The organism is Paraburkholderia lebeckiae (assembly GCF_050436225.1).
Taxonomy (GTDB): Bacteria; Pseudomonadota; Gammaproteobacteria; order Burkholderiales; family Burkholderiaceae; genus Paraburkholderia; species Paraburkholderia tuberum.
On sequence record NZ_JBNDLU010000002.1, the window covers coordinates 286205 to 399177 of the forward strand.

The 112973-nt window shown below is 64.6% G+C and carries 103 protein-coding genes and 3 pseudogenes (2 of these 106 running past the window's edge); 49 read left to right on the plus strand and 57 right to left on the minus strand.

What is annotated here, in order from left to right; translation table 11 throughout:
- The 3 genes in view from kynA to kynB are tightly spaced (at most 10 nt apart) and all read right to left on the minus strand, a layout consistent with a single transcriptional unit that may run on beyond the window.
- Positions 1-481, minus strand: partial view of a tryptophan 2,3-dioxygenase gene (kynA, locus tag OKW45_RS16065; RefSeq protein ID WP_018421654.1) — the 5' portion only. It extends 446 nt beyond the left edge of the window; only the first 481 of its 927 coding nucleotides appear in the window; it begins with the start codon at positions 479-481; its stop codon lies off the left edge, out of view.
- Between the two features lie 10 nt (positions 482-491).
- Positions 492-1742, minus strand: coding sequence for a kynureninase (kynU, locus tag OKW45_RS16070; RefSeq protein WP_429469794.1), 1251 nt, complete (start codon positions 1740-1742; stop codon positions 492-494).
- Positions 1729-2433, minus strand: coding sequence for an arylformamidase (kynB, locus tag OKW45_RS16075; RefSeq protein WP_090801656.1), 705 nt, complete (start codon positions 2431-2433; stop codon positions 1729-1731). Before kynB ends, kynU begins: the two co-directional genes overlap by 14 nt.
- Before the next feature lie 130 nt (positions 2434-2563).
- Here kynB and OKW45_RS16080 point away from each other — a divergent pair, with 130 nt between their 5' ends.
- Complete coding sequence (locus OKW45_RS16080; RefSeq protein ID WP_018421651.1) at positions 2564-3079, plus strand: Lrp/AsnC family transcriptional regulator; 516 nt, start codon at positions 2564-2566, stop codon at positions 3077-3079.
- 79 nt (positions 3080-3158) lie between these two features.
- Here OKW45_RS16080 and OKW45_RS16085 read toward each other — a convergent pair whose 3' ends face one another.
- Positions 3159-3668 (minus strand): flavin reductase family protein, encoded by a 510-nt coding sequence (locus OKW45_RS16085; RefSeq protein ID WP_184051503.1) that lies wholly within the window; start codon positions 3666-3668, stop codon positions 3159-3161.
- Positions 3669-3719: 51 nt separating this feature from the next.
- The gene (locus OKW45_RS16090; RefSeq protein ID WP_429469796.1) at positions 3720-3968 is read right to left on the minus strand and encodes a hypothetical protein; all 249 of its coding nucleotides are present in this window, start codon (positions 3966-3968) and stop codon (positions 3720-3722) included.
- Positions 3969-4167: 199 nt separating this feature from the next.
- Here OKW45_RS16090 and msrA point away from each other — a divergent pair, with 199 nt between their 5' ends.
- Positions 4168-4707 carry a peptide-methionine (S)-S-oxide reductase MsrA gene (gene msrA, locus OKW45_RS16095; protein ID WP_018421649.1) on the plus strand — a complete coding sequence of 180 codons (540 nt, stop codon included), beginning with the start codon at positions 4168-4170 and terminating at the stop codon, positions 4705-4707.
- A 63-nt stretch (positions 4708-4770) separates the two neighbouring features.
- On the opposite strand, the gene OKW45_RS16100 is transcribed toward msrA, so the two are convergent.
- The 3 genes from OKW45_RS16100 to pdxH all read right to left on the minus strand — a co-directional run bounded on the left by OKW45_RS16100 (position 4771) and on the right by pdxH (position 8201).
- Entirely contained in the window at positions 4771-6099 is a 1329-nt protein-coding gene (locus OKW45_RS16100) for a DUF72 domain-containing protein (RefSeq protein ID WP_429469798.1), read from the minus strand.
- A gap of 96 nt (positions 6100-6195) precedes the next feature.
- Positions 6196-7410, minus strand: a complete 1215-nt coding sequence (locus OKW45_RS16105) for a class I SAM-dependent methyltransferase (RefSeq protein ID WP_018421647.1) — start codon at positions 7408-7410, stop codon at positions 6196-6198.
- Positions 7411-7559: 149 nt separating this feature from the next.
- Positions 7560-8201, minus strand: coding sequence for a pyridoxamine 5'-phosphate oxidase (pdxH, locus tag OKW45_RS16110; RefSeq protein ID WP_018421646.1), 642 nt, complete (start codon positions 8199-8201; stop codon positions 7560-7562).
- 264 nt (positions 8202-8465) lie between these two features.
- Between pdxH and tcdA the strand changes: the two genes are divergently transcribed.
- On the plus strand, positions 8466-9323 hold the full coding sequence (tcdA, locus tag OKW45_RS16115) for a tRNA cyclic N6-threonylcarbamoyladenosine(37) synthase TcdA (protein ID WP_429469800.1): 858 nt from the start codon (positions 8466-8468) through the stop codon (positions 9321-9323).
- Positions 9324-9390: 67 nt separating this feature from the next.
- Here tcdA and trxA read toward each other — a convergent pair whose 3' ends face one another.
- A complete protein-coding gene (trxA, locus tag OKW45_RS16120) occupies positions 9391-10239 on the minus strand; it encodes a thioredoxin (RefSeq protein ID WP_018421644.1) in 849 nt (282 codons plus the stop codon).
- 96 nt (positions 10240-10335) lie between these two features.
- Positions 10336-11211 (minus strand): pirin family protein, encoded by an 876-nt coding sequence (locus OKW45_RS16125; RefSeq protein WP_184006412.1) that lies wholly within the window; start codon positions 11209-11211, stop codon positions 10336-10338.
- Positions 11212-11377: 166 nt separating this feature from the next.
- Here OKW45_RS16125 and OKW45_RS16130 point away from each other — a divergent pair, with 166 nt between their 5' ends.
- Positions 11378-12259, plus strand: coding sequence for an EamA family transporter (locus tag OKW45_RS16130; RefSeq protein WP_429469802.1), 882 nt, complete (start codon positions 11378-11380; stop codon positions 12257-12259).
- 82 nt (positions 12260-12341) lie between these two features.
- On the opposite strand, the gene OKW45_RS16135 is transcribed toward OKW45_RS16130, so the two are convergent.
- Both OKW45_RS16135 and tsaE read right to left on the minus strand, forming a co-directional pair.
- Positions 12342-13907, minus strand: a complete 1566-nt coding sequence (locus OKW45_RS16135) for an N-acetylmuramoyl-L-alanine amidase (protein ID WP_429469804.1) — start codon at positions 13905-13907, stop codon at positions 12342-12344.
- Positions 13889-14485, minus strand: coding sequence for a tRNA (adenosine(37)-N6)-threonylcarbamoyltransferase complex ATPase subunit type 1 TsaE (gene tsaE / locus OKW45_RS16140; protein ID WP_429469806.1), 597 nt, complete (start codon positions 14483-14485; stop codon positions 13889-13891). Before tsaE ends, OKW45_RS16135 begins: the two co-directional genes overlap by 19 nt.
- A gap of 17 nt (positions 14486-14502) precedes the next feature.
- Between tsaE and queG the strand changes: the two genes are divergently transcribed.
- From queG to xerD, 3 genes are all read left to right on the plus strand, one after another.
- A complete protein-coding gene (queG, locus tag OKW45_RS16145; protein ID WP_429469808.1) occupies positions 14503-15813 on the plus strand; it encodes a tRNA epoxyqueuosine(34) reductase QueG in 1311 nt (436 codons plus the stop codon).
- 337 nt (positions 15814-16150) lie between these two features.
- Entirely contained in the window at positions 16151-16621 is a 471-nt protein-coding gene (locus OKW45_RS16150) for a methylated-DNA--[protein]-cysteine S-methyltransferase (RefSeq protein WP_429469810.1), read from the plus strand.
- Positions 16618-17574 carry a site-specific tyrosine recombinase XerD gene (gene xerD, locus OKW45_RS16155; RefSeq protein WP_429469812.1) on the plus strand — a complete coding sequence of 319 codons (957 nt, stop codon included), beginning with the start codon at positions 16618-16620 and terminating at the stop codon, positions 17572-17574. The genes OKW45_RS16150 and xerD overlap by 4 nt, the downstream gene beginning before the upstream one ends.
- Before the next feature lie 33 nt (positions 17575-17607).
- Here xerD and OKW45_RS16160 read toward each other — a convergent pair whose 3' ends face one another.
- Positions 17608-19170 carry a class I adenylate-forming enzyme family protein gene (locus OKW45_RS16160; protein WP_429469814.1) on the minus strand — a complete coding sequence of 521 codons (1563 nt, stop codon included), beginning with the start codon at positions 19168-19170 and terminating at the stop codon, positions 17608-17610.
- 151 nt (positions 19171-19321) lie between these two features.
- Between OKW45_RS16160 and OKW45_RS16165 the strand changes: the two genes are divergently transcribed.
- Positions 19322-19813 (plus strand): aminoacyl-tRNA deacylase, encoded by a 492-nt coding sequence (locus OKW45_RS16165; protein ID WP_429469816.1) that lies wholly within the window; start codon positions 19322-19324, stop codon positions 19811-19813.
- A 142-nt stretch (positions 19814-19955) separates the two neighbouring features.
- Positions 19956-20591 (plus strand): glycerol-3-phosphate 1-O-acyltransferase PlsY, encoded by a 636-nt coding sequence (plsY, locus tag OKW45_RS16170; RefSeq protein WP_018421634.1) that lies wholly within the window; start codon positions 19956-19958, stop codon positions 20589-20591.
- Positions 20592-20686: 95 nt separating this feature from the next.
- Here the strand turns inward: plsY and OKW45_RS16175 are convergent, their stop codons facing one another.
- On the minus strand, positions 20687-21172 hold the full coding sequence (locus tag OKW45_RS16175) for a YajQ family cyclic di-GMP-binding protein (protein ID WP_018421633.1): 486 nt from the start codon (positions 21170-21172) through the stop codon (positions 20687-20689).
- 268 nt (positions 21173-21440) lie between these two features.
- On the opposite strand from OKW45_RS16175, the pseudogene murB reads away from it, so the two are divergent.
- Positions 21441-22482 (plus strand): annotated as a pseudogene (murB, locus tag OKW45_RS16180) (UDP-N-acetylmuramate dehydrogenase).
- 135 nt (positions 22483-22617) lie between these two features.
- On the opposite strand, the gene argF reads toward murB, so the two are convergent.
- Positions 22618-23547 (minus strand): ornithine carbamoyltransferase, encoded by a 930-nt coding sequence (gene argF / locus OKW45_RS16185; RefSeq protein WP_018421631.1) that lies wholly within the window; start codon positions 23545-23547, stop codon positions 22618-22620.
- Between the two features lie 506 nt (positions 23548-24053).
- On the opposite strand from argF, the gene OKW45_RS16190 reads away from it, so the two are divergent.
- The gene (locus OKW45_RS16190; RefSeq protein ID WP_018421630.1) at positions 24054-24401 is read left to right on the plus strand and encodes a DUF3579 domain-containing protein; all 348 of its coding nucleotides are present in this window, start codon (positions 24054-24056) and stop codon (positions 24399-24401) included.
- Between the two features lie 157 nt (positions 24402-24558).
- On the opposite strand, the gene rpsT is transcribed toward OKW45_RS16190, so the two are convergent.
- A complete protein-coding gene (gene rpsT / locus OKW45_RS16195; protein WP_018421629.1) occupies positions 24559-24837 on the minus strand; it encodes a 30S ribosomal protein S20 in 279 nt (92 codons plus the stop codon).
- 505 nt (positions 24838-25342) lie between these two features.
- Here rpsT and murJ point away from each other — a divergent pair.
- Complete coding sequence (murJ, locus tag OKW45_RS16200) at positions 25343-26893, plus strand: murein biosynthesis integral membrane protein MurJ (protein WP_429469819.1); 1551 nt, start codon at positions 25343-25345, stop codon at positions 26891-26893.
- 5 nt (positions 26894-26898) lie between these two features.
- Positions 26899-27741 carry a SirB1 family protein gene (locus tag OKW45_RS16205; protein WP_429473293.1) on the plus strand — a complete coding sequence of 281 codons (843 nt, stop codon included), beginning with the start codon at positions 26899-26901 and terminating at the stop codon, positions 27739-27741.
- 127 nt (positions 27742-27868) lie between these two features.
- On the opposite strand, the gene OKW45_RS16210 is transcribed toward OKW45_RS16205, so the two are convergent.
- The 5 genes from OKW45_RS16210 to lpxK all read right to left on the minus strand — a co-directional run bounded on the left by OKW45_RS16210 (position 27869) and on the right by lpxK (position 31943).
- The gene (locus OKW45_RS16210; protein ID WP_429469821.1) at positions 27869-28627 is read right to left on the minus strand and encodes a 3-hydroxyacyl-CoA dehydrogenase; all 759 of its coding nucleotides are present in this window, start codon (positions 28625-28627) and stop codon (positions 27869-27871) included.
- A 258-nt stretch (positions 28628-28885) separates the two neighbouring features.
- Positions 28886-29551, minus strand: a complete 666-nt coding sequence (adk, locus tag OKW45_RS16215; protein WP_018421625.1) for an adenylate kinase — start codon at positions 29549-29551, stop codon at positions 28886-28888.
- A 210-nt stretch (positions 29552-29761) separates the two neighbouring features.
- Positions 29762-30556, minus strand: coding sequence for a 3-deoxy-manno-octulosonate cytidylyltransferase (gene kdsB / locus OKW45_RS16220; RefSeq protein ID WP_429469823.1), 795 nt, complete (start codon positions 30554-30556; stop codon positions 29762-29764).
- Positions 30557-30742: 186 nt separating this feature from the next.
- Entirely contained in the window at positions 30743-30946 is a 204-nt protein-coding gene (locus tag OKW45_RS16225) for a Trm112 family protein (protein ID WP_007180583.1), read from the minus strand.
- Entirely contained in the window at positions 30927-31943 is a 1017-nt protein-coding gene (gene lpxK, locus OKW45_RS16230) for a tetraacyldisaccharide 4'-kinase (RefSeq protein ID WP_429469825.1), read from the minus strand. The genes OKW45_RS16225 and lpxK overlap by 20 nt, the downstream gene beginning before the upstream one ends.
- A 549-nt stretch (positions 31944-32492) precedes the next feature.
- On the opposite strand from lpxK, the gene xseA reads away from it, so the two are divergent.
- The 3 genes from xseA to OKW45_RS16245 all read left to right on the plus strand — a co-directional run bounded on the left by xseA (position 32493) and on the right by OKW45_RS16245 (position 35976).
- Entirely contained in the window at positions 32493-33872 is a 1380-nt protein-coding gene (gene xseA, locus OKW45_RS16235) for an exodeoxyribonuclease VII large subunit (protein WP_018421622.1), read from the plus strand.
- Between the two features lie 215 nt (positions 33873-34087).
- Positions 34088-34666 carry a superoxide dismutase [Fe] gene (sodB, locus tag OKW45_RS16240; RefSeq protein ID WP_013090345.1) on the plus strand — a complete coding sequence of 193 codons (579 nt, stop codon included), beginning with the start codon at positions 34088-34090 and terminating at the stop codon, positions 34664-34666.
- Positions 34667-35424: 758 nt separating this feature from the next.
- The gene (locus OKW45_RS16245) at positions 35425-35976 is read left to right on the plus strand and encodes a glycine zipper family protein (protein ID WP_018421621.1); all 552 of its coding nucleotides are present in this window, start codon (positions 35425-35427) and stop codon (positions 35974-35976) included.
- A gap of 122 nt (positions 35977-36098) precedes the next feature.
- Here the strand turns inward: OKW45_RS16245 and OKW45_RS16250 are convergent, their stop codons facing one another.
- Both OKW45_RS16250 and clpP read right to left on the minus strand, forming a co-directional pair.
- Positions 36099-37652 (minus strand): NYN domain-containing protein, encoded by a 1554-nt coding sequence (locus tag OKW45_RS16250; RefSeq protein ID WP_429469827.1) that lies wholly within the window; start codon positions 37650-37652, stop codon positions 36099-36101.
- A gap of 164 nt (positions 37653-37816) precedes the next feature.
- Positions 37817-38464, minus strand: coding sequence for an ATP-dependent Clp endopeptidase proteolytic subunit ClpP (clpP, locus tag OKW45_RS16255; RefSeq protein WP_018421618.1), 648 nt, complete (start codon positions 38462-38464; stop codon positions 37817-37819).
- A 259-nt stretch (positions 38465-38723) separates the two neighbouring features.
- Between clpP and OKW45_RS16260 the strand changes: the two genes are divergently transcribed.
- Entirely contained in the window at positions 38724-39779 is a 1056-nt protein-coding gene (locus tag OKW45_RS16260) for a sigma-70 family RNA polymerase sigma factor (protein WP_429469829.1), read from the plus strand.
- Here the strand turns inward: OKW45_RS16260 and OKW45_RS16265 are convergent.
- The 3 genes from OKW45_RS16265 to OKW45_RS16275 all read right to left on the minus strand — a co-directional run bounded on the left by OKW45_RS16265 (position 39735) and on the right by OKW45_RS16275 (position 44336).
- The gene (locus tag OKW45_RS16265) at positions 39735-41009 is read right to left on the minus strand and encodes an EAL domain-containing protein (protein ID WP_429469831.1); all 1275 of its coding nucleotides are present in this window, start codon (positions 41007-41009) and stop codon (positions 39735-39737) included. The genes OKW45_RS16260 and OKW45_RS16265 overlap by 45 nt on opposite strands.
- 321 nt (positions 41010-41330) lie before the next feature.
- A complete protein-coding gene (mdtD, locus tag OKW45_RS16270) occupies positions 41331-42788 on the minus strand; it encodes a multidrug transporter subunit MdtD (protein ID WP_429469833.1) in 1458 nt (485 codons plus the stop codon).
- Between the two features lie 129 nt (positions 42789-42917).
- The gene (locus tag OKW45_RS16275) at positions 42918-44336 is read right to left on the minus strand and encodes an aminotransferase-like domain-containing protein (RefSeq protein ID WP_018421614.1); all 1419 of its coding nucleotides are present in this window, start codon (positions 44334-44336) and stop codon (positions 42918-42920) included.
- Positions 44337-44519: 183 nt separating this feature from the next.
- On the opposite strand from OKW45_RS16275, the gene OKW45_RS16280 reads away from it, so the two are divergent.
- Positions 44520-44825: a DUF2917 domain-containing protein gene (locus OKW45_RS16280; RefSeq protein ID WP_018421613.1), complete on the plus strand. Its 306-nt coding sequence runs from the start codon at positions 44520-44522 to the stop codon at positions 44823-44825.
- A 35-nt stretch (positions 44826-44860) separates the two neighbouring features.
- Here OKW45_RS16280 and OKW45_RS16285 read toward each other — a convergent pair whose 3' ends face one another.
- Positions 44861-46102: a citrate/2-methylcitrate synthase gene (locus OKW45_RS16285; RefSeq protein ID WP_429469835.1), complete on the minus strand. Its 1242-nt coding sequence runs from the start codon at positions 46100-46102 to the stop codon at positions 44861-44863.
- 126 nt (positions 46103-46228) lie between these two features.
- Here OKW45_RS16285 and OKW45_RS16290 point away from each other — a divergent pair, with 126 nt between their 5' ends.
- Entirely contained in the window at positions 46229-47638 is a 1410-nt protein-coding gene (locus OKW45_RS16290) for a CoA transferase (protein ID WP_429469837.1), read from the plus strand.
- A gap of 66 nt (positions 47639-47704) precedes the next feature.
- Here OKW45_RS16290 and OKW45_RS16295 read toward each other — a convergent pair whose 3' ends face one another.
- Complete coding sequence (locus OKW45_RS16295) at positions 47705-48451, minus strand: GntR family transcriptional regulator (protein ID WP_018421610.1); 747 nt, start codon at positions 48449-48451, stop codon at positions 47705-47707.
- A 195-nt stretch (positions 48452-48646) separates the two neighbouring features.
- On the opposite strand from OKW45_RS16295, the gene OKW45_RS16300 reads away from it, so the two are divergent.
- Complete coding sequence (locus tag OKW45_RS16300) at positions 48647-49492, plus strand: aldo/keto reductase (protein ID WP_429469839.1); 846 nt, start codon at positions 48647-48649, stop codon at positions 49490-49492.
- Positions 49493-49585: 93 nt separating this feature from the next.
- Here the strand turns inward: OKW45_RS16300 and OKW45_RS16305 are convergent, their stop codons facing one another.
- The 5 genes from OKW45_RS16305 to OKW45_RS16325 all read right to left on the minus strand — a co-directional run bounded on the left by OKW45_RS16305 (position 49586) and on the right by OKW45_RS16325 (position 56859).
- A complete protein-coding gene (locus OKW45_RS16305; RefSeq protein WP_429469841.1) occupies positions 49586-50047 on the minus strand; it encodes a Rap1a/Tai family immunity protein in 462 nt (153 codons plus the stop codon).
- A 989-nt stretch (positions 50048-51036) separates the two neighbouring features.
- On the minus strand, positions 51037-53226 hold the full coding sequence (locus tag OKW45_RS16310) for an ABC transporter ATP-binding protein (RefSeq protein WP_429469843.1): 2190 nt from the start codon (positions 53224-53226) through the stop codon (positions 51037-51039).
- A complete protein-coding gene (locus OKW45_RS16315) occupies positions 53223-54119 on the minus strand; it encodes an ABC transporter permease (RefSeq protein ID WP_429469845.1) in 897 nt (298 codons plus the stop codon). Before OKW45_RS16315 ends, OKW45_RS16310 begins: the two co-directional genes overlap by 4 nt.
- The gene (locus tag OKW45_RS16320; RefSeq protein WP_260327827.1) at positions 54116-55144 is read right to left on the minus strand and encodes an ABC transporter permease; all 1029 of its coding nucleotides are present in this window, start codon (positions 55142-55144) and stop codon (positions 54116-54118) included. The genes OKW45_RS16315 and OKW45_RS16320 overlap by 4 nt, the downstream gene beginning before the upstream one ends.
- Positions 55145-55185: 41 nt before the next feature.
- Positions 55186-56859, minus strand: a complete 1674-nt coding sequence (locus OKW45_RS16325; RefSeq protein WP_429469848.1) for an ABC transporter substrate-binding protein — start codon at positions 56857-56859, stop codon at positions 55186-55188.
- Positions 56860-57222: 363 nt separating this feature from the next.
- Between OKW45_RS16325 and OKW45_RS16330 the strand changes: the two are divergent.
- Positions 57223-57318, plus strand: a pseudogene (locus OKW45_RS16330) (transposase); the annotation flags it as partial.
- A 104-nt stretch (positions 57319-57422) separates the two neighbouring features.
- Here the strand turns inward: OKW45_RS16330 and OKW45_RS16335 are convergent.
- The 6 genes from OKW45_RS16335 to OKW45_RS16360 form a co-directional block, all read right to left on the minus strand.
- Positions 57423-58442, minus strand: a complete 1020-nt coding sequence (locus tag OKW45_RS16335) for a HoxN/HupN/NixA family nickel/cobalt transporter (RefSeq protein ID WP_429469850.1) — start codon at positions 58440-58442, stop codon at positions 57423-57425.
- 38 nt (positions 58443-58480) lie between these two features.
- Complete coding sequence (locus OKW45_RS16340) at positions 58481-59008, minus strand: cupin domain-containing protein (RefSeq protein WP_429469851.1); 528 nt, start codon at positions 59006-59008, stop codon at positions 58481-58483.
- Between the two features lie 202 nt (positions 59009-59210).
- Positions 59211-61316 carry an elongation factor G gene (fusA, locus tag OKW45_RS16345; RefSeq protein ID WP_429469853.1) on the minus strand — a complete coding sequence of 702 codons (2106 nt, stop codon included), beginning with the start codon at positions 61314-61316 and terminating at the stop codon, positions 59211-59213.
- Positions 61317-61632: 316 nt separating this feature from the next.
- On the minus strand, positions 61633-62148 hold the full coding sequence (locus OKW45_RS16350; protein WP_429469855.1) for a DUF192 domain-containing protein: 516 nt from the start codon (positions 62146-62148) through the stop codon (positions 61633-61635).
- A gap of 144 nt (positions 62149-62292) precedes the next feature.
- Positions 62293-62481 (minus strand): hypothetical protein, encoded by a 189-nt coding sequence (locus tag OKW45_RS16355; RefSeq protein ID WP_018421598.1) that lies wholly within the window; start codon positions 62479-62481, stop codon positions 62293-62295.
- Between the two features lie 497 nt (positions 62482-62978).
- Entirely contained in the window at positions 62979-63548 is a 570-nt protein-coding gene (locus OKW45_RS16360) for a pseudouridine synthase (RefSeq protein WP_018421597.1), read from the minus strand.
- A 261-nt stretch (positions 63549-63809) separates the two neighbouring features.
- Between OKW45_RS16360 and icd the strand changes: the two genes are divergently transcribed.
- Positions 63810-65066: an NADP-dependent isocitrate dehydrogenase gene (gene icd, locus OKW45_RS16365; RefSeq protein WP_429469857.1), complete on the plus strand. Its 1257-nt coding sequence runs from the start codon at positions 63810-63812 to the stop codon at positions 65064-65066.
- Between the two features lie 181 nt (positions 65067-65247).
- Here icd and OKW45_RS16370 read toward each other — a convergent pair whose 3' ends face one another.
- Positions 65248-65454 carry a cold-shock protein gene (locus OKW45_RS16370; RefSeq protein ID WP_018421595.1) on the minus strand — a complete coding sequence of 69 codons (207 nt, stop codon included), beginning with the start codon at positions 65452-65454 and terminating at the stop codon, positions 65248-65250.
- Between the two features lie 555 nt (positions 65455-66009).
- On the opposite strand from OKW45_RS16370, the gene clpS reads away from it, so the two are divergent.
- On the plus strand, positions 66010-66324 hold the full coding sequence (gene clpS, locus OKW45_RS16375) for an ATP-dependent Clp protease adapter ClpS (protein WP_008919570.1): 315 nt from the start codon (positions 66010-66012) through the stop codon (positions 66322-66324).
- Positions 66321-68618 carry an ATP-dependent Clp protease ATP-binding subunit ClpA gene (gene clpA, locus OKW45_RS16380; RefSeq protein WP_018421594.1) on the plus strand — a complete coding sequence of 766 codons (2298 nt, stop codon included), beginning with the start codon at positions 66321-66323 and terminating at the stop codon, positions 68616-68618. Before clpS ends, clpA begins: the two co-directional genes overlap by 4 nt.
- A 143-nt stretch (positions 68619-68761) precedes the next feature.
- Here clpA and dut read toward each other — a convergent pair whose 3' ends face one another.
- From dut to OKW45_RS16410, 6 genes are all read right to left on the minus strand, one after another.
- Positions 68762-69208, minus strand: a complete 447-nt coding sequence (dut, locus tag OKW45_RS16385) for a dUTP diphosphatase (RefSeq protein WP_429469859.1) — start codon at positions 69206-69208, stop codon at positions 68762-68764.
- Positions 69209-69273: 65 nt separating this feature from the next.
- Complete coding sequence (locus OKW45_RS16390) at positions 69274-70290, minus strand: LLM class flavin-dependent oxidoreductase (RefSeq protein WP_429469861.1); 1017 nt, start codon at positions 70288-70290, stop codon at positions 69274-69276.
- Between the two features lie 80 nt (positions 70291-70370).
- Positions 70371-71588, minus strand: coding sequence for a bifunctional phosphopantothenoylcysteine decarboxylase/phosphopantothenate--cysteine ligase CoaBC (gene coaBC / locus OKW45_RS16395; protein WP_018421591.1), 1218 nt, complete (start codon positions 71586-71588; stop codon positions 70371-70373).
- 124 nt (positions 71589-71712) lie between these two features.
- Positions 71713-72219: a signal peptidase II gene (gene lspA, locus OKW45_RS16400; protein WP_018421590.1), complete on the minus strand. Its 507-nt coding sequence runs from the start codon at positions 72217-72219 to the stop codon at positions 71713-71715.
- Entirely contained in the window at positions 72219-75056 is a 2838-nt protein-coding gene (ileS, locus tag OKW45_RS16405) for an isoleucine--tRNA ligase (protein ID WP_429469863.1), read from the minus strand. Before ileS ends, lspA begins: the two co-directional genes overlap by 1 nt.
- 168 nt (positions 75057-75224) lie before the next feature.
- Positions 75225-76220 carry a bifunctional riboflavin kinase/FAD synthetase gene (locus tag OKW45_RS16410; RefSeq protein WP_429469865.1) on the minus strand — a complete coding sequence of 332 codons (996 nt, stop codon included), beginning with the start codon at positions 76218-76220 and terminating at the stop codon, positions 75225-75227.
- 138 nt (positions 76221-76358) lie between these two features.
- Between OKW45_RS16410 and purN the strand changes: the two genes are divergently transcribed.
- The 6 genes and pseudogenes from purN (at position 76359) to nadC (ending at position 83321) form a co-directional block, all read left to right on the plus strand.
- Complete coding sequence (gene purN, locus OKW45_RS16415; protein WP_429469867.1) at positions 76359-77012, plus strand: phosphoribosylglycinamide formyltransferase; 654 nt, start codon at positions 76359-76361, stop codon at positions 77010-77012.
- Positions 77009-78268 (plus strand): RsmB/NOP family class I SAM-dependent RNA methyltransferase, encoded by a 1260-nt coding sequence (locus tag OKW45_RS16420; protein WP_429469869.1) that lies wholly within the window; start codon positions 77009-77011, stop codon positions 78266-78268. The genes purN and OKW45_RS16420 overlap by 4 nt, the downstream gene beginning before the upstream one ends.
- A gap of 72 nt (positions 78269-78340) precedes the next feature.
- Positions 78341-79719: pseudogene (locus tag OKW45_RS16425) on the plus strand (mechanosensitive ion channel family protein).
- A gap of 211 nt (positions 79720-79930) precedes the next feature.
- Positions 79931-81127 (plus strand): DesA family fatty acid desaturase, encoded by a 1197-nt coding sequence (locus OKW45_RS16430; protein WP_429469871.1) that lies wholly within the window; start codon positions 79931-79933, stop codon positions 81125-81127.
- Between the two features lie 131 nt (positions 81128-81258).
- Positions 81259-82398: a quinolinate synthase NadA gene (gene nadA / locus OKW45_RS16435; protein WP_018421584.1), complete on the plus strand. Its 1140-nt coding sequence runs from the start codon at positions 81259-81261 to the stop codon at positions 82396-82398.
- The gene (gene nadC / locus OKW45_RS16440) at positions 82398-83321 is read left to right on the plus strand and encodes a carboxylating nicotinate-nucleotide diphosphorylase (protein WP_429469873.1); all 924 of its coding nucleotides are present in this window, start codon (positions 82398-82400) and stop codon (positions 83319-83321) included. The genes nadA and nadC overlap by 1 nt, the downstream gene beginning before the upstream one ends.
- A 124-nt stretch (positions 83322-83445) precedes the next feature.
- On the opposite strand, the gene nadB is transcribed toward nadC, so the two are convergent.
- The 4 genes from nadB to radC all read right to left on the minus strand — a co-directional run bounded on the left by nadB (position 83446) and on the right by radC (position 86803).
- Complete coding sequence (gene nadB / locus OKW45_RS16445; protein ID WP_018421582.1) at positions 83446-85044, minus strand: L-aspartate oxidase; 1599 nt, start codon at positions 85042-85044, stop codon at positions 83446-83448.
- 225 nt (positions 85045-85269) lie between these two features.
- Complete coding sequence (gene rpmG, locus OKW45_RS16450; RefSeq protein ID WP_008919555.1) at positions 85270-85437, minus strand: 50S ribosomal protein L33; 168 nt, start codon at positions 85435-85437, stop codon at positions 85270-85272.
- A gap of 10 nt (positions 85438-85447) precedes the next feature.
- Positions 85448-85681 carry a 50S ribosomal protein L28 gene (gene rpmB / locus OKW45_RS16455; protein WP_007180631.1) on the minus strand — a complete coding sequence of 78 codons (234 nt, stop codon included), beginning with the start codon at positions 85679-85681 and terminating at the stop codon, positions 85448-85450.
- Between the two features lie 210 nt (positions 85682-85891).
- Positions 85892-86803: a RadC family protein gene (gene radC, locus OKW45_RS16460; protein ID WP_429469875.1), complete on the minus strand. Its 912-nt coding sequence runs from the start codon at positions 86801-86803 to the stop codon at positions 85892-85894.
- 208 nt (positions 86804-87011) lie between these two features.
- On the opposite strand from radC, the gene OKW45_RS16465 reads away from it, so the two are divergent.
- The 7 genes from OKW45_RS16465 (at position 87012) to OKW45_RS16495 (ending at position 94081) form a co-directional block, all read left to right on the plus strand.
- Positions 87012-87467, plus strand: coding sequence for an FKBP-type peptidyl-prolyl cis-trans isomerase (locus OKW45_RS16465; protein ID WP_429469877.1), 456 nt, complete (start codon positions 87012-87014; stop codon positions 87465-87467).
- Between the two features lie 2 nt (positions 87468-87469).
- Complete coding sequence (gene ispH / locus OKW45_RS16470) at positions 87470-88429, plus strand: 4-hydroxy-3-methylbut-2-enyl diphosphate reductase (RefSeq protein ID WP_018421578.1); 960 nt, start codon at positions 87470-87472, stop codon at positions 88427-88429.
- A gap of 542 nt (positions 88430-88971) precedes the next feature.
- The gene (locus tag OKW45_RS16475) at positions 88972-90174 is read left to right on the plus strand and encodes a branched-chain amino acid ABC transporter substrate-binding protein (protein WP_018421577.1); all 1203 of its coding nucleotides are present in this window, start codon (positions 88972-88974) and stop codon (positions 90172-90174) included.
- Between the two features lie 227 nt (positions 90175-90401).
- Positions 90402-91352, plus strand: coding sequence for a branched-chain amino acid ABC transporter permease (locus OKW45_RS16480; protein WP_018421576.1), 951 nt, complete (start codon positions 90402-90404; stop codon positions 91350-91352).
- 26 nt (positions 91353-91378) lie between these two features.
- Complete coding sequence (locus tag OKW45_RS16485; protein ID WP_429469879.1) at positions 91379-92548, plus strand: ABC transporter permease subunit; 1170 nt, start codon at positions 91379-91381, stop codon at positions 92546-92548.
- Between the two features lie 19 nt (positions 92549-92567).
- On the plus strand, positions 92568-93359 hold the full coding sequence (locus OKW45_RS16490) for an ABC transporter ATP-binding protein (protein ID WP_027198609.1): 792 nt from the start codon (positions 92568-92570) through the stop codon (positions 93357-93359).
- A gap of 17 nt (positions 93360-93376) precedes the next feature.
- Complete coding sequence (locus OKW45_RS16495) at positions 93377-94081, plus strand: ABC transporter ATP-binding protein (protein WP_026225995.1); 705 nt, start codon at positions 93377-93379, stop codon at positions 94079-94081.
- A gap of 133 nt (positions 94082-94214) precedes the next feature.
- Here the strand turns inward: OKW45_RS16495 and OKW45_RS16500 are convergent, their stop codons facing one another.
- The 4 genes from OKW45_RS16500 to OKW45_RS16515 form a co-directional block, all read right to left on the minus strand.
- Entirely contained in the window at positions 94215-94508 is a 294-nt protein-coding gene (locus OKW45_RS16500) for a GYD domain-containing protein (protein WP_429469881.1), read from the minus strand.
- A 265-nt stretch (positions 94509-94773) separates the two neighbouring features.
- Positions 94774-95247: a GNAT family acetyltransferase gene (locus OKW45_RS16505; RefSeq protein WP_018421571.1), complete on the minus strand. Its 474-nt coding sequence runs from the start codon at positions 95245-95247 to the stop codon at positions 94774-94776.
- A 19-nt stretch (positions 95248-95266) separates the two neighbouring features.
- Positions 95267-96451: an acetylornithine transaminase gene (locus tag OKW45_RS16510; protein WP_429469883.1), complete on the minus strand. Its 1185-nt coding sequence runs from the start codon at positions 96449-96451 to the stop codon at positions 95267-95269.
- Positions 96452-96764: 313 nt separating this feature from the next.
- Positions 96765-97796, minus strand: coding sequence for a CDP-6-deoxy-delta-3,4-glucoseen reductase (locus OKW45_RS16515; RefSeq protein WP_429469885.1), 1032 nt, complete (start codon positions 97794-97796; stop codon positions 96765-96767).
- 94 nt (positions 97797-97890) lie between these two features.
- Between OKW45_RS16515 and OKW45_RS16520 the strand changes: the two genes are divergently transcribed.
- Positions 97891-98922, plus strand: a complete 1032-nt coding sequence (locus OKW45_RS16520; RefSeq protein WP_429469887.1) for a Rossmann-fold NAD(P)-binding domain-containing protein — start codon at positions 97891-97893, stop codon at positions 98920-98922.
- 111 nt (positions 98923-99033) lie between these two features.
- On the opposite strand, the gene OKW45_RS16525 is transcribed toward OKW45_RS16520, so the two are convergent.
- Together OKW45_RS16525 and OKW45_RS16530 are read right to left on the minus strand one after the other, a co-directional pair.
- A complete protein-coding gene (locus OKW45_RS16525; RefSeq protein ID WP_429469889.1) occupies positions 99034-99222 on the minus strand; it encodes a hypothetical protein in 189 nt (62 codons plus the stop codon).
- A 167-nt stretch (positions 99223-99389) separates the two neighbouring features.
- The gene (locus OKW45_RS16530) at positions 99390-100100 is read right to left on the minus strand and encodes a pseudouridine synthase (protein ID WP_429469891.1); all 711 of its coding nucleotides are present in this window, start codon (positions 100098-100100) and stop codon (positions 99390-99392) included.
- 93 nt (positions 100101-100193) lie between these two features.
- On the opposite strand from OKW45_RS16530, the gene OKW45_RS16535 reads away from it, so the two are divergent.
- From OKW45_RS16535 to OKW45_RS16575, 9 genes are all read left to right on the plus strand, one after another.
- Positions 100194-101462, plus strand: a complete 1269-nt coding sequence (locus OKW45_RS16535; protein WP_429469893.1) for an MFS transporter — start codon at positions 100194-100196, stop codon at positions 101460-101462.
- Positions 101463-101678: 216 nt separating this feature from the next.
- The gene (locus tag OKW45_RS16540; RefSeq protein WP_429469894.1) at positions 101679-102770 is read left to right on the plus strand and encodes a MurR/RpiR family transcriptional regulator; all 1092 of its coding nucleotides are present in this window, start codon (positions 101679-101681) and stop codon (positions 102768-102770) included.
- Positions 102767-103756 (plus strand): isoaspartyl peptidase/L-asparaginase family protein, encoded by a 990-nt coding sequence (locus tag OKW45_RS16545; protein ID WP_018421563.1) that lies wholly within the window; start codon positions 102767-102769, stop codon positions 103754-103756. The genes OKW45_RS16540 and OKW45_RS16545 overlap by 4 nt, the downstream gene beginning before the upstream one ends.
- A 70-nt stretch (positions 103757-103826) precedes the next feature.
- The gene (locus OKW45_RS16550) at positions 103827-105749 is read left to right on the plus strand and encodes a dipeptide ABC transporter ATP-binding protein (RefSeq protein ID WP_429469896.1); all 1923 of its coding nucleotides are present in this window, start codon (positions 103827-103829) and stop codon (positions 105747-105749) included.
- A gap of 154 nt (positions 105750-105903) precedes the next feature.
- On the plus strand, positions 105904-107466 hold the full coding sequence (gene gsiB / locus OKW45_RS16555; RefSeq protein ID WP_429469898.1) for a glutathione ABC transporter substrate-binding protein GsiB: 1563 nt from the start codon (positions 105904-105906) through the stop codon (positions 107464-107466).
- Positions 107467-107582: 116 nt separating this feature from the next.
- Positions 107583-108503: a glutathione ABC transporter permease GsiC gene (gsiC, locus tag OKW45_RS16560; protein WP_018421560.1), complete on the plus strand. Its 921-nt coding sequence runs from the start codon at positions 107583-107585 to the stop codon at positions 108501-108503.
- Between the two features lie 7 nt (positions 108504-108510).
- Positions 108511-109416: a glutathione ABC transporter permease GsiD gene (gene gsiD / locus OKW45_RS16565; protein ID WP_429469900.1), complete on the plus strand. Its 906-nt coding sequence runs from the start codon at positions 108511-108513 to the stop codon at positions 109414-109416.
- Positions 109413-110528 carry a DmpA family aminopeptidase gene (locus OKW45_RS16570; RefSeq protein ID WP_429469902.1) on the plus strand — a complete coding sequence of 372 codons (1116 nt, stop codon included), beginning with the start codon at positions 109413-109415 and terminating at the stop codon, positions 110526-110528. The genes gsiD and OKW45_RS16570 overlap by 4 nt, the downstream gene beginning before the upstream one ends.
- Positions 110525-111358, plus strand: coding sequence for a M55 family metallopeptidase (locus tag OKW45_RS16575; protein ID WP_429469904.1), 834 nt, complete (start codon positions 110525-110527; stop codon positions 111356-111358). The genes OKW45_RS16570 and OKW45_RS16575 overlap by 4 nt, the downstream gene beginning before the upstream one ends.
- 24 nt (positions 111359-111382) lie before the next feature.
- On the opposite strand, the gene OKW45_RS16580 is transcribed toward OKW45_RS16575, so the two are convergent.
- Positions 111383-112276: an alpha/beta fold hydrolase gene (locus OKW45_RS16580; protein WP_429469906.1), complete on the minus strand. Its 894-nt coding sequence runs from the start codon at positions 112274-112276 to the stop codon at positions 111383-111385.
- 179 nt (positions 112277-112455) lie between these two features.
- Between OKW45_RS16580 and OKW45_RS16585 the strand changes: the two genes are divergently transcribed.
- Positions 112456-112653 (plus strand): hypothetical protein, encoded by a 198-nt coding sequence (locus OKW45_RS16585; protein WP_429469908.1) that lies wholly within the window; start codon positions 112456-112458, stop codon positions 112651-112653.
- A 296-nt stretch (positions 112654-112949) separates the two neighbouring features.
- Positions 112950-112973 carry the beginning of a glycosyltransferase family 87 protein gene (locus OKW45_RS16590; protein ID WP_429469910.1) on the plus strand. It continues 1242 nt past the right edge of the window, so the window shows 24 of its 1266 coding nt (coding positions 1-24); the start codon lies at positions 112950-112952; its stop codon lies off the right edge, out of view.

The following is a 112973-nucleotide window of genomic DNA, read 5'->3' on the forward strand; positions in this document are numbered from 1 at the left end:
CGATCTGCCGGTACTGATACGACTGAAAGCCCGACGAACTGCCGAGGTACGGCCGCATCGCCGTGTATTCGGACGGCGTCATCGTCGCGAGCACGCTCCACGCCTGCACCAGTTGCTCCATGATTCGCGACACGCGCGCAAGCATCTTGAACGCGGGCGGCAACTCGTCGCGATGCACGGCCGCGAGCGCCGCGCGCAGTTCGTACAGCGCGAGCTTCATCCATAGCTCGCTCGTCTGATGCTGGATGATGAACAGCATCTCGTTGTGATCCGGCGACAACGGATGCTGCGCGTCCAGCACCGTGCCGAGCGACAGATAATCGCCGTAGCTCATCGACTCCGAGAAGTCGAGCTGCGCGTCGTGCCAGCCGCTGTCGGCCGCGCTCGCGGACGGCGCCGAAGCCGTCCGTCCGTGCCCGAACGGGCAGCCTTGTGCCGCCGGTTCTTCTGGCAAGCCCGGCGTGTGCATGTGATCGGTCATTCTGTCGTCCTCAGGTAACGGCGCCGCGCTGGGCGAATTCAGGCGCCCGCCAGGCCTCGCGGGTGAGCACGTCGCGCAAGATTTCGACGGCGTCCCATACGTCGACGAAGCGCGTGTACAGCGGCGTGAAGCCGAAGCGCAGCACGTGCGGCTCGCGATAGTCGCCGATCACGCCGTGCGCGATCAGCGCCTGCATCACCTCGTAGCCGTGCGGATGTTCGAAGCTCGCGTGCGAGCCGCGCTGCGCGTGCTCACGCGGCGTCACGAGCTTCAGTGGAAATTCGCTGCAACGTGTCTCGACGAGTTCGATGAACAGATCGGTCAGCGCGAGCGACTTCTGGCGGACCGCCTCCATGGTCGTTTGCAGGAACACGTCGAGCCCGCATTCGACGAGCGCCATCGACACCATCGGCTGCGTGCCGCACAGGTAGCGGCCCACGCCGTTGTCGGGCTGATACGTCGGGTTCATCTCGAACGGCGCGCGATGCCCCCACCAGCCCGACAGCGGCTGCGCAAACTCGTTCTGGTGACGCCTGGCTATCCACACGAACGCGGGCGAACCGGGACCGCCGTTCAGATACTTGTAGGTGCAGCCGACCGCGTAGTCGGCACCGACGCCGTTCAGATCGACCGGCACCGCGCCCGCCGAATGCGCGAGGTCCCACAGCGCGAGCGCGCCCCTGTCGTGAATCAGCTTCGTCAGCGCGGCCATGTCGTGCATATAGCCGGTGCGGTAGTTCACGTGCGTGATCATCGCGATCGCGGTGTCCTCGCCGATCGCGCCGGGCAGTTCGGACGGATCGTCGACGAGGCGCAGCTCGTAGCCGCGATCGAGCTGCTCGATCAGGCCCTGCGCGATATACAGATCGCTCGGGAAGTTCGAGCGCTCGGACACGATCACGCGACGCTTCGGATCGCGCGCATTGGCGAGGCGCACGGCGGCCGACAGCAGCTTGAACAGGTTGATCGAGATCGTGTCGGTAATCACGACTTCGTCTTCGGCCGCGCCGATCAGCGGCGCGAGCTTGTTGCCGAGTCGGCGCGGCAGCGCGAACCAGCCGGCATTGTTCCAGCTGCGGATCAGTCCCTCGCCCCATTCGGCGGCGATCACGGTCTGCGCGCGCTGCGCGGCGGCGGCCGGCGGCACGCCGAGCGAGTTGCCGTCGAGATAGATGGTCGTCGGCGACAGCGCGAACTGGTCACGCAGCGCTGCTAGCGGTTCGGCGCTGTCGAGCGCCACGGCTTCATCACGATGGTTCATGGTGGTTCGATGGGTTGGGTTGTCGGGTTGATCGCTCGCCGGGGAGCGTGGCTGAGCGCGAGCCGGGCAGTGCACGCAGCACCGCGCGCACCGGGCTCGCGTCGAGCGTGGTCAGCTTCAGCGGCAGCGCGATCAGCTCGTAGTCGCCGGGTTCGACCGCGTCGAGCACGATGCCCTCGAGAATCGCCATCCGGTGCGCGCGAATGCGGTGATGCGCGTCCATCGTCTTCGATTCCTGCGGATCGAGCGACGGCGTGTCGATGCCGAGCAGCGTCACGCCGCGCGCGGCGAGCAGGTCGACGGTCTCGGGCGCGACCGCGCAGAACGCACTGTCCCACTCGCGCGTCGGCGCTTTTCTGTAAGTGCGCAGTAAGACTCGCGGCGGCAAATCGTCGAGCGAGCCGGCAAGATGTTGTGGCGTCACAACAGGCGACGCACCGATACAGTCAATCACTCTGCATAAACCGAGATATGCGTCGAGCGGCACGTTGCCGATCGCGGCGCCGTCGACGTCGTAGTGCAGCGGCGCGTCGGTATGCGCGCCGGTGTGCGGCGAGATCGTCAGACGCGCGACATTGACCGGCGAGCCAGCCTCCATGCGCCAGACGCGCTCGATGCCGACCGGCGTGTCGCCCGGCCAGACGGGCGTGGCGGTATCGACGGCGGGGGTGATGTCCCAGAGTGCTCGCATGACGGAGTCGACGGTTGGTAACTATCTCTAAATGATAGAGGTCAAGCTGTGAAATGTGATTGCGAAAAAATCTCCTTACCAGCCGTGTCTTGGAACATAATTTGAGTCAAACCGGAAAGGGAGACCGAATATGAACGCGATCTCGCTCGACGCCACCGATTGCCGTATCTTGACGGTGCTTCAGCAGGAAGGACGGATCAGCAATCTCGACCTGGCGGAGCGCATCTCGCTCTCGCCGTCGGCCTGTCTGCGACGCTTGCGTCTGCTGGAAGAGCAGGGCGTCATCGAACACTACCGAGCGTGCCTGAACCGCGAAGTTTTGGGGTTCGAGCTGGAAGCGTTCGTGCAGGTATCGATGCGCAACGACCAGCAGAACTGGCACGAGAGTTTTGCCGAAGCGTTGCGCGACTGGCCCGAAGTGGTGGGCGCTTTCGTCGTGACCGGCGAAACCCACTATCTGCTGCGCGTGCTCGCGCACAACCTCAAACACTATTCGGACTTCGTGCTCAATCGCCTGTACAAGGCGCCGGGCGTGATGGACATTCGCTCGAACATCGTGCTCGAAACGCTGAAGGAAGATTCGGGCGTGCCGGTGTCGCTCGTGAAGAAGAACAGCGGGCACGGAGCCACGCATAGCGACCGTTGAGGATGACGAGGGCGGGGCGCGCCGTTTTCGACGCGTCCGACCGACAGGCGCTACAGACGCCAGGGAAGCGCCATGCCGCTCAAAGCGGCTTCAGGCCGTGGAACTGCGCGCTCTGGAACACGAGCGGCAGCATGTCCGCGGCATTTTCATGCACACCGCAGCGCTCCACTTCGCCGACGAAAATCACGTGGTCGCCTTCCTCGTAGCGGCTGCGGTTATGGCATTCGAACCACGCGAGTGCGCCGTCGAGCACCGGCATGCCGGTGTCGCCCGCCGCGTGCGACACGCCCTCGAAGCGGTCGCCCTTCACGGTCGCGAAGCGCTTGCACAGATCGAGCTGCGTCGAGGCCAACACATTGATCACGTAGTGACTGTTGGCGCGGAACACCGGCATCGACGCGGAGCGCGTCGCGAGACTCCACAGCACGAGCGGCGGAGAGAGCGACACCGAGTTGAACGAACTGGCCGTGATGCCGATCAGTTGGCCGGACGCGGCGCGCGTCGTGATCACGGTGACGCCGGTCGCGAACTGGCTGAGCGCCTGTTTGAACGCGGACGGGTCGAAGTTGGGAGGGCTCGCGCGCTTCATCGGGGCGAGGCCCCCGTCGCGCGCCGTGTGAAAGAACGACTGCAGCGCGAATCAAGGCGCGAATTGAAGCGTATACCCGCGCGGCGGGAAGCGGATGTTTCGAAAGTCATGGTGAAAATCGTTGATTTCTGCCAATTTTAACTGCAATCGCCGCGCGCGCCGCATGACGATGCGTGCGGCGCGTGGCAGCCGGGCGGCTGCATCGACGATCTCCTCAAAAGGCTGCACGCGAAAATTTATCGATCGTGCTGGGTCGAGTTGCGGGCGCGGCGCTTGCGTGTATGAGGCACGGTTATTCACCCGTCGCCTGCCGGCGTTTCTATACTCGATATCTGCACGGCCGGATTTGCGGTCATTGCGCGACGGGTGCCTGACTCGTGCCTGACTGCGCCTTTCGGAACGCGTTTTCGGCCATATATTCGGATGCGGTGGCAGATACGGCGGCGCTGCGCAGGCCGGCTGCCGATCATTGTGTGAATCTGATCCTGGGGTGAAGCTTATGAACGAGACGGCAACGCTCGGCGGTGGATGTTTCTGGTGCCTCGAAGCGGTGTATCTGGGCGTCGAGGGCGTCAATGCGGTGGAGTCGGGTTATGCGGGCGGTCACTCGCGCCATCCGAGCTACGAGCAGGTCTGCGACGGCGACACCGGTCACGCGGAAGTGGTCAAGGTCGACTTCGATCCGGCCAAGATCAGCTATCGCGAGATTCTCGACATCTTTTTCGCGATCCACGATCCGACCCAGCTGAACCGGCAGGGCAACGACGTCGGCACGCAATACCGCTCGGTGATCTTCACGCATTCCGACGCGCAACACGAAACCGCGCTGCAGGCGATTCGCGAGATCGGCGAACAGCGCATTTACGACGGCAAGCTCGTGACCGAGGTGCTGCCGCTCGGCGACAATTACTGGCCCGCCGAGGCTTATCATCAGAACTATTTCGCGCAGCATCCGAATCAGGGCTACTGCTCGTTCGTGGTAGCGCCGAAAGTCGCGAAATTCCGCCAGAAGTTCGCGCATCGGATCAAGGCGGGTTAACGGCGCAGCGCGAGGATTGGAGTCGGCAACGGGCGGATGCGTAAGACCGCCCGCTGCTGTTCGTCACTGCGGTTCCTGTGCTCGCGATGGCGCCTCGTCGCCGTTATCGCCGCGTCCCTGCGTGACACGCACGCAGGCTTCGACGATTTCTTCGGCCAGTTTCACGCAGCTGAGCGGCGCCGATCCCTCCGCCTTGTTGTTGACCGCGATCACGACCGGCTGACCAGCGAGCGCGTAGCGCGCGGCCAGCGCGGCGAGCGACGCGCGCGTCGCCGGATCTTCGTCGACGAGCCGGTTGAACGGCTCGTACTTGGCCTTCGCCTGTTCGTACTTGAAACCGCCGTGCAGGCTCCAGCGCACGATCAGCGGACCGGCCGGCTCGCCATCGAGCAGCGCGAGCGCCGCGGCCTGGCGCAGCGGATCGGGCATCCGCGCATGAATGCCGACGCAGTAGCGCACGCCAGCCGTCTTCAGCATGCGGATGAAGCGCGGCGTGAGCAGGCTCGCGTCGCGAATCTCGACCGCGTAGCAACTGCCGTCTGGCAGCCCGGGCAGCGCGTCGAAAAACTCTCCCAGACGCTCGATGAATACGGCCGGCTGCGCAAGCATTTGATCCGGCAGCGGCGAAAACTGGAACACCAGCGCGCCGGCCTTTGCGCCGAGGCCTTCGAGGCAGGGCGTGACGAAATCGTCGATCGCCATCTGCGCGTTCAGGAAGCACGGGTTCAGCGACACCGGCTCGCCGCGCTCGGCGCGCACGGTGGCATCGGTGATCGTCATCGGCGCCTTGACGATGAAGCGGAAGTGCTCGGGCACCTGCTGCGCGTAGCGCAGGTATTCGGTGACCGTCAACGCCTGGTAGAACGAGCGGTCGATGCTGACCGTCTTCAGCAGCGGATGTGCGCCGTACGCACTCAAGCCCTCGCGCGACAGTTTGCTGTTGCTGTAGTCGTCGCCGTAGACGATGCCTGTCCAACCGGGGAACGACCATGTCGACGTGCCGAGGTGGATCTGCGGCGGCAATTGCGCCGCGAGCGCGAGCAGTTCCGGCGACGGCGGTGCAGCGAGCACGTCGCGGCTGCGGCGCTTTTTCGGGGCGTCGGCGGAGACCGGGGCACAGTCTGGTTCAGGAGCGGGGCTGTCGGGCGGGGTGTCGTCTTCGAACAGCGACGCGGGGGCATTGGATATTGCGGTCTTCGGCGTGCGCTTGTGCTCTGGCTGCGCGGCAGCGCTTGCGGCCGAATCGGCTTCACGTGCGGACATGGCCGGCGCTTCTGCCGCGGCCTCCACCGGCATCCCGAACAGATCGAACTGCTGCGTGGCCTGATGCGCCGCGTCGTCCGCGCTGCCGTCCAACGGCTCTTCAACGTCACTCGTCCTGCTCTGGTCCATCAATGTCCGGCCTGCTGTTCATCAGAATTGCGCCGCGGCGCGCGCTCCATGCACGCCGCCGCGGCGCGACCGGTCACAAACCGGGTCACAGCCGGGTCACAGCGGTTTTTCGTACATGTAGCGGCGCGACCACGGCAGGGTTTTCGCGCTGCGGCCGGCTTTGCGGCACACCACCTGGAAAATCGACACGTCGTCGTTTTCGAACGCATACGCGCAGCCGGCCAGATACACGCGCCAGATGCGGAATTTTTCGTCGTCGACGAGCTTGCGCGCCTGGTCCGCGCGGGCTTCGAAATTTTCCGCCCAGATGTCGAGCGTGTGCGCATAGTGACGGCGCAGGCTTTCGACGTCAACCGCTTCGAGCCCACCGCGCTGCATCGCTTCGAGCGCGAGGCTGATGTGCGGCAGCTCGCCGTCCGGGAACACGAAGCGGTCGATGAACTCACCGCCACCGAGCGCGGTTTCGCCGCTATCGGCGTCGCTCGACGTGATGCCGTGGTTCATCGCGATGCCGTCGTCGGCGAGCAGATCGTGCATCTTCTGGAAATAGCCGGGCAGGTTCTTGCGGCCGACGTGCTCGAACATGCCGACGCTCGTGATGCGATCGAACTGTCCCTGCACGTCGCGATAATCCTGCAGGCGGATTTCGATCTGGTTTTCGAGGCCCGCCGCTTTCACGCGCGCGGTGGCGAGGTCGAACTGGTTCTGCGACAGCGTGACACCGACGCACTTCGCGCCGAACTTCTGCGCGGCGCGCAGCACGAGCGCGCCCCAGCCGCAGCCGATGTCGAGCAGACGCTGCCCGGGCTGCAGCTGGATTTTGGTCAGAATGTGATCGATTTTCTTCAGCTGCGCGGTCGCGAGGTCTTCGGTGCCGGTCTCGAAGTACGCGCACGAGTAGACCATGTTCTCGTCGAGCCACAACTTGTAGAACTCGTTCGACACGTCGTAGTGATACTGGATCGCTTTCTTATCCGACGTCTTCGAGTGATTGAAGTAGCGCCGCACGCGCGCGAGCTTGCCAGCGCTCGTCACGGTGCTGCGCGCGAGCTGATAGCCGATATTGATGATGTCCGACAGCTTGCCCTCGATGTCGATCTTGCCTTTGACATAGGCTTCGCCAAGATTGTCGAGGCTCGGTTCGAGCAGATAGGGCAGCGCGGTTGCGCTCTTCACGTGTAGCGTGACCCGGGGCGCGGCGAACTGCCCGAAGTCGTGTTGCTGACCGTCCCACAGCACGAGGCGTGCGGGCAGGTTAGCTGTGGTTTTGACATCTTCAACCCACTGCGCCAGCTTTTTCTCCCAGAACATGTGATCTCTCCGTGTTCGTTGATTTAAAGCAAAGCTATGTGGATCGCGACATGGCGCGGCGCATTCCGCGGGCCGCGCAACGCAATCCCGCCGGCGCGCGCCGCTACGTTGGCGCCGCCGCCGGCCTCATTCGTCCGGTCATCGACCGGTCAGGGCGACAGACGTGCGATCAGCCAGTTGGCGCTTTCTTCCGCGCGCGTGAAAAGCAGCCGATCGTGCAGCCGCGATGGCCGCCCCTGCCAGAATTCGATCGCGTCGGGCACCAGACGGTAGCCACCCCAGTGCGGCGGACGCGGAGGATTTTCGCCGTATTGCAGGCTGATTTCGCGTTCGCGTACTTCGAGCTGCGAACGGCTTTCAATCACCTGACTCTGATTCGATGCCCATGCGCCGATCCTCGAGCCGAGCGGACGAGACGCGAAATACGCGTCACTGTCTGCCTCGCTCGTTTTGACGACGCGGCCCTCGATGCGCACCTGGCGTTCGAGTTCGATCCAGTGAAACAGCAGGCTCGCGTAGGGGTTCGCGCTCAGTTCGCGGCCCTTGCGGCTTTCATAGTTGGTGAAGAATACGAAACCGCGCTCGTCGACGCCCTTGATGAGCACGATGCGTGCCGAAGGCCGGCCGCGCGCGTCGACCGTGGCCAGCGTCATTGCATTCGGCTCGGGCAGCTTGGCGTCGATGGCCTGCTGGAACCACGTGTCGAATTGACGGAACGGATCGTGGTTGACGTCGGCAACGTCCAGTGAGCCCAGCGAGTAGTTTTTTCGAAGCTCGGCGAGTGAGATCATGTTCTTATGCGAACGCTACAGTGGGCCAAGTATAGCTAAGGCGTCAGGTTTTTGCGCGCGAGCGGAGCAACGTATGGCGCGGCACATGTTGCGCCAGCGCAAGCCTGCAACATTGCGTCGCTGCTCGTGGTTCTGCGCGGCTGTTTGCACGTGTTCAGGCAAAATACGGGCTGCGCGCCCCATTTGCCAAAGCAATTTGCCAAGGCAATTTGCCAAAGCGCCACCGCCTGCTTTGTTCCGCCTGTGTTTTCGAGCCCTGCCATCATGTCCAGCACCGCCGCGCAATCCGATCTTACTACCAGCCTCGACGCGAACGAAACCGCCGACCGCGCGCGCCGTTTCGGCGGCATCGCCCGTCTGTATGGCGCGCCCGCGCTCGCCGCATTCGAGGGTGCGCACGTCGCGGTGATCGGCATCGGCGGGGTGGGGTCGTGGGTCGCGGAGGCGCTTGCGCGCAGCGCGCTCGGCACGCTGACGCTGATCGATCTCGACAACGTCGCGGAAAGCAACACGAACCGGCAGATTCACGCGCTCGACGGCAACTACGGAAAACCGAAGGTCGAAGCGATGGCCGAACGCATCGCGGCAATCAATCCGTACTGCGAGGTGCGGCTGATCGAGGACTTCGTCGAGCCGGACAATTTCGCGGCCATGCTCGGCGGCGGCTTCGACTATGTGATCGACGCGATCGACAGCGTGCGCACGAAGACCGCGCTGATCGCATGGTGCGTCGAGCGCCAGCAGCCGCTGATCACGGTCGGCGGCGCGGGCGGTCAGCTCGACCCGACGCGGATCCGCATCGACGATCTCGCGCTGACGATCCAGGACCCGCTGCTGTCGAAGGTGCGCGGGCAGTTGCGCAAGCAGCATGGCTTTCCGCGCGGGCCGAAGGCGAAGTTCAAGGTGAGCGCCGTGTATTCCGACGAGCCGTTGATCTATCCGGAAGCGGCCGTGTGCGATATCGATGAAGAAGCCGAGCACGTGAGCACGTCGCCGGGACATACTGGGCCGGTCGGCTTGAATTGCGCGGGGTTTGGCTCCAGCGTGTGCGTGACCGCGAGCTTTGGTTTTGCGGCCGCGGCGTTTGTGTTGCGGGAGCTGGCGAAGAAGGCGACGGTTTAGGTGGCAGCCCGGGCGGCGGTTTCAACCGCTCTGACCCAGGCTGCCATCGGGCAAAACATCACAATGATCAATATAACGACGCGCTCAGCCTGCGCCGCCACTGCGACACCAGCTCCGGCTGATGCGCGGCCAGATCGAACACCGACAACATCGTCTTGCGGCCGATATCGTCGCGGAACGTGCGGTCGCGTTGCACGATCGCGAGCAGATGTTCGAGCGCCTGCGCGTATTTGCGTCGCGCGATAAACGCATTCGCGAGATCGAAGCGTGCTTCGAGATCGTCGGGATTGCCGGCGACGCGCGCTTCGAGCGCATCGGTGGGCGGCAGGTCCGCGGCGGCGTCCACCGCGTCGAGCCGCGTCTTGATCGCGTTGAAACGCGCGTCGATGCCTTGCGTGGTTTTCGGCGACAGCAGATCGACTTCGTTGCGGGCCTCGTCGATGCGGTTGTCTTCGAGCAGTAACTCGATGCGGTCCATACGCGCGTCGTCGAAGCCCGGGTCGTACGCGAGCGCCGCTTGCAGCAGGTCGTAGGCGTCGTCACGGCGGCCTTCGGCGAGCGCGGTCTGCGCTTCGATGCGCGCGGCCGGCGCCCCTTGCGGCACGAGCCGGTCGAGGAACTCGCGCAGCTGTCCTTCCGTCAGCACGCCGACGAACTGATCGACGGCCTGGCCGTCGGCGAACGCGATCACGTGCGGAATGCTGCGGACCTGGAAGTGCGCGGCCAGTTCGTGGTTCTCGTCCACGTTGACCTTCACGAGCTTCCATTTGCCGGCGGCTTCGGCTTCGAGCTTTTCGAGCATCGGGCCGAGACTCTTGCAGGGGCCGCACCACGGCGCCCAGAAATCGACCAGCACGGGGGCCAGCATCGACGCCTTGATGACGTCCTGTTCGAAAGTGGCCAGAGTGGTGTCCATTGCGTCCTCGTCGATAGAAACGGTTTGTGAACAGGCGCTAGGTGGGGCCGAATCGCGCGAATTCAATGCGGTGATTCGCGCGCGGGCCCGGCGCCGTCACTTGCGCTGCGGCAGCGGAATCCATTCGGTTTCGCCGGGCACATGGCCCATTTCCTGATTGGTCCACGCGAGCTTCGCGGCTTCGATCTTCTCGCGCGAGCTCGCGACGAAATTCCATTCGATGAAGCGCTCGCCGTCGAGCTTCTCGCCGCCGAGCAGCATCACGCGCGCGCCGTGCGTGCTCGCGAGCGTGACGGTTTCGTCGAGCGCGAGCACGGCCATCTCGGCCGCTTCGAGCGGCGTGCCGTCGATCTCCAGATCGCCTTCCACCAGATACACGCCGCGCTCCTCGTGCTCCGGTTCGAGCGCGAACGCGCTGCCCGGCGTGAAGTCGGCGGCGACGTACAGCGTGCCCGAAAACGTCGCGACCGGCGACACCGCGCCGAATGCGGTGCCCGCGATCACGCGCAGCGTCACGCCGTTGCGCTCGACGACCGGCAAGGTCGCCGCCGCATGATGCGTGAACGACGGCTCGGCGTCTTCATCGGCGAGCGGCAGTGCGACCCAGGTCTGAATGCCATGAACCGTCTGGCCGCGCGCGCGGTCTTCCGGCGGCGTTCGCTCCGAATGGACGATGCCGCGCCCGGCCGTCATCCAGTTGACGTCGCCGGGGACGATCTTCTGCTCGGAGCCGAGGCTGTCGCGATGCATGATCGCGCCGTCGAACAGGTAGGTGACGGTCGCGAGGCCGATATGCGGATGCGGGCGCACGTCGAGGCCGCTGCCGGGTTCGAGGGTCGCGGGGCCCATGTGGTCGAAGAAAATGAACGGGCCGACGAGGCGCGCCGCCATCGCAGGCAGCACGCGCCGCACGGTCAGATTGCCGATGTCGCGTAAGTGCGGTTTGAGGACGGCTTTGATCGAGGAAGTCATGGGCAAGCTCGACGGGAAAGTGAAAGGAGAAGGCTCAATGGTCGATTCTACTGCGCGTCGCGCGCTGCCGACGGCAACGGCGCACGCTCGCCACGAGCGGGCGCAACGAAGCGAATTTGCGGCCTCCGTTACACTGCCAGATTGCACCGTTTCATTGGAGACCCGGATGTCGCCCAGGGACTTGCTGCTCGCGCTGATCGTCGTGCTCGCGTGGGGCGTCAATTTCGTCGTGATCAAGGTCGGCCTGCATGGCGTGCCGCCGATGCTGCTCGGCGCGCTGCGCTTTACGCTCGCCGCGGTGCCGGCGGTGTTTTTCGTCAAGCGGCCGCAGATGCCGTGGCGGTGGCTGTTCGCCTACGGTGCGACGATCTCGTTCGGGCAATTCGCGTTCCTGTTCTCGGCGATGTACGTCGGCATGCCGGCGGGGCTTGCATCGCTGGTGCTTCAGGCGCAGGCGTTTTTCACGCTGATCTTCGCGGCGCTGTTTCTGCACGAGCGCTTCCGTTTGCCGAACGTCGCGGGTCTGCTGATCGCCGCGGCGGGGCTCGCGGTGATCGGCCTGCAAGGCGGCCACACGATGTCCGTCGCTGGTTTCCTGCTGACGCTGTGCGCCGCGTGCATGTGGGCGCTCGGCAACATCGTTACGAAGAAGGTCGGCAAGGTCGATCTGGTCGGACTCGTCGTGTGGGGGAGCCTGATTCCGCCGCTGCCGTTTTTCGCGGCGTCGTTCGTGTTCGAAGGGCCGCGCGAGATCGCCGCCGCGCTGACCGGTATCAGCGCGCTGTCGATCTTCGCGATCGTCTATCTGGCGTTTGTCGCGACGCTGGTCGGCTATGGCTTGTGGAGCCGTCTGCTGTCGCGCTATCCGGCGAGTCAGGTCGCGCCGTTCTCGCTGCTGGTGCCAATCGTCGGACTCGCGTCGGCGTCGCTGCTGCTCGGCGAGCAACTGTCTGCGATGCAGGTGGCGGGCGCGTTGCTAGTGATGGCGGGGCTCGCGGTTAACGTGTTCGGCGGCTGGGTCGTGCAGCGCTTGATGCCGGCACGCTGAGCAACCGTTGCGCCACGGGTTGCGAGCGTGAATCACAAAACGGCCGGAGGGCCGTTTTGTGATTGGCTCGTGCGTGCCGACATCACGTCATGCGGCCCTTTGCGAGCGGCGGATTCGCCGCGAAATAGCGCTTGATGCCGGTCAGGATCGCGTTGGCCATCCTTTCGCGATACGCGTCGTCGTTCAGGCGGCGCTCTTCGTCCGGATTGCTGATGAACGCGGTCTCGACGAGGATCGACGGAATGTCCGGCGCCTTCAGCACCGCGAAGCCGGCCTGCTCGACCGAGCCCTTGTGCAGCTTGTTGATGTCGCCGATCTCTTTGAGCACGAAGTTGCCGTAGCGCATCGAGTCGCGAATCTGCGCGGTGGTCGACATGTCGAACAGTGCGCGGTTCACGGTGGCGTCGTCGGACTTGATGTTGATGCCGCCGATCAGATCCGACGAGTTCTCCTTGTTCGCCATCCAGCGCGCGGCCGCGCTCGACGCGCCGTGCTCCGACAGCGCGAACACCGACGAGCCCTTCGCCTCGGGCGTCGTGAACGCGTCCGCGTGGATCGATACGAACAGGTCCGCGCCGACGCGGCGCGCTTTCTGCACGCGCACGTTCAGCGGCACGAAGAAGTCGGCGTCGCGCGTCATCATCGCGCGCATGTTCGGCTGCGCGTCGATCTTCGCGCGCAGCTTCTTCGCGATGTCGAGCGCGACGTGCTTCTCGTAGGTGCCTGCGCCGCCGATCGCGCCCGGGTCCTCGCCGCCATGACCCGGATCGATTGCGACGGTGAGCAGTCGCACGGTGTTGCTGCGGCTCGACTTCGGCGTGGTGAATGCGTAGGTGTCGCCGCTGTCGCCGAGGTTGTCGTTGTTGCTGTCGAGACCGCGTGCGGTGCTGTTGGCGTTGCCACCCTTGTTGCGCGCGAGTGCGGCAGGCGGCGCGGAGGGCGCGGCCGGCGCCGCCGTGCCATGCGTGGGCGGATGCGGTACGCCCGCGGCGCCATTGCCGGCGCCACCGTTCTGCGCGTAGTGCTCGAAGAACGCTTCGCTGTTGTCGACCGGCGGCGCCGTGCCGGGGCCGGCAAGCGTCGCGGGCGGCGCGCTGTTTTCTTCGTCGAGCGCCTGCTGCTTGCGCTCGGTCTGCGCGAGCAGATCCATCAGCGGATCGGGCGCGACAGCCGGATACAGGTCGAACACGAGCCGGTACTTATACGCGCCGACCGGCGGCAGCGCGAACACCTGCGGCTTCACCGAGCCCTTCAGGTCGAACACCATGCGCACGACGTGCGGCTGATACTGCCCGACCCGCACCGACGAAATCTGCGGATCGTTTGGTGTGATCTTCGAGACCAGCTCCTTCAGCGCCTGATCGAGATCGAGGCCGTTCAGATCGACGACGAGCCGGTCCGGTCCCTGCAACAACTGCTGCGTGTTCTGCAGCGGCTGATCGGATTCGATCGTCACGCGCGTGTAGTCGCGCGCGGGCCACACGCGCACGCCGAGCACCGAGCTCGCAAACGCGAGACGCGGAGCGACGAGGCCGAGCACCAGCGTCGACGCACTGGCGCGCAGGATCTGTCGGCGCCGCCAGTTATGCGTTGCGCCCGCCGCCGATTCGATCGATTGGAATGGTTTGATTAACATCTTTCGAGACATGCCTTTCCTGATTCGCTATAAGCGCGTGCGACGAGTACGCGTGCGTCCGCGTTTGCTTCTGTGTTGCCGACGAGCCCGAGCGAGAAGACGAGATCCGGCACGCCGAGCAGCGGTCCCGCGCGTTGCGGCCATTCGACGAGGCAGATCGCGCCGCTGTCGAAATATTCGCGAAAGCCCGCGTCGGCCCATTCGGCCGGATCGGTGAATCTGTACAGATCGAAGTGATAGAGCGCGAGTTCCCCGGCGGGCCGCTCGAGCACATACGGTTCGACGAGCGTGTAGGTCGGACTGCGCACGCGGCCGGTGTGGCCGAGGCCGCGCAAGATCGCGCGCACGAGCGTGGTTTTGCCGGCGCCGAGATCGCCGAGCAGTTGGACTTGCAAGCCGTGGAACGCGAGGGCGCTTGCGGTGCCAGGCTGGGCTGGCTGTGCCTGATGCGAGTCCGCGCGCACGGTTTCGATCGCCTGTGCGAAGCGCGCGCCGAACGCCTGCGTGGCGGCTTCGTCCGCGAGCGCGAAAGAGCGTTCGAGCAGCACTTGAGCGGACGGTAGGGGCGCGTGATCGGGATTGACAGGCATTCTCGTAAAATGGCGTGATGAACCGAAGTCCGAAGTCCCCTGTTTTCTGCACGCCCGCATCGGCCGATGATGCCATGCGAGCTTCTGGCGCAACGTCCCGTTTCGACGAGGCGGCGCTTCGTGCGCTCGCGCTCGACATCAAGACGTGGGGCCGTGAACTCGGTTTCGGGGCGATCGGCATTAGCGATACCGATCTGTCGGCCGCCGAAGCGCCGCTTGCAGCGTGGCTCGAAGCGGGTTGCCACGGCGAGATGGATTATATGGCCAAACACGGCATGAAACGCGCGCGGCCGGCCGAGCTTGTGGCCGGCACGCGACGCGTGATCACCGCACGCATCGCCTATTTGCCTGCGCAGACGCTGGAAGCAGAGGCGGCTGAAGGGGCGCATGAAGGGGGACATGAAAGCGCGCCTGAAAGCATGCCGCAAGACGTAACGCAACCCGCCTCACGCGCGACACCCCGCGCGCGCGACTGGCGCGCGGCCGAGCACGCGCGGCTCGCGGACCCGTCCACGGCGGTCGTGTCGATCTACGCGCGCGGCCGCGACTATCACAAGGTGATGCGTCAGCGCCTGCAACAACTGGCCGACCGGATCGAAGCGGTGATCGGGCCGTTCGGCTATCGCGTGTTCACCGATTCGGCGCCGGTGCTCGAAGTCGAGCTCGCGCAGAAGGCCGGCATCGGCTGGCGCGGCAAGCACACTTTGCTGCTGCAGCGCGACGCCGGCTCGCTGTTTTTCCTCGGCGAGATCTATGTCGACGTGCCGCTGCCGACCGACGCCGAAACCTCGCCCGAGGCCGCGCCCGAAACGCCGGGCTCGCATTGCGGCAGCTGCGCGCGCTGCATCGGCGCCTGTCCGACCGGTGCGATCGTCGCGCCGTACAAGGTCGACGCGCGGCGTTGCATCTCGTATCTGACGATCGAGCTGAAGGGCAGTATTCCGCTCGACCTGCGGCCGCTGATCGGCAATCGGGTGTACGGCTGTGACGATTGCCAGCTCGTGTGTCCCTGGAACAAGTTCGCGCAGGCCGCACCGGTCGCTGATTTCGACGTGCGGCACGGGCTCGATCGCGCGTCGCTGGTCGAACTGTTCGCGTGGAGCGCCGAGGAGTTCGATACGCGCATGCAGGGCAGCGCGATTCGCCGCATCGGCTACGAGAGCTGGCTGCGCAATCTCGCGGTCGGCATGGGTAACGCGTTGCGCGCCGCGCCCGGAAGTCTCGACCTCGATGCCCGTGCCGCGATCGTGCTGGCTTTGAGGCAGCGAGCCGGCGATCCGTCGGCGGTCGTGCGCGAGCATGTGGAGTGGGCGCTCGAAGCGGCGTAAAGTCGTGGCAATTCGGTGCCGGCAATCTGGCACGCTAGGGTCTGTTTACATATGGAACGCACGTGCGTTGCCGCGAGAAGGGCCGCTCGCAAGGATTGCGACGCCGCGAATACTCGACGTATTCGCAAGGAGCATGACGCAGCGAGCGGCCCTTCTCGCGGCAACCCCAGTTCTGAATTTCATTCCAGGGGAATGCCCGCTATCGGCCGCAAGGCGGCGTCGTGCGTCGCTCACGTGGCGCGGCCACGCAGCGCTCCTTACTCCTTGCCCTGCGGCCGATAGCGGGCATTCGCACGTGCGTTCCATATGTAAACAGACCCTAGAGGAGCAGGCAATCATGTTCAACTCAGTGATCGATGCGCCGTTCGGCAAGATCGGCATCCGGCTCGAAGGCGAAGCCGTGCGCGAGATCGTATATCTGCCCGGCTCGACCCCCAACGTCGCGCCCGACACGCCGCTCGCACGCGAGGTGGCCGAACAAATCGAGCGTTATTTCGAGCACGCGTCAGCGAAATTCGAGCTGCCGCTCGCCGAGTGCGGCACCGCGTTCCAGCGGCGCGTGTGGCAGGCGATCAGCGACATCCCGCCCGGCGTCGTGCTGACTTACGGACAACTCGCCAAGCAGCTCGGCAGCGTGCCGCGCGCGGTCGGCCAGGCGTGCGGCGCCAATTTCTTTCCGATCGTGATTCCGTGTCACCGCGTGGTGAGTTCGAGCGGCATCGGCGGCTTCGCGCACGATGGCGGCGACGGCTTCTTCCGCAACGTGAAGCGCTGGTTGCTCGCGCATGAAGGTGTGCCGTACGTATGAGCACGAGCACCATCACCGATACCGCTGTACACGTCGAAGACACGGCCGCCGCATCACCGCTGCTGCTGACCAGCTCCGCATCGATCGACGCCTTCTGCGACGCGCTGTGGCTCGAACATGGCCTGTCGCGCAACACGCTCGACGCGTATCGCCGCGACTTGCGGCTCTTCTGCGAATGGCTCGCGCACGCGCGCAACGCTTCGCTCGACACCGCGAGCGAAGCCGACCTGAGCGCCTACAGCGCGGCGCGGCAAAAGGACAAGGCGACCTCGGCGAACCGCCGGCTGTCGGTGTTTCGCCGCTATTACGCGTGGGCCGTGCGCGAGCATCGCGCGGCCGCCGATCCGACCTTGCGCATCCGCTCGGCGAAGCAGCCGCCGCGATTTCCGTCGACGTTGAGCGAGGTCCAGGTCGAAGCGTTGCTCGGCGCACCCGACATCGACACGCCGCTCGGCTTGCGCGATCGCACGATGCTCGAGTTGATGTACGCGAGCGGCTTGCGCGTGACCGAACTGGTCACACTGAAAACCGTCGAGGTGGGACTCAACGAAGGCGTCGTGCGCGTCACTGGCAAGGGCTCGAAGGAGCGGCTGGTTCCGTTCGGCGAAGAGGCGCACGCGTGGATCGAGCGCTATCTGCGCGAGGCGCGCCCGGCGCTCCTCGGCCCGCGCGCGACCGATGCGCTATTCGTGACGACACGCGCGGAAGGCATGACGCGCCAGCAGTTCTGGAACATCATCAAGCGACACGCGCAGGCTGCGGGCGTCCATGCGCCGTTGTCGCCGCACACGCTGCGGCACGCGTTCGCGACCCATCTGCTCAATCACGGCGCGGATCTGCGCGTCGTGCAATTGCTGCTCGGTCACACCGATATTTCGACGACGCAGATCTACACGCACGTCGCGCGAGAGCGGCTGAAATCGCTGCATGCGCAGCATCATCCGCGCGGGTGAGCACGACGTGAAGCGCGCGGGTGCCCGCGCGCTTCACACGAACTGGCGTAACCGGTGCTTGAGGATCTTGCCGGTCGATGCGGCCGGCAGCGCCGCGAGCACCTTCAGCTCGGCTGGCCGCTTATACGGCGCGAGCCGCTCGCCGCACCACGCGATCAACTCCGCGGGCGTGACGGTCGCGCCGGAAATCAGTTCGACGAACGCGATCACCTCCTCGTTGCCCTCGATCGCGCGTCCGAGCACCGCCGACTGCACGACCTGCGGATGCGCGTTCAGCACATGCTCGACCTCGGCCGGATACACGTTGAAGCCGGAGCGGATGATCAGCTCCTTGCTGCGCCCGACGATATGCAACGCGCCGTCCGCGGCCTGCCGGGCGAGGTCGCCGGTCTTCAGCCAGCCATCCTCGGTGACGGTCGCGCGGGTCTGCTCGGGGTTGCGGTAGTAGCCGAGCATCACGTTCGGCCCGCGCACCCATAGCTCGCCGATCTCGCCCGGCGCGGCTTCGACGCCGTCGAGCCCGACGAACTTCACCTCGACGCCTGGAATGACTTCGCCGACCGAGCAATCGGCGCGCGGCGCGTCGACCATCGTCTGCGACACGGTCGGGCTGCTTTCGGTCATGCCGTAGCCGTTGTGCAGCGGCAGACCGTACACCGCTTCGGCCTGCGCCTTCAGCGCGGCGTCGAGCGGTGAGCCGCCCGAGTAAGCGAAGCGCAGTCGCGGCGCGGACCATGAGTGGCCGTGCGTGTGCAGATGTTCGAGCAGCTTCGCGTGCATCGCCGGCACGCCCTGGAAGATCGAGACGTGCTCGGTGGCGAGGGCGAGGCGCACCGCTTCCGGCACGAAGCGCGGCGCGAGCCGCAACGTCGCGCCCGCATGCAGGCTGCCGAGGCACATCGACGCGAAGCCGTACACATGCGAGATCGGCAGCACCGCATAGACGACGTCGTCGGGCCCGACCTGGCGCAGCCGGCTCGACACGGCCGCGATGTACAGCAGGTTGCGATGCGACAGCATCACGCCTTTCGGCGTGCCGGTGGTGCCGGTCGTGTAGATCAGCGCCGCGCATTGGCGGTCGCTGGCGGGTTCGACGGCTTCGGCTTGCACGCTGCTGTCCACCACATACGACCATGCGCCGATGTCCGGCGACAGCGTGGGTGCGTGCGTCGCTCGATGCCGCTCAGCGTGCTGGCGTGCGTCGGGCGAGCTTTCGAGCGCATACGCGACGACGCGCGGTTGCGCATGCGCGCGGATCGAATCGAGTTCGGCGGCTGACAGTCGGGCGTTCGACACGAGCGCCCACGCATCGAGCTTCGCGGTCGCGAATAGCAGCACGATTTGCGCGATGCTGTTCTCCGCGACGATCATCACGCGATCGCCGCCGCGCACGCCCGAGTCGCGCAGCAGCGCGGCGGCCGCATCGACGGCCTCGCGCAGTTGCGCGTTGGTCAGGCGGCGCGCATCTTCGATCAGCGCGACATGCCGCGGATCGCGTGCGGCGGCGAGCGCCGGGATGTCGCCGATGCGCGCGGGCAGGGCGGCGAGCAGCGCGGGGATATCGATCGTGGAACGGATGGATGAAGCCTGCTTCAACACTGTCTCCTCTTTACCAATTCGTAGCCCTGCGCGCGGTATCTCGCACTGCGCAGACATATTTTCGAACGATCGTGCCACAAGTGTCGAACCCGCACAATTGGCCATCCGGCAAATAGCCGTTGTGCAAACTCGCCATTACAATGCGCCGATGAGCAAATCCAGACACGTGTCCGAAACACCCGCCACGCAGCTGCTGCGCCGCCATGGCGTCACGTTCGGCGAGCATCCTTACGACTACGTCGAACATGGCGGCACCGCGGTATCGTCGTGCCAGCTCGGCGTCGACGAGCATCACGTCGTGAAGACGCTGGTGATGGAAGACGAGCACGCGAAGCCGTTGATCGTGCTGATGCACGGCGATCGCACCGTCAGCACCAAGAACCTCGCGCGGCAGATCGGCGTGAAGCGCGTCGAGCCGTGCAAGCCCGAGGTCGCGAACCGGCATTCGGGTTATCTGATCGGCGGCACGTCGCCGTTCGGCACGCGCAAACAGATGCCGGTGTATGTCGAGTCGACCATTCTCGAGATGGACAAAATCTGGTTGAACGGCGGGCGGCGCGGCTTTCTCGTCAGCATCGAGCCGAAGGTGCTTACCGATCTGCTCGCGGCGAAGCCGGTGCAATGCGCGAGCGTGGACTGACGCCGACGAGCGGGTTGACGTTTGCCTGAATGTTTTTCGCGCGGACGCGTTCGGTAAAATGTGCGCCGCCCTGATTCGACGGGCATGCCCTGTTGCGGTTGGGGTATCGAATGTCAGACCGCGATCCTTATAAGAGTCCCAGATGCAAAACCTGATCGTCGCTGTCGTTGCCTATCTGATCGGTTCGTTGTCGTTTGCCGTGATCGTGAGCGCCGCGATGGGTCTCGACGACCCGCGCTCGTACGGCTCGGGCAACCCGGGCGCCACCAACGTGCTGCGCAGCGGCAGCAAGAAGGCCGCGATTCTGACGCTGATCGGCGACGCCTTCAAGGGCTGGCTGCCGGTATGGCTGGTCGTGCATTTCGGCGCGCGTTACGGGCTCGACGAGCGCGCGATCGCGATTGCGTCGCTTGCGGTGTTTCTCGGTCACCTGTATCCGATTTTCTTCCGCTTCAAGGGCGGCAAAGGCGTCGCGACCGCCGCGGGCGTGCTGCTCGCGATCAACCCGACGCTCGGCGTCGCGACCTTGCTAACCTGGCTGATCGTCGCGTTCTTTACGCGCTACTCGTCGCTCGCGGCGCTGTGCTCGGCGCTGTTCGCGCCGCTCTTCTACGTGTTTCTGTTCGGGCCGCGCATCGTCGCGCTCGCGGTTCTGGTGATGAGCCTGCTGCTCGTGTGGCGGCATCGCGGCAATATTGCGAAGCTGATGCGGGGGCAGGAGAGCCGTATCGGCGACAAGAAGAAGGCAGCCAGTCCGGCGGCGGGCAACGATCTTTGAAGTGGGGCTGAGCGCTTCGCCCCGCCAGATGGCCCGATGCGAAGCGCTTCCGGGTCCGTGGGAGGCTCGTTGCAAACCTGGGCGCGTCGTGCCGCTCAGTCGCGGAAGTTGTTGAAGTCGAGCGGCGTGTCGGTCACGTCCTTGCGCAGCATCGCGATCACGCTTTGCAGATCATCGCGCTTCGCACCGGTGATGCGCACCGCATCGCCCTGAATGCTCGCCTGCACCTTGATCTTGCTGTCCTTCACCAGACGCACGATTTTCTTCGACAGATCGCCCGAGACGCCCTTCTTGATCTTGATGACCTGCTTGACCTTGTCGCCGCCGATCTTCTCGATCTTGCCGTAGTCGAGGAAGCGCACGTCGACGTTGCGCTTGGCCATTTTCGACAGCAGCACGTCCTTCACCTGGCCGAGCTTGAAGTCGTCGTCCGCGTACGCGGTGATTTCGTTTTCCTTGTGTTCGACGCGCGCGTCGGACCCCTTGAAGTCGAAACGCGTCGAAATTTCCTTGTTGGACTGCTCGATCGCGTTCTTGACTTCGATCATGTTCGCTTCGCAGACGACGTCAAACGATGGCATTGCTTTCTCCCAATAGTGCGGCAGTGCGCGACACAGCCGGTCGGCTGAGCGCGAGGCACTCGCTATAATCACGGACCGGACGTCATTTTACCGACGCCGCTCTCTTTTGCCCAAGGCCGCCGCGCGGCGTCGCGACGGCGGGCGGCGCCGCTCGTGTCGTCAGGCGCGTCGTTGGTTGTTTTTGTCGTTTCCTGTTGCTTCCCGTCGTTGCCCGGTTGCCATTCCGATGTCCCAATCCGCTCTTGCCGCTCCCGCCGTCGCGTCCCTCATGGGCGGCTATCCGCTGAAGGCCCACAACACGTTCGGCTTCGACGTGCGCGCGCAGTTAGCGTGCCTGGTCGAGCGTGAGGAACAGTTGCTCGCCGCGGTGCGCGATCCGCGCGTCGAGGGCCTGCCGCGCCTCGTGCTGGGCGGTGGCAGCAACGTCATGCTGACCGGCGACTTCGCCGGGCTCGTGCTGCTGGTGGCGCTGCGCGGGCGCCGCGTGGTGCGCGAGGATCAGGATGCGTGGTATGTCGAGGCGGCCAGCGGCGAGCCGTGGCACGAGTTCGTCGCGTGGACGTTGGCGCAGGGCATGCCCGGCCTCGAGAATCTCGCGCTGATTCCTGGCACGGTCGGCGCGGCCGCCAATCCAGAACATCGGCGCGTACGGGCTCGAAATGTGCGAACGCTTCGCGTCGCTGCGGGCGATCGAGCTCGCGACCGGCGAGGCCGTCGAACTCGACGGCGATGCGTGCCGGTTCGGCTACCGCGACAGCTTTTTCAAGCGGGAAGGGCGCGAGCGCTTCGTGATTACGTCGGTGACGTTCCGTTTGCCGAAGGCGTGGCAGCCGCGCGCGGGCTACGCGGATCTCGCGCGCGAGCTGGCGGCGCGCGGTCATGCGGCGAGCGCTGGCCAAGCCGACGGTGCGGCCATGCAGCCGACCGCGCAAGCCATTTTCGATGCGGTCGTCGCCGTTCGGCGTGCGAAGCTGCCCGATCCGCTTGAACTGGGCAACGCGGGGAGCTTCTTCAAGAATCCGGTAATCGATGCCGCCCAGTTCGAGGCGCTGAAGCGTCGCGAGCCGGAAGTCGTGTCGTATGTGCAAGCGGATGGGCGGGTGAAGCTGGCGGCCGGCTGGCTGATCGACCGATGCGGCTGGAAGGGCCGCGCGATGGGCGCGGCGGCCGTGCATGAGCGGCAGGCGCTGGTGCTGGTGAATCGCGGTGGCGCGAGCGGCACGGAAGTGTTGGCGCTGGCACGGGCGATCCAGCACGACGTGTTCGAGCGATTTGGCGTGGAACTGGAGGCGGAGCCAGTTTGCCTGTGAGCGGCAGTTCTCTCTTTTCGCGCTGAGTTGCCCCGCGGAGCGTCGCCGCCGACGAATGCAAAAGGCGCCGGGAGTTTTCTCCCGGCGCCTTTTTTGTGCCCGCGGTTCCGGCGGGTGTATGGACCCGCGGCTCGCTTAGTGATTGAGCTTGCCGAGCAGCAGGTATTCCATCAACGCCTTCTGCACGTGCAGACGGTTTTCCGCCTCATCCCACACGACGCTCTGCGGTCCGTCGATCACTTCCGCGCTGACTTCTTCGCCGCGATGCGCGGGCAGGCAGTGCATGAAGAGCGCGTCGGGATTCGCGCGCGCCATCATGTCGGCGTCGACGCACCAGTCCGCGAAGGCCTTCTTGCGCGCTTCGTTCTCGGCCTCGAAGCCCATGCTGGTCCAAACGTCGGTGGTGACGAGATCGGCGCCCGTGCAGGCTTCGTTCGGGTCGTCGAATTCCTCGTAGAACGACGCGCTTTCCGCCGCGACGAGCGCGCGGTCGAGCTTGTAGCCGGGCGGCGTGGACAGGCGCAGCCTGAACCCGAGAATCTGCGCGGCTTCGATCCACGTATACAGCATGTTATTCGCGTCGCCGACCCACGCGACCGTCTTGTCGCGAATTGGACCGCGATGCTCGAAGTACGTGAAGATGTCTGCGAGCACCTGACACGGGTGGTATTCGTTCGTGAGCCCGTTGATCACCGGCACGCGCGAATTCTCGGCGAAGCGCTGGATGATGTCCTGGCCGAACGTGCGGATCATGATGATGTCGACCATACGCGAGATGACCTGCGCGGCGTCTTCGATCGGCTCGCCGCGACCGAGCTGCGTGTCGCGCGTGCTCATGAACACGGCGTGGCCGCCCAACTGGAAGATGCCGGCTTCGAACGACAGGCGCGTGCGTGTCGAATTCTTTTCGAAGATCATCGCCAGCGTGCGGTCATGCAGCGGGTGATAGGTCTCGTAGTTCTTGAATTTGCGTTTCAGGATGCGCGCGCGCTCCAGCACGTACTCGTAGTCTTCCAGCGAGAAGTCCTTGAACTGCAGGTAGTGGCGAATTTTCTTGGCGGTCATGAAACAAATACGGCGGTCTCACCCGGCAGGGTTGCCGGACTGCGCCGCCGTCGGTTTGGTGGTAACCCAATGCAGCATAAAGGATTTCGCCTCGTTTGACGAGTCGGCGGGAAGGCGCCGCAAGCGATTCGAAAGCGTCGTATCGGGCTTCGCGGGGGGCATCGGAAGGCGCTTGTGTGCGCTGCGGAAAAGGGCCCGCTGCGCTATAATCTACGGGTTATCCCAAAGCCCAGCAGGCCGGCGTTTCGCATGAAGAAACGCGGCTCGCGCGGTGCGGAAAGCCTGTCACGGGGTGGCCGTCATGACAGACGCCAGAGCGGTTCAGCCGGTTCGCCGCAGCGGTTCTCGTGGTGCGGTTCGTCATTGTTGCGTTAGCGCCAGATCCCACGCACGTCGCAGGTGGCTGCAAGCGCTTGCCGTACATGCCGCTTGCGGTGAATTCGAGCGTACAACTGGCGTCTCCGGTTGGTCGTCATTCCGCTGGGCAGTCACACAGGTATTTCTACATGGCCGAAGCAGCTCCAATCGAATATTTCATTCAGGGCATTACGTCGACCGGAAAAAAATTTCGGCCGAGCGACTGGTCGGAGCGGCTCGCGGGCGTCATGTCGTCGTTCGGGCCTGGCGTGAGGAAGGGGCCGAACGCCTATATGCAGTACTCGCTGTACGTGCGGCCGATCATGATCGGCGACCTCAAATGCGTGATTCTCGATTCGCGGCTGCGCGACATCGAACCAATGGCCTTCGATTTCGTTATGAACTTCGCGAAAGACAACGACCTGCTGGTGACCGAGGCGTGTGAACTGGAACTCGAGCATGCGCCTGCGCCGCAAGCCAAACGGCACGTCATCTGATGTCAGTCGGCCGGATTGGCAAAAGCAAAAAAACAAAAACCCGCAAGCAGCGGGTTTTTTTGTGGCTGGCAGTTCAACCAAAACAAAAAAGCCCGCCAAAGCGGGCTTCTTGTGCAGCGGAAACAGGAGGTAGCCCGCCGAAGCGGGCCGACCGGAATTACTGCGCTGCGGGCGCTTGCAGACCCTTGAGGGCTGCAGCGAGGCGGCTCTTGTTGCGAGCTGCCTTGTTCTTGTGAACGATGTTCTTGTCGGCGATGATGTCGATGGTCTTCGACGATGCCTTGAAGATTTCGGCGGCCTTAGCGTGATCGCCTGCGTCGATTGCCTTGCGGACAGCCTTGATAGCCGTGCGGAACTTCGAGCGCAGTGCCGAGTTGTGCGAGTTTGCCTTCGCGGCCTGGCGGGCGCGCTTGCGTGCTTGTGCGGAGTTAGCCATGACGGTTCCTTATCCTGTTCCTGTTTCCAGTACCCGGCCTTCAAAGATGAGGCGAGGTGCTGCTTCTCGATCCGAACCCTTGGAAGCGATTGCCCAAGGGCGCAAAAGTGTCGAAAAAATCGATCGAACTACGCGAAGGCGGGCCCGTGTTTCGAGGCGTCCGGATGTATTGACAGGCGGTGCGCCAACCTGAGAACCGCGTCCGAAGACCATTCGAAAACTGAGCAAGCTTCGAAACCAACAATTATAGCAACAAAATCAGGCACGTGACAACGGAAAACACGCGCCGGCGCCACGATGACCGGAGCGGCGTCAGGTCGGGGCGTATGTGCTGGCCCTCCTGCGAGGGCGCCGATGGAAGGTGGGGGCGCTGACGGGAAGACCGCAGAAAACACAAAAAATCGCGCTTTCCAGCCGATCGCGGCGAACGTCCGCGTGGCAAATCGGTCCGAATCGCGTTCTGGCTCGTCGCCCGCATTGGCGGGACCCGTATAATAAGCGCCCCATGAATCTATTACGAGCCCTGCTGACGGTCAGCGGCTTCACGCTGCTGTCGCGCGTGACCGGACTGGCCCGTGAAACGCTGATCGCCCGTGCGTTCGGCGCCAGTCAATACACCGACGCTTTCTACGTCGCCTTTCGCATTCCGAACCTGCTGCGCCGCATTTCCGCCGAAGGCGCGTTCTCGCAGGCCTTCGTGCCGATCCTCGCGGAGTTCAAGAACCAGCAAGGCCACGACGCCACCAAGGCGCTCGTCGACGCGACCTCGACCGTGCTCGCGTGGGCGCTCGCCGTGCTGTCAGTGATCGGCGTGGTCGGCGCGTCGGGCGTCGTGTTCGTCGTCGCGTCGGGCCTCGCGCATGAGGGCCACGCGTACCAGCTCGCGGTTGCGATGACGCGCATCATGTTCCCCTACATCATTTTCATCTCGCTGACGTCGCTGGCGTCGGGCGTGCTGAATACGTACAAGAACTTTTCGTTGCCCGCGTTCGCGCCCGTGCTGCTGAACGTCGCGTTCATCGTCTCCGCCGTATTCCTCGCGCCGCGCCTGCAAACGCCGGTCTATGCGCTCGCCTGGGCAGTGATCGTCGGCGGCGTGCTGCAATTCGTCGTGCAGCTGCCGGGCCTCAAGAAGATCGACATGGTGCCGCTCATCGGCCTGAACCCGCTGCGCGCGCTCGCGCATCGCGGCGTAAAGCGGGTGCTCGCGAAAATGGTGCCGGCGATGTTCGCGGTGTCGGTCGCGCAGATCAGCCTGATCATCAACACTAACATCGCGTCGCACATCGGCCCCGGCGCGGTGTCGTGGATCAACTACGCCGACCGGCTGATGGAGTTTCCGACCGCGCTGCTCGGCGTCGCGCTGGGCACGATCCTGCTGCCGAGCCTGTCGAAGGCGCACGTCGATGCCGACCCGCATGAGTATTCGTCGCTGCTCGACTGGGGACTGCGCGTCACGTTCCTGCTCGCCGCGCCGAGCGCGATCGCGCTATTCTTTTTCGCCCAGCCGCTGACAGCGGTGCTCTTCAACTACGGCAAGTTCGACGGCAATGCGGTCGTGATGGTGAGCCGCGCGCTCGCCGCCTACGGAGTCGGCCTGATCGGCCTGATCCTCATCAAGATCCTCGCGCCGGGCTTTTACGCGAAGCAAGACATCAAGACGCCAGTGAAGATCGGCATCGGCGTGCTGGTCGTCACGCAGCTGAGCAACTACGTGTTCGTGCCGGTATTCGCGCATGCGGGTCTCACGCTGAGCGTCGGGCTCGGCGCTTGCGTCAATGCGTTGCTGCTATTCATTGGTCTGCGCAAACGTGGCATTTATATGCCGTCGAGCGGCTGGCTCAAGTTTTTCGTGCAGTTGCTCGGAGCGTGCCTCGTGCTCGCCGGCGTGATGCGTTGGCTCGCGATCAGCTTCGACTGGATCGGCATGCATACCCAGCCGGTCAGCCGCATGGTGTTGCTCGGTGCGTGTCTCGTGCTGTTCGCCGCGCTGTATTTCGGTATGCTTTGGCTGATGGGCTTCAAGTACGCGTATTTCAAAAGGCGAGTGAAGTGATCACCATGTCGCGGGTTCTCGATTATTTCAGTACGCTCGTCGCCGAAGACGAGAGCCTGCCGCTGACCGAGACGGCGCTCTCGATCGCGCAGGATGCCTATCCCGACCTCGATCTACAGTCGGTGCTCGCGGAGATCGACGAACTGGTGCTGCGGTTGCGGCGCCGCATGGCCGACGATGCCGACATCCGTCAGAAGGTTGGCATCCTCAATCGTTTCTTTTTCCGCGAACTCGGTTTCGCGAGCAATCTGAACGATTACTACGACCCCGACAACAGCCATCTGAACGTCGTACTCAAACGTCGCCGCGGCATTCCGATTTCGCTCGCGGTGCTCTATCTGGAGATGGCCGAGCAATTTGGCGTTCCGGTGCGTGGGGTGTCGTTTCCAGGCCACTTCCTGCTGCGCGTGACGACGCCCGACGGCGACGTGATGCTCGATCCGACCACCGGTCATTCGCTGTCCGAAACGCAGATGGTCGAGATGCTCGAGCCGTACGTCGCGTCGGCTGGCGATTCGGTCGGGCGCGCGCTACGCATGCTGCTGCAACCGGCCACGCGTCGCGAGATCGTCGCGCGGATGTTGCGCAACCTGAAGGCGATCTACCTTCAGACCGAGCGTTGGCAACGTCTGCTCGCGGTGCAGCAACGGCTCGTCATTCTGCTGCCGGACAATATCGAGGAAGTGCGGGATCGCGGTTTCGCGTATGCGCGGCTCGATTATCTGCGGCCCGCGCTCGAGGACCTCGAAAGCTATCTCGGCGATCGCCCCGATGCGGAAGATGCCACCGTGGTCGAGTCGCAGTTGCATGAATTGCGGCAGCGCACGCGGCATGATGGCGGCGAATAGTGACGCGCGTTTTCACGCTGGGTAAAACACAAACGCCTGCACATGTCGCACATGTACAGGCGGTTTTTTATCGCCGTATGCGGGCCTTGGCCATGCATCGGCGACCAGATCGAGCGCTAAGCGATCCTCACTTCGGCTGCATGCGGATCGCGCCGTCCAGCCGGATCACCTCGCCGTTCAGCATCGGATTGTCGAAGATCTGCTTGGCGAGCATCGCGTATTCGGCCGGTTTGCCGAGGCGTGGCGGGAACGGCACCATGGCACCGAGCGCGTCCTGCACTTCCTGCGGCATGCCGAGCAGCATCGGCGTTTCGAAGAGGCCGGGGGCGATCGTCATCACGCGGATCGCGTTGCGCGACAGGTCTCGCGCGATCGGCAGCGTCATACCGACCACGCCAGCCTTCGACGCGGAGTAGGCCGCCTGGCCGATCTGGCCGTCGAACGCGGCGACCGATGCGGTGTTGATGATCACGCCGCGCTCGCCGTTGGCGTTCGGCTCGTTCTTCGACATTTGCACCGCGGCGAGCCGGATCATGTTGAACGTGCCGATCAGATTGATCGAGATCGTGCGCGTGAACAGATCGAGCGAATGAGGGCCATCCTTGCCGACGGTCTTCGCGGCCGGCGCGACGCCCGCGCAGTTGACGAGACCGCGCAACGCGCCGAGCTTCGTCGCGGCTTCGACGGCCTGTTGCGCGTCCTTTTCCCGGCTCACGTCGCATTTGACGAAAACGCCGCCAAGTTCCTTTGCGAGCGCCTCGCCCGCGTCCAGATTCAGGTCGGCGAGGACGACTTTGCCGCCGTTCTCGACGAGCAGGCGCGCGGTGGCAGCGCCAAGCCCTGATGCACCGCCGGTGATCAGGAACACGTTGTCACGAATTTCCATGTCTTCTCCTTTGCTACGGTTGTTCAGTGCGGTCTCGAGCGAAGCATTTTTCGACGATCGATTGTAGCGGCTGTGCTGCGCTGCGGAAAGCGAAGCGGGCGGCGGCATGCGAGCGCTATGGAACACTAACTAGTTCCGCTGAGCGTTCCCCGCCGCTTGCCGCTTTTAGTTTGCGCACCGAGCCAAATAAAAAAACCCGCCCAACGTGGGCGGGTTTTGGTCAAACGAAAACAGCGGTAATGTTTGGACCAAGCCGGCTTACTTCAGCGCGTCGAACGCGCGGGCGCGAATTTCATCGACGCTGCCGAGGCCCGAAATGCGGCGATATTGGGGCGCCTTCACTGAGTTCGACGTATCTCCGTTCTTCGCCCAGCCGTTGTAGTACTCGATCAGCGGCTTGGTTTGCGATTCGTACACTGCCAGACGCTTCTTGACCGTTTCTTCCTTGTCGTCGTCGCGCTGGATCAGCGGCTCGCCGGTCACGTCGTCGATGCCCTCGACCTTCGGCGGATTGAACGTCACGTGATAGGTGCGGCCCGACGCGGGGTGCGAGCGGCGGCCGCTCATGCGCACGATGATCTCGTCGAACGGCACGTCGATTTCGAGCACGTAGTCGATCGCGACACCGGCCTGCTTCATTGCTTCGGCTTGCGGAATCGTGCGCGGGAAGCCGTCGAACAGATAGCCGTTCGCGCAGTCCGGCTGCTGCAGACGTTCCTTCACGAGGTTGATGATCAGCTCATCCGTGACGAGCTCGCCGGCGTCCATGAAGCGCTTTGCTTCGAGGCCGAGCGGCGTGCCAGCCTTGACGGCCGCGCGCAGCATGTCGCCGGTCGAAATTTGCGGGATGCCGAACTTTTCCTTGATGAAGTTGGCCTGAGTGCCTTTGCCGGCACCCGGTGCACCCAACAGGATCAAACGCATGGATATCTCCAGATCTATGTGAATTCTTGTTGACGCGGCATGCCTCCCGGCGATTCTCGCAGGTTCCGCATCGGCTACCGTTGGCTACCTCGCGCTGCACGTCGAATACGACGGCGCTGCAAGATCCGCACGGCGCGACCGGGATAACCCGAGTGTCGCCTGCGCTGGGAGACGCGCATAACCGTTCGATTATGCCACGGCTTCCCGCGCTCAAGACCCGAATAAGGCCCGTACGCGCGCGAGATCGGCGGGGGTATCGACCCCCGGCAACGGTACGTCTTGCGTGACGAGAACCGCGATGCGCTCGCCATGCCACATCGCGCGCAGCTGTTCGAGCGCTTCGACCTGCTCGATCGGCGAGATCGCGAGGTTCGGGTACGTGCGCAGAAATTTCACGCGATACGCGTACAGGCCGATGTGCCGGTATACGACGGCGGGCGCGGGCGGCGTCGGCATCGACGCGACGTTGGGCCAGTGCGGTTGCCATGCGTCGCGCGCCCACGGGATCGGCGCGCGCGAGAAATACAGCGCGACGCCGCGCGCATCCGGCACGACCTTGACGACGTTCGGATTGAAAATTTCGGCGGAATCGGTGATCGGATGCGCGGCCGTCGCGATCGCGCAGTCGCTCGTCGTTGCCAGATGCGCGGCGACGCCGCGCACGAGCGCCGGGTCGATCAGCGGCTCGTCGCCCTGCACGTTGACGACGATCGTGTCGTCGCTCCAGCCGAAACGTGTTGCCACTTCCGCGAGACGATCGGTGCCCGACGGATGGTCGGCGCGCGTGAGTACCGCGTCGAAGCCGTGGTCTCGCGCCGCGTCGAGCACTTCCTGCGCGTCCGACGCGACCAGCACCTGCTGCGCGCCCGATTCGCGCGCGCGCTCCGCGACGCGCACGACCATCGGTTTGCCGCCGATGTCCGCGAGCGGCTTGTTGGGCAGCCGGGTCGACGCGAGGCGGGCCGGCACGACGGCGATAAACGGATGAGGGATGGTGTGGATCATCGGATCAGGAAGGGCGGCGATCAGGCCGGAGGAAGAGGCTGCGCGCGCGACGCGCACGCAGGGTCGGCGAAAACGGCCGCGGATCGATTTTGGAACGCATGCGGGAAGGGGCGTTGGCATTGATGAAGCCTGCCTTGACCCGCGCGCGCGAGACGTCGCGGCACCTCGGTGCCGCGACGCGCCGGGTCAGGCGACCGAGCCTGGATTCAGATCGACCGGCGTGCCTTCGACGGTCTGCCTCGCTTCGTCGACGAGCATCACGGGAATGCCGTCGCGGATCGGATAGGCGAGCTTGTCCGCGTTGCAGATCAGTTCCTGCGCGGCGCGGTCGTAGCTGAGCGGGCCCTTGCAGATCGGGCAGACGAGGATTTCAAGCAGGCGAGCGTCCACGGACTTTCTCCACAACTAATGCAGTGAGGCGGTGATCAAGCGCGGCTTCGACCGGGACTACCCAGATGCGCGCGTCGTGCCAGGCCCCCAATTTTACCGCATCCTTTTCCGTAATCAGGATCGCGTCGGCGTCGACGTCGGTGAACGGATTGCGCTCGAACGCGTAGTGGTCGGGCAGCGCGCGCGTCGTGGGCGCGAGGCCGGCCGCGCGCACTGTGGCGAAAAAGCGTTCCGGCGCGCCGATGCCGGCCGCGGCCAGCACGCGTTGACCGGCGAATTGCGCAAGCGGGCGGCGCAGTGCGGGATTGTCGAGATGCCACGCGTCGGCAGGGGCGAGCTGCAGTGCGAACGTGTTCGGCCACGCGGGCAGCGTGCGCGCATATGGATTGTTGATCAGCGTCGCGTCGCGGCGGCGCGACAGCGGCTCGCGCAGCGGCCCGGCCGGTAGCAGGAAACCGTTGCCGCCGAGCCGGTGATCGAACACGACGAGTTCGACATCGCGCGCGAGGCGATAGTGCTGCAAGCCGTCGTCGCTGACGATCACGTCGACGTCGCGATGCGCGGCGCACAACGCCTGCGCGGCGGCGACGCGGTCCGGACAGACCCACACAGGTGCGCCGGTGCGGCGCGCGATAAGCAACGGCTCGTCTCCGCCGACCCGTGCCGACGAACCGGGCGTGACCTGGGTCGGCGTGCTCACGCGCGCGCCGTAGCCGCGCGACACGATGCCGGGCGTTAAGCCCGCGGCGCGCAACGCTTCGACGAGCGCGATGACGGTCGGCGTCTTGCCGGTGCCCCCGACCGTCACGTTGCCGACCACCACCACCGGAACGCCGACGCGCACCGGTTTCAGCCAGCCGAGCGAAAACGCGGCGCGGCGCGCGGCCGCGACTGCGCCGAACACGCAGGCGAGCGGCGTCAGCGCCCAGGCGAGCGGCCCACGTTGCTGCCATTCGCGCGAGAGGCGCGCTCCGAGACGGTCGCTGAGTTCGCTCATGGGCGGGTTGCGAGCACGGACTGCGCGCCGTGCGCACTACGCGGGGTCAACATCAACGCGGTTCTCCGGGCAATCGAATGCGAATACGGGTCAAAAAATGAGGTGCGAGCGGCGCGCCGAAAGGGGCCCGCGCCCAGTGGCCTCGGGCCGGCAAGCTCTCCGCTGCGCTGCGCGGTCGACATGCCGTCGAACCCGGCACTGTAGCGCGCGGGCGTCCCGCCCGGCAAGTCGCGTAAGGTCCAACGCACGCCGCTCCACGCTATGTGCGGTTGCCCACAGTCTGTGGATAACTTTGTGGAGAACCTGCCGTCCGATCGTCCGGAAGGGCCATTCCGTGCGCTTTGGATCGCAGTACTTGCTCGCTATCCAGATCCAAACGCCATATAAATCAAGGCTCTGCCACGAATTTATTGACGCTGGCGGGCGTTCTGGCGGAATTCGTCAGGCGGTTCCCGCCATGTGGACACTTTTAACAATCCTGCGATTCCGGCTGGACGCCGCTCTTCGCTCGGTCTATCGTCTGTCCGGCCAGCGCTACTTATTCCTTGCATGAACCCCGAAAATCCTTTTGCTTCTGCGGCCACACCAGGCGGTGAGGTCGTCGTTCCCGTCTCCGCGCTCAATCGCGCGATCGGCACGATGCTCGAACGCTCGTTTCCACTCGTTTGGGTCGCGGGTGAAGTGTCGAACTTCACGCGCGCTGCGAGCGGCCATTGGTACTTCTCGATCAAGGACGCGCAGGCGCAGATGCGCTGCGTGATGTTCCGCGGTCGAGCTCAGTACGCCGAATTCACGCCGCGCGAAGGCGATCGCATCGAAGTGCGCGCCCTCGTCACGATGTACGAGCCGCGCGGCGAACTGCAACTTAACGTCGAAGCGGTGCGCCGCACCGGCCAGGGGCGTCTGTACGAAGCGTTTCTGCGGTTGAAGGCGCAACTCGAGGCCGAGGGGCTGTTCGCCGCCGAGCGCAAGCGCGCGCTGCCGACGCATCCTCGCGCGATCGGTATCGTCACGTCGTTGCAGGCGGCCGCATTGCGCGACGTGCTGACGACGCTGTCGCGTCGCGCGCCGCATATTCCGGTGATCGTTTATCCGGCGCCGGTGCAGGGCGCGGGCGTCAGCGCGAAGCTCGCGGCGATGGTCGAGGCGGCTGGCGCGCGCCGCGAGGTCGACGTGCTGATCGTGTGTCGCGGCGGCGGCTCGATCGAAGATCTGTGGGCGTTCAACGAAGAAGTGCTCGCGCGCGCGATTGCGGAAAGCGTCATACCCGTGGTGAGCGGCGTCGGTCACGAGACCGATTTCACGATTGCCGATTTCGCCGCCGATGTACGCGCACCGACGCCGACCGGTGCCGCCGAACTCGTCAGTCCACAGCGCGTCATGCTGCTGCGCGAACTTGATCATCGGCACGCGACGCTTGCGCGCGCGTTCGGCCGCATGATGGAGCGGCGCGCGCAGCAACTCGACTGGCTGGCGCGCCGGCTCGTGTCGCCCGCCGAGCGGCTCGCTCGGCAGCGCACGCATCTGCAGCAGTTGCGCGTTCGGCTCGCGTCGGCGGGCGCCCGGCCGGTGCGCGACGCTCGTGCGCGATTTTCGCTGCTGCAGATGCGTTGGCAACGCTGGCGTCCGGATCTCGCGGCCGAGCGCACGCGCGTCAACCTGCTGGCGCAGCGTCTGAATGCGGCCCTATCGCGCCAGCATGAACGACAGGTCGCGCGCATCGACATGCTCAGCGCGCGACTCGAAGTGCTGAGTCCACAGCGCACGCTCGAGCGCGGTTATGCGGCCGTGCTCGATGCGCAAAGCGGTCGGGCGATTCGCACGCCGTCGTCGCTGAAACCTGGACGTCGTCTGACGATGCATCTCGCCGAAGGCTCGGCCGATGTCGCGCTCGCCGACGTGCAGGCGCGTCTGACCGACGGTTTCTGACGTTTCGCCGGTGGGCGCGTTACGTCCGCTTACTGTCTTCCGACGAGCCGGGCACGCGCCATGCGCGCCCTTCTCAAGGGCCTTGCGCACGGCGTGTTCGACATGCCGGACATAAAGGCCGTTGGTTTGCGGGGTTATTCCAACTCGCCTACAATCGAGTGCTCGATAGCGTCATCCGCAGACTCCCCACAACAGATACAGAGAAGGAAAGCACCATGGAACATACGCTCCCGCCGCTGCCGTTTGCGAAAAACGCGCTCGCTCCGCACATGTCGGAAGAGACGCTCGAATTTCACTATGGCAAGCATCACCAGACCTATGTGACCAACCTGAACAATCTGATCAAGGGCACGGAGTTCGAAAACCTGTCGCTGGAAGAGATCGTCAAGAAGTCGTCGGGCGGTATCTTCAACAATTCGGCTCAGGTGTGGAATCACACGTTCTTCTGGAACAGCCTGTCGCCGCAAGGTGGCGGCGCACCGACTGGGGCGCTGGCTGACGCCATCAACGCGAAGTGGGGTTCGTTCGACAAGTTCAAGGAAGAGTTTGCGAAGACCGCGGTCGGCACGTTCGGCTCGGGCTGGGCATGGCTCGTGAAGAAGGCTGACGGTTCGCTCGACCTCGTGTCGACGAGCAACGCCGCCACGCCGCTCACCACCGACGCGAAGGCTCTGCTGACGATCGACGTGTGGGAGCACGCTTACTACATCGACTATCGCAATGCGCGTCCGAAGTTTGTCGAAGCGTACTGGAACATCGTCAACTGGGACTTCGCAGCGAAAAACTTCGCTTGAGATTGCCGGTTGCAGCTCGCCGTCTGATGTCGTGATCCTTGCGGTCACGATTGAAGATGGTAGCCAGAGAAGAAAGCCCTCCATCGCGAGGGCTTTTTCTTTCCGGAGGCGATTGGAAGGGGAGGGATTGGTATTGCTTATCACGGACGGATGCCCTTCTTACGCTCGTCTGAAAGAAGTTTGTCACAGTTGGTAACTGCGGTTTCGCGGGGCGCGGCGCTAAGAGAAATTGCCCCGCGGCTAATCGTTGGGGGCCAGAATTCGTGGACATCCGTCGATGCCAATGAGCCCGGTCCCCGCCCGTCGACTTCGCCGAACTGGCGGGGGGCGGGCGCTGGCGGCGGATGGTTCATGGACTGGAATCTGCGCGGTCGCGGCGCTCGGGAAGGTCGTCGTGCCCGGTTGCTGGAGTACGACGTTCGGCGCGGCCGGCGTCGATGGGGCGAACCCGGGCGCGCTGCAGGCGACGCAAGCCCCTGCGGCGGCGAGAATGAGCCGGTTTCAAAGAGGCGTTCTTCGTGTGGTCGATTGGGTTGGGCGGCGGAGATCGTTTGACGCGAGTGCAGGCCGCGCTTCTTGTCAATCGATGCCAGCTCATCTACAAGCATTACTTGATATAACGTACCAATCGCCGCAGCGACTCGCAGCAAGATCGAGGCCAGCCAGCCGGGCAAAAAAACTTTCTGTAACTGAGCCGTAACCACGGAATTTCGCGATTAGCCTAACGTTTGAATTCCAATCCTCCGAAGTGCACCGCCATGATTTCCAGCAATAAAACGATTAGCCTGGCGATTCCCGCCGCCGTCATCGCGCTCGCGTTAGGCGGTTGCGCAGTGGCGCCACCGAGCGGCCCGAGCATAGCCGCGATGCCGCGCAGCGGCGAGCCGCTCAGCCAGTTCCAGCAGAACGACTACGCGTGCCGCGACTACGCGAATCAATCGACGAATCCGTCCGGCGCTGCGCAGGCGGCCACCACGAACAGCGTGAACAGCGCGGCGCTCGGCACGCTCGGCGGCGCGGCGATCGGCGCGCTGTTCGGCGCCGCGGCGGGCAACGCCGGCGCGGGCGCGGCGATCGGCGCCGGCAGCGGTCTGCTGATCGGGGGCGCGAACGGCGCGAATGGCGCCCAGTATTCGGCGGCCGGCATGCAGGCGCGCTACGACACCGCCTACGCCCAGTGCATGACCTCGAAGGGCGAGACGATCGTTCAGCCGCAGCCCTACTATTCGACGCAACCGGTGTACGTCGCGCCCCGTCCTTATTACGCGCCGCCTCCGCCCGTCATGTATGGGCCTTATCCGGCTTACTGAGCGGTGATAGCTGAGGCCGGCCGGCTTGCTTGTCTTGCATTGTCGGCCGGTACTGCGTTTCAAGTCCGAAGGACGGTCGGGCGGTAGCTTTTTAGTGACGATCGTCGAATCCGTGCCGCTACTTATTCCGCGCTGTCGGTTGACGCCGCTTTGCGCGGGCGACGGCTCCGGGACGCCGATTTACGGGCTGCCTTCCTGACGGCCTCAGACCCTTCTTCCGAGTTGATGGCTGGGGCAGGGGGCTCGGCCGGCGCTGCGATCTCAGGTAGTTCCTCGATCGTGCGTGGCGTGCTTTTCTTCACTTTGTTCGCGGCCGTTTTGCGCGAGGCGCGCTTTTTGGCGCCTTGACGCAGCGCGGGTTGGTCGCTGTCGGTGGAATGGTCGGTTCCTTGGCCGCCGAAAACGACTTGTTCAGCGGCTGTATCCGCTTTCGCCGTTACAGCGCGAGCTTTGGACTCTTCAGCGATCGGTTCAGTGACGAACTCATGTGGGAGCGGCGCGTGCTCACGCGGTTCCTGCCGCTCGACCTCTTCGGCGGGTTCCGCGTGTTCGGTGAGAGCCGGAGCGTTAGCCGCATGCTGTTCATCAGCCGTTTCGTGGTGACCGCGCTTGCCGTGCGCGGCCTCCTGCAGACCCCGCCCCGGCTTGCGGTTGTTGCGCTCCTTGCGCCGCGACTTGTGCTTGCCGCCCGACTCGGACGCGGCCGCGTGCGCAGCCTGCGCTTCATACGAATGTTCGGCCGCCTGTTCAGCCGATACCGCTTCAGCCGACCCCGTTTCGTCAGACTCCGCAGCGGTTTCGCCGATGGTTTCACTTGCCGCTTCACTCGCGACGTTCACGGCCGTGCTTCGATAGACGTACGCGCCTGACTTTTCATCGCGGCCGAATTCGAGCAGCCCGCGCGCCTGCGCTTCTTCAAGCAGATTGCCGAAAGCACGAAACCCGTAATACGTCTCGTTGAAATCCGGTTTGCGCCGTTTGATCGCGTTCTTCAGCACGGAAGCCCAGATCTTGCCGCTGTCGCCACGTTCGGAAGCGAGCGCGTCGAATGTCTGCACCGCAATTTCAACGGCCTTGCTGCGGCGCTTCTCCAGATCTTCCTTGGGCGGAGCCTTCTCTTCACCAGGCGCACGTTTGGCTGCCTGCTGCGCGCTCTGCTGCTGACGCGACGATTCGGGCCTCGCGACTGCGCGCTGACTTTCGCGTACAAGATCGTCGTAAAAGAAGAACTCGTCGCAATTCGCAATCAGCAGATCCGAGGTGGACTGTTGCACACCGACGCCGATCACCTGTTTGGCGTTCTCGCGCAGCTTCGACACGAGCGGCGAGAAGTCCGAATCGCCACTGATGATGACGAACGTGTTGACGTGCGATTTCGTGTAACAAAGATCGAGCGCATCGACGACGAGCCGGATGTCGGCCGAATTCTTGCCCGATTGGCGCACGTGCGGAATTTCGATCAACTCGAAATTGGCCTCGTGCATCGCGCCTTTGAAGCTCTTGTAACGGTCCCAGTCGCAATACGCTTTCTTGACGACGATGCTGCCCTTCAGTAGCAGGCGCTCGAGCACCAGCTTGATGTCGAATTTGTCGTACTTCGCGTCGCGCACGCCAAGCGCGACATTCTCGAAGTCGCAGAACAGAGCCATGCTGACGTTTTCGTTGGATGACGCCATGTGTATCTCCATTGAAGCGGTCGTCGAAGTCGACGAATCGCGACATGATAGCGATTCCAGCGAAGGTGAGCAGCTTTTGTCGTGAGCTCGCACCGATCGGTAGGTGGGAATTTGCAGCAAGCGGTCCAACTGGTGGTCCAGCGCGCGGCTCGATGTCAGTTCCGTTACAGGGTGTCGCGACGGCCTGCGTTGTTCCATGTCGCGCGAGCTTCCAGCACGTCATCGATCAATCCGTATTCCCTCGCTTCGAGCGCCGACATGAAGTTGTCGCGGTCGGTATCGCGCGCGATTTCTTCGATGCTGCGTCCGGTGCGTTCGGCCATCATCGCATTGAGACGCGCTCGTACATACAGCACCTCCTTGGCCTGGATTTCGATGTCCGCCGCGGTGCCCTGACCGCCGCCCGACGGCTGGTGAATCATGATGCGCGCATTGGGTAGCGCATACCGTTTGCCGCGTTGACCCGCCGTGAGCAGAAAGGTGCCCATGCTCGCGGCAAAACCCGTGCACAAGGTAGAGACCTCCGGCTTGATGAACTGCATGGTGTCGTAAATGGCGAGGCCGTCGTACACAGAGCCGCCGGGCGAGTTGATGTAAAAAGAAATATCCTTGTCGGGATTCTCCGATTCGAGAAACAGCAATTGCGCGACGATCAGACTGGCTGACTGCTCGTTCACGGGCCCGACAAGAAAGACGATGCGCTCGCGCAGAAGGCGGGAGTAGATGTCATAGGCACGTTCGCCCCGGCCGGATTGTTCGATCACCGTGGGCACAAGGCCGAGGCCGGAGACAGACGGGTAACTGGAAGGCATGGATTCCTCGTTCAGATGGATGGCGCGGGCGTTCCGGGATACGCAGGCCGCCGCGGATCAGAAGCCGCCTGACATGCGCCGGTTGTTGCTCATTTGACGGAGCAGCCAATGGCGTTGTGACAGAAATTTTTTTGCGCCGCGCTGTCACATCACCGGTTGCCCACGCGTCAAGCTCAGGAATACCGAACATGACGCGCGCCTGAGCGATGCCACCGGTATGCAGCCGCTTTTTCACCACGCACCATTGGGAGGTCGACGCATGACGGAACAGGGAATCGACAAGGCATCCAGTTTCGAGGCCGCGCGCGCCCGTCTGCTGGCACTCGCATATCGGATGCTCGGCAGTCGCGCGGAGGCCGAAGACGTGGTACAGGATGTCTGGCTCAAATGGCACCTGGCCGATACGCAGGCGGTGCAAACGCCGGTCGCGTGGCTAACCACGCTTACCACGCGCACGGCGATCGACCGTCTGCGGCATGCACAGCGCGAGCGCGCGTCGCAAGTTAGCGGCTGGTTGCCGGAGCCGTGGCTCGACGAGGTCGCACCATCGGCGGAGGAGTTGGCGTTGCGAGCGGCAGATATGTCGTACGGCGTGATGCTGCTTCTCGAACATCTGAAGCCAGACGAACGTGCGGCGCTCGTCCTGCATGAAGCGTTCGAGTGTGGTTATGCAGAAATCGCCTCGATTCTCGAGCGCACGCCGGCCGCTTGCCGACAAATGGTTCATCGCGCCAAGGAGCGTCTGAGACGTGCGGGAGCGCCGTTGGAGCGTCCCGATCCGGCGGTGCATGGGCGAATCGTCGAGCGTTTGCGCGCGGCGCTCGAAGCGCAAGACCGGGCGGGCCTGCTACAGCTTTTCAGCGATGCGCCGCAACTGATCAGCGACGTACCTTTGTACGCTCCGCCCCCTCCGTTCCCCACAGCCAATCCGGCCCTTCTAGCACAAGGGCCAACGCCTGAAACCGAAGCGCAACGCGACCGCGAACCGGGTTCAGGTCCGAAGTGGATAGCCGTAGTCACATCGCTCGCGCAACAGGCGAGCCATGCCGAGGTGGTGTCGATGGCGGGTGCGGTGTGCATCGCACTGTTCTGCGACGGCGACATCGTCGCGCTAATCGACGTGTTGACGGATGGCAAAACGGAACTATCGGCGAAAATCGTCTCGCTGCGCATCCTGACCAGCGCCGCGCATCTGCAGGCGGCCAACCAGATGGTGGGCCGTGATGCGGTCACGGAACTGCTTGCCCGCATCAAGGACCATCCGGGGGCGTCAGTTACGGTGAGCCGCGACTTCCCAGTTGATGTCGACGCATAGCACCTGCGTACCATGCGATGTGTGCGCGGCAATCGAGGCGGTCACGCACAGATGCGCTTCGTTGATCGACAGATACGGCGGCGTCAGATGAACCCGCCCCGGTTGACGCATCGCCTGAATGAAGTACGGGCGGCGCTCCCAACTCGCGCCTTCGGAATGCAGCAGCGGGCTGAAGCGCTTTGCGCGTTGCGATGTGCGGCCCGGCGGCAACACGTTGTCGCCGATCTGCCGCCCCGAACCGTCCAAAACAAAGCAGCGCGCCGTTTCTCCGAGCGCGAGCAGAGGTGCGGTCGCCTGCGTGATCGATTCCCCGGCAACCAACTGCGCGGCGGTTGCCTCGAGCGCCGTGACATACGGCGCGAGCCGCGCGGATTGCGCTTTCTCTCGAGCGGCAACGCGTTCGCGCAGCGAAGCGGAGAGCGAATCCATCAGGCCAGCGGCAACTTGCGGCTTGACGGGTTCGACGCTCGGACCCGCGAAAAATGCGCCCTGGACGAAGTCGACATTGCATTCGAGCGCGATCAGCGCATCACGTTCGGTGCTCAGACCGCCCATCAGCACCAGTTGCCCAGACTCGTGCAACAGAGAGACGAGGCCCGGCAACACGCGTTCGATATGCGAGTGTTCACTCGCTTGCGCGAGGATGCAGCGGTCGAGCGTGACGATGTCCGGCCGCAGATTCCACACCCGGTCGATGTTCGAATGCTTGGCGCCAAAGCCGTCGAGCGCGATCAGGAAACCGGCCTTGCGCAGCGAATCGACGATTTCGGCGAAGCGCGTGGTTTCGCCGCCAGCCTGTTCGGATACTTCGAGCACCACGCGCTGCGGCGGCAGGCCCAGCGCCTTCAGGCTGGCAAGCAGCGCGTCGCCGTAGCTGGTGTCCATCAGTGCGGCCGGATGCAGGCTGAGGAAGAGCCATTCGTCGTGGCTGTCGAATGCGTTGAAGTTGCCGAGGTGCAGCGATTCGGCCAGCCGTCCGAGTTCCAGCAGATCGCCGCGTCGCGCGGCCTGCGTAAAGACTTCGTGCGAGGGCACTTGCCGCTCATGCTCGTCGTGCACGCGCAGCGACGCGTGATACCCGATCGCGCGCCGGTGCGATACCGAAAAGACCGGCTGAAACACGCTGAAAACGGTGTAGCCGCCATAGAGAACGGTACGCCGGGAGCCTTCGTCGCCCGCCATCGGGCGTGGTGGCTGGAAGCCGGGAGGATCGAGTTCGATCATGCTCATCGTGTCAGTCGTGTGGAAATGGCGGCGCTTGCTGGGCAAGGCAGGAGTTCGCGCGCGAAGAACAAGAGTTTACAGGATAGACGAGCAAGAACTATGCGCGTGCTCAAACAAAGCTCGAGCATCCACCAGCAATGCTCCGAGCAAAATCATTGCGCGCCCGCCGCGATACGAAGGCGATAACGCGCACTTCGCTGGTGCGGGACGCGCCCTGTTGCGGGTCGGCGACGCTGTGCAACAGTGCTGCGTGCGGCGCGCGCGGAGCGATGCCCGGAAATCCGTTCGCGACTGCACGAGGATGCGTCGTCCTGGCTCGTGCGGCTTTCAAGTTCGCTCCGAAGGATCGGTCTTTTTCGCGGGCGTGCGAATCTCCGGCGACAACTGCGCAAAGATCCATGACGAGCATGCGGTGATGATGCCGACACACAGGAACGTCGCATGAAACGCGGGCAGCGAATTGGCGCCGCTCACGCGTTGCATGATGCCGGTAAAGGTTGTCAGCAACGCACCGGCCACCGTCACGCCGAGACTCATCGAAAGCATCTGCACGAGCGAAAACAGGCTATTGCCGCTGCTGGCGCCGCCGGTGCCCAGGTCCTTCAACGTCAACGTGTTCATCGCGGTGAACTGCATCGAGTTCACGCCGCCGAAGAGCGCCAGTTGCACGAGCCGCAGCCACAGCGGCTGATGCGTGCTCGTGAGCGCGAAACTCGCCATCATCAGGCCGACCAGAATCGTGTTCGCCATCAGCACGTGCCGGTAGCTGTACTTCAGAATCAGCTTCGTCACGAGGCGCTTCGTCGCCATGCCCGCGGCCGCCACGGGCAGCATCATCAGCCCGGCTTCGAATGCGCTATAGCCGAGGCTCACCTGCAACAGCAGAGGAATCAGGTAGGGCATCGAGCCACTGCCGATCCGCGCGAACAGATTACCGAGCAGCCCAACGCTAAACGTGTGGATCTTGAACAGATCGAGCGGGAAGATCGGCGCAGGCTCGCGCACCGCGTGCAGCCCATACGCAACGAAGCACGCCATGCTCAGAATCAGCAGCACCAGCACCGTCGCATGTTGAATGCCGAACTCGGTGCGGCCATCGAGCGCGAACGAAATCGCCACCATGGCCACCACCAGCAACAGGTAGCCGCCAAGGTCGAATTTGCCCGTCTGTTCGTTGCGGCTATCCGGCATGAAGATAAACGTCGCGATGCAGCCCACGATGCCCACCGGCACGTTGATCAGAAAGATCCAGTGCCACGACGCGATCTTGACGAGCCAGCCGCCGAGCGTCGGTCCGATCAACGGTCCGATCAGCCCCGGAATCGCCACGAACGACAACGCCGGCAGATAGCGCTCAGCCGGAAAGGTTCGCAGCACCGCGAGCCGCCCAACCGGCAGAAGCATCGCGCCGCCCACGCCTTGCAGAACGCGGAAGAGCACCAGTTGGTTCAGCGTATGCGCGTTCGCGCACAGCAACGAGCCCACCGCGAACACGAGGATCGCACTGAAGAACACGCGCCGCGTGCCGAGTCTGTCGGCGAGCCAGCCGGACACGGGGATCATCACCGCCATCGTCAGCGAGTAGGCGATCACCACCGATTGCATGCGCAACGGCAGTTCGCCGAGGCTTGTCGCCATCGCGGGCAGCGCGGTGTTGACGATCGTTGAATCGAGCGTCTGCATGAAGAAGCCGGTGGCGACCAGCCACAGCATCACGGTCAGCGAGCGGGGCGAAGGACCCGAGGGGATATCGGGAGCGAGGGCGGGCGGAGGCGGCGTGGACATATGAGGCGGCTGGGCGCGCTCGGTCGGGCTGGGACTCGCTATTCTAGGGAAAAGCGGGTCCCAGCGCAGCCGGCAGCGCAGCGTTGCGCGGGTCTCGGCGCTGCGTCACGGCCGCGCTCCGCGCCGTGTTCACGCATCAGGCGGCAACTGCGCCGCCGCATGAAAAAACGCCTGCGCCCGTGGTTCGTTGCCAAACGCCACATGAATCCTGATCCACGGGCTCACCTCCCGGTTCGGCCTGAAGTGCTGTCCAGGCAGCACCGTCACTCCGAGGGGCTCGCCGCATTCGACGAGCCGCTCGGCGTCCGCGACATGCGGCACGCGTGCCCACACGAACTTGCCGCCCGCTGGTTCTTCGAAGATCTCCCAGCCGGCATCTTCGAGTGTCTGGACGGTCGAGCCGAGCGCGCCGCGCATCTGGCGGCGCAGTCGCTCCAGATATTTGCGATATGCGCCGCGCTCCAGCATCGACACCGCCACCGCTTCGGCAAAGCGCGAACAGCCGATGCTCGTCAGCATCTTGATGTCGACCAGGTCCTTGATGATCGCGTGACTCGCAACCACGCAGCCGATCCGTAGCGAAGACGACAGCGTTTTCGACAATCCGCCGATGTAGATCACCTGTTCGAGTTGGTCGAGGGTGGCCAGGCGGTCGGTGAGCTCGGTCTGAAAATCCGCGTAGATATCGTCCTCGATGATCTGGAAGCCATGCTCTCGCGCCATTTGCAGCAAACGGAATGCGACCTGCGGTGCGACCGTGGTGCCGGTCGGATTGTGGAACACGGTGTTGATGAGCAGCAACCTGGGCCGGTGCAGCTTCAGTTGCGCCTGCATCGCGTCGAGGTCGGGACCATTGCCGGTGCGTGGAATGCCGATCAGCTTCATGCCGTGCAGGCGCAACAGGCCGTACAGGTTGTAGTAACCGGGGTCCTCGACAAAGATCGTATCGCCTGGCTTGAGCATGTAGCGCACCAGCAGATCGAACGCCTGGCTCGCGCCATTGGTGATCAGAATCTGCGATGCGTCTGCCTGGATGCCCAACTGGCCAATCCGGCCGCGCAACTGTTCGCGCAAGACCGGGTTGCCGAGCGGCGTCGCGTACTCGACCATGCTAGCCGGATCGGTTCGCGACACGTGGCGGATCGCCTGCGCAATGCCATCGATGTCGCGCCAGCTTTCGGGGATGAAACCGGTGCTGAGCTTCAGCGTCTCGCCTGGAAAGTTGAATTGCTCGAGCAGATGGTCCGACTCGACATCGGCGCGGCGCGGGTCCGAAGTGCCTTGGCAGCGCATGTCTGTCGGTTGGCGATCGGCGACGTAAAAGCCGGAGCCGTGGCGCGAGTCGACATAGCCGAGCGACACCAACCGGTCGTATGCCTCGATCACCGGAAAGCGGCTTACGCCGAAGTCGGCGGCGAACTGGCGGATCGACGGCAGCTTTGAACCGGGATGTGCATTGCGCGAGCGGATCCATGCCGAGACGCTCGCGACGATCTGCTCGGTCAGCGGCACGCCGTTGTCCCGATCGAGCTGGATTTCGAGTTTCATACGCTTGCCTTCTGTCGCCGGGCTGCGAACGCGAAAGTTTTAAACCTGCGCCGCGCGAGCCATGCCAACTGTTCGGTTTTTTGACTGAACAGTTCCGATGAAAGTGTTCGGAACTGTGCATGGGTCTCCGATCATCGCACGTCAATAATCGGTACAACAGAAAGTTCATCGAGGAGAACGGCGATGCGAGAAGTGCGAGTTTTCGAGCTGGAACATGGCGAGCCCGTCACGGCCTGGCGGGTTGCGCGTCCGACGATTTTCAAGGTGATCAGCGGCAACGTCTGGCTGACCGTCGAGGGCGAGCATGAGGATCACTGGCTGGCGGCGGGGCAGTCGATCGAGTTGGCGCGTGGATCGGTGGCATGGATCAGCGCCGGGCGGGACGGGGCGCGTTTTGCGCTGGCGAGCGGCTCGGAACGCAAGCTGCCGACGCTGCTATTCGGCTGGCCGATGCCGGCTTGGCTGGCGCGCCGGCCAGGCGTGGTCTGATGCAGGGCGAACGGCGAGCCGTCTCTTCGTAGCCCCTAAGCAGCACCTCCCGCCTCATACTCCCCGATATACCGCGCCCGCGGCCGGATCAACCGGCCATCGCGCGCCTGCTCCATCGCGTGCGCGATCCAGCCGACCACCCGCCCGAGCGCGAACAGCGTGAACGCGGCCCCGCTCGGCAAGCCGAGCACGCGCTCGATCGCGGCAAGCGCGAAATCCACCGTCGGCTCCGCGCCGGTCGTGTCGCGCACCGCTCGCTCGACCTGCAGCACCTCGTTGAGCGGCGAGCGGGCTGGCGCGCAGTCGGCGAGCATCGTCAGCAACAACCGCGCGCGCGGATCACCGTCCGGATAGAGCGGATGACCGAAGCCCGACAGCACCGGACCTTGCGCGCCGTGCTCGTAGCGCGCGAGACGGTTCGCCAGATAGCGGTCCAGTTCGGGCGAGCGCGACGCCTCATCGAGCAGCGCGGCGATGCGCACGGTTTCGCCGCCGTGACGCGGCCCGGAAAGCGCCGCGAGCCCGCCCGCAACCGCACCGAACAGGTGCGCGCCCGTCGACGTGATACAACGGACCGTGAACGTCGACGCGTTAAGCTCGTGATCCGCGCAGGCGACCAAGGCCGCGCGCAGCAGTCCGCTTTGCTGACGGCTGCGCACCCGCCAGGCCGTCGCGATCTGCCGATGCAGCGGTTCGTTCGACGGCGCCGCCGGCAGCATCGCGGCGGCCAGCAGCCGCATCACGGCGCACGCGGTGTCGAGCTGCGCATCGCGGCCGAGCGCCCACGCGCGCGGCATCTGCGCGGCGGCGGCCGGCAGCAGCACCAGCGCGCGATCGAGCGGCGTGCTGTCATTCCACAGCTTGAGCCACGCGGCCCATTGCGCGGGGGCGAGCGGCATGGCGGGCGCATCGGCGATGCGCCGCGCGCTGCATTCCCACAGCAGCGCCGCGACGTCTTCGAGTGACGCACTGCGCGCGAGCTCGATCGCATCGTGCCCGCGATACAGCGGCCGACCGTCCGCGACCAGCGTGATCGACGATTCGAGCACCGGTACGCCCCAGTCGAGCACCTTCTGCGCGACCTTGCCGGCGCGTTTGCCGTCCGCCTTGCGACGCGCGAGGCGGCGCACCTCGGCGGCATCGTAGAGCCGATGCCTGCCTTGCGTATCCGGCGACGAGCCGAGCATGCCGCGGCTCACATACGCGTACAGCGTCGGCAAACTGACGCCGAGCGTTGCGGCCGCTTCGGCGGCGCTCAGGTAAATCGGGGCTGGCATAAAAGTGCGTATAAACCGAAGAAATCAATATATGTTGATTATCATAATCAAGGTTGATTGCGGCAAAGCGCAAATTTAGACTCAGTGCATCCGCTTCCTGTCCGCGCGGCCAGCGCGCCCGATCCCATGACGCCCGAACTCGCCCTCAAGCACATCTGGACCCTCGCCGGCTGCGATCCAATCGCGCTGCACACCGTGTCACTTGCCGGCGCGGACCCCGGCTTGCCGTCGGTCTACCGCGTCGGCAGCCTCGCGGCGTCTACCATCGCCGCGACGGGCCTCGCCGCCGCCGAGTACTGGCGCTTGCGCAGCGGACGCCGGCAACAGATGTCGGTGCAGATGCGTCGCGCGCTGGCGGCGTTTCGCAGCGAACGCTATTTGCGGATCGACGATGGGCCGCCGCCCGCGCTGCGCGATCCGGTCACCGGCTTCTATGAAACGGGCGACGGCCGCTGGATCCAGCTGCATACGAATTTCGCGCATCACTTGAAGGGCGTGCTCGAGGTGCTCGGCTGTGACAATGGGCGGCCCTCGGTGGCGGCCGCGATTCGCGGCTGGGAGGGCGCGACGCTCGATCAAACGCTCGCCGACGCGGGCCTGTGCGCCGCCTTGATTCGCACGCCCGACGAATGGGCCGCGCTCGAGCAGGCCAAAGCGATCGCGCGCTTGCCGCTGTTCGAGATCGAGCGCATCGGCGACGCCCCGGCCGAGCCGCCGCGCCACGCCGACGCTGACGCTGACCCCGGCATCGACCGCCCGCTCGCGGGTGTGCGGGTGCTGGATCTGTCGCGGATCATCGCGGGACCGGTGGCCGGCCGCGCGCTCGCGCATCATGGCGCGGACGTGTTGACGATCAACGGGCCGCATCTGCCGAACATCGCGCCGCTCGTGATCGACAACGGCCGCGGCAAGCGTTCGGCAATCGTCGATCTGCGCGAGGCGGCAGGCTGCGACACGTTGGGCGGACTCGCGCGCGATGCCGACGTGTTCCTGCAGGCCTATCGTCCGGGCGCGCTCGAGGCGCGCGGCTTCGGGCCGGACGAGCTTGCGCGGCTGCGGCCCGGCATCGTCTATGTCTCGGTGTGCGCGTACGGGCACACAGGGCCGTGGGCGCAGCGACGCGGCTTCGATAGTCTTGTGCAGTCGGCGAGCGGCATCGCGTGGACCGAGCGCGCGGCGGCGGGTTCAGCCGAGCCGCGGCATCTGCCGTGTCAGGCGCTCGATCACGCGACCGGCTATCTGGCCGCGTTCGGCGCGATGGTCGCGCTCGCGCGGCGCGCTCGCGAGGGCGGCAGCTGGCACGTGAAGGTGTCGCTTGCGCAGACGGGGCGTTGGCTGCGGTCGTTCGGGCTGCTGGCCGACGGACAGCAGGCGCCCGAGGTGTCGCTCGACGATGTGCGCGATTGCGTCGCGAGCGTGCAATCGGAGTTCGGGCGTGTGCTTGGCGTGCTGCCGGCGGAGGAACTGGAGCAGACGCCTGCGTTTTATGCGCTGCCGCCGGCGCGCATCGGCGCGCACGAAGCCCGGTGGACATGACGGTTGGAGCGGGCGGCGCGTTCAGATTGGGAACGCGGCGTACCTAACCGCCCACCGTGTCGCAGCTTACTTTCGCAACTCCGCCACGAAGTCGTAGTAATCGTTGCGGCAGTACGTGTCCGTCAGTTCGATCGCGCGCTGATCCGCCGTATAACCCACGCGCGTGATCAACAGTAACGCCTCGTTCGTTGCGATGCTCATCTGCTGCGCGATCTCGTCGCTCGCGTTCACCGCGCGGAAGTGCTGCAACGCGCGCACGATCGTCAGTCCGCGATTCTCCAGATACGTGTACAGCGAGTCGCCGATTGCCTGTGGATCGGGAATCACCGCGGCTGGGAACGTCGAATTCTCGACCGCCATCACGATGCCGTCGGCGAGCCGCAGCCGCCGCAGCCGCGTGACCGCGGCGGCCGGCGACAGCCCCAGCTGGATCACCTCGTCGCGATTGGCCGGTGAGATTTCGCGCGACAGCCACTTCGAACTCGGCGTGAAGCCGCGCCGCCGCAGCATTTCGCTGAAGCTCGACAGACGCGACAACGGATCTTCGTAGCGCGGCGTGATGAAGCTGCCCGCGCCTTGGGTGCGGCGGATCAAACCCTGCTCCACGAGCAGCGCGATCGCCTTGCGCGACGTGATGCGCGACACGCCGAGCGCCTCCGACAGCACGCGCTCCGAGGGCAGCGCCTCGCCGGCGTTCCAGCGGTTTTCGTGGATCGCGCTGCCGAGCTTGCGGGCAAGTTGCAGATAGAGCGGCGTGTCGTTTTCCGGGTCCGGGCGCAGGTCGCGCCAGCGGTCTTCCGAGGCAGAGGTCATGGGGCTCACGCAAGATGGGCAAGCGGCAATTTTAAAACATCGGCGCGTCCCGTTATAGCTGGCTTTTGCCAGGCACGCCGTTGTGAGGCCGCGGAGCCGCTAAACTCGTCGCCAGGGTTTTCGTAGCGTGCGTTGCGTGATGAGGCGGCGGGCCAGCGCATCGCATCTGAATCGAGCCACTTTCGAGGAGTCAGCATGACGAGCGAGATCGCAAGCGTGAGCCTGCCGGGCGGCGAGCGCATGCCAGCACTGGGGCAGGGCACGTGGGAGATGGGCGAGCAGCGGGCACGACGCGCGGCGGAAATCGATGCGCTGCGCTGCGGCATCGAACTCGGCATGACGCTGATCGATACCGCCGAAATGTACGGCGACGGCGCGACCGAGTCGCTGCTCGGCGAAGCGCTCGCGGGTTTGCGCGACAAGGTGTTTCTGGTCAGCAAGGTGTATCCGCACAACGCCAGCCGGCGCGGCGTGATCGCCGCGTGCGAGCAGAGCCTGAAGCGTCTGAAAACGGACCGGCTGGACCTGTATCTGCTGCACTGGCGTGGCTCGGTGCCACTGGCGGAAACCGTCGACGGCTTCGAGGCGCTGCGGCGCGCGGGCAAGATCCGTCACTGGGGCGTCAGCAACTTCGATACCGACGATATGGAAGAACTCGTCGCGACGCCAGGCGGCGACGCGTGCGCGACCAACCAGATTCTGTACAACGTGGCGCGGCGCGGGCCGGAGTTCGATCTGTTGCCGTGGCTCGCCGCGCGCGGCATGCCCGCGATGGCGTACAGCCCGGTCGATCATGCGCGGCTGCCGAAACGCTCGCCGCTCGACGATATCGCCGACGCGCGCGGCGTCTCGGTGTTTCAGGTGGCGCTCGCGTGGGTGCTGGGCAAGCCCAATGTGTGCGCGATTCCGAAGGCGGCGCGCGTCGAGCATGTGCGCGACAACCATCGCGCGTCGCAACTGGTGCTGGAAGCCGGCGAACTCGCCGCGCTCGACGCGTACTTCAAGCCGCCGCGCGGCAAGCGTGCGCTGGAGATGTTGTAAGCGCCGGCGCGGCCGCCATCCGTTGCGCAACGGCGGCGCGCGAAGCACGAAGCGCTGTGGGTGTCGATGACGCCGCTCGCGCTGACGCGGCGCTCAGGTGCAGGGATGGTGCTGATGCACGGAGCCGAGCACGGCGACTTCGGCGGGGGTGTGCTGCAGCGCGTCGTCCGGCACCTGGGTGGCATCGGCGAGGAAGTCGTCGACGATCGACGACACCGCCACGTCGCGCAGGCATAGCGACACGCGCTGCGTTTCGTTGGCGGGGAGGGTTGCTCGTTGCGAGAGGAACAGCACGCCGTATTGATAGCCGTGGATGATGCCGCGGATCGCGCCGACGCATTGCCCTTGCGCGACGTTGTCGTGGCGCTGTTTGCAGCTCTGGACGAGCGAGTAGGCGGAGAAGCTCGGGTCGACCGGTGGCGCCGCTTGCGACAAGGTTTGCGCCATTGGCTGCGCGGGTGTTTGCGCATTGGCGAGCGATGCGAGGCCCAGGGCGGCAGCGGTCAGCACGGCGGCTGCCGTGCGGGTCGCGGAGGGGGAGACGCTTCTATGCATGTTGTGGGCCCTCATATCGAACGATGAATTTGATATGAGGCGGTCGTCTCGGATTGGTTCCATAACACTCGCACGCAAGGGAAGTTGAGTTCCCGCCGCTCGCGGTGCGGTTCGCGCGATGGCGCGAGGCGCGGCTCGCGCGCTCTCCGAGCCATTCCGTCAGCGCGCGCCGAAGGCGGGCGTGCCGCTCCGACCGGCCTCCGGCGGTGACACCCGACCGGGGGATCGGGACATCACCGCCGTTGCCAGCGGATAGCGGACAGCATGCCGGGACATGTCGCCGGCGGGTAGGGCGCGGGGCCCCTACCCGGAGGCAACGGGCGACGACTAGTGCCCGTTCCCGCCACCCTTGCCTCCGTGACCGCCGCCGAAGCCTCCGCCAAAGCCTCTGCCGAAGCCGCCACTGAAGCCACCACCATTCGCACCGCCGAAACCACCGCTAGGGCCACCGCCAAAGCCACCACATGGGCCACCGCTGGAGCCTCCGCAACCGCAGCCGCCGCTCCCGCAGCGGCCGCTGCGCGGCGCATCATTGCACGGTAGTACTGATCTGATTTTCCGGTCTTCATCGCGCGTCTCCAGAGCGAAGGACGGTACCTCTCTGCCGCCTTCACTAGCTGCTCCAGCGGCGGCCGACCTGCCTGCACGCGGGTCTTGTCGAACCCCCAGTCCGTTGTGTCGAAGTTGTCCGTGCGTCGCTGCCGTGCTGATCGCGCGAGGTCGCGCCATCGCGTGGTGACGCTCGTCGGGCGGATATGCGCGGCGTTGCGCGCCCGGTTTGGCTTCGAATCTCTGGCCGCTAATTTAGCGATATCCGTGCCACGCGTCGCAAAGCCTTGAAGCGACACGGGCGATATCGGGATGTGCAATGCGCACGCTGGAAAAACGCCTCAAAACGTTGCGACGATGAAACGCGCGGACGCAAAAGTGTGTTCCGACGTGGGATTCGTTAAGAGGGGCGGTGTGCGTCGATGAGGTTCGAGTCGACGCTAGCTGGCGTTTTCCGACGCATCGTCGGAGGTGCCGCCATTCGTCGGGTCGCCCGCATTGTCGTCGCGCGGCTCGCTTTGCAGCTCGCGAAGTGTGGCGACCGGAATATGGCAGCGAATCCGGTGCGCCGAAGACGAATCGGCGGCGCCGTCCGCGTCGAGAAACGGCGGGTCCTGCTGCTCGCAGATCGCGCCGAGCTTGCGTGGACAGCGCGTGTGAAACACGCAGCCCGACGGCATCGCGCTGGGCCCGGGCAACTCGCCGGAAAGACGGATACGCGTACGTTGATGCATCTCGCCGCATGCGCCGTCGCCCGGCAGCGTCGGCACGGCGGACAGCAGTGCCTCCGTATAGGGATGCTGCGGTCCATCGAACACGGCCGCCGCCGGGCCGATTTCGAGCAGCCGACCGAGATAGAGCACCGCGATGCGATCCGACACATAGCGGACCACGTGCAGATCGTGCGAGATGAATACGTAGCTGACGCCGCGCTCGCGCTGCAGATCGGCGAGCAGGTTCAGAATCGCGGCCTGCACCGACACGTCGAGCGATGAAGTCGGCTCATCGCACACGACGACGCGTGGTTCGCCGGCGAACGCGCGCGCGATCGCGACGCGCTGCTTGAGCCCACCCGAAAGCTGGCGCGAACGTGCGTCCAGATAGCGCTCGGGCAGCCGCACGGCGTCCGTCAGCGTGGCGAGCCGTGCGTCGATCTCGGGCCCGCGCAGCGCGGTGAAGCGCGCGAGCGCACGGCCGATCAGCCGCTTGACGGAATGCGCGCGATTGAGCGCCGAGTCCGGATTCTGGAACACGATCTGCAGCGATTTCAGCTGCTCGTCGCTGCGTCGTGTGACGCGCGCGGCGAGCGGGGCGCCGTCGAGTTCGAGCACGCTGCCGGCATCGGGTGCGAGCAGGCCGAGCAGCAGCCGCGCGAGCGTTGTCTTGCCGCTGCCCGATTCGCCGACGAGGCCGAGCGTCTCGCCACTCGCGAGTTCGAGCGACACGTCGTCGACCGCGCGCAGCGGGGCGCCCGATACGTGGAATGTTTTCGACAGGTTCCGAGCGCGCAAGACCGGCGCAGAGGGCGCGCGCGGCCCCGCGTTGGATGATGCGGCCGCCACCGGCGCCGCGCTCGATGTCGCACGCGGCAGTTCGATCGCACGCTCGTGATAGTGGCAGCGCGCCATCTGATCGCCATGCCGGGCGCCGAGGCGATAGGGCGGCGGCGCGTCGCGGCGGCAGCGCTCGTCGGCGAGACGGCAGCGCTCCGCATAGATGCAGCCCTGCGTGACCGAGCCCGGCAGAGGCAGGCCGCCCGCGATCGTATCGAGCCGCTCGCTGTCCTTGCTGCGTCCGGCCGTCGGCAGGCAGCGCAGCAACCCGACCGTGTACGGATGACGCGGCCGCGCGAACACGTCCTGGGTCGCGCCTTCCTCGACCAGCTTGCCCGCGTACAGCACGCCGACGCGTTCGCACATGCGACCGATCACCGCGAGATTGTGGCTGATGAACAGCACCGCGGTGCCGAGTTCCTCGCGCAACTGTGCGACGAGGTCGAGCACTTCCGCTTCGACGGTCGCGTCAAGTCCGGTAGTCGGTTCGTCGAGAATCAGCAGCGCGGGGTTCGACGCGAGCGCCATCGCGATCACGACGCGCTGCTGCATGCCGCCCGACAATTGATGCGGATAGCTGTTCATCACGCGCTCGGGCGACGCGATGCGGACGCGTTTGAGTATCTCGAGCGTGTGTTGCAGCGCCTCGTCGCGCGCGACGCCGGCCGCCTCGAATGCTTCGGAAACCTGACGGGCGATCGTCAGCGATGGATTCAGTGCGCGCCCCGGGTCCTGGTAGACCATCGAGACGGTCGTCGCACGCATGCTGCGCAGCGCGTCGGCACCCAGCTTCTGCACGTCCTCACCGGCGATTACGATCTTGCCGGCCTTCACCTTGCCATTGCGCGGCAGATAGCGCAGCGTCGCCATTGCCACGGTCGACTTGCCGCAACCGGATTCGCCGACGAGCCCATACGCCTCGCCGCGTCGCACGCGAAACGATACGTCCTGCAGCACTTCACGATCGCGTCCGCGGATCCGGTAGGTGACCGTCAGGCCGACCACGGTCAGGGCATCGGTGCGATCGCTTTTCGACACGTCGAACGCGGCGAACGAGGAGGGCGGTGGGCCATTCATTGGTCGAGCACTCCCTGCACGCCGTCGGCGATCAGATTGACGCCGACCACCAGTGACGCGATCGCGCCCGCCGAGAACACGACGGTCCACCACGCGCCGCCCGCCATCAGCGTGTAAGACTCCGACAGCGCGAGCCCCCAGTCGGCCGACGGCGGCTGGATGCCGAAGCCGAGAAACGACAGCGTCGCGACCGCGAAGATCGCATAGCCGAGCCGCACCGTCGCTTCGACGACGATCGGCGGCAGGACGTTCGGCAGGATCTCCGCGAACATGATGTACGGCGCGCGTTCGCCACGCAGCTGCGCGGCGGCCACATAGTCGAGATGCCGCTCTGCGAACACGGCGGCGCGCACGGTGCGGGCGGTTATCGGCGTGAAGGTGGTGCCGATCACGAGAATCACCGTGAAGTTCGACGCACCGACCGCGGCGAGCGCGAGCAGCGCGACGATCACGAGCGGCAGCGCGAGCACTGCGTCGATCATGCGGCCGATCACGTCGTCGACCCAGCCGTCGAAGTAGCCGACCAGTAGGCCGAGCGCGGTGCCCGCCGCGGTGCCGAGCAGGGTCGCGAGCGGCGCGATCGTCAGGATGTCGCGCGCGCCGACGATCACGCGCGAGAATACGTCGCGGCCGAGCTGATCGGTGCCGAACCAGTGCGTGCGATCGGGCGGCGTCAGCGAATTGAGCGGATCGGACGCGTACGGATCGAGATGCACGAACCACGGCCCGGCGATCGCGCAGACGATCCACCACGCGACGATCAGCGCGCCCACGATGAAGGTCGGCGAACCGAGGAGCAGGAGGAGGCGCGGGAAACGCGGCTCGGAGCCCGGTGCGCCTGGCGCGGGCGAGCCTGGTGGCGTCGATGAAGACGGCGGCACGGTCGTATTCATTCGGCGGTCCTCACCCGCAGTCGCGGATTGAGCAGCACGTGCAGCGCATCGGCGACCAGATTCGCGAGCGTATAGACGACGCCGATCGTCAGTACGCCCGCTTCGAGCATTGGAAAATCCTTCGCCTTGGCGGCGTTGTAGATCAGCGAGCCGATGCCCTGGTAGTGGAACAGCGTCTCGACCACCACGAGTCCGCCGATCATGTAGCCGAGTTGGGTGGCGGCGACGGTGATCGTCGGCAGCAGTGCATTGCGCAGCACGTGCCGCCAGATCACGACGTGGCGCGGCAGGCCCTTGAGGATAGCGGTGCGCGTGTAGTCGGCGTCGAGCGCTTCGACGGTGCCCGCGCGTGCCATTCGCGCGATGTAGCCGAAGAACACGAGGACGAGCGGCAGCACCGGCAGCACCAGATGCCGCAGCTGTTCGAGCACGCTCGCATCGGGCGGATATGAGGCCTCGATGGGCAGCCAGCGCAGCCACACGCCGAACACGAGAATCAGCACGATCGACGACACGAACTCCGGCACCACGGTCGCCGACAAACCGGCGATGCTGATCGTGCGATCGAGCCAGCGCCCCGCATGCATCGCCGACCACACGCCGCCTGCGATGCCGAGCGGCACGACGACGATGAACGCGAGCAGACCGAGCTTCGCCGAATGCCCGAGCGCATCGGCGATGAACGGCCTGACCGGTTCGCGATACGCGTACGACAGCCCCATGTTGCCGCGCACGAAATGCGTGATCCAGTCGATGTATTGCGTGAGCAGCGGCCGGTCGGCGCCGAGCTGATGATCGAGCGCGGCGACCGCGCGCGCATCGGCGAGCGGCCCGAGCACCGCGCGGCCGATATCGCCGGGCAGCAGTTGGCCGCCCGCGAACACGATCACCGACAGCAGCCACAGCGTGATCAGCGAAAGACCCGCGCGCGTCGCGAGAAAACGCGCGACGCGGCCCGCGTTGCCGTTCGTCGCGCGCGGCATACGCGATGTATTCGAGGCGGGAGAGGGCGCCGGAGCCGACATCTTGAGTTCTCCTGCGAAAAGCGAGGCGGACAGCGCGCTGCTTACGCGCTGAGCGTCGCGCGATCGAAATACAGTTGCGCGAGCGCAGTGAAGCGCACGCCGTTCACGCCCTTGCGCATCGCGATCAGCTGATCGTAGAAGAACGGGATGATCAGCGGCGTTTCGTCGAGCAATAGCGTCTGGATCTGCCCGGAGATTTTCTTTTGCGTGGCGAGATCGATCGCCGCGACGAACTGCGCGACCAGTTGATCGTATTGCGGATTCTTGAAGTGCGCGGCGTTCCATGTGCCGTTGCTCGTCAGCGTCGCGGTGAGGAACACGTTCGGCACGCCGCGATGGCCGTAATCGGTGATGCCGAGCGGCGAGTCGAGCCAGTCGGATTTGCCCGGCGTGCCCGCGCCGTAGTAAAGCGATTGGCTCTCGACCTTCAGATTGATGCGCACGCCGATCGCCTTCGCGGCGTTCTGCACGACGACCGCCAGGTCGGGGATCTCCATGTATTTTTCGGTGGTCAGCGTGACGTCGAAACCGTTCGGCACGCCGGCCTGCGCGAGCAGCTGCTTCGCCTTCGCGACGTCGATCTTGCGTTGCGGCACGCCCGCATCCGACGATGGAAACACCGGCGCGAACGGGCTGTCGTTGCCGAGTTGCGCGCGACCCTTGAAGAGACCGCGCACGATCACGTCGCGATCGAGCGACAACGCGAGTGCCTGACGCACGCGCTTGTCCTTGAAGAGCTGGCTGTCGTCGCGCATGTGAATCTGGCGGTGCGCGCTCGACTTGACGCCGACCGCCTTGTAGTCCGGGTTGTTCAGGATGGCCGCGCCGCCCTGCACGGTGAACGTGCCCATCACGTCGGCCTGGTGGCCTTGCAACGCGAGCAGTTGAGCCTGCTCGTCGGCGTAGAACGAAAACTGTACGCGTTGCGGTAACGCTTTTTCGCCCCAGTAGTCGGGATTGCGCACGAACGATGCGCCAACCTTCGGCTGATACTTTTCGAATTTGAACGGACCCGTGCCGATGAAACTCTTTTCGTAGTTGCCCGCGAAGTTCGCGGGCAGGATCACCGCGTTGTAATTATCCGAGGAAACGTAGTACGGGAAATTGCCGGTCGGCGCGTCGAGATGAAACTCGACCGTGTGTTCGTCGACGACCTTCGCGCCGCCTTTCGACAGCACGCCCTTTAGTACCGATAGCGCGGCCGAGCCGCTCGCGGGATCGGCGAGACGGTCGAAGGTCGCGACTACATCTTTCGCGCCGAAGCTCTGGCCGTCGTGGAATTTGACGTTCTGGCGCAGTTTGAAGGTCCACACGTCGCCCTTGTCGTTCGGCTTCCACGACAGCGCGAGCGCGGGCTTCAGCATCAGCTTCTCGCCGTCGTCGTCGATCAGGAATTCGCCGGTCTGGTTCAGCAGCGCGAGACTCGCGGCGTCAGTCACCGTCAGCGGATCGACGGCGCCCGCCGGCGTCAGATGCGCGACGCGGATCGTCTGGTTCGACCCGGCCGGAGCACCTTGTGCCCGCGCTCGCGGCGCGCCGAGCAAGCCGCCACCCGCGAGCGACAGACCGATCACGCTCGCATGGCGCAGCAGTTCGCGGCGCGTGATGCGGCCGGCGACAAACTCGTCGAGGGCGTGGTTGCCATAGGCGTCGGCTGTGAGGCGGGCTGCGTCCAATGCGTCAGGTGCGAGAAATCGGTCCGCTGGCGTTTTCATCGATGGCGTGTCCAACCCGTTCTGTTGCTGGTTCCGAGGCGTCGCGCGAGCCGCGCGACGGCGCGAGGGGCAGCGCGCCTTCCGATGGGCGGTGGGATGTGCTGGGGCCGCTATCGCGAAAGGGCAACGCTATGCAGAGCGGTCTCAGTGTAAGCGATTGCTCGCGGCTCTGGCGCACCGGGGGCGCGCCGCGCAAGTCGATCGGCCGATAAATGACGCGCGGTGTGTCGTCGTCACAACGGTTACCGGACGCGTGCTCGCGAGGGGCGGCCGCGATTGTGGACGGATTGGCGGAGCAACACGGTGCGAACTGCGGTTTCGAACTCCACAAGGTGGAACTCTCAAGGAAACCTACGAATAAACCCGATCTGCGTTGAGGTGCCGCGCGACCGGGATGGCAGCTTCGAACCGATGCTGATGCGCAAGCACGACCGACGCTTCACATGCTTCGACGACAGGACCAATGAAGGTCCGCGGAAGACGCTGAACTACGCAACGTCAGCCGAACGGTTCGAGCAGAGATTTCTACGGAGACCTCATGGACAGTCTTCGTGAGTGGCCACTTATCGTGCCGCCGTATCCGGCCGTCTCCAGCGATGAAACAGCACCGAGCCGATCCAGCACGCCATGAAGGCCGCGATGATCGCATAGCCGAGCGCGCCGAAATGATCGTTGATTCCGACGATCGCATCCGACACCCCGCCGCTCCAGCCGAAGCGATCCGACAGCAGCCCCAGCGCCTCGACGCCGCCAATCACGATCGCGACCATCGCCGACACGAACGTGATGCTCGCGTTGTAGTAAAGCTTGCGCTTCGGGTCGTCCATCGCCCAGCCGTACGCGTGCACCATCAGCACGTTGTCGGTCGAATCGACAAGCGTCATGCCGGCCGTGAAGAGCGCCGGGAACACGAGGATCGAATAGAGCGGCAGGCCAGTGCTGGCCTGCGACGCAGCGATCGCGAGCAGGCCGATCTCGGTCGCGGTGTCGAAGCCGAGCCCGAACAGCACGCCGACCGGATACATGTGCCAGCTTTTCGTGACCAGCCGAAACAGCGGCCGCAATGCGCGCGACAGCAGCCCGGCTGGGGCGAGCGCATCGGCTGACGCTGCGGTCGCAGCGTCGCCACGTTGCGTGTGCCGGTAGCGGCGCCACACGTCGCGCAGGACCACGAGATTGACCGCCGCGAGCACCAGCAGGAACGACGCGGAAACCAGTGTCCCGAGCATGCCACCCACTTCCTTGAAGCTTTCGAAGCGCCCATTCAGCGAATGGGTGGTCCAGGCGATGCCGATCGTCGCCGCGATCACGATCGTCGAATGGCCGAGCGAAAACGCGAGCCCGATCCCGACCGGTCGCATGCCGGTTTGCATCAGCTTGCGCGTAACGGCGTCGATCGCCGCGATGTGGTCGGCGTCGACCGCATGACGCAGTCCGAAGCCATACGCGAGCAGCGCGGTGCCGAGCAGCAGCGGATAGTGGCGAAACGCGATTAGCGCCCACAGCCATGCGCCGAGGTTGGCGGCGAGCAGCACCGCGTAGAGCGCGACGAGGCGAGGGCGCAGCGAGGCGTTAGGCGTCATGTGGCACGAGCGGATGAATGGGTGGGTTGATGAGCGGCTTAGTGATCGTGCGGATGCTTGTGGATCGGATCGACCCAGTAGACGGTTTCCGGCTGCTCGACCGCGTCGATGTTCAAATTGACGACGACCGCTTCGTTGTCGCTGCGCACGAGCACGCATTCGAGCGGCTCGTCGGTGCTCGCGTTGATCTCCTGATGCGGCACGTAGGGTGGCACGAAGATGAAGTCGCCGGGACCGGCCTCGGCGGTGAATTCCAGATGCTCGCCCCAGCGCATGCGCGCCTGGCCGCGCACAACGTAGATCACGCTTTCGAGCGAGCCATGATGATGCGCGCCGGTCTTCGCATTCGGATGGATCGTCACGGTGCCGGCCCAGATTTTCTGCGCGCCGACGCGCGCCGCGTTGATCGCGGCCGCGCGGTTCATGCCCGGCGTTTGCGCGGTGTTGGTGTCGAGCTGATCGCCGCGGATGACCTTCACGCCGTGTTCGCGCCAGTCGATCTGCTGGCTGGCTTCGGCGGCGTCGTGCTCGGTCCGGTAATGCGGATGTTCGTGATCGTGGCTCATCGTGTCTCCTCCTCGGCTGGCGTGCCGCGTTCGAGTCGTTCGCTTCGGTCTTACGATTCAGGGGCGTGCCGCATGGCTGTTCAATATTCTGGCACGTTCAAAAAACGGGTGCGTGGCTCGACGATGCAAACGGCGCCATAAAAAAAGCCCGCTCACAGGGAGCGGGCTTCGACTTGTCGCGCTCAACGCCGTCGCGTCAGCGTCATTGCTTCTTCGCGTTGATCACGGCCTCGGCGACATTGCTCGGCGTCTCGGCGTAATGCTTGAACTCCATCGTGTAGGTCGCGCGGCCCTGGGTGGCCGAGCGCAGCGACGTCGAATAGCCGAACATCTCGGCGAGCGGCACTTCCGCGCGCACCAGCTTGCCGCCGCCGCCCGCGATGTCTTCCATGCCCTGCACCATGCCGCGCCGGCTCGACAGGTCGCCCATCACGTTGCCCATGAAGTCCTCGGGCGTTTCCACCTCGACGGCCATCATCGGTTCGAGCAGGATGGGCTTCGCCTTGCGCATCGCTTCCTTGAACGCTATCGAGCCGGCCATGCGGAACGCGTTTTCGTTCGAGTCGACGTCGTGGTACGAACCGAAGGTCAGCGTGACCTTCACGTCTACGACCGGATAGCCCGCGAGCACGCCGGCTTTCAGCGTTTCCACGATGCCCTTGTCGACCGCGGGGATGAATTCGCGCGGAATCACGCCGCCCTTGATCGCGTCTACGAATTCGTAGCCCTTGCCCTGCTCGGACGGCTCCAACGTAATCACCGCGTGGCCATACTGACCGCGGCCGCCCGACTGCTTGACGAACTTGCCTTCGACGTCCTCGACCTTGTTGCGCACGGTTTCGCGATACGCGACCTGCGGCTTGCCGACGGTCGCTTCGACGCCGAACTCGCGCTTCATCCGGTCGACCAGAATTTCGAGGTGCAGCTCGCCCATGCCGGAGATGATCGTCTGCCCGGATTCCTCATCGGTCTGCACGCGGAACGACGGGTCTTCCTGCGCGAGACGATTCAGCGCGATGCCCATCTTTTCCTGGTCGGCCTTGGTCTTCGGTTCGACGGCCTGCGAGATCACCGGGTCCGGGAAGATCATCTTTTCAAGGATGATCACATGATTAGGATCGCAGAGCGTGTCGCCGGTGGTCGCTTCCTTCAGGCCGACGGCCGCGGCGATGTCGCCCGCGTAGACCTCCTTGATTTCCTTGCGCTCGTTCGCGTGCATCTGCAGGATCCGGCCGAGGCGTTCCTTCTTTTCCTTGGCCGCGTTGTAGACCGTGTCGCCCGAGTTGACGACGCCCGAGTACACGCGGAAGAAGATCAGCTGACCGACGAACGGGTCGGTCATGATCTTGAAGGCGAGCGCCGAGAACGGATCCTCGTCGTTGGGATGACGCTCGATTTCCTTGTCGTGCTCGTCGTGACCGGTGATCGCGGGCACGTCGACCGGCGACGGCAGATAGTCGATCACCGCGTCGAGCATCGCCTGCACGCCCTTGTTCTTGAACGCGCTGCCGCACAACATCGGCACGATCTCGTTGGCGATCGTGCGCGCGCGGATGCCGTGCTTGATTTCGGCTTCGCTCAGCGGTTCGCCGCCGAGGTATTTCTCGAGCAGTTCCTCGTTCGCCTCGGCCGCGGCCTCGACCATCTTGTCGTGCCATTCCTTCGCGGTGGCCGCGAGTTCAGCCGGGATGTCGCGGTACTCGAACTTGATGCCCTGGCTGTCGTCGTCCCAGTAGATCGCCTTCATCTTCACGAGGTCGACCACGCCCTGGAAGTGATCTTCCGCGCCGACCGGAATCTGGATCGGCACGGCGACCCCCTTCAGACGATCGCCGATCTGCCGCTGCACGCGGAAGAAGTCCGCGCCGACCCGGTCCATCTTGTTGACGAATGCGATGCGCGGCACCTTGTACTTGTTCGCCTGGCGCCATACGGTTTCCGATTGCGGCTGCACGCCGCCGACCGAGTCGTACACCATGCAGGCGCCGTCGAGCACGCGCATCGAGCGCTCGACTTCGATCGTGAAGTCGACGTGCCCGGGAGTATCGATGATGTTGATCCGATGCTCGGGATAGTTGCCGGCCATGCCTTTCCAGAACGCGGTCGTGGCCGCCGACGTGATCGTGATGCCGCGCTCCTGCTCCTGTTCCATCCAGTCCATCGTTGCCGCACCGTCGTGAACCTCGCCGATCTTGTGGGTCACGCCGGTGTAGAACAGGATCCGTTCGGTGGTGGTGGTTTTGCCGGCATCGATGTGAGCGCTGATGCCGATATTCCGGTAGCGCTCGATGGGAGTCTTGCGGGGCACGTGAATCTCCTTGTAATGGCGCGCCTGAAACGCATGCCGGGCGACCGCGTGGGCCGCCCGGGGAGTCTGAGTGGTGCTTTATCTGGCGTTACCTTATCGAGATTACAAGGATAGCGCGTCGATTGGTCTTTTGCATGAATCTTGCCAGCCGGCGCGAAGGCTGGTGGCGCGGGGCTGCGCAGGCGAAAAAAAGCCGGCGCCTCGGGTTGAGACGCCGGCTTTTCGCGGGACAGCGTGGCGGGGCGGTGTCGCCGCTCAGAGGCCGCTCCGGGGTCATTTACGGGCTGCAGGGGCACGCGGCCCGGCGCTGAGGGTTTTACTGCGTGATACCCGGCACCGGCGGTAAGCCCTGGATCTGCATGCCCGGCTTGATGCCCTTCGACGAGAACCAGCCCTTGGGCATTTCCAGCGCGAACACGCCGTTGTGCGTCGGGCAGTGGTTGTTGGTGGTCTCGGCCTGCATCTCGTCGATGTCGGTTATCGTGCCGTCGGCGCGCATGAATGCGATCGACAGCGGGATCAGCGTGTTCTTCATCCAGAAGCAGTGGCCCGCGTTCTCGTTGAACACGAACAGCATCCCTTCGTTCGGCGCGAGCTTCGTGCGATACATCAAGCCCTGTTCGCGGTCCGCGTCGTTGGCGGCGACGGCCGCGTCGATCACGAACATGCCAGCGGTCAGCTTGACGCGCGGAAACTCGCTCGGCTGCTTGACGCCCGGCGGCATCTGCTGCGCCTGGACGGGAGCCGTGGTGACGACGAACGACAGCGCCGCGAGCGGCAGTGCTACGGCAATGGCGAAACGCGCCATCGACGAGCGCATGGAAAATCGCACGGCAAGACTCCTTGCTGAAATTGACTCGCGCATGTTACGCGAGCGCGTCAAAAACAAAAAGGCAGATCGCCTTGCGGTGATCTGCCTTACAACGCCGTAAGAACGGCAATGAAGCTAGTTCTTTACTGCGTTTTTACAAGCAACTTACTCCGAAGCTGCCGAAGCTGCAGCCGCTGCCTTCTTGTGCGACTTCTTGTGAGCGTGCTTGGTCGTCTTCTTTGCCGACGAAGCTGCTGCTGCCGGAGCTGCCGAAGCTGCTTCCGGTGCCGATGCTTGTGCGAATGCTGCCGTTGCGAAGAGGCCAGCGACCAGAGCGGCGATCAGTTTGTTCATTGTGTGAATCCTCAGCTTGAGTTAATTAACCAAATGACCCGGCATATGTAGAGTCATGTCGGTAAACGTGCCATCCACCTTTCGGTTGACAGCCGCATCGAACAAATTTTTCGACGCGTCTGATAGCGTTCGGACTTTCGTACTCGCCGCGCGAAAACGGCTTATGCAAAGGTCTTTAAGGCTGAATGCCGGATAGCTTCGGCGGCATCTGCGTCGGATAACGCGTGGAGTTGTACGGCGGTTGACGCGAATTGCGCGGAAATTTTGATCGTCATGACACGCGATCAAACCGCGTGGCGCAGGCTCGCGGCGAGCCCTCTTGTTTCACGCATTTCGGGCCTGCGTTTCACGCATTATTTTGCGAGCTGCTACAACGAGTTAGCTCGATTGTCACAGCCGTGAAACGTGTTTGGAGTGAGCACGTGCAGGCTGATTCGCGCGTGCGTGAGTTCGGCACGCGGTGTCGCGGCGATGAACGAACAATCGTCAAATAATGTTCAGGCGACGCCATCCCATGGCGCGTTCGCTCGCAACTCCGTGCTCTGTCCGGGTTGCAGTCCGAGTGAAAAAATGTCAAGCGCACCGATGCCGACGCGCACGAGACGCAGAGTCGGAAAACCCACAGCCGCTGTCATGCGACGCACCTGACGGTTCTTGCCTTCGGTGATCGACAGCTCGATCCATGTGGTCGGGATCGCGGCGCGATAACGGATCGGCGGCGTACGCGCCCACAGCGAGCTGGACGGCTCAACATAGGTCGCCTGACATGGGCGTGTCACGTAATCGCCGAGATCGACGCCGCGCGCGAGCTTTTTCAACGCGGCGTCGTCGAGCGCGCCTTCGACTTGCGCCCAATAGCGTTTGACGAGCTTGTGACGCGGCTCGGCGATGCGCGCCTGCAGCGCGCCGTCGTCGGTGAGCAGCAGCAGGCCTTCGCTATCGGAGTCGAGCCGGCCGGCCGGATAGACGCCGGGTAACTTGACCCAGTCGGCAAGCGACGTCCGCGTCTCGTGTGGCGAAAATTGACAGATGGTGCCGAACGGCTTGTTGAGGGCGAGAAGGCGCATAGGAGAGTGATACGGCAGAGCGATACGGCGCGATGATAATGCATGAACCGGGATGCAGATTCTTCTATCTTATAGAGGAGCGTGGCGCGTTCGAGAGGCCGTCTATGTTGGAAAACCCGGAGCGAGGGGCGGCCGCGCCGCGCGTGGGGCGTGGGCTAGAATAACGGCCAGGCCGCTCGCGGCGGTTCGGCATTGCGCGGCGAGGGCGTCTCTTTCGCAGTCTCCCATCAGCTTTTGCATAGCTTTCACTGGAGTCCGATCATGCCGTATCAGCACATCAAGGTTCCGACAGGTGGCGATAAGATCACCGTCAACGCCGACTTTTCGCTCAACGTTTCCGACGAACCGATCATCCCATACATCGAAGGCGACGGCACCGGTCTGGACATCACGCCGGTCATGCTCAAGGTCGTGGATGCGGCGGTCGAAAAGGCGTACGGCGGCAAGAAGAAAATCCACTGGATGGAAATCTACGCGGGCGAGAAGGCGACCCGGGTGTACGGCCCGGACGTATGGCTGCCGGACGAAACACTGCAGGCGGTCAAGGAATACATCGTGTCGATCAAGGGGCCGCTCACCACGCCAGTCGGGGGCGGCATCCGCTCGCTGAACGTCGCGTTGCGCCAGGAACTGGACCTCTATGTGTGCCTGCGCCCGGTGCGATATTTGAAGGGCGTGCCGTCGCCGGTGCGCGAGCCCGAGAAGACCAACATGGTGATCTTCCGCGAGAACTCGGAAGACATCTACGCGGGCATCGAATGGCCTGCTGAATCCGAACAGGCGAAGAAAATCATCAAGTTCTTGCGCGAAGAAATGGGCGTGAAGAAGATCCGCTTTCCGGATTCGTCGGGTATCGGCATCAAGCCGGTGTCGCGCGAAGGTACCGAGCGTCTGGTGCGCAAGGCGATCCAGTACGCTATCGACAATGAACGCCGCTCGGTCACGCTGGTGCACAAGGGCAACATCATGAAGTACACCGAAGGCGCGTTTCGCGACTACGGCTACGCGCTCGCGCAGAAGGAGTTCAACGCGGAACTGATCGACGGCGGTCCCTGGATGAAAGTCAGTAATCCGAAGACCGGCGGCGATGTCGTCGTGAAGGACGTGATTGCCGACGCGTTCCTGCAGCAGATCCTGCTGCGGCCGGCCGAATACGACGTGATCGCCACGCTGAACCTGAACGGCGACTACATCTCGGATGCGCTCGCCGCGCAGGTCGGCGGAATCGGAATCGCGCCGGGCGCGAACCTGTCGGATTCGGTTGCGATGTTCGAAGCGACGCACGGCACGGCGCCGAAATACGCGGGCAAGGATTACGTGAATCCCGGCTCGGAAATCCTGTCAGCGGAAATGATGTTGCGCCACCTGGGCTGGTTCGAGGCGGCGGATCTGATAATCAGCTCGATGGAAAAATCGATCCTGCAAAAGCGCGTTACTTATGATTTTGCCCGCCTGATGGAAGGCGCGACTCAGGTGTCGTGCTCGGCATTTGGGCAAGTGATGATCGAAAATATGTAATTGCCGCGCCGGGATTATCCGGTTTGCATAAAAACCCGGCGCCAGCAAACGGCCGGGGTATTTTTTTACCCGAAATTTTCGCGCGGTTTTCAAGCCGGATAATCCGTTGCAATAGAAAGCTGCCGCAAAAAAGAAACCCGGCGCGGAGCCGGGTTTCAAAAAGGACGGGTGTCGAAACGCTTCAGACTGGCGCCTGAATGTTCGATGCCTGTTTGCCTTTCGGGCCTTGCACGACTTCGAAGGTGACCTTCTGGCCTTCCTTCAGCGTCTTGAAGCCATTCATCTGGATGGCCGAGAAGTGTGCAAACAGATCCTCGCCGCCCTCGTCAGGCGTGATGAATCCGAAACCCTTTGCGTCGTTAAACCATTTGACCGTACCAGTTGCCATTCCAACTTCCCCTGTAACTCATGTCACTACCACGAGCCCTCGAAAAGCCACGACCACGCGAGGCGGTCGTTCCCTCCTCACAAGCTCACCATCGGCATTTTTTCGAAATTATGGCTTAGTGAAAAAAGTGCCAGCTTAATTGTTGGGGCTCTTTATTCGAGTGTCAAGAAAATTTTGAGACATCGTTGTCGCGTTGCAAACAGGCCGCTTTCCAGGGTTTTTACCGCTTCCGTATGTGCGGTGGCGCAAGCGGCGTGGCTTGAAAAGTCGCATAATCGACTCACTTGCTGACTGTGCCCGCAGCGCCGACGCCCAGCGCGGCGAGCGCTCGAAGCCAGTACCGGCAGGTTGTGCGATACTCGATCCGACCGCGGTGCAGCACGCGCCGCGCATGACAGGATCGGGGCCGGCACCGCAATCGGCTCGTCGAAAGCGCGCAGGCCAGGCCGAACATGACAGCATCGTGACGGCCGGGCGGCAGCGAACGGGCTCATCGGCCGGGCGGCCGGGTTTCGACAGGATTGCGGGCCTGTCCTAGTTGTTTAGAATGGGTGTATGGCGATTATCCCGGACAAGCAGGACGGCACCGTACTGGAGCGGCAGGAGCAGAAACTCAAGCCGCCGTCCATGTACAAGGTGGTGCTGCTGAATGACGACTTCACGCCGATGGAATTTGTCGTGATGATCGTGCAGGAATATTTCAATAAGGATCGTGAAACCGCAACGCAGGTCATGTTGAAGGTGCATCGCGAGGGCAGGGGAGTTTGTGGGGTCTATACGCGGGACATCGCGTCGACCAAAGTCGAGCAAGTCGTTACCCACGCACGGCAGGCCGGGCATCCGCTGCAGTGTGTGATGGAGGAAGCATGATTGCCCAGGAACTGGAAGTCAGCCTGCATATGGCGTTCATGGAAGCGCGCCAGGCAAGGCACGAGTTCATAACGGTCGAACATCTTTTGCTCGCGCTGTTGGATAACCCGACGGCGGCAGAGGTACTTCGCGCATGCGCGGCCAATATCGAGGATCTGCGCCAGAACCTGCGCAACTTCATTCATGACAACACGCCGACCGTGCCGGGCACGGACGACGTCGACACGCAGCCCACGCTCGGATTCCAGCGTGTGATCCAGCGCGCGATCATGCATGTGCAGTCCACCTCGAACGGCAAGAAGGAAGTGACCGGCGCAAACGTGCTGGTCGCGATCTTCGGCGAGAAGGACTCGCATGCGGTGTACTACCTGCAGCAGCAGGGCGTCACGCGTCTGGACGTGGTCAATTTCATCTCGCACGGCATCGCCAAGACGAGCAGCTCGGACGCCGCGAAGGCGAGCGACGCGAATGCCGAGTCCGACGAAGCCGCCGCGCAGAAGGAAACGCCGCTTGCCCAGTTCACGCAGAACCTGAACCAGATGGCGAAGGACGGTCGCATCGATCCGCTGATCGGACGTGAGTCGGAAGTCGAGCGTGTGGTGCAGGTGCTGTGCCGCCGCCGCAAGAACAATCCGCTGCTGGTCGGCGAGGCCGGTGTCGGCAAGACCGCGATCGCCGAAGGGCTCGCATGGCGCATCACGCGCGGCGAAGTGCCGGATATTCTCGCTGATGCCCAAGTGTATTCGCTCGACATGGGCGCGCTGCTCGCGGGCACCAAGTATCGCGGCGACTTCGAGCAGCGTCTGAAGACGGTGCTGAAGGAACTGAAGGAGCGTCCGCACGCCATTCTGTTCATCGACGAAATCCATACGCTGATCGGCGCGGGCGCCGCGTCGGGCGGTACGCTGGATGCGTCGAACCTGCTGAAGCCGGCGCTCTCGTCGGGCACGCTGAAGTGCATCGGCGCCACCACCTTCACCGAATATCGCGGCATCTTCGAAAAGGACGCGGCGCTGTCGCGTCGTTTCCAGAAGGTCGACGTGACCGAGCCGACCGTCGAGCAGACGGTCGCGATCCTGCGTGGCCTGAAGTCGCGTTTCGAAGAGCACCACGGCGTCAAGTACTCGTCGGGTGCGCTGTCGGCGGCGGCCGAGCTGTCGGCACGCTTCATTACGGACCGTCATTTGCCGGACAAGGCGATCGACGTGATCGACGAAGCGGGCGCGGCGCAGCGCATTCTGCCGAAGTCGAAGCAGAAGAAGACGATCGGCAAGAACGAGATCGAGGAAATCATCTCGAAGATCGCGCGCGTGCCGGCGCAAAGCGTGTCGCAGGACGATCGCAGCAAGCTGCAGACGCTCGACCGCGATCTGAAGAGCGTCGTGTTTGGCCAGGATCCGGCGATCGACGCGCTGTCGGCCGCGATCAAGATGGCGCGCGCGGGCCTCGGCAAGCTCGACAAGCCGATCGGCGCATTCCTGTTCTCGGGTCCGACCGGCGTCGGCAAGACCGAGGTCGCGAAGCAGCTTGCGTTCACGCTCGGCATCGAGCTGATCCGCTTCGACATGTCGGAGTACATGGAGCGTCATGCGGTGAGCCGGCTGATCGGCGCGCCGCCGGGCTACGTCGGTTTCGACCAGGGCGGCCTGCTGACCGAGGCGATCACGAAGAAGCCGCATTGCGTGCTGCTGCTCGACGAAATCGAAAAGGCGCATCCGGACATTTTCAACGTGCTGCTGCAGGTGATGGACCACGGCACGCTGACGGACAACAACGGCCGCAAGGCGGACTTCCGCAACGTCATCATCATCATGACGACGAACGCGGGCGCCGAGGCGATGGGCAAGTCGGTGATCGGCTTCACGAACCGCCGCGAGGCGGGCGACGAAATGGTCGACATCAAGCGCATGTTCACGCCTGAGTTCCGCAACCGTCTGGACGCGACGATCAGCTTCCGTTCGCTCGATGAGGAAATCATCATGCGCGTGGTCGACAAGTTCCTGATGCAACTGGAAGATCAGCTGCATGAGAAGAAGGTCGATGCGCTGTTCACCGATGCGCTGCGCAAGCATCTGGCGAAGCACGGTTTCGATCCGCTGATGGGCGCGCGGCCAATGCAGCGTCTGATCCAGGACACGATCCGTCGCGCGCTCGCCGACGAGCTGCTGTTCGGCAAGCTGATGAACGGCGGCCGCGTGACGGTCGACGTCGATGCCGACGACAAGGTGCAGTTGACCTTCGACGAGCATCCGGCGCCGCGCAATCCGAATCCGGAGGCGGTGGAAGTCGAGTGATGTCAGTCAGGCCAGCGTTGGGTTAAGCTGGCCGGACACCAAAGGCAGAACGGCGCGGGTTTTATCCCGCGCCGTTTTTTTATGCCCTGGTTTTTTCTCACGGCGTGCGCTGAAGGCGCCAGCCGCCGCGTCGCAGCAATCGATCAACGCTTGCCGGTGCTACCAAACCCGCCCGCGCCGCGCACGCTTTCCTCGAAGTCATCGACGATATTGAACCCAGCCTGCACGACGGGCACGATCACAAGTTGCGCGAGGCGTTCCATCGGATTCAGCACGAATGTCGTCTCGCCGCGATTCCACGTCGAAATCATCAGTTGGCCCTGGTAATCGGAATCGATCACGCCGACCAGATTGCCGAGCACGATCCCATGCTTATGGCCGAGACCCGAGCGCGGCAGAATCAGCGCCGCATAACCGGGGTCGCCGACGTGGATCGCGAGTCCGGTCGGCACCAGCGCGGTTTCGCCGGGTTTCAGCGTCAGCGGTTCGTCGAGGCAGGCGCGCAGATCGAGGCCGGCGCTACCGGTCGTCGCGTAAGCGGGGAGCTGTTCGCGCATGCGCTGATCGAGAATCTTCAGGTCGAGTTTCATTCAGGTTCGATAGTTGGAGTTGAGATTGGTGAAGGGGACGCGTCTGACTGGCAACGCCTTTGCGATCAAGCCGCCTGGTTCGAGCCGAGCTGAAACGCGTCGGCGAGCAGTTCGTAGGAGCGCAAGCGCGCACGATAGCTGCCGGCGACGGTCAGCACCATGAGCTCGTCGGCCTGGAACTGCTGCTGTAAATCCGTGAGCCGTTCGGTCACGCGCTCAGGCGTGCCGATGATGCTGCGCGGCTTTTCGCGGTCGATCACGAGCTGTTCGCGCTCGCCATATTCTTGCGCGATGCCTTGCTCGATCGACGGTACCGGTTCGTTCAGACCATGCGCCATCTGCACGCGACGCAGATCGACGGCTTTTTCGAGGTCCGCGGCTTCCTGCTCGGTATCTGCGCAGATCACGAAGACCGCGGCCGCGAGATACGGCTGCGATGCCTCGTTGCCAGGCTTGAAACGCTCGCGATACGCAAGCGCGACCTGCCTGCCGAAATGCGCGTTGATGAAATGCGCAAACGAGAAGCGGATGCCGAGCTGCGCCGCGAGCAGACCGCCGAATTCGCTCGACCCGAGCATCCACAGCTGCGGGCGCGTATCGATCTGCGGCTGCAGCAGCACGCCCTGCGCGAGATGATCGTCGGGCAGCGCGCCGTGCATGAGGCCGAGCAACTCGGCGACCTGCTGCGGAAAAAGCTCGCCGCGATTGTAAGCGCCGGCGGCGACCGCCTGCGCGGTGCGCATGTCGCCGCCCGGCGCGCGTCCGACGCCGAGATCGACGCGATTCGGAAACAGCGCCTCGAGCATCATGAACTGCTCGGCGACCTTGAACGGGCTGTAGTACGGCAGCATGATGCCGCCCGAGCCGATGCGAATGCGTTTGGTCACGCTGCCGAGGCGCGCCAGCATCACTTCAGGGCAGGGATTCGACACGCCGCGCAGGCCGTGGTGCTCGGCGCACCAGTAGCGCGTGTAGCCGAGGTCGTCGGCGAGCTGCGCGAGTTCGACGGTCGCGGCGATCGCGTCCGCCACCGAATGGCCGGCGATCACCGGTGTTTGATCGAGCACGGAGAGTAGCGTCATGGCGGTAGTGCTCCAGATGATTCCGGTCGGCTATGCGAGCGAGACGGCGGGGGCATCCAGGCCCGTCGCCGTCCGCTCGCTCAGCGAACCCGATCGTGGACGGGCGGCAGACGCTTGGCGATTTCCGCGATCAGTGCGCGCGCGAGCGTCTGCTTGTCGGCGCGTGGCAGCTTCGTTGCGCCGCCTGCTTCGAACAGAATCACTTCGTTGTCGTCGAGCCCGAACGTTTCCGGCCCCAGATTGCCGATCAGCAGCGGCACGTTCTTGCGCGCGCGTTTTTCCTCGCCGTGGACTTCGAGGTTGTCGCTCTCCGCGGCGAAGCCGACCGTGAACGGCGGCTTTGGCAGCCCGGCGACCGCGGCAAGGATGTCTGGATTCTCGACGAATGAAAAGCTCGGCAGCGCGTGCTCCGCGGTCTTCTTGATCTTCTGATCGCTGACTTGGTCGACACGCCAGTCGGCCACCGCCGCGACGCCGATGAAAATGTCCGCCTCCGCGACCGCGCGCATCACCGCATCGTGCATCTGCTGCGCGGTCTGCACGTCCTCGCGCAAGACGCCCCACGGCGTTTCCAGCGCGACCGGACCGGCCACCAGATGCACGTCGGCGCCGGCCTGCTGCGCGGCGCGCGCGAGCGCGAAGCCCATCTTGCCGCTCGAACGATTGGTGATGCCGCGCACCGGGTCGAGCGGTTCGAAGGTCGGCCCGGCGGTCAGCAGCACGCGCCGGCCGGACAGGATCTTCGGCGCGAAGAACGACGCGACCGCCTCGTAGGTCGCGGCCGCTTCGAGCATGCGCCCATCGCCGATTTCGCCGCAGGCCTGCGGGCCCGAATCGGGGCCGAGCACCTCGACGCCGTCCGCGCGCAGTTGCGCGACGTTGCGTTGCGTGGCCGGGTTCTGCCACATCTGCCGGTTCATCGCCGGCACGACGAGCAGCGGGCAGTCGCGTGCGATGCACAGCGTCGACAGCAGATCGTCGGCCATGCCGTGCGCGAGCTTGGCGAGGAAGTCGGTCGACGCCGGCGCGATCATGATCGCATCGGCTTCGCGCGATAGATCGATGTGCGCCATGTTGTTCGGCATGCGACCGTCCCACTGGCTCGTGTAGACCGGCCGGCCCGACAGCGCCTGCATCGTGACGGGGGTGATGAACTGGGTGGCCGCTTCGGTCATGACGACCTGCACGGTCGCGCCTGCCTTGGTCAGCAGACGCGTGAGTTCGGCGATCTTGTAGCAGGCGATGCCGCCCGTCATGCCGAGGACGAGGTGTTTGCCTGCGAGTTCTGCGGTTGCCAACGAAAGCCTCCGACAAAGCGTGATCGCGCGGCGGCGCGAGGGCGTTGCCCGTCGTCGCCGCGCGCTTCAAACCGGACCTGAGGCACGGCTCGCGCAGCCGCGACCGTGCATCACCTCGGCGAAGTTAGCGTGTGCCGCGTACCCGCCGCAGCTCGTCGATCACGAGCAGGATCGCGCCGATCGTGATCGCGCTGTCGGCGAGATTGAACGCCGGCCAGTGCCAGCCGCCCACGTGGAAATCGAGGAAGTCGATCACGTGGCCGTACGCGAGCCGGTCGATCACATTGCCGAGCGCGCCGCCGAGAATCAGCGCGAGCGCCGTGCAGAACATTTTCTGCCCGCTATGCCGCTTGAGCAGATAGCAGATCACGAGCGCCGCGACCACGCCGAGCGCGGTGAATGCCCAGCGCTGCCAGCCGCCCGCCATCGCGAGGAAGCTGAACGCGGCGCCGCGGTTGAACACGAGAATCAGGTTGAAGAACGGCGTGACCTCGTGCGGCACACCGTAGGCGAACACCTTGCGCACGGCGATTTTCGTCAGCTGGTCGAACAGAATGACGATCAGCGCGACGCCGAGCCAAGGTGCGAGCGAACTGCTTCCGGTGGACGTCTTCGACATGGTTCTCGCCATTATGCCGCGCTCCTCGTTTCGCCACTGCCGAACAGATTGCTGAAGCAGCGGCCGCACAGCGACGGATGCTCGGCGTTCGCGCCGACGTCCGCGCGATAGTGCCAGCAGCGCTCGCACTTCAGGTACGTCGACGCGATTACTTCGACGCCTTCATCGGCTTCGCTGTCGACCTTGACGACGTTGGCCGCCGACGTGATCAGCACGAACTTCAGGTCGTCGCCGAGGCTCGCGAGTGCGTCGTAACGCGCACCGCTCGCGCGGATTTCGACTTCCGCCTGCAGCGACGAGCCGATCAGGTTCGCGACCCGCGCCTCTTCGAGCGCCTTGGTCACGTCGCCGCGCACCGCGCGCAGCAGCGTCCACTTGTCGAGCAGCGCGCCCGCGTCCGGCATGGCCGGGTACGAGTGGTACGTCTCGGTGAAGATCGTCTCGCCATTGGGCTGGAATACCTTCCACGCTTCTTCTGCGGTGAACGACAGGAACGGGGCCATCACGCGCAGCAGCCCGTGAGCGATGTGGTAGAGCGCGGTCTGCGCCGAGCGGCGGGCGACCGAATCCGCCGCGCTCGTGTAGAGGCGGTCCTTCAGCACGTCGAGGTAGAAGCCGCCCAGGTCTTCCGAGCAGAACGTCTGCAACTTGGCGACGACCGGGTGGAACTCGTACCTCTCGTAGTGCGCGAGGAGGTCGTTCTGCAGATTCGCCGACAGCGCCACCGCGTAACGGTCGATCTCGAGCCAGTCTTCGACCGGGCGCGCGTGCTGCGCGAAGTCGAAGTCCGACAGGTTCGCGAGCAGGAAACGCAGCGTGTTGCGGATACGGCGATAGCCTTCCGTGACGCGCTTCAGGATTTCCTCGGAGATCGCGAGCTCACCCGAGTAGTCGGTCGACGCGATCCACAGGCGGATGATTTCCGCGCCGAGGCGGTTTGCGACTTCATGCGGATCGATGCCGTTGCCGAGCGACTTGCTCATCTTGCGGCCTTCGCCGTCGACGGTGAAGCCGTGCGTGAGCAGGGCGTTGTAGGGCGGCCGGCCGTCGAGCATCGACGCGGTCAACAGCGACGAATGGAACCAGCCGCGATGCTGGTCCGAGCCTTCGAGGTACAGGTCGGCCGGGAACTGCAGCTCGTCCTTGTGCGAGCCGCGCAGCACGTGCCAGTGCGTGGTGCCTGAATCGAACCACACGTCGAGCGTGTCGCGGTTCTTTTCGTACAGGTTGGCGTCCTCGCCGATCAGCTCTCGCGGATCGAGCGTCTGCCATGCCTCGATGCCTTCCTTCTCGACGCGCTGCGCGACCTGTTCGAGCAACTCCAGCGTGCGCGGATGCAGCTCGCCAGTTTCCTTGTGCACGAAGAACGCCATCGGCACGCCCCACTGGCGCTGCCGCGACAGCGTCCAGTCCGGGCGGTTCGCGATCATGCTGAAGAGGCGCTGCTTGCCCCACGACGGATAGAACGCCGTGTTCTCGATGCCTTCGAGTGCGGTCTCGCGCAGCGTCTTGTCGCCGTCGTTCGGTTTCACGTCCATGCCGGCGAACCACTGCGAAGTGGCGCGGTAGATGATCGGCGTCTTGTGGCGCCAGCAGTGCATGTAGCTGTGCGTGTACTTTTCGGTGCGCAGCAGCGAGCGGGCGCCTTGCAGCGCCTCGACGATCTGCGGATTGGCCGCCCAGATCGACAGGCCGCCGAACAGCGCGAGCGACTCGATGTAGCGGCCGTCGCCCATCACCGGGTTGATGATGTCCGAGTCAGCCATGCCGTGCGCCTTGCACGACACGAAGTCTTCCACGCCGTACGCCGGCGACGAGTGCACGATGCCGGTGCCGGTTTCGGTCGTCACGTAGTCGCCGAGGTAGACCGGCGCGGTGCGCTTGTAGCCCGGATGCGCGGACGCGAGCGGGTGGTTGAAGCGCAGGTTCACGAGCTTTTCGCCCGGCGTCGTCGCGACGACCGTGCCTTCGAGACCGTACAGCTTCAGGCACGCCTCGACGCGTTCCTCGGCGAGGATCAGCAGGCCGCGCGGCGTGTCGACGAGCGCGTAGACGATTTCCGGATGAAGGTTCAGCGCCTGGTTGGCGGGGATGGTCCACGGCGTGGTGGTCCAGATCACGATACCGCCTTCGTTGCGCGGCAGCGCGGCGAGGCCGAACGCCTGCGCGGTCTTCTCTGGTTCGGCGAAGCCGAACAGCACGTCGATGGTCGGGTCGGTCTTGTCCTTGTACTCGACTTCCGCTTCGGCGAGCGCCGAGCCGCAGTCGAAACACCAGTTGACCGGCTTCAGGCCGCGGAATACGTAGCCTTTTTCCATGATTTTCGCGAGCGCGCGGATTTCGCCGGCTTCATTCGCGAAGTTCATCGTCTTGTACGGATTGTCCCAGTCGCCGAGCACGCCCAGACGGCGGAAGCCGGCCTTCTGCTTCTCGATCTGCTCGGTCGCGTAGGCGCGCGCCTTCTGCATCACTTCGGCCGCCGGCAGCGACTTGCCGAATTGCTTTTCGATCTGGATTTCGATCGGCATGCCGTGACAGTCCCAGCCCGGCACGTAGACCGCGTCGAAGCCCGCCAGATTGCGCGCCTTGACGATCATGTCCTTCAGGATCTTGTTCACCGCGTGACCGAGGTGAATGTCGCCGTTTGCATACGGCGGGCCATCGTGCAGGATGAACTTCGTGCGGCCCCTGGAGGCGGCGCGGATCTTGTCGTACACCCTGCGTTCCTGCCAGTCCTTGACCCATTGCGGCTCGCGCTTGGGCAGGTCGCCGCGCATAGGGAACGGCGTGTCGAGCAGGTTGACCGGGTAGCGGGACTGCGGTTTCGAATCGGCTTTCTTGTTGCTCATGATGTGGGTGGCGGTGAATTCGTTTCTATGCGTAGCAGCGCGCGGATTGCGCGCTGCGCGAGGAGCGTGGGGCGCGCCCGGCAGGCGGCTCCGCGTGAAACCCGGACGCCCTTCGATGCGCGCGGCGACGGTTCGTGCGGCGCGCCGCGCCGGCCCGAACCGCGGCGGTTATCTAATTCGGTCGGTGGCCGCGGTGGCGAAACCGGTGGAACGGCTGCCCGGCGTGCCGGCGCCGACCGCAGCGAACCATGCGCGCGCATTGGCGACGTCCCGCGCGATCGCGGCGGTCAGCGTTTCGAGGTCGACGAACTTCTCCTCGTCGCGCAGCTTCTTCAGAAATTCGACGCGCACGAGTTTGCCATACGCGTCGCCGTGCCAATCGAGCAGGTGCACTTCGAGCAGCACACGGCCGGAATCGTCGACGGTGGGGCGCAGGCCGAGGCTCGCGACGCCCGGCAGCGGTTGCTCGGCGATGCCGTGCACCTGTACGACGAAGATGCCGGCCAGTGCCGGACGCTTGTGCGCGATCGGCAGATTGAGCGTCGGAAAGCCGAGATCGCGGCCGAGCTTCATGCCATGGGTGACGTGGCCGCTGATCAGATAGTCGCGGCCGAGCGCTGCGCGCGCCGAGTCGAGGTCGCCCGCGACCAGCGCCGCGCGCACGCCCGAGCTCGAGATGCGCGCGCCCGACGGATCGGCGACCGTCGCCATCTGTTCGACTTCGAAGCCGTACTGCTTGCCGGCCGTCTGCAGCGACGCGAAATCGCCGGCGCGCTTCGCGCCGTAGCGGAAGTCGTCGCCGATCATGATCCAGCGCGCGTGCAGGCCGTTGACGATGATCCGCTCGACGAACGCATCTGGCGACTGGCTCGCGAACGTGTGATTGAAGTGCTCGACGACGATCCGGTCGACCCCGTTGGTGCGCAGCGCCTCGAGCTTGTCGCGCAGCATCGCGATGCGCGGCGGCGCGCCGGCCGGGTTGAAGAACTCGCGCGGGTGCGGCTCGAAGGTCATTACGCAGACGGGCAGGCCACGCGCGTTTGCGGCCGCTCGTACGTGCGCGAGCAGAGCCTGGTGGCCGCGGTGGACACCGTCGAAGTTGCCGATGGTCAGCGCGCACGGCGCACGGCTCTCGGCATTGGGAAGACCGCGGAAGACTCTCACGATAGCGGGTTGCAGGCGTTGCTGCGATTGCAATAGGGGCGCGGGCGGGTTGCCGCAAAACAATCGATTATAAACGCTTGGCGCAATAGACGGCTGCGCGGTCGCGGTCGAGCGATTGCCGAATGATAAAATCCGCGCATGAAAAAACTCGTCATCCTGATTTCCGGGCGGGGGAGCAACATGGAAGCCATCGTGCGCGCCTGCGCGAGCGAGGGCTGGCCGGCGCGGATCGCCGCCGTGATTGCCAACCGTCCTGATGCAGCGGGGCTCGCGTTCGCGGCGTCGCATGGCATCGCCACGGCGGTGGTCGACCACCGCCAGTATCTGGATCGCGACAGCTTCGACGCGGCACTCGCCGAGCAGATCGACACCATCGCGCCGGACCTCGTCGTGCTCGCGGGCTTCATGCGGGTGCTGAGCGAGCGCTTCGTCGACCATTACGCCGGGCGCATGCTGAACGTGCATCCGTCGCTGCTGCCGAGCTTTCCGGGCCTGAAGACTCACCAGCAGGCGCTCGACGCCGGCGTGCGGTTCCACGGCGCGTCGGTGCATTTTGTCACATCAAAGCTGGATCACGGGCCGATCGTCCTGCAGTCGGCGGTGCCTGTCGAGGCGGGCGATACCGCACAGACGCTCGCCACACGCGTGCTCGCGACCGAGCACATCATTTATCCACGCGCGGTGCGCTGGTTCGTCGAAGGGCGTCTCGCTCTGGACGGCTCGCGCGTCACGCTTACGCCGTCGGAGCCGCAATGGCTCTTTGCCGGTCACACCGCCGGAGAGGGCGCATGAGATTGCATGGTTTCCTGATTGGACAAACTGAAACGCTGCTGGCCGAAGTGCTGCGGCTGAACGGCCCCGCCGACGCCACCACGAGCCGCTTCTTTCGCGCGCATCCCAAGCTCGGGCACGCCGAGCGCGGCGTGATCGCCGAGGCGGTGTTTGCCGTGCTGCGCCGCCGGATGGAGTTCGCGCATCTGGCCGAAAGCGGCACTGGCAGCCCCGCGCGCCGCATGGCGCTGCTGGGCCTGATGCAGACTGCCGGACGCTCGGCGCTCAAGCCGTTCGTCACCGAGGCCGAGGCAACGTGGCTCGAACATGTGTCGAAGATCGACCCGGAAAGCTTGCCGCTGCGGATTCGCCTGAACCTGCCCGACTGGATCAGCCAGGCGCTCAGCTCGCGCTTCGAGGCCGCCGAGTTCGCGCAGCTGGCCGCCGCGCTGAACTACCCGGCGCCGCTCGATCTGCGCGCGAACCCGATCAAGGCGAGCCGCGACGACGTGCTGGGTGCGCTGTCGAAGGCGGGCATCGAGGCGGGCGCGACGCCGTTCGCACCGTTCGGGGTGCGCGTGGTCGGCAAGCCGGCGCTCACCAAGCTCGACGCATTCCAGCAGGGCTGGCTCGAAGTGCAGGACGAGGGCAGCCAGCTGCTGTGCTCGCTGGTCGCGCCTCGGCGCGGCGAGATGATCGTCGATTTCTGTGCGGGCGCGGGCGGCAAGACGCTGGCGCTCGGCGCGGCAATGCGCTCGACCGGCCGGCTCTACGCGTTCGATATCTCCGAGCGGCGTCTCGCGAAGCTGAAGCCGCGTCTCGCGCGCAGCGGCCTGTCGAACGTGAACCCGGTGCTGATCGACAGCGAACACGACGCGAAGATCAAGCGTCTGGCTGGCAAGATCGACCGCGTCCTCGTCGATGCACCGTGCAGCGGCCTCGGCACGCTGCGCCGCAATCCGGACCTGAAGTGGCGCCAGTCGCCGGAATCGATCGCCGAACTGGCGCCGAAGCAGACGTCGATTCTCACGAGCGCGGCGCGTCTCGTGAAGAAGGGAGGGCGGCTCGTCTATGCTACGTGCTCGATTCTCGAAGCGGAAAACGAGGTGGTCGTGCAGCAGTTCCTCGCCGCTCACCCTGATTTCGCGCTGGTGCCCGTGCGCGACGTGCTCGCCGAGCAGCGCATCGAACTGGAGATGGGCGACTACCTGTCGCTGTGGCCGCACCGCCACGCGACCGACGGCTTTTTCGCCGCCGTGCTCGAGCGCCAGAGCTAGGCAACCGGCTGCAGGCAGGCACGCGCGGAATGGCGGATGAATCCGCGCGTGCCTGCCATTTTGGCGACATCCATGGATACGACCTTACCCCACACGTTCAGCGACATCGCGCGCGACTGCGGTCAGCCGGTGATGCTGTGGCAGGTCGCGATCCTGCTTGCGACGCTGCTCGTCGCGTGGCTGCTCGCGCGGACGCTGTGCCGCCGCATCAAGCGGCCGCAGTCGCCGCGCTACGAGAGCCTGCGTTTCGGCATGGAAAGCCTCGACCGGGCGGCTTTTCCGCTGATCGGCGCGGCACTGGTGTGGCTCGCGCGGGCGATCGCCGGCCAGTTCATGGACACCGCGCTGCTCGATCTGGCGCTGGTGCCGCTCGCCGGCATCGGGCTGATCTACATCGTGTTCTTCTTCGCGCGGCGAGTGTTCAACCGCGAAGGTGGCGAGCATCCGTGGCTGTTTCTCGTCGAGAAGATCGTGTCGGTAGTCGTGTGGATCGGCATGGTACTCACGCTGTTGGGCATTCAGAACGCCGTGGGCGCGTGGATGGACAGCGTGAGCTTCCGCGTAGGTAATGCGCATATGACGCTGCTGTCGCTAATCACGGGACTGTTGTGGGTCGGCGTCACGATGATCGTCGCGATGTGGCTCGGCTCGTCGTTCGAAGATCGCCTGATGCGCTCGAAGACGCTCGACGCGAATCTGAAGGTCGTGGTCGCGCGCGTCGGCCGAGCGGCCTTCGTGCTGGCGGCGATCCTGATCAGCCTGTCGATCGTCGGCATCGACATCACGGTGTTCGGCGGCGCGCTCGGCGTCGGGCTCGGCTTCGGCATGCAGAAGATCGCGACAACTATGTATCGGGCTTCATCATCCTTCTGGACCGCTCGTTGCGGATCGGCGACACGATCAACGTGAGCGGCCTGCAGGGCCGCGTTACGCAGATCCGCACACGCTATACCGTGGTGCGCGGACTCGACCGCATCGAGACGCTGATTCCGAACGAAAAGCTGATCACCGACGTCGTGTAGAACCAGTCGTCGTATCTGACCCGCGGCTATGCGAGGGCGGCCGTGCAGATCGCCTACACATCCGGCGTAGAGTCGGCGATGACGCTGCTCGCCCCGGCCGCCGCCGACGTGCCGCGGGTGCTGCGCGAACCGTCGCCGACGCCATTTCTGGTCGGCTTTGGCCCGGACGGCATCAATCTCGAGTTGGGTTTCTGGATCGAAGATGCGGCCAGCGGCACGCGCGGCGTGCTCTCGACCGTCGACCGGAATATCTGGCGTCTCTTTTCCGAGCACGGCATCACTATTGCGGTCCCGCAACGCGAGGTGCACATCGTCGGTCGGGCAAGCGGCGCAACGCCGCACCCGGTGGCGATGACCGATCCGGTTTCCGACACCACGTCCGATCCGGCGCTCAGGCCCGCGGACTATGCCGCAAACGAAGGCCGTTAAGCCCCGTTAAGCCCCGTTTCGCGCCGCGGCGAGGCATGCGCCAGTGCCCAGGCAATCGCTATCGACTTGATGGCGCACAAAAAAATCCCTATTTGTTACAAACACTTGGAACCCTTCAAGTAGAATATCGTCCTATCCCGCTGTATGCTTTCACTTTCATGACACACGCGCCGCGTGTGCTTCGTATCTCTCGTTCTGCAGGTAACTTACCTTGTTGAATTCTTTGCTCGATTTCCTTGCCCACGGGCTGCTGCATTTCTCGTGGTGGCAACTCGTCGTGTACACGCTGATCGCGACGCACATCACGATTATCGGTGTGACCGTCTATCTGCATCGCTGCCAGGCGCATCGCGCGCTGGATCTGCACCCGATCGCCAGTCATTTTTTCCGCTTCTGGCTGTGGATGACCACCGGCATGCTGACTGGCCAGTGGGCCGCAATTCACCGCAAGCACCACGCGAAGTGCGAGACCGAAGAGGATCCGCACAGCCCGCAGACGCGCGGCATCTGGAAGGTGCTGCTCGAAGGCGCCGAGCTCTATCGCACCGAAGCGAAAAACGAAGAAACGATGCGCAAGTTCAGTCACGGAACGCCGAACGACTGGATGGAGCGCAACGTCTACACGAAATACCCGATTCTTGGCGTGAGCCTCATGATGGTGATCAACGTCGGGCTGTTCGGCGTCGTCGGCCTGACCATCTGGGCCGTGCAGATGGTGTGGATCCCTTTCTGGGCCGCGGGCGTGGTCAACGGCCTCGCGCACTTCTGGGGCTATCGCAACTTCAATTCGTCGGATGCGAGCACCAACATTTTGCCGTGGGGCATCATCATCGGCGGCGAGGAGCTGCATAACAATCACCACACGTACGCGACGTCGGCGAAGCTGTCGAACAAGTGGTACGAGTTCGACATTGGCTGGATGTACATCCGCATCATGCAGGCGTTTCGTCTGGCCAAGGTTAAGAAGGTCGCGCCGACGCCGCGCCTGACCACCGGCAAGCTCGTGCTCGATCAGGACACGTTGCAGGCCGTGCTCGCGAACCGCTACGAAGTGATGGCACGTTACGCGAAGGCGATCAAGCGCGCATACCGCCAGGAGCTCGCGCATCTGAAGGAAGTCGGCGCGCGCGAAAAGTATCAGGTGATGCGTGGTGCGCGTAGCTGGTTCCACAAGGAAGAGGCGGGCCTGAACGAGCCGCAAAAGCTCCAGCTGCCGCAGATTTTCGCGAACAGCCAGAAGCTGAAGACCTACATCGACATGCGCAACGAACTGGCGGCGATGTGGGAGCGCTCCAACGCGTCGCGCGAGCAATTGCTGGTGCAATTGCAGGACTGGTGCCATCGCGCAGAGCAGAGCGGTATCAAGGCGCTGCAAGACTTCGCGATGCGACTGCGTCGCTATGCCTGAAATCCATTAAAATTTCAGAACGTCACAAAACCCCGCGTTGGCGGGGTTTTGCGTTTTTGGGCCGTGGAAAAGCATCGCGTGTGTGTAGCGCGAGCGGCAAGCCGCGGCGGCCAGGTGAGGGCAGAGACATGATGGAGCAGCAGGCGATCAAGACCGTCGAATACGATCGACCTCAGGCGCAGGGCACGGCCTGCGGGATCGGGCAGGCGTGGGCGAAGGTGCCCGGGACGCCGTCGGTCGAAGAGAAACGGGCGCTGAAGGCGCGCATTCGCGAGTTACTCAAGCGCGAGAAAGCGGTGCTGGTCGCGCATTATTATGTCGACGCTGAATTGCAGGAGCTCGCCGACGAAACCGGCGGCTGCGTGGCCGATTCGCTGGAAATGGCGCGCTTCGGGCGCGATCACGAGGCGCAGACGTTGGTGGTCGCGGGCGTGCGCTTCATGGGCGAGACCGCAAAAATTCTCAGTCCAGACAAGCGCATTCTGATGCCGGATCTGGATGCGACCTGTTCGCTCGACCTCGGCTGTCCGGTCGACGAGTTCTCGGCGTTCTGCGACACGCACCCGGATCGCACGGTGGTCGTGTACGCGAACACGAGCGCGGCCGTGAAGGCGCGCGCGGACTGGATGGTGACGTCGTCGATCGGGCTGGAGATCGTCGCCGATCTGCATGCGCGCGGCGAGAAGATCATCTGGGCGCCGGACCGTCATCTCGGCAGCTACATCCAGGGCAAGACCGGCGCGGACATGTTGATGTGGCAGGGCTCGTGCCTCGTGCACGACGAATTCAAGAGCATCGAGCTCGATCTGCTGCGCGCCGACTATCCGCACGCAAAGGTGCTCGTGCATCCGGAGTCGCCGGCCAACGTGGTCGCACAGGCGGACGTGGTCGGCTCGACTACGCAGTTGATCGACGCCGCGCAGAAGATCGATGCGACACATTTCATCGTCGCGACCGACCTCGGCATCCTGCACAAGATGCAACTCGCCGCGCCCGGCAAAACGCTGATTGCCGCGCCGACGGCCGGCAACAGCGCGACCTGCAAGAGCTGCGCGCATTGCCCGTGGATGGCGATGAACGGACTCGCCAATCTGGCCGATGTGCTCGAGCGCGGCCACAACGAAATCTTCGTCGATCGCGGGATCGGCGAGCGTGCGCGTCTGCCGATCGATCGCATGCTCGATTTCGCGGCGCGTCACAAGAAGCGCGTGCAGGCGAGCGGCGATCTCGCGCGCGACGCGCAACTGTATTCGAATGTGGGGGCTGCGTAATGAAGGTGGTGGAGAAGGCGCCTGAGCAGGTAGTGGCGCGCGAAGGGGCCGACGCAGTGTCGCCGCTTTTCGCGGCGATTCACACGCAATATGGCGTGGCGTTCGACGCGGCGCTCGCGCGCAATGTCGCCGATGCACTCGCCGAAGATATCGGCACCGGCGATCAGACCGGCCGCCTCGTGCCTGCCGATGACGTTCGCGACGCGCGCATCATCGTGCGCGAGGAAGCGGTACTGTGCGGCGTGCCGTGGTTCAACGCGGTGATGCGCGCGGTCGATCCTCGCATCGTAGTTCAATGGCGTTATCGCGAGGGCGACCGCATGAGCGCCGACACGACGGTCTGCGATCTTCGCGGGCCGGTGCGCGCGCTGCTGACTGCCGAGCGCAACGCGATGAATTTCCTGCAGCTGCTGTCGGGCGTGGCGAGCGCGACGCGCCGCTATGTCGACGCGATTGCTCACACGCGCGCGCGCGTTCTCGATACGCGCAAGACGCTCCCGGGCTTGCGGCTCGCGCAGAAGTACGCGGTGCGCATCGGCGGCGGTGCGAACCAGCGGCTCGCGCTGTATGACGGCATTCTGATCAAGGAAAACCATATCGCCGCGGCCGGCGGCTTGGGCGCGGCGATGGACGCGGCGCTCGCGTTGAATGCGGGCGTGCCGATCCAGATCGAAGTCGAAACGCTCGAACAACTGGAAACCGCGCTCGCGCATGGCGCACAGTCGATCCTGCTCGACAACTTCTCGTTCGACATGATGCGCGACGCGGTTCGCATCACGGCCGGGCTCGCGGTGCTCGAAGTGTCCGGCGGCGTGAATTTCGAGACCGTGCGCACGATCGCGGAGACGGGCGTGGACCGCGTGTCGATTGGCGCACTGACCAAAGACGTGCGCGCGACCGACTACTCGATGCGGATCGTTTGAGCGCCGCGCGTGTCAGCGCGACAGTCGACGCTCGTGACGACTTAACAAGGCCATTGCCGGAGCTTACCGGGAATGGCCTTGTCGTTTGCGGCGTCGTTTCAGCGTGTATTTCGGCCCAAGGCTGTCAGGTATTCCGCCTGCGTACATACTTCGGCGTGAGCACCGTCGGTAGCGCCTTGGGTAATGTGGACGGCCAGTCGCGGCTGAAATGCAGGCCGCGGCTCTCGCGCCGCGAGCGCGCGCTGTCCACGATCAGCGACGCCACATCGACCAGATTGCGCAGCTCCAGCAGATCGCGGCTCACCTTGAAGTTCGCGTAGTACTCGTGGATCTCGTCGCGCAGCAGCGCAAGCCGATGCTTCGCGCGCTCGAGCCGCTTGTCGGTGCGCACGATACCGACGTAGTTCCACATCAGCCGGCGCAGTTCGTCCCAGTTGTGCGCGACCACGACCTCCTCGTCCGGATCGGACACGCGGCTTTCGTCCCAAGCCGGCAGCGGCGCGTGAACGGCGGCGGCGAAGCCTTCCGCTTCGATCGCCTGGGCGGCGGAGCGGCCGATCACGAGGCATTCGAGCAGCGAATTGCTGGCAAGTCGGTTCGCGCCGTGCAGGCCGGTGCAGGACGTTTCGCCGACCGCGTAGAGACCGGCGAGATCGGTGCGGCCCGCCAGATCGGTGACGACGCCGCCGCACGTGTAATGCGCGGCCGGTACCACTGGAATAGGCTCTTTCGTGATGTCGATGCCGAACTCGAGGCAGCGTGCCAGGATCGTCGGGAAATGCTCGTGCAGGAACGCGGCCGGCTGGTGGCTGATGTCGAGGTACACGCAATCGATGCCGCGTTTCTTGATCTCGAAGTCGATCGCCCGCGCGACGATGTCGCGTGGCGCAAGCTCCGCGCGCTCGTCGTGATTGGGCATGAAGCGCGTGCCATCCGGCAGTTTCAGAATGCCGCCTTCGCCGCGCACTGCTTCCGAAATCAGGAACGACTTCGCGTACGGGTGAAACAGGCACGTCGGGTGGAACTGGATGAATTCCATGTTCGACACGCGGCAGCCGGCGCGCCATGCCATCGCGATGCCATCGCCGGTCGCGGTGTCGGGGTTGGTCGTGTACAGGTAGACCTTGCCGGCGCCGCCGGTCGCGAGCACCGTATGCGGCGCTTCGATCGTAACGGCGCGGCCGCTTTGCAGATCCAGCGCATACAGGCCATGGCAGCGGCGGCCGGGCAGGCCGAGGCGTTCGGACGTGATCAGGTCGATTGCGTGATGGTTTTCGAACAGCGTGATGTTCGGATGCTGGCGCACCTGCTCGCTGAGCGTGGCGACGACCGCATGGCCGGTCGCGTCGGCCGCGTGAATGATCCGGCGATGGCTATGGCCGCCTTCGCGCGTCAAATGAAAGCCCAGTTCGGCGGCCTCGTCTTTCGTGAACGGCACGCCCTGTCCGATCAGCCATTCGATCGCGGCGCGCCCATGCTCGACGATAAAGCGTGTCGCCGCCTCGTCGCACAGGCCGCCGCCTGCGGCCAGCGTATCGCGCACGTGATTCTCGACGCTGTCCGCCGAATCGAGCACCGCGGCGATACCACCTTGCGCCCAGTCGCTCGCGCCTTCGGTCAGCGATCGCTTGGCGATCACAGCAACGCGCCGTGTCTGCGCGAGATTGAGCGCGACGCTCAAACCAGCCAGACCGCTACCGACAATCGCCACATCGAATTCCATTGCCCACATCTCCGTCTTTCGTTTTGCGATGACGGCGCGCGAACCGCACGCCGCGAAAACGACAAAGGATACGCGCCGCAACGCCCTGGCGAAAGCTGGCCAAACGGAATAGGGCGATTCGCGTGCGCATTCCGGAGCTATCGCGAGGTCCGCGCAAAAACAAAAAAGCCTCGCAGGATGCGAGGCTTTTCATGTTTTTGCCTTCGTCAGGCTGGAGAGCCAAGATTACTTGATCTTGGTTTCCTTGTAGTCAACGTGCTTGCGGATGACCGGATCAAATTTCTTGATCAACATCTTTTCCGGCATGTTGCGTTTGTTCTTCGTGGTCGTGTAGAAGTGACCCGTGCCTGCGGTCGATTCCAGCTTGATCTTGTCGCGTGCGCCTTTCGCCATGATTTACTCCTTAGGCTTCACCGCGTGCGCGCAGGTCTGCGAGCACAGCGTCGATACCGTTCTTGTCGATCAGGCGCAGGCCGGCGTTCGAAACGCGCAGGCGCACCCAACGGTTTTCGCTTTCCACCCAGATACGGCGGTTTTGCAGGTTCGGCAGGAACCGGCGCTTGGTCTTGTTGTTCGCGTGGGAAACGTTGTTGCCGCTCATCGGCGCTTTCCCAGTTACTTGGCATACGCGTGCCATGAGAGCACTCCTAATACGCTAATTCTGAGTTCGAACGCCGTGAAAGTTTCCCGAAAAGAGCCGCGCTGAAAGTGTGCGAAGTTGCGCCGAGTTTGCATCGAGACACTTCGCTACCACAGCCGCCCGACCTTTGCGGAACGCCTCGATGGCTTCGGAACAGGGGGTTGGAAATAGGCAAACCGGAATTCTAGCAGAAAAAAAGCCGCAAATTCAAACCTTATTTGCGATGCGGGACACGGCGCCGTACGGCGGCCCTTCCGCTGCCCGCGCTCGGGCGGGCTTGCGCGCAAGCCCCGGCCAGCCGGCGCGGGCGAACGAGTATACGCTGTCCGCGCCGATCACCAGATGATCGATCAACTGCACATCGACGAGCGCGAGCGCGTCGCGCAGCGTCTGCGTTAGGCGGCAGTCGCTGGCACTCGGCTCGACGGCGCCGGACGGATGATTATGCGCGACGATCAGGCTGGCCGCGTTCGCGGCGAGCGCCCGCCGCACGATCTCGCGCGGATATACGGCCATGCGCGTGAGCGAGCCGCGCGCGCTTTCCTCGCAGCGGATCAGCCGATGCCGGGCGTCGAGAAACAGCGACACGAACACCTCCTGCGGCTGTCCGCCGATCAGAAGGCGCAGATAACTTTCGACCGCTTCGGGCGAATTCATGAGCGGGCGCTTGCGCATCTTGTCGACGAGCGAGCGACGCGCCATTTCCATGATCGCGAGTAATTGCGCTTTTTTGGCGGGGCCGATGCCGCGAATGCCGTCGAAGTCCGCATAAGTCGCGTCGAGCATCGCGCGCAGGGAGCCGAAGCGATCCAGCAGCGCCCGCGCGACACTGAACACGTCGTGACCGGGCAGGCCGGAGCCGAGCACGAGCGCGATCATTTCGGTGTCCGACAGCACGTCGGGGCCGTGCTCGATCAGTCGCTCGCGCGGCATGTCGCGCCGGAGCCATTTACCCCGAAACAGTTGCCGCCGGCAGCGGGCGGTGGAGTCGGCGACTTCTGACGGGGCCTCGGCCGACCGATTCGCGGCGGCTTTCACGCCGCCTCCGGCGCGTGCCGGCGCCTTCGGTCGCAGCGTTGCCGCAGGTGTTTCGTCGATTGTGCTGGCGAAATCAGCCATATATATAGAGTCCTCCGCGTAAGGTTGACGGCGCACGCGGTGCAACGCACCGCCGGGCCGTGCCGACCTCGCGCGCGACGGACTCAAGCCGGCGCCCGCTAGGTGGCTTACAATAAACGCTTTGCGCACGGCACGCCGACGGTTTGCCACACGCGTCGACTGCCCCGCGGCGCACGCGTGCAGCGCGCTTCGACTGAGCGAGCATTGCATGAGCATCATCGATATTTCCGAGGTGAAACCCGGTTCACACGTCACGCTGCATTACCGGCTTTCCCTTGCCGATGGCGCCGAAGTGATCAACACGTTCGACGACAAGCCGGCCACGCTGCTGCTCGGCGCCGATCAACTGGCGCCCCCGCTGGAAGATATTTTGCTAGGTTTGAAGGTGGGCCACCATTCGACCTTTCAGCTAGCGCCGGGGCAGGCGTTCGGCCCGCGCAATCCGGATCTGATCCAGCGCGTGTCCCTCGCCACGCTGCGGGAGAACAGCATGATCGGCGAGGATTTTTCCCCGGGTGACCTGGTAGAATTCAACGCGCCGGGCGGCGGGCGCTATGCCGGCGTACTGAAGGAAGTCGGCGAAACGTCGGCCCTGTTCGATTTCAATCACCCGCTTGCCGGCCAGGCGCTGGCGTTTGAAGTGAAAATCATCGGGATTCTGTAAACATGAGCATCACGGATACGACTCTTGCCGAAGCGGAGATCCTGCTGGCCCAGCCACGCGGGTTCTGCGCAGGCGTCGACCGGGCGATCGAGATCGTCGAGCGGGCCATCAAGCTGTATGGCTCGCCGATCTACGTGCGTCACGAAATCGTCCATAACGCCTATGTGGTCGAAGACCTGCGCAAGAAGGGAGCGATCTTCATCGAAAACCTGGACGAAGTGCCGGCGGGCAACACGGTGATCTTCAGCGCGCATGGCGTGTCGAAGGCCGTGCGCTCGGAGGCGGAGTCGCGCGGGCTGCGGGTGTACGACGCCACCTGTCCGCTCGTGACCAAGGTGCATATCGAAGTCGCGAAGATGCGCCAGGACGGTTTCGACATCGTGATGATCGGCCACAAGGGCCACCCGGAAGTCGAAGGCACGATGGGCCAGGCGGCCGAGGGCATGCATCTGGTCGAGGACATCGAGGATGTGCAGGCGTTGCAGCTCGCCGATCCGGAGCGGATCGCCTTCGTCACGCAAACCACGCTGTCGGTCGACGACGCCGCCGAAATCATCGGCGCACTGAAGGCCAGGTATCCGTCCATCCGTGAGCCGAAGAAGCAGGACATCTGCTACGCCACGCAGAATCGCCAGGACGCAGTGAAGTTCATGGCTCCGCAGTGCGACGTCGTGATCGTCGTCGGCAGTCCAAACAGCTCGAATTCGAACCGCTTGCGCGAGCTCGCCGAGAAGCTCGGCGTGCCAGCCTATATGGTCGATTCGCCCGATCAGATCGATCCGGTTTGGGTCGAGGGCAAGCGCCGCATTGGCGTGACCGCCGGTGCGTCGGCGCCGGAAGTGTTGGCGCAGGCGGTGATCGCGCGTCTGCGTGAACTGGGTGTGCGCAACGTGCGCGCGCTCGAGGGCATCGAGGAAAACATCGCGTTCCCGCTGCCGCGCGGGCTCGGTTTGCCAGCCTGACAATCCGTTAGCCCCCGCTGAAAGGAAAGCGCGCCCGAGGGCGCGCTTTTTTATGGCGCGAGTCTGTTGATCCGCTAAGTATATTGGGTGCCAGATCGAACGAATTCGCACATTTCCGTGCTGTCGCGCACAAACCATTTTCAAAAGTGGTCGGTTTTTTATTGATTTTCCATCGATACGTCCCCGTTTTAACTTGCCAAGAAAGTTAAGACGAATTAATCGTGCACTGAATTAGTGCATCTTGACGCGCGCGCGATAAAGGGAGCATTCCGACGCAGGCCCCGTCTATCCGACATGGAGGCCGACAGGCCGCAACACTTGATGCCATCGGGCCCGGCGACGGTGCAACTGATGCACGAAAACAGATCGCAACCAGGTTGCGCTTTTTAGCGGATCTTGCTTTCAACAGCAGGTTGCAATGCAGGAAAACCCCACCGGTTCAACAATATTGCCACCCGCATAATTGGAGTTACAATGCGCGCGTTCTCAAGGCCTTGAGGTCCTGGACAGTGGATTTTGCAAGGCGCAGGAGACCTTACTTGATGCGAGTCAAATTTGCTTACGCCGTGTCGATCGCGGCCACGGTTGCGATGCTGACCGCGTGCGGCAAGAAACAGGATGGCGAAGCAGGAACGGGCGCATCGGCGGCCTCGGCCGCGGCGGTTGCCGCCGCGAGCGAAGCGACTATCGTGAAGATCGGTCACGCGGCTCCCTTGACGGGCGGCATCGCGCACCTCGGCAAGGACAACGAAAATGGGGCGCGCCTCGCGGTCGAAGAAATCAATGCGCAAGGTTTGACGATCGACGGTCGCAAGATCCAGCTGCAACTCGACGCGCAGGACGATGCGGCGGACCCGAAAGCCGGCACCGCCGTCGCGCAGAAGCTGGTCGACGATCACGTGGTCGCGGTGATCGGACACCTGAACTCCGGGGTCTCGATTCCGGCGTCGAAGATCTATAGCGACGCGAGCATCGTCGAGATCTCGCCGTCGTCGACGAATCCGGCCTATACGCAGCAAGGGTTCAAGACGACCTATCGGGTGGTCGCGACCGACGCGCAGCAGGGTCCGGCGCTCGCCAATTACGCGACGAAGGCGCTGGGCGCCAAACGCATCGCGGTCGTGGACGATGCGACCGCCTACGGCAAAGGTCTCGCGGACGAGTTCGCGAAGACCGCCGAGGCGAGCGGCGCGAAGATCGTCGCGCGGGAGGCGACGAGCGACAAGGCCACGGATTTCCGGGCCATTCTCACGAAGATCAAGAGTGTTCAGCCGGACGCCATCATGTTCGGCGGCATGGACGCGACGGGCGGGCCGTTTACGAAGCAGGCGGCGGCGCTCGGTATCAGGGCAAAAATCCTTGGCGGCGACGGTGTGTGTACCGACAAGGTAGGTGAGCTGGCGGGTACCGCCGTGCAAAACCTGGTCTGTTCGGAAGCAGGACTCGCGCTTTCGAAAATGACCAATGGAGCGGACTTCGAAAAGAAGTACGAAGACCGCTTCCACACGCCGGTGCAGATTTACGCGCCGTTCACGTATGACGCTGTGTACGTGATCGTCGATGCAATGAAGCGCGCTAATTCTATCGAGGCGCCCAAGGTGCTGGCTGCGATGCCTTCGACCGATTACAACGGGGTAATCGGCCACATCGCGTTCGACGACAAGGGTGATTTGAAAGAGGGCGCCATTACGCTTTACGACTTCAAGGACGGCAAGAAAGCAGTGCTCGACGTCGTAAAGATGTGATGACGGGAAGTTCGGCCTGACGGCACCGACACCATCCAACGGTGCCGTTTTTGCATCCGCCCAAGGGGGCTCGCGACCGCATCACGGTCGTCAGGGCAAGCCGGCAGCGGATAACCCTTACCGGTCTTTTACATCAGTACCCGCAGTGCCGTTGAGATTCGTAGCGCATCACCGCCCACCGGCAGATGAAAAACGCGAATCCAGTCGCACGGGCTAAGGAGCATTAAATGGATATCTTCATCCAGCAGATCCTGAATGGACTGGTGCTTGGCAGTGTCTACGCCATCATCGCACTGGGCTATACGATGGTTTACGGCATTCTGGGCATCATCAACTTCGCTCATGGCGACGTGTTGATGGTGGGCGCCATGGTTGCGCTCTCCGCCATAGGTGTGCTGCAGAACCACTTCCCCGGCCTCGGCAATGTGCTGACGCTCGTGATCGCGTTGATCATCGCAGCGGCGGTCTGCGCGGTGGTCGGCTACACAATCGAGCGCGTGGCCTACCGGCCATTGCGGCGTGCGCCGCGTCTCGCGCCGCTGATCACCGCGATCGGGGTATCGATCCTGCTGCAGACGCTCGCGATGATGATCTGGTCGCGCAATCCGCTGCCGTTCCCGCAGCTGTTGCCCACCGACCCGATCAACGTGATCAAGGCCACCGACACGACGCCCGGCGCCGTGATCTCGATGACTGAAATCGTGATCATCGTGGCGGCGTTCCTCGTGATGGGCGGCCTCCTGCTGCTCGTGCACAAGACCAGGCTCGGCCGTGCGATGCGCGCGATCGCCGAGAACCCGAACGTCGCGAGTCTGATGGGCGTGAACCCGAATTTCGTGATTTCGGCGACCTTCATGATCGGCTCGGCGCTGGCTGCGCTCGCCGGCGTGATGATCGCGTCCGAATACGGCAACGCGCACTTCTACATGGGCTTCATCCCTGGCCTGAAGGCCTTTACCGCGGCGGTGCTCGGCGGTATCGGCAATCTCGGCGGCGCGATGGTCGGCGGCGTGCTCCTCGGCCTGATCGAGCAGTTGGGTGCCGGCTATATCGGCGACCTCACGGGCGGCGTGTTCGGCAGTAACTACCAGGACGTGTTCGCGTTCATCGTGCTGATCGTCGTGCTGGTGTTCCGTCCGTCGGGCCTGCTCGGCGAACGTGTCGCGGATCGCGCCTGATCCCGGGCCACAAGGAGTCAACAATCATGACCTCAATTCAACCGATCGAGCCGTCCACGACGCTCATCCCCGAAAAGAACCGCACGAAGACGCTGACCATCGGTATTCTCACGGCGATCTTCGTGATCGCGGCGCCGATGGTCATCGGCGCCGCGGGCGGCAATTATTGGGTCCGCGTGCTCGACTTCGCGATGCTGTACGTGATGCTCGCGTTGGGCCTGAACGTGGTGGTCGGCTTTGCCGGCCTGCTGGACCTGGGCTACATCGCGTTCTACGCGATCGGCGCCTACACGGCCGCGCTGCTGAGCTCACCGCACCTCGCGACGCAATTCGAGTGGATCGCGCATCTCGCGCCGAACGGCATCCACGTGCCGATCTGGATCATCGCGCCGATCGCGATGGCGCTCGCCGCGATGTTCGGGATTCTGCTCGGTGCGCCGACACTGCGTCTGCGTGGCGACTACCTCGCGATCGTGACCCTCGGCTTCGGGGAAATCGTGCGGATCTTCATGAACAACCTCGACCGTCCGGTGAACATCACCAACGGCCCGAAGGGGATCACCGGCATCGATCCGGTGCAGGTCGGCGGCTTCAGCCTCGCGCAGACGCACACGCTGTTCGGCATGCAGTTTCCGTCGGTGTACCTGTACTACTACCTGTTCGTGCTGTGCGCGCTGTTCGTGATCTGGACCTGTACGCGTCTGCAGCACTCGCGTATCGGCCGCGCGTGGGCCGCGATCCGCGAAGACGAAATAGCCGCCAAGGCGATGGGCATCAACACCCGTAACGTTAAGCTGCTTGCGTTCGCGATGGGCGCGTCGTTCGGCGGCCTGTCGGGCGCCATGTTCGGCTCGTTCCAGGGTTTCGTGTCGCCGGAATCGTTCACCTTCTGGGAATCGGTCGTGGTGCTCGCCTGTGTGGTGCTCGGCGGCATGGGCCACATTCCGGGCGTGATCCTCGGCGCGGTGCTGCTCGCGGTGTTCCCCGAGTTCCTGCGCTCGACGATGGGTCCGCTGCAGAACATGATCTTCGGCCATGAAATCGTCGATACCGAAGTGATCCGTCAGCTGCTGTACGGTCTGGCGATGGTCGTGATCATGCTGTATCGCTCGGAAGGCCTGTGGCCCGCGCCGAAGCACGAAGACAGGATTGCGAAGCTGGCGAAGCGTGGCGGCAAGAAGCCGGTGCGCGCATAAGGTCCGGTGGAGAAAAGACATGAGCGATAACGTAAGCAACAACGCAGCGATCCGTCTGTCGGTGAAGGGCGTCAACAAGCGCTTCGGCGGCCTGCAAGCGCTTTCCGAGGTCGGACTGCAGATCCGCGCAGGCGAGATCTACGGTCTGATCGGCCCGAACGGCGCCGGCAAGACAACCTTCTTCAACGTGATCACGGGTCTGTACACGCCGGATTCGGGCGAGTTCAAGCTCGATGGCGAGAACTACACGCCGACCGCGGTCTATCAGGTCGCGAAGGCGGGCATTGCGCGCACGTTCCAGAACATCCGTCTGTTCGGCGGCATGACCGCGCTCGAAAACGTGATGGTCGGCCGTCACGTGCGCACCAAGCACGGTCTGCTCGGCGCGGTGTTCCAGACGCCGGCAGAGCGCCAGGAAGAGCGCGAGATCAAGGAGCGCGCGCTCGAACTGCTCGACTACGTCGGCATCACGCAGTACGCGGACTACACGTCGCGCAACCTGTCGTATGGCCACCAGCGTCGTCTGGAAATCGCCCGTGCACTGGCGACCGATCCGAAGCTGCTCGCGCTCGACGAACCGGCGGCCGGCATGAACGCCACCGAGAAGGTCGAGCTGACCAAGCTGCTCGACAAGATCCGCGCGGACGGCAAGACGATTCTGCTGATCGAACACGACGTGAAGCTCGTGATGGGCCTGTGCAACCAGATGACGGTGCTCGACTACGGCAAGGTGATTGCTCAGGGTCTGCCGCAGGATGTGCAGAAGGATGCGAAGGTGATCGAAGCTTATCTGGGTGCGGGGGTCCACTGATGTCCACGACACAAGCAATGTTGAAAATCAAGGGCCTGCAGGTCAACTACGGTGGCATCCAGGCGGTCAAGGGTGTCGACCTCGAGGTCGGGCAGGGCGAACTCGTCACGCTGATCGGCGCGAACGGTGCGGGCAAGACCACGACGATGAAGGCGATCACGGGCCTGAAGGCGTATGCGGCCGGCGACATCGAGTACATGGGTCAGTCGATCAAGGGACTGCCGGCGCACGAGCTGCTCAAGCGCGGTCTCGCAATGGTGCCGGAAGGGCGCGGCATCTTCGCGCGCATGTCGATCGTCGAGAACATGCAAATGGGCGCGTATCTGCGCAACGATGACGATGGCATCAAGTCGGACGTCGAGCGCATGTTCGGCTTCTTCCCGCGTCTGAAGGAGCGCGCATCGCAATACGCGGGCACGCTGTCGGGCGGCGAGCAGCAGATGCTCGCGATGGCGCGCGCGATCATCTCCCGTCCGAAACTGTTGCTGCTCGACGAACCGTCGATGGGTCTGTCGCCGATCATGGTCGAGAAGATCTTCGAAGTGGTGCGCCTGATTTCCTCTGAAGGCATGACCGTGCTGCTCGTCGAGCAGAACGCGCGGCTCGCGCTGCAGGCGGCGAATCGCGGTTACGTGATGGACTCCGGTCTGATCACGATGTCGGGCGATGCGAAACAGATGCTTGACGATCCAAAGGTTCGGGCCGCGTATTTGGGCGAATGAGCGGGCGAACGAGTGGGTGAATAAGCATGTGATGAGTTGGACCTGCGCGCCGGCGGCGCACACGTCCGGCTTGCAACGCGCCCCGCGATGCAAAGTCGCGGGGCGCGTTTTATTTTTCTGGTTGGGACGTGAATTAAGGGAGTCGCCCGATAACCGAACTGATTTCGTCTTTTGTGAACGCACGCAGCGTTTGCGAGCGGACATTGCCGGCCGAGCCGAGTGCGAAGCCGAAGGCGAGGAAGCTCTGCTCGTCTGCCGCTTCGACGACCGAGACAACGTCGTATGCCCCTAACGTCCAATAGATCTGCTTCATTTCGCAGCCAAAAGATTTCGCCATTTCCGCCGCCTGCCCGGCTCGATCTGCACTGTTCTTGATCGTGCGGATACCCTGATCCGTAAATTGCAGGAGCACCACATAAGTCGCCATGAAGATTCCCCTTAGGATTCCAACGCGTTGGGACTCAGACGCATGAGCCGCCCCCGGGGGGAAAGGGTCGCGATTCGCCGCAAACCTGTCTTTCCAGCGCCGGCGTCGTCTCGTGCGTAAACGATTTTAGGCAATCCGTCTGTCCGCCATACGCTGTTTGTCCGAATCCGCCGATATGTGCGCCGCTCAGTTGGAGAACCATTCAAAAAGGCCGCATACGCCAATCAGCGCATGCGGCCTTCTTTGATCAGGTGTGCGACGCGAATCAGCCCGCCGGGGCCGCGTCCGCGTATTCGCCGAGCCGCTTGCCGAGGCTGATCACCGCATCGGCGCGATAGCCGAGCGCATCGTAGAACGCGCGCACTTCAGGCGTCGCCGACGATAGCACCTGCAGATTCAGCTTCGGACAACCACGCTTGGTCAACTCGCTCTCGACGTGCGCGACGAGTCGCGTGCCGATGCCATGACGTCGCAGCGATGCATCGACCGCGAGCGAATACAGCCAGCCGCGGTGTCCGTCATAGCCGCCCATTACGGTGCCGACGATGCGGCCATCGAGCACCGCGACGAAGAACAGCTCCGGTTGCGTCGCGAGCTTGTTGGCGATCGACAGACGCGGGTTGCGCTGCGGTCGCGTCACGTCGCGATACTCGGGAAACACGTCCTGCCATAGCGCAATCACGGCTTCGGTATCGGTCGCGTCGAAGCGGCGGATCGACAGCGTCGTGTTCGTTGTCATCGGTGCGCTCCGTGGTTGATTACAGCGAGTCGAGAACCGAGCGCAGCATCGCCAGCATCTGGTCGATTTCTTCGGTCGTCACGTTAAGCGCCGGCATGAAGCGCAGCAGGTTCGGACGCGCGGCGTTCAGCAGCACGCCGTCGGGTTGCATGTCGCGCGCCTTCTCGACAATCTGGTTGCCGATGTCCTTGCTGAGCAGCAGCGCGCGTAGCAGACCCTCGCCGCGCTCGCCCTTGAAGCCGCGCTCCTCGGACAGCTCGAGCAGCTTCGAGCGCAGATATTCGCCGCGCGAGCGCACGCCTTCGAGGAAGCCCGGTGCCGTCAGCTGCGAGATTACCGAGTAGCCGACCGCGGTCATCAGCGGATTGCCGTTGTAGGTGCCGCCCTGGTCGCCCGCTTCGAACACGGCGATTTCCGCCTTCGACAGCAGCGCCGCGAGCGGCACGCCGCCGCCGATGCCCTTGCCGAGCGTCATGATGTCCGGCTCGATGCCCGACAACTGATACGCGAACAGCGTGCCGGCGCGACCACAGCCGCTTTGCACTTCATCGACGATCAGCAGAATGTTGTGCTTTTTCGTCAGCTCGCGCAGTTGCTGCATGAATTCCCGGGTCGCGGGGATCACGCCGCCTTCGCCCTGGATCGGCTCGAGCATCACCGCGACGGTCTTCGCGTTGATCAGTTTTTCCACCGACGCGATGTCGTTCAGGTCCGCCTTCGGGAAGCCCGGCACCTGCGGCGCGTAGATCGTGTCCCAGCCCGGCTTGCCGCTGGCCGACATCGTCGCGAGCGTGCGGCCGTGGAAGCTGTGGTCGAACGTGATGATCTCGAACGCGCCGTCCTTGAACTTCCTGCCCCACTTGCGCGCGAGCTTGATCGCGCCTTCGTTCGCCTCGGCGCCGCTGTTCGCGAAGAACACCTTGTCGAAGCAGCTGTGCTGCGTGAGCAGGCCCGCGAGCTTCGCCATCGGCTCGTTGTAGAACGCCGGCGACGGGTTGATCAGCAGCTTGGCCTGCTGGTTCAGCGCTTCGATCATGCCGTCGTTGCAGTGGCCGAGGCTATTGACCGCCCAGCCCTGAATGAAATCCAGGTAGCGCTTGCCGTTGTTGTCGTAAATCCACGAGCCTTTGCCGTGCGTGAAAACGATTTCAGGCCGGTTCGTGATGTACATCAGCGAATCGATTGGATACTCATTGAAATTCATGACAGCAGACTCCAGGCAAAAGGGTATGAGCAGGGTGAAGAAACGGTGACGATTTGGCCAATAAAAACGGCGGCCGGAAAAACAGAAAAGCCACGGCATGCCGTGGCTTTCATGATTCGAACAGCTTGCGCCCAGGTTTTGTGTGGCGCGAGTCCGTGACGAAGCCAGCGGCGTCCCTAGGGGAGCGGCGAGCGGCGACGTCGGAATTCGGACTGGATGCGGTTCATGCGCGAAAGAATACGATAAGAAAAGCGCTGATGTAAACGATGAATTTGCACTTGCGCTGCATCGGGGGGAATTTGCCGCCGTGCAATCAGACCGCGTTCGCGAGATCGGCCGCGCTGGTGAACGAGTCCGCGTAGAACTCGTCTTCCGGTAACTGGTGATGCTGCGTGAAGTCGCGCAGCGCCGATTCGACCATCACCGGCGCGCCGCATGCATACACCTGGTAGGCCGACAGATCGGGCAGATCCTCGATCACCGCCCGATGCACGAAGCCCGTGCGGCCCGTCCATGCGTCGCCCGCATCGGGCTCGGAGAGCACCGGCACGAACTTGAAGTTCGGAATCTCGCGCGCCCATTGCTCGGCGAGTTCGAGCAGATACAGGTCTTTCTTGCGGCGCGCGCCCCAGTAGAGCGTCATCGGGCGCGTCATGTTCTTGAACACCGCATGCTCAACGATCGCCTTCAGCGGTGCGAAGCCGGTGCCCGATGCGAGCAGCACGATTGGCTTGTCCGAGTCTTCGCGCAGGAAGAACGTGCCGAGCGGCGCTTCGAAGCGCAGGATGTCGCGTTCCTTCATCGTGTTGAACACATGGTCGGTGAACGCACCGCCGGGCATGTGGCGGATGTGCAGCTCGACCGGGCCTTCGACGTGCGGCGCGCTCGCCATCGAATAGCTGCGGCGCTTGCCGTCCTTCAGGATGAATTCGAGGTACTGGCCGGCCAGATATTGCAGACGTTCGTTGGCGGGCAGTTGCAGCTTCACGACGATCACGTCGTCGGCCTTACGCTCGATCGCGTTCACGCGGCACGGCAGCTTCTTGACCTGCACGTCGCCGACGCCGGCCACTTCGCGGATGTCGACTTCGAGATCGGAACACGCCGTCGCGCAGCACAGGAGCGCCATGTTGCGCGTCTTTTCGTCGTTCGACAGGGCCGACGACGAGTGCGCGCGCTGTTCGACCTCGCCGCTCACGATCATGCCTTTGCACGAACCGCACGCGCCGTTCTTGCAGCCGTACGGCAGGCCGATGCCTTGACGCAGCGCTGCGGAGAGCACCGGTTCATCCTGTTCTACCTGAAACTGCCGGCCGGTTTGCCGGAGCGTGACGTTAAATGCCATAAAGTGTTCGGAATCGAAAAGTCGGAATCGTAATCGGACCCGCCGGATCAACCGCGCGGTACCTGTTGCGTGTGACCGCTACAATGCGCCCACCATGAAAGCGACACGAAACTTCCGCCGGCCGCGCGTGCTGATCGTAGGATGCGGCGACGTCGGCATGCGCTGCGTGCCCCTCTTGCGGCCGCGCGCGCGTATCTTCGCGTTGACGAGCCATGCCGCGCGCTGCGATGAGTTGCGCGCCGCGGGCGTGACGCCGCTCGTCGGCGATCTCGACGCGCGCGGCAGCCTCAAACGGCTCGCGCGCCTCGCGCCGACGGTGCTGCATCTCGCGCCGCCGCAGAAGTCCGGCGACGACGATCGACGCACTCGCGCGCTGCTTGCGACGTTAGGTGCCAGGGGCCGCATGAACGCTTGCGCGGCGAGGTTGTCCGTCGTGCCGATCGCGCGCTTGCGCCGTGCGCGCGCTTCAGGTCTGGACGCTGAAACACCCGATATTGTACCCGACGGGGTGCGCCGGACCGGCGCTTGGCGGGCACCGGTGCGCATCGTTTACGCGAGCACGACGGGCGTCTACGGCGATTGCGGCGGTGCGTGGATCGACGAAACGCGCGCGCTGCGGCCCGCGAATGCGCGCGCCAAACGTCGCGTGTCGGCCGAGCGGCAGTTGCGGCACGCGACGGCGCGCGGCAGCGTCGCCACGAGCATCGCGCGGATTCCGGGCATCTATGCGCGCAACCGTCTGCCGCTCGCGCGGCTCGAAAGAGGCACGCCGGCGCTCGTCGATGCCGACGACGTCTACACGAATCACATCCACGCCGACGACCTCGCCGCGATCCTCGTGCGTCTCGCCACGCATGGCCGGCCCGCGCGCGCACTGCATGCGTCCGACGATTCGTCGCTGAAAATGGGGGAGTATTTCGACGCGGTCGCCGATGCGTTCGGGCTCGCGCGCCCGCCGCGCATCACGAGAGAGCAGGCGGAGCAGCAGATCGATCCGATGCTGCTGTCGTTCATGCGCGAGTCGCGCCGGCTCGTGAATCGACGTCTGAAGGATGAATTGCGGGTACGTCTGCTCTATCCGAGCGTCGAGGATTTTTTGCGCGAGGCGAACGGGAAACGCGGCTAGACCGGCAGCAGAAACAAAATACCCGCCTCCGAGGGCCGGGTTGCCCGCAAAGCGTGTCCGCCGCACCGCATCAATGCGCTGCGCAAAAAGAGCTGCGCGGCCCAACCGGCATCAGGTCAGCGCAGGCAGCACTTCCAGCAACAGGAAGCACAGCATGCCGCCGATCAATGCGCCGATCAGATTCGGATGGTAGTTGTGCCGCAGCCGCATGATGACCAGCAATCCGCCGACCAGCAGCAGCGCAAAGCAGATGAACACGATCATTGCGTGCGAAAACGCCATCGTGCCGTCGATATGCATGGCGCCCCTCCTTGAAACCTTTGTATTCGTTTGTTTAGTCGAGTATAGGGCGACATGGAAGCAACGGCATGCTGCAACGCAACGGCCTACGTTCGGTGCACCGCAATGCGCGCGCGGTTTGTCCGGCGCATCAAGGGCTTAGGCGGGCCCTCGTTGTGGTTAGTCGTTTACCCGGCCCGCAGCGCGGCAAGGCCCGCTGCGTCGAGCCATTGCCATGCGCCGGGCGCGAGCGCGGCGGGAAGCGCGAGCCCACCGATCCGTTCTCGATGCAGCGCCTCGCAGCGGTTGCCCGAGGCCGCGATCATCCGCTTGACCTGGTGGTATTTGCCTTCGAGCACGGTGAGCGCGAGCGTGTGAGTGTCGCGCGCCTGGGCGTCGAGCGCGGCGCTCGGTTTCGTTTCGCCGTGCAGCAGCACGCCGTCGCGCAGCGCGGCGAGCTGCGCGTCGTCGAGCGGATGGCGCGTGGTCGCGACGTAGAGCTTCGACACCTTGCGTTTCGGCGACGTGAACTGATGCACGAACTTGCCGTCGTCGGAGAGCAGCAGGAGGCCCGTGGTGTCCTGATCGAGACGGCCGACGCACTGCACGCCGCGCTCGGCGAACTGCGGCGGCAGCAGGCTGAACACGCTCAGATGATGCTGCGGATCGCGCGAGCATTCGTAGCCGATGGGCTTGTTCAGCAGCAGATACGCGTGCTCGCGATACGGCCATTCGACGCCGTCGACGCTAAAGCGCAACGCGCCGCCATCAACAGCGAAAGCGGCGTCGGCATCGGTGCAAATCGCACCGTCGACGCTGACGCGGCCGTCGCCGATCAGCGCGCGGCATTGGCGGCGCGAACCGAAACCTTGAGTGAAGAGGATGCTTTCGAGATTCATGGCGAGCGAAGAATAACACCGCAAGAAGCGGAGCGCCCCGCAAGTCCCAAGCGCCGACGATGAATGCCTCACGTCAAACTCGGGAGTGCATCGATGTCCGCCACGTCTTCTCCTTCGTCGTCTTCGCCGTCCAATGCGCAACGTCTGCCCCGCGCATTTCAGCGCCTCGCCTGGTCGAACCTGTGCGCGCAATCGGCGGAGCAGATCAGCCTCGCGGCCGCGCCGCTCGTCGCGGTGTTCGCGCTCGGCGCCAACGCGCGCGATACCGGGCTGCTGCAAACCGCGCAGACGCTGCCGTTCCTGTTGCTGTCGATGCCGCTCGGCGTCTGGGCCGACCGCCGCTCGCGCCGCGTGCTGATGACGCTCGCCGAGAGCGTGCGGGTCTGCGCGATGTTGTGCGTGCTGCTGCTGGTGCTAACGCATGCGCTGAACCTGCCGCTGCTCGCCGCGCTCGGCTTCGTCGCCGCGACGGGTACGGTCGCCTACAACGTTGCGGCGCCGTCGCTGGTGCCGTCGATCGTGCCGCGCGACGCCTATGCGAGCGCGAACGGCCGGCTCGAACTCGCGCGCAGCGTCGCGTATTCGGCGGGGCCGGCGCTGGGCGGCGTGCTGGTCGGCTGGATCGGCGCGGGCTGGGCGTATGGCGGCGCGGCGATGTTGTCGGCGTTCGCGGTCGCGATGCTGGCGGGATTGCGCGAGCCGCCGCGCGCGGCCGCGCCGCGACGGCACTTCATGCTGGAGCTGCGCGACGGCACGCGCTTCGTGCTGCGCGATCCGTTGCTGCTGCCGATGCTGCTGACCGCCGTGTTCTTCAATCTCGGCTTCTTCATCCTGCAGGCGGTCTATGTACCTTACGCGGTGCATCGGCTGGGGCTCAATGCCTCGGCGGTCGGCGTGACGCTCGGCGCGTACGGGGTCGGCATGGTCTGCGGCGCGCTCGCCGCGCCCGCGGTCGCGCGGCGTCTCGCATTCGGCCGTCTGCTGATCGTCGGACCGTCGTGCGGCCTGCTCGCGTCGCTCGTGATGGTGGCGACGCTGATCGTCCCATCGTTCTGGCTCGCGCTCGCGAGCTTCTTCCTGCTTGGCGCGGGACCAATCCTGTGGGTCGTCGGCTCGACCACGCTGCGTCAGGCGATCACGCCCGAACGGATGATCGGCCGCGTGTCCGCGCTGATCAGCACCGCCACCTACGGCGCGCGGCCGGTGGGCGCGCTGCTCGGCGCCGCGCTCAGCTCGCGCTGGAGCATCGACGTGTGTCTGGTCGCGGCGTCGCTCGCGTTCGTCGTGCAGGCGCTGATCATCGTGATGTCGCCGGCGGCGCGGCTCATGGGCATTCCCGAACATAGCGCGGCGGCGTGCTGAGCGGCGGAGCGCGGCACGCGGTGAAGCCACCCATCGCCCCGATGAAAATGGATTTTCACCGGGGCGTAACAGGGCTCGGCCGCCGAAAGGCCCTTGTCTGAAGGGCTTTGTACGGTGAAAACCCTCGGAATGTGAAAATGAATTTTTTTTGGCGCATTTTCCATGTAAATATAATTTCATCCAGTTCGCATCGAACAACCGCGCCTTTCCGCCCGCATGATCCATCACCCGTCCGCTGTGCCGAACCCCGCCGAGCAGGCCATTGCCGCGCGCATCACCGCCGCGATGCCGACGCTCACGCCGATCCACCAGCGCATGGGCGAGTACGTGCTGGCCCATCTCTTCCGCGCGGCGACGATGCGTATCGACGAGCTCGCGAGCGTGGTCGGCGCGTCGGTCGCGAGCGCGAATCGCTTTGCGCGCGCGCTCGGCTTCGACGGTTATCCGCAGTTTCGCGAGGCGCTCGTGCGTGGCTTCGAGGCGACGCTCGCGCCGGTCGAGCGGCTGCGCAGCGCGCAGGAAACGCTCGCGCCCGGTGACGATCTGATCGACGCGTCGCTCGAGCAGGCCGCCAACAATCTGCACGCAACGCGCACGTCGATCGATCGCGCGACCGCCGACGCCGCCGTCGACGCGATCATCGCCGCGCGTCGCGTATTCGTGATCGGCTTCGGCGCCAGCGCGTTTCTCGCGAGCCTGATGGAGCACGGACTGCTGCCGTATCACGACAACGTGCATTCGCTCGCGCTGAGCGGCGGGCCGTCGCATGCGGCGCGGCACCTCGTGGGTTCAGGCCCGGGCGATCTCGTGATCGGCATCGCGTTTCCGCGCTATGTCGAGGACACGATCGAGCTCGCGCGCCGCGCCTCCGAACGCGGCGCACGCGTGCTCGCGCTCACCGACGGTCCGCGCTCGCCGCTCGTGCAGTTCGCGGACCTGTCGCTGTATGTCCGCACCGACCGGCGTCTCGCGTCGAACGCCGATTCGGCCGTGCTCGCGGTCATCGAGGCGTTGTGCGACGCGGTCGCGTATCGCGCGCAACGCTCGGTCAAGGCGGCCGCCGAGGTCAGCGAGTTCGTGCTGCCGTGGCTGTTCGATCCGCAGTCGGGCGCGGCCGGCGCCGCGCAGGAGCCAGCCCGCGCCCTGAGCAAAGCCGCGCGCGCGAGGGCTGCAAGGCTAAAACACAGCGACGGCGCAAAGGCCGACAGCACTCAAGCCAGAAGCACGAAAGCCAGGGATGCCGAAGCAAAAGCCACCACAGCACCCCGCACTCCCCGAACCACACGCACTCCTCAATCCAAACGATGAACTTCAACGCAGTCATTGCCATTCACGGCGGGGCAGGAACGATCCTGCGCACTTCGATGTCGGCCAGCGCCGAAAGCGGATATCACGCGGCGCTCAACGCGGTGCTGAGCGCTGGCCAGCGCGTGCTCGCCGACGGCGGCAGCGCGCTCGACGCGGTCAGCGAAGCGGTGCGGCTGCTCGAAGACTGCGCGCTCTTCAACGCGGGCCACGGCGCGGTGTACACGGCGGCCGGCACGCACGAGCTCGACGCCGCGATCATGGACGGCCGCACGCTCGACGCGGGCGCGATCTGTTGCGTGACGCGCGTGCGCAATCCGATTCTCGCCGCGCGCCGCGTGCTCGAGCGCAGCGACCACGTGCTGTTCACCGGTGAAGGCGCGGAAGCATTCGCGGCCGCGCAGGGGCTCGCGTTCGTCGACAACAGCTACTTCGATACCGACGCGCGCTATCGCCAATGGCAACTGGCCCGTGAGCAGCAGCGTCCGATGCTCGATCACGACGCCGCGACGCTCGCGTCCACGGCTTCGAGCAACGACGACCCGACGCCGCACGAGCCGATCGATCCGAACCGCAAGTTCGGCACGGTCGGCGCAGTCGCGCTCGACCGCCACGGCCATCTCGCCGCGGCGACCTCGACGGGCGGCGTGACCAACAAGCAGGCGGGCCGCGTCGGCGATACGCCGCTGATCGGCGCGGGCTGTTATGCGGACGACGCGACCTGCGCGGTATCGACCACCGGCTCCGGCGAAATGTTCATGCGCATGGTCGCCGCCTACGACGTCGCCGCGCAGATGGCCTATCGCCAGGTCTCGCTCGAAGAAGCCGCGCACGACGTCGTGATGAACCGCTTGCCGAAGATCGACGGACGCGGCGGCCTCGTCGCCGTCGACGCGCGGGGCAACGTCACGCTGCCGTTCAATACCGAGGGTATGTACCGCGGTTTCGCGCGGCTCGGCGAAGCGCCGGTGACGGCGATCTATCGCTAGCCGCTGGCGCGTGTCGCCACATGCCTGAGGCCCCGTTAGCCGCGTTCGAATTCAAAGCAAAGGAACCACCGTGCCGACTTCCTCGCACACCGCCAGCCCGCTTATCGAAACCCTGCCGCCGCAGCGCGTGCTCGCGGTCGACGATCTGACGGTCGCGTTCCGCCGCGGCGACTCGACCTTCAACGCGGTGCGCAATCTGTCGTTCGCGGTCGAGCGCGGCGAGACGCTCGCGATCGTCGGCGAATCGGGCTCTGGCAAGTCGGTCACGTCGCTGGCGCTGATGCGGCTGATCGAGCATGGCGGCGGCCGTCTTGCCGGCGGCAGCATCGCATTCCGGCGGCGCGACGGCAGCGTGCTCGATCTCGCGAAGACGTCGTCCGGCACGATGCGCACGGTCCGCGGCGCCGACATCGCGATGATCTTCCAGGAGCCGATGACCTCGCTCAATCCGGTCTTCACGGTCGGCGATCAGATCAGCGAGGCGATCGCGCTGCACCAGGGCAAGAGCCGCGAGGCGGCGCGCGCCGAAACCTTGCGTCTGCTCGAACTCGTTCGGATTCCAGAAGCAAAGCGCGTTGCCGCGCGTTTCCCGCATCAGTTGTCGGGCGGCATGCGCCAGCGCGTGATGATCGCGATGGCGCTGTCGTGCAAGCCCGCGCTGCTGATCGCCGATGAACCGACCACAGCGCTCGACGTCACGATTCAGGCGCAGATCCTGCAACTGATTCGCGGCTTGCAGGACGAGATGAACATGGGCGTGATCTTCATCACGCACGACATGGGCGTGGTCGCCGAAGTGGCCGACCGCGTGCTCGTCATGTATCGCGGCGAGAAGGTCGAGGAGGGCGCGTCGGACACGCTGTTCGCCGCACCGTCGCATCCGTACACGAAGGCGCTGCTCGCGTCGGTGCCGCGGCTCGGCTCGATGCACGGCACCGATCAGCCCGCGCGCTTTCCGATCCTGAGCGTCGAGCAGGCCGGTGCGAATGGCGCCGATGCGGCGGTGCAGCCGGCGGCGGCTGTCGCCGAAGAAGCGCAGCCGCTGGTGCGCGACGACACGCCGCCGATCCTGCGCGTGCGCGACCTGGTCACGCGCTTTCCGGTCCGCAGCGGCCTGTTCGGCCGTATGACGGGCCGTGTGCATGCGGTCGAAAAAGTCAGCTTCGATCTGCGGCCCGGCGAAACCCTCGCGCTGGTCGGCGAGTCGGGCTGCGGCAAGTCGACCACGGGCCGCTCGCTGCTGAGGCTCGTCGAAAGTCAGAGCGGCTCGATCGAATTCAATGGCAAGGAAATCAGCTCGCTCAGCGGGCCCCCATTGCAGGCGTTGCGCCGCGATATCCAGTTTATTTTCCAGGACCCGTTCGCCTCGCTGAATCCACGCTTGACCGTCGGCTTTTCGATCATGGAGCCGCTGCTCGTGCACGGTGTCGCGCAGGGTGCCGAAGCGCAGGCGCGCGTCGCGTGGCTGCTCGAGAAAGTCGGCTTGCCGGCCGAAGCCGCGCGCCGCTATCCGCATGAGTTTTCGGGCGGGCAGCGTCAGCGTATCGCGATTGCTCGCGCGCTCGCGCTGAATCCGAAAGTCGTGATCGCCGACGAATCGGTGTCCGCGCTCGACGTCTCCGTGCAGGCGCAGATCGTCAATCTGATGCTCGACCTGCAGCGCGAGCTCGGCGTCGCGTATCTGTTCATTTCGCACGACATGGCGGTGGTCGAGCGGGTCAGCCATCGCGTCGCGGTGATGTATCTCGGCCAGATCGTCGAGATCGGTCCGCGTCGCGCGGTGTTCGAGGCGCCCCAGCATCCGTACACGAAGAAGCTGATGAGCGCGGTGCCGGTCGCCGATCCCGCGCGCCGTCACGCGCAACGCCTGCTCGCCGCCGACGATATTCCGAGCCCGATTCGCGCGCTGCACGACGAGCCGGTCGTCGCGCCGCTCGTCGCGGTGGGACCGGATCATTTCGTCGCGCAGCATCGCGTCGGCGGCGCTTATTGAGCGAAGCGCCGCATCGCATTGAAGCGGAAGACCTGAAGCGCGAGACCCGAAGCATCAGCAATCGAAGCAACAGCAAGAGAAACATCAGCAATAGAAGCCACGTCAATCATAACGGCCCCTGTCACATCCTTAACTCGCAGCCTGGAGCAATCTCATGAACCTGCTGTTCCCGTCCTCTCCGTTTCGTTTGCGCGCGCTCGTCAGCGGCGGCGCGGTGGTGTTCGCGGCGCTCGCGGGCAATCTGGCGCACGCCGAAACGACGGCCGTGATGGCCGTCGCGTCGACCTTCACGTCGCTCGATCCGTACGACGCGAACGACACGCTGTCGCAGGCGGTCGCGAAATCGTTCTATCAGGGGCTGTTCGGCTTCGACAAGGACATGAAGCTCGTCAACGTGCTTGCCGACAGCTATGAGGCGAGCCCCGACGCGCGCGTCTATACGATCAAGCTGCGCCATGGCGTGAAGTTCCAGGACGGCACCGACTTCAATGCGGCCGCCGTGAAGGCCAACTTCGACCGCGTGACCGATCCGGCCAACAAGCTGAAGCGCTACAACATGTTCAGCCGCATCGAGAAAACGGAAGTGGTCGATCCGTACACGGTGCGCGTCACGCTGAAGGCGCCGTTCTCGGCGTTCATCAACGTGCTCGCGCATCCGTCTGCGGTGATGATCTCGCCGGACGCGCTGAAGAAGTACGGCAAGGACATCGCGTTTCATCCGGTCGGCACGGGCCCGTTCGAACTCGTGAAGTGGGACCCGGCCGGCGACCTGACCGTGAAGAAGTTCGCCGGCTACTGGAAGAAGGGTTATCCGAAGATCGATGCGATCGACTGGAAGCCGGTCGTCGACAACAACACGCGCGCCGCGCTGATGCGCACCGGCGAAGCGGACTTCGCGTTCCAGGTGCCATTCGAGCAGGCCGCGCAACTGCAGTCGAGCCCGAAGATCGATCTGATCGCGGCGCCGTCGATCATCGAGCGCTACATCAGCATGAACATGAACCAGAAGCCGTTCGACAACACGAAGGTGCGTGAAGCGCTGAACTACGCGGTCAACAAGGAAGCGCTGACGAAGGTCGCATTCGCCGGGTACGCGACGCCGGCCGACGGCGTGGTGCCGCAGGGCGTCGACTATGCGGTCAAGCTCGGACCCTGGCCGTACGATCCCGCGAAGGCGCGCGAACTGCTGAAGGAAGCGGGCTATCCGAACGGCTTCGAAACGACGCTGTGGTCCGCGTATAACTACTCGACCGCGCAGAAGGTGATCCAGTTCGTGCAGCAGCAGCTCGCGCAGGTCGGCATCAAGGCCAGCGTCGAGGCGCTCGAAGCGGGTCAGCGCGTCGCCAAGGTCGAAAGCGCGCAGGACCCGGCGACCGCGCCGGTGCGGATGTACTACGCGGGCTGGTCGTCGTCGACCGGCGAGGCCGACTGGGCGATCAGCCCGCTGCTCGCGGGCTACTCGATTCCGCCGAAGATGGTCAACACGTCGTACTACAAGAGCGACGCGGTCGACAACGATCTGAAGCAGGCGCTCGAAACCACCGACCGCACGCAGAAGGCCACGCTCTACGCCGACGCGCAGAAGCGCATCTGGGCCGACGCGCCGTGGATCTTCCTCGTCAAGGAGAAGGTCGTATATGCGCGCAGCAAGCGTCTGTCGGGCGCTTACGTCGCGCCGGACGGCTCGTTCAACTTCGACGAGATCGCGATCAAGTGATGAGCTGACGAGGCGGCATGCGCAGACGGCGGTTCACCCAGCCCGCCGCCGCACACGAGTCCTCGTTGCCTGCCTGATTTGCCGCTCATTTGCCGCTCATTTGCCGGATTGGTTTCATGCTGAACTTCCTCGTCAAACGTCTGCTAGGCCTGCTGCCGACGCTCTTCATCGTCGCCGTGCTGGTGTTCCTGTTCGTGCATCTGCTACCGGGCGATCCGGCGCGGCTCGCCGCCGGTCCTGAAGCGGACGAGGCGACCGTGGCGCTCGTGCGCTCCGACCTCGGGCTCGACAAGCCGCTGCCGCGGCAGTTCGTCCGTTTCTTCTGGCGGATGGCGCATGGCGACTTCGGCGTTTCGACGCGCAGCAAGCGGCCGGTGAGCCAGGAGATTGCGGAACGCTTCTTCCCGACGTTGTGGCTGACGATCGCGAGCATGGTGTGGGCGGTCGTGATCGGCATGGCGATCGGCATCGCCTCGGCGGTGTGGCGCAACCGCTGGCCGGACCGCCTGGGCATGACGCTCGCGGTGTCGGGCATTTCGTTTCCGGCGTTCGCGCTCGGCATGCTGCTGATGCAGATTTTCTCGGTGCAACTCGGCTGGCTGCCGATCGTCGGCGACGGTTCGTGGCGCAGCTACGTGCTGCCGTCGCTGACGCTCGGCGCGGCGGTCGCGGCCGTGATGGCGCGCTTCACGCGGGCCTCGTTCGTCGAAGTGCTGCACGAGGACTTCGTGCGCACCGCGCGCGCGAAGGGCGTGCCCGAGCGGCTCGTGATCATCAAGCACTGCCTGCGCAACGCGCTGATTCCCGTCGTCACGATGATGGGTCTGCAGTTCGGCTTTCTGCTCGGCGGCTCGATCGTCGTCGAAGTGGTGTTCAACTGGCCGGGCCTCGGCCGTTTGCTCGTCGATGCGGTGTCGATGCGCGACTATCCGATCATTCAGGCCGAGGTGCTGTTGTTCTCGCTCGAATTCATCGTCATCAACCTGATCGTCGACGTGCTGTACGCGGTGATCAACCCAACCATCCGTTTCAAGTGAGGCCCGCATGAGCACCACTGCCACCGGGCCGGATGCGGCCACTCCCGTTGCCTCCGAACGCGCGATCCGCACACCGTGGAGCGAATTCTGGCGCAAGTTTCGCAAGCAGCATGTCGCGCTGGCCGCCGGCGTGTTCGTGCTGCTCCTGATCGTGGTCGCGATCATCGCGCCGCATATCGTGCGGTACGACCCCGAGAACTTCTTCGACTACGACGCGCTGAACGCGGGGCCGTCGGCCGCGCACTGGTTCGGCGTCGATTCGCTGGGCCGCGATATCTTCAGCCGCATCCTCGTCGGCTCGCGCATTTCGCTCGAGGCAGGCTTTCTGTCCGTTGCGATCGGCGCGGTGATCGGCACGTTCTTCGGTCTGCTTGCCGGTTACTACGAGGGCTGGTGGGATCGCATCACAATGCGCGTGGCCGACGTGCTGTTCGCGTTCCCCGGCATTCTGCTCGCGATCGGCGTGGTCGCGATTCTCGGCAACGGCATGATCAACGTGATCTGCGCCGTGGCGATCTTCAGCATTCCGGCGTTCGCGCGGCTCGTGCGCGGCAATACGCTGATGCTCAAGCAGCTCACCTATATCGAAGCGGCACGCAGCATCGGCGCGTCGGACTGGACGATCATCGCGCGGCACATTCTGCCGGGCACGATTTCATCGGTCGTCGTGTACCTGACGATGCGCATCGGCACGTCGATCATCACGGCGGCGAGCCTGTCGTTTCTCGGCTTGGGCGCGCAGCCGCCGACGCCCGAGTGGGGCGCGATGCTCAACGAAGCTCGCGCCGACATGGTGACCGCGCCGCATATCGCGCTGTTTCCGAGCCTCGCTATCTTCCTGACCGTGCTCGCGTTCAACCTGCTCGGCGACGGTCTGCGCGATGCGCTCGATCCGAAGCTCGATCGGCCATGAGCATGAGCAACCATCATTCGGCTGAACGCGCGCCGCATATCGGCACATTGCCGGCCGGAGCGCTCGGCACGATCGCCGACGTGGACGGCGTCAGCGTCGGTCATTGCACGCTTGCCGAAGGCGCGCTGCAAACCGGCGTGACCGTGATCCGGCCGCATCGCGGCGATCCGTTCGTCGACAAGGTGCCGGCCGCCGCATCAGTGATCAACGGCTTCGGCAAGAGCGTCGGGCTCGTGCAGCTCGACGAACTCGGCACGCTGGAGACGCCGATCGCGCTGACCAACACCTTCGGCGTCGGTACGGTCGCGCAGGCGCAGATCCGCGCGGCGATTCGCGCGAATCCGCGCATCGGCCGCGAATGGTCGACGGCCAATCCGCTCGTGTTCGAATGCAACGACGGCTACCTGAACGACATTCAGGCGCTTGCCGTGACCGAACGGCATTTCAACGAAGCATTCGACGCGGCAAGTGCCGATGTCGCGAGCGGTGCGCTCGGCGCGGGGCGTGGCATGTCGTGTTTCGATCTGAAGGGCGGCATCGGCACTGCGTCGCGCGTGTTCAGTGCGGCGGGCCGTGACTACACCGTTGGCGCGCTCGTGCTTGCCAACTTCGGCCGTCTGCCGATGCTGACGATCGATGGCACGCCGCTCGGCCGCATTCTGGCCGAACGCACGGCCGTCGCTGAGGCGGCGAATGCCGCCAGTTCCGCTGCTAACGCGACCCCCGATCAACCCGAGCAAGGCTCGATCATCATGATCGTCGCGACCGATGTGCCGCTCGACGCGCGCCAGCTGAAACGCCTGTCGTTGCGCGCGGCGGCCGGTCTCGCGCGTACCGGCTCGGTATACGGCCACGGCAGCGGCGATATCGCGCTGGCGTTTTCGACCGCGTACACGGTGCCGCACGGCGCGGACTTCGTCGTGCTGCCGCCGCTGGTCGCCGATCATGGCCTTGACCCGCTGTTTCGCGCCTGCGCCGACAGCGTCGAGCAGGCGATCGTCGATGCATTGTGGAGCGCCGAGACCGTCACCGGTCGCGACGGCCATCGGCGGCTGTCGCTGCGCGACAGCGTGCCGGACCTTGCCCACCTGCTGAGGAATTCCGCGCGATGAAAGTCCTGATCTCCACCGACATCGAAGGCATCGCCGGCGTGTTCCATGCCGAGCAGACGCGCGCGGGCAACGGCGAATACGAAGCCGCGCGACGCTGGATGACGCTCGAAGCCAATGCGGCCGTCGAAGGCGCGTTCGCGGGCGGCGCGACCGACGTGTGGGTCAATGATTCGCACGGCGGCTTTCGCAACCTGCTGCCCGATCTGCTCGATCCGCGCGCCCAGCTCGTGCTCGGCAAGCCGCGCACGCTCGGCATGATGGCCGGGCTCGAATACGGTGCGGCGCTGGTTTTCATGATCGGCTATCACGCGAAGGCGCAAACGCGCGGCATTCTCGCGCACACGATCAACAGCTTCGCGTTCGCGCGCGTGGCGTTCAACGGCGTGGAGCTGGGCGAAGCGGGGCTGTACGGTGCGCTCGCCGAAGAATATGGCGCGCGTGTGGTGCTTTTATCGGGTGACGACGTGTTCGCCGAGGAAACCGCGCCGCGTTTTCCCGGCGCGTGTTTCGTCGTCACGAAGACCGCGACCGGGCAAGCAAGCGGCGTCACGCAGTCGCCCGCGAGCGTGCGCGAGGCGCTGCGGGCCGCCGCGCGCGACGTGGTCCGTCAGCATGTCGAAGCGGGCCGCGCGCCTGCCGCGACGCGCGCAGAGCCGCGAGCAATCGACTGCGAACTGCGCGTGCAAACGAGCGGGCTCGCCGATCTGTTCTGCCAATGGCCGACACTTACGCGCGTCGATGGCGTGACGTTGCGCTTCAGTGCGGCGTCGGCCGAGCATGCGGTGCGGATGCTGAACTGTCTGTCGGCGATGTCGTTCATGCTGCGCTGAGCCGCGCGGCGTCGAGCCGCCGGCCTACTGCTGCTGCCGGCTCAACTCGCGCGCCGCGTGATCGATCGCCTCCGCCACCGCCCCGGCGTGCGACACCGGCGCGAGATGGCTCGACGCGACTGGCACCACCTTCGCGCCAATGCGCCCGGCGATCATTTTCTGCAGATCGGGCGACACCGCGTGGTCTTTCGTCGTCAGCACGTACCACGACGGTTTGTCCTTCCAGCCGACCTGATCGACCGGTTCGTCGAATGCGCTCGCGGCGATCGGCACCTGCGCGGCGGCGAGCACGCGTGCGACGGTCTCGGGCACGTCGGCGGCGAGATCGGCGTGATAGCGCGCGCGATCGATCCACAAAAACCCATTCGCGTCCTTGCTGATGCTCTGGCCGGCCGGCATCGGGCCGCCGGCCTTCATCACGTCCATCGCCGATTCGTGCAGTTGCGGCGCAAGCGCGGCGACATACACGAGACCGGCGACGTTCGGCGCATTCGCGGCGACCTCGGTGATCACGACGCCGCCCCACGAGTGACCGACCAGCAGCACCGGACCGTTCTCGCGATCGAGCACGCGGCGGGTCGCGGCGACGTCGTCGGCGAGCGAGGTCAGCGGGTTCTGCACCGAGCTCACGTGATAACCCTTTTGCTGCAGCTTCGCGACCACGCCGTTCCAGCTCGATCCGTCGACGAACGCGCCATGCACGAGCACGATGTTGCGCACCGGGCCGCCGAGCGCGGCGGCGGGCGGCTTGCTGGCAGTAGCAGAGGCAGGCGCTGGCGCTGGCTGGCCGCTTGCCTGCGACGCGGCGTCATCGGCCGGTTGCTGGGCGGCGGGCACCGTCTGCGCGAGCGCGGACGTACTGACGACCGCGAAACAGAGGCACAACACGGCGGCGCAAAGCAGACGTTTGGGCAACATATTGAAGCTCCGCGGCGTGAAAAGTGGACCTCGGCAACATACCCGGGCGCCATCCCCGTGACAATCACAATCCGCGCGCTTAAGTGCGGCGCAGAACGAAGCGGTCGGCTCCGCATGTCAGAGGAATACCGGTCGGATAAAATCAGCGGTTTTGCCAGACCGGACCGTACGGTCCAGCCGTGCAATCTGCCACAGCGCTGCCTTCGACAGCGTTCCACGCCCAGCGACCACATGCGGCGAACACAGCGGCGCTGACACCGGGCTTGTCGGTCTCGGTGTGGCTCGTGCCGGCATGGTTCGTGCTGATGTGGGGCGGCTACATGATCAAGCGACGCCGCGAGGTTGCGCGCGCTGGGATGGGAGCCGCGAGCCGATAAGCGCCGATCGGCGCGACGCGCGTGGCATGCCGCCACGAACGCCGCAATTCGCCGCCAACGAACCATCTTGACGCGCCGAAGTTCCCGACATAGGTCGGTCTCGTGTGGGCGAGCGCACAGATCGATTTTTGCGAATCGGTAATCTCTGTCCGGTCGTCCGGCGAAGCCGGCATGGCTGGGCATGCCGGCCATCCCCGGACCGTACCGGCGACATGGTCTGCTGGTACGCCCTCGCTAGCGCGGGTCTCAAGGGCGCAGCAACTCCCACGTTGATTGACGTACCGCGGAGAGACACCATGTTCAACGCAGGCGCCGTACGG

What these genes read in the sequence shown, in the direction of transcription:
- kynU (WP_429469794.1), bottom strand. Translation starts at nt 1,742, where the DNA reads ATGAACCATCGTGATGAAGCCGTGGCGCTCGACAGCGCCGAACCGCTA.
- kynB (WP_090801656.1), bottom strand. Translation starts at nt 2,433, where the DNA reads ATGCGAGCACTCTGGGACATCACCCCCGCCGTCGATACCGCCACGCCC.
- OKW45_RS16080 (WP_018421651.1), top strand. Translation starts at nt 2,564, where the DNA reads ATGAACGCGATCTCGCTCGACGCCACCGATTGCCGTATCTTGACGGTG.
- OKW45_RS16085 (WP_184051503.1), bottom strand. Translation starts at nt 3,668, where the DNA reads ATGAAGCGCGCGAGCCCTCCCAACTTCGACCCGTCCGCGTTCAAACAG.
- msrA (WP_018421649.1), top strand. Translation starts at nt 4,168, where the DNA reads ATGAACGAGACGGCAACGCTCGGCGGTGGATGTTTCTGGTGCCTCGAA.
- OKW45_RS16100 (WP_429469798.1), bottom strand. Translation starts at nt 6,099, where the DNA reads ATGGACCAGAGCAGGACGAGTGACGTTGAAGAGCCGTTGGACGGCAGC.
- OKW45_RS16105 (WP_018421647.1), bottom strand. Translation starts at nt 7,410, where the DNA reads ATGTTCTGGGAGAAAAAGCTGGCGCAGTGGGTTGAAGATGTCAAAACC.
- pdxH (WP_018421646.1), bottom strand. Translation starts at nt 8,201, where the DNA reads ATGATCTCACTCGCCGAGCTTCGAAAAAACTACTCGCTGGGCTCACTG.
- tcdA (WP_429469800.1), top strand. Translation starts at nt 8,466, where the DNA reads ATGTCCAGCACCGCCGCGCAATCCGATCTTACTACCAGCCTCGACGCG.
- trxA (WP_018421644.1), bottom strand. Translation starts at nt 10,239, where the DNA reads ATGGACACCACTCTGGCCACTTTCGAACAGGACGTCATCAAGGCGTCG.
- OKW45_RS16125 (WP_184006412.1), bottom strand. Translation starts at nt 11,211, where the DNA reads ATGACTTCCTCGATCAAAGCCGTCCTCAAACCGCACTTACGCGACATC.
- OKW45_RS16130 (WP_429469802.1), top strand. Translation starts at nt 11,378, where the DNA reads ATGTCGCCCAGGGACTTGCTGCTCGCGCTGATCGTCGTGCTCGCGTGG.
- OKW45_RS16135 (WP_429469804.1), bottom strand. Translation starts at nt 13,907, where the DNA reads ATGTCTCGAAAGATGTTAATCAAACCATTCCAATCGATCGAATCGGCG.
- tsaE (WP_429469806.1), bottom strand. Translation starts at nt 14,485, where the DNA reads ATGCCTGTCAATCCCGATCACGCGCCCCTACCGTCCGCTCAAGTGCTG.
- queG (WP_429469808.1), top strand. Translation starts at nt 14,503, where the DNA reads ATGAACCGAAGTCCGAAGTCCCCTGTTTTCTGCACGCCCGCATCGGCC.
- OKW45_RS16150 (WP_429469810.1), top strand. Translation starts at nt 16,151, where the DNA reads ATGTTCAACTCAGTGATCGATGCGCCGTTCGGCAAGATCGGCATCCGG.
- xerD (WP_429469812.1), top strand. Translation starts at nt 16,618, where the DNA reads ATGAGCACGAGCACCATCACCGATACCGCTGTACACGTCGAAGACACG.
- OKW45_RS16165 (WP_429469816.1), top strand. Translation starts at nt 19,322, where the DNA reads ATGAGCAAATCCAGACACGTGTCCGAAACACCCGCCACGCAGCTGCTG.
- plsY (WP_018421634.1), top strand. Translation starts at nt 19,956, where the DNA reads ATGCAAAACCTGATCGTCGCTGTCGTTGCCTATCTGATCGGTTCGTTG.
- OKW45_RS16175 (WP_018421633.1), bottom strand. Translation starts at nt 21,172, where the DNA reads ATGCCATCGTTTGACGTCGTCTGCGAAGCGAACATGATCGAAGTCAAG.
- argF (WP_018421631.1), bottom strand. Translation starts at nt 23,547, where the DNA reads ATGACCGCCAAGAAAATTCGCCACTACCTGCAGTTCAAGGACTTCTCG.
- OKW45_RS16190 (WP_018421630.1), top strand. Translation starts at nt 24,054, where the DNA reads ATGGCCGAAGCAGCTCCAATCGAATATTTCATTCAGGGCATTACGTCG.
- rpsT (WP_018421629.1), bottom strand. Translation starts at nt 24,837, where the DNA reads ATGGCTAACTCCGCACAAGCACGCAAGCGCGCCCGCCAGGCCGCGAAG.
- murJ (WP_429469819.1), top strand. Translation starts at nt 25,343, where the DNA reads ATGAATCTATTACGAGCCCTGCTGACGGTCAGCGGCTTCACGCTGCTG.
- OKW45_RS16205 (WP_429473293.1), top strand. Translation starts at nt 26,899, where the DNA reads ATGTCGCGGGTTCTCGATTATTTCAGTACGCTCGTCGCCGAAGACGAG.
- OKW45_RS16210 (WP_429469821.1), bottom strand. Translation starts at nt 28,627, where the DNA reads ATGGAAATTCGTGACAACGTGTTCCTGATCACCGGCGGTGCATCAGGG.
- adk (WP_018421625.1), bottom strand. Translation starts at nt 29,551, where the DNA reads ATGCGTTTGATCCTGTTGGGTGCACCGGGTGCCGGCAAAGGCACTCAG.
- kdsB (WP_429469823.1), bottom strand. Translation starts at nt 30,556, where the DNA reads ATGATCCACACCATCCCTCATCCGTTTATCGCCGTCGTGCCGGCCCGC.
- lpxK (WP_429469825.1), bottom strand. Translation starts at nt 31,943, where the DNA reads ATGAGCGAACTCAGCGACCGTCTCGGAGCGCGCCTCTCGCGCGAATGG.
- xseA (WP_018421622.1), top strand. Translation starts at nt 32,493, where the DNA reads ATGAACCCCGAAAATCCTTTTGCTTCTGCGGCCACACCAGGCGGTGAG.
- sodB (WP_013090345.1), top strand. Translation starts at nt 34,088, where the DNA reads ATGGAACATACGCTCCCGCCGCTGCCGTTTGCGAAAAACGCGCTCGCT.
- OKW45_RS16245 (WP_018421621.1), top strand. Translation starts at nt 35,425, where the DNA reads ATGATTTCCAGCAATAAAACGATTAGCCTGGCGATTCCCGCCGCCGTC.
- OKW45_RS16250 (WP_429469827.1), bottom strand. Translation starts at nt 37,652, where the DNA reads ATGGCGTCATCCAACGAAAACGTCAGCATGGCTCTGTTCTGCGACTTC.
- clpP (WP_018421618.1), bottom strand. Translation starts at nt 38,464, where the DNA reads ATGCCTTCCAGTTACCCGTCTGTCTCCGGCCTCGGCCTTGTGCCCACG.
- OKW45_RS16260 (WP_429469829.1), top strand. Translation starts at nt 38,724, where the DNA reads ATGACGGAACAGGGAATCGACAAGGCATCCAGTTTCGAGGCCGCGCGC.
- OKW45_RS16265 (WP_429469831.1), bottom strand. Translation starts at nt 41,009, where the DNA reads ATGAGCATGATCGAACTCGATCCTCCCGGCTTCCAGCCACCACGCCCG.
- mdtD (WP_429469833.1), bottom strand. Translation starts at nt 42,788, where the DNA reads ATGTCCACGCCGCCTCCGCCCGCCCTCGCTCCCGATATCCCCTCGGGT.
- OKW45_RS16275 (WP_018421614.1), bottom strand. Translation starts at nt 44,336, where the DNA reads ATGAAACTCGAAATCCAGCTCGATCGGGACAACGGCGTGCCGCTGACC.
- OKW45_RS16280 (WP_018421613.1), top strand. Translation starts at nt 44,520, where the DNA reads ATGCGAGAAGTGCGAGTTTTCGAGCTGGAACATGGCGAGCCCGTCACG.
- OKW45_RS16285 (WP_429469835.1), bottom strand. Translation starts at nt 46,102, where the DNA reads ATGCCAGCCCCGATTTACCTGAGCGCCGCCGAAGCGGCCGCAACGCTC.
- OKW45_RS16290 (WP_429469837.1), top strand. Translation starts at nt 46,229, where the DNA reads ATGACGCCCGAACTCGCCCTCAAGCACATCTGGACCCTCGCCGGCTGC.
- OKW45_RS16295 (WP_018421610.1), bottom strand. Translation starts at nt 48,451, where the DNA reads ATGACCTCTGCCTCGGAAGACCGCTGGCGCGACCTGCGCCCGGACCCG.
- OKW45_RS16300 (WP_429469839.1), top strand. Translation starts at nt 48,647, where the DNA reads ATGACGAGCGAGATCGCAAGCGTGAGCCTGCCGGGCGGCGAGCGCATG.
- OKW45_RS16305 (WP_429469841.1), bottom strand. Translation starts at nt 50,047, where the DNA reads ATGCATAGAAGCGTCTCCCCCTCCGCGACCCGCACGGCAGCCGCCGTG.
- OKW45_RS16310 (WP_429469843.1), bottom strand. Translation starts at nt 53,226, where the DNA reads ATGAATGGCCCACCGCCCTCCTCGTTCGCCGCGTTCGACGTGTCGAAA.
- OKW45_RS16315 (WP_429469845.1), bottom strand. Translation starts at nt 54,119, where the DNA reads ATGAATACGACCGTGCCGCCGTCTTCATCGACGCCACCAGGCTCGCCC.
- OKW45_RS16320 (WP_260327827.1), bottom strand. Translation starts at nt 55,144, where the DNA reads ATGTCGGCTCCGGCGCCCTCTCCCGCCTCGAATACATCGCGTATGCCG.
- OKW45_RS16325 (WP_429469848.1), bottom strand. Translation starts at nt 56,859, where the DNA reads ATGAAAACGCCAGCGGACCGATTTCTCGCACCTGACGCATTGGACGCA.
- OKW45_RS16335 (WP_429469850.1), bottom strand. Translation starts at nt 58,442, where the DNA reads ATGACGCCTAACGCCTCGCTGCGCCCTCGCCTCGTCGCGCTCTACGCG.
- OKW45_RS16340 (WP_429469851.1), bottom strand. Translation starts at nt 59,008, where the DNA reads ATGAGCCACGATCACGAACATCCGCATTACCGGACCGAGCACGACGCC.
- OKW45_RS16355 (WP_018421598.1), bottom strand. Translation starts at nt 62,481, where the DNA reads ATGAACAAACTGATCGCCGCTCTGGTCGCTGGCCTCTTCGCAACGGCA.
- OKW45_RS16360 (WP_018421597.1), bottom strand. Translation starts at nt 63,548, where the DNA reads ATGCGCCTTCTCGCCCTCAACAAGCCGTTCGGCACCATCTGTCAATTT.
- icd (WP_429469857.1), top strand. Translation starts at nt 63,810, where the DNA reads ATGCCGTATCAGCACATCAAGGTTCCGACAGGTGGCGATAAGATCACC.
- OKW45_RS16370 (WP_018421595.1), bottom strand. Translation starts at nt 65,454, where the DNA reads ATGGCAACTGGTACGGTCAAATGGTTTAACGACGCAAAGGGTTTCGGA.
- clpS (WP_008919570.1), top strand. Translation starts at nt 66,010, where the DNA reads ATGGCGATTATCCCGGACAAGCAGGACGGCACCGTACTGGAGCGGCAG.
- clpA (WP_018421594.1), top strand. Translation starts at nt 66,321, where the DNA reads ATGATTGCCCAGGAACTGGAAGTCAGCCTGCATATGGCGTTCATGGAA.
- dut (WP_429469859.1), bottom strand. Translation starts at nt 69,208, where the DNA reads ATGAAACTCGACCTGAAGATTCTCGATCAGCGCATGCGCGAACAGCTC.
- OKW45_RS16390 (WP_429469861.1), bottom strand. Translation starts at nt 70,290, where the DNA reads ATGACGCTACTCTCCGTGCTCGATCAAACACCGGTGATCGCCGGCCAT.
- lspA (WP_018421590.1), bottom strand. Translation starts at nt 72,219, where the DNA reads ATGGCGAGAACCATGTCGAAGACGTCCACCGGAAGCAGTTCGCTCGCA.
- ileS (WP_429469863.1), bottom strand. Translation starts at nt 75,056, where the DNA reads ATGAGCAACAAGAAAGCCGATTCGAAACCGCAGTCCCGCTACCCGGTC.
- purN (WP_429469867.1), top strand. Translation starts at nt 76,359, where the DNA reads ATGAAAAAACTCGTCATCCTGATTTCCGGGCGGGGGAGCAACATGGAA.
- OKW45_RS16420 (WP_429469869.1), top strand. Translation starts at nt 77,009, where the DNA reads ATGAGATTGCATGGTTTCCTGATTGGACAAACTGAAACGCTGCTGGCC.
- nadA (WP_018421584.1), top strand. Translation starts at nt 81,259, where the DNA reads ATGGAGCAGCAGGCGATCAAGACCGTCGAATACGATCGACCTCAGGCG.
- nadC (WP_429469873.1), top strand. Translation starts at nt 82,398, where the DNA reads ATGAAGGTGGTGGAGAAGGCGCCTGAGCAGGTAGTGGCGCGCGAAGGG.
- nadB (WP_018421582.1), bottom strand. Translation starts at nt 85,044, where the DNA reads ATGGAATTCGATGTGGCGATTGTCGGTAGCGGTCTGGCTGGTTTGAGC.
- rpmG (WP_008919555.1), bottom strand. Translation starts at nt 85,437, where the DNA reads ATGGCGAAAGGCGCACGCGACAAGATCAAGCTGGAATCGACCGCAGGC.
- rpmB (WP_007180631.1), bottom strand. Translation starts at nt 85,681, where the DNA reads ATGGCACGCGTATGCCAAGTAACTGGGAAAGCGCCGATGAGCGGCAAC.
- radC (WP_429469875.1), bottom strand. Translation starts at nt 86,803, where the DNA reads ATGGCTGATTTCGCCAGCACAATCGACGAAACACCTGCGGCAACGCTG.
- OKW45_RS16465 (WP_429469877.1), top strand. Translation starts at nt 87,012, where the DNA reads ATGAGCATCATCGATATTTCCGAGGTGAAACCCGGTTCACACGTCACG.
- ispH (WP_018421578.1), top strand. Translation starts at nt 87,470, where the DNA reads ATGAGCATCACGGATACGACTCTTGCCGAAGCGGAGATCCTGCTGGCC.
- OKW45_RS16475 (WP_018421577.1), top strand. Translation starts at nt 88,972, where the DNA reads ATGCGAGTCAAATTTGCTTACGCCGTGTCGATCGCGGCCACGGTTGCG.
- OKW45_RS16480 (WP_018421576.1), top strand. Translation starts at nt 90,402, where the DNA reads ATGGATATCTTCATCCAGCAGATCCTGAATGGACTGGTGCTTGGCAGT.
- OKW45_RS16485 (WP_429469879.1), top strand. Translation starts at nt 91,379, where the DNA reads ATGACCTCAATTCAACCGATCGAGCCGTCCACGACGCTCATCCCCGAA.
- OKW45_RS16490 (WP_027198609.1), top strand. Translation starts at nt 92,568, where the DNA reads ATGAGCGATAACGTAAGCAACAACGCAGCGATCCGTCTGTCGGTGAAG.
- OKW45_RS16495 (WP_026225995.1), top strand. Translation starts at nt 93,377, where the DNA reads ATGTTGAAAATCAAGGGCCTGCAGGTCAACTACGGTGGCATCCAGGCG.
- OKW45_RS16500 (WP_429469881.1), bottom strand. Translation starts at nt 94,508, where the DNA reads ATGGCGACTTATGTGGTGCTCCTGCAATTTACGGATCAGGGTATCCGC.
- OKW45_RS16505 (WP_018421571.1), bottom strand. Translation starts at nt 95,247, where the DNA reads ATGACAACGAACACGACGCTGTCGATCCGCCGCTTCGACGCGACCGAT.
- OKW45_RS16510 (WP_429469883.1), bottom strand. Translation starts at nt 96,451, where the DNA reads ATGAATTTCAATGAGTATCCAATCGATTCGCTGATGTACATCACGAAC.
- OKW45_RS16515 (WP_429469885.1), bottom strand. Translation starts at nt 97,796, where the DNA reads ATGGCATTTAACGTCACGCTCCGGCAAACCGGCCGGCAGTTTCAGGTA.
- OKW45_RS16520 (WP_429469887.1), top strand. Translation starts at nt 97,891, where the DNA reads ATGAAAGCGACACGAAACTTCCGCCGGCCGCGCGTGCTGATCGTAGGA.
- OKW45_RS16525 (WP_429469889.1), bottom strand. Translation starts at nt 99,222, where the DNA reads ATGCATATCGACGGCACGATGGCGTTTTCGCACGCAATGATCGTGTTC.
- OKW45_RS16530 (WP_429469891.1), bottom strand. Translation starts at nt 100,100, where the DNA reads ATGAATCTCGAAAGCATCCTCTTCACTCAAGGTTTCGGTTCGCGCCGC.
- OKW45_RS16535 (WP_429469893.1), top strand. Translation starts at nt 100,194, where the DNA reads ATGTCCGCCACGTCTTCTCCTTCGTCGTCTTCGCCGTCCAATGCGCAA.
- OKW45_RS16540 (WP_429469894.1), top strand. Translation starts at nt 101,679, where the DNA reads ATGATCCATCACCCGTCCGCTGTGCCGAACCCCGCCGAGCAGGCCATT.
- OKW45_RS16545 (WP_018421563.1), top strand. Translation starts at nt 102,767, where the DNA reads ATGAACTTCAACGCAGTCATTGCCATTCACGGCGGGGCAGGAACGATC.
- gsiB (WP_429469898.1), top strand. Translation starts at nt 105,904, where the DNA reads ATGAACCTGCTGTTCCCGTCCTCTCCGTTTCGTTTGCGCGCGCTCGTC.
- gsiC (WP_018421560.1), top strand. Translation starts at nt 107,583, where the DNA reads ATGCTGAACTTCCTCGTCAAACGTCTGCTAGGCCTGCTGCCGACGCTC.
- gsiD (WP_429469900.1), top strand. Translation starts at nt 108,511, where the DNA reads ATGAGCACCACTGCCACCGGGCCGGATGCGGCCACTCCCGTTGCCTCC.
- OKW45_RS16570 (WP_429469902.1), top strand. Translation starts at nt 109,413, where the DNA reads ATGAGCATGAGCAACCATCATTCGGCTGAACGCGCGCCGCATATCGGC.
- OKW45_RS16575 (WP_429469904.1), top strand. Translation starts at nt 110,525, where the DNA reads ATGAAAGTCCTGATCTCCACCGACATCGAAGGCATCGCCGGCGTGTTC.
- OKW45_RS16580 (WP_429469906.1), bottom strand. Translation starts at nt 112,276, where the DNA reads ATGTTGCCCAAACGTCTGCTTTGCGCCGCCGTGTTGTGCCTCTGTTTC.